At 68.1% G+C, this 90,534-nt stretch carries 93 protein-coding genes; 49 read left to right on the top strand and 44 right to left on the bottom strand.

What is annotated here, in order from left to right:
• The coding region (locus A5732_RS27385) for a hypothetical protein (RefSeq protein ID WP_216351588.1) at positions 1-195 on the bottom strand (195 nt) is incomplete at its 3' end.
• A gap of 219 nt (positions 196-414) precedes the next feature.
• Between A5732_RS27385 and A5732_RS20640 the strand changes: the two genes are divergently transcribed.
• The 3 genes from A5732_RS20640 (at position 415) to A5732_RS20630 (ending at position 4,641) form a co-directional block, all read left to right on the top strand.
• Positions 415-1,542, top strand: coding sequence for a DUF7159 family protein (locus tag A5732_RS20640; protein WP_076103156.1), 1,128 nt, complete (start codon positions 415-417; stop codon positions 1,540-1,542).
• A 164-nt stretch (positions 1,543-1,706) separates the two neighbouring features.
• Positions 1,707-3,170 (top strand): DUF7159 family protein, encoded by a 1,464-nt coding sequence (locus tag A5732_RS20635; protein WP_432760625.1) that lies wholly within the window; start codon positions 1,707-1,709, stop codon positions 3,168-3,170.
• A gap of 145 nt (positions 3,171-3,315) precedes the next feature.
• Positions 3,316-4,641: a UDP-glucose dehydrogenase family protein gene (locus tag A5732_RS20630; protein WP_076051456.1), complete on the top strand. Its 1,326-nt coding sequence runs from the start codon at positions 3,316-3,318 to the stop codon at positions 4,639-4,641.
• A 40-nt stretch (positions 4,642-4,681) separates the two neighbouring features.
• Here A5732_RS20630 and A5732_RS20625 read toward each other — a convergent pair whose 3' ends face one another.
• A complete protein-coding gene (locus tag A5732_RS20625) occupies positions 4,682-5,347 on the bottom strand; it encodes a class I SAM-dependent methyltransferase (protein ID WP_076051440.1) in 666 nt (221 codons plus the stop codon).
• A gap of 143 nt (positions 5,348-5,490) precedes the next feature.
• Here A5732_RS20625 and A5732_RS20620 point away from each other — a divergent pair, with 143 nt between their 5' ends.
• From A5732_RS20620 to rfbA, 3 genes are read left to right on the top strand one after another with little or no spacing between them, the layout of a single operon-like run.
• A complete protein-coding gene (locus A5732_RS20620; RefSeq protein ID WP_076103155.1) occupies positions 5,491-6,246 on the top strand; it encodes a maleylpyruvate isomerase family mycothiol-dependent enzyme in 756 nt (251 codons plus the stop codon).
• Between the two features lie 29 nt (positions 6,247-6,275).
• On the top strand, positions 6,276-6,647 hold the full coding sequence (locus A5732_RS20615; RefSeq protein WP_076051438.1) for a hypothetical protein: 372 nt from the start codon (positions 6,276-6,278) through the stop codon (positions 6,645-6,647).
• A 26-nt stretch (positions 6,648-6,673) separates the two neighbouring features.
• Complete coding sequence (gene rfbA / locus A5732_RS20610) at positions 6,674-7,549, top strand: glucose-1-phosphate thymidylyltransferase RfbA (protein WP_076051437.1); 876 nt, start codon at positions 6,674-6,676, stop codon at positions 7,547-7,549.
• On the opposite strand, the gene A5732_RS20605 is transcribed toward rfbA, so the two are convergent.
• From A5732_RS20605 to A5732_RS20585, 5 genes are all read right to left on the bottom strand, one after another.
• Positions 7,491-8,756 carry a YibE/F family protein gene (locus A5732_RS20605; protein WP_076051455.1) on the bottom strand — a complete coding sequence of 422 codons (1,266 nt, stop codon included), beginning with the start codon at positions 8,754-8,756 and terminating at the stop codon, positions 7,491-7,493. The two genes, rfbA and A5732_RS20605, sit on opposite strands and share 59 nt — an antisense overlap.
• A gap of 32 nt (positions 8,757-8,788) precedes the next feature.
• Positions 8,789-10,078: a pyridoxal phosphate-dependent aminotransferase gene (locus A5732_RS20600; protein ID WP_076103154.1), complete on the bottom strand. Its 1,290-nt coding sequence runs from the start codon at positions 10,076-10,078 to the stop codon at positions 8,789-8,791.
• A gap of 32 nt (positions 10,079-10,110) precedes the next feature.
• On the bottom strand, positions 10,111-13,110 hold the full coding sequence (locus tag A5732_RS20595) for a (Fe-S)-binding protein (protein ID WP_076103153.1): 3,000 nt from the start codon (positions 13,108-13,110) through the stop codon (positions 10,111-10,113).
• A gap of 251 nt (positions 13,111-13,361) precedes the next feature.
• On the bottom strand, positions 13,362-15,047 hold the full coding sequence (locus tag A5732_RS20590) for an Hsp70 family protein (protein WP_076103152.1): 1,686 nt from the start codon (positions 15,045-15,047) through the stop codon (positions 13,362-13,364).
• 133 nt (positions 15,048-15,180) lie between these two features.
• Positions 15,181-15,717, bottom strand: a complete 537-nt coding sequence (locus A5732_RS20585) for a hypothetical protein (protein WP_076103162.1) — start codon at positions 15,715-15,717, stop codon at positions 15,181-15,183.
• 78 nt (positions 15,718-15,795) lie between these two features.
• Here A5732_RS20585 and A5732_RS20580 point away from each other — a divergent pair, with 78 nt between their 5' ends.
• Entirely contained in the window at positions 15,796-16,446 is a 651-nt protein-coding gene (locus A5732_RS20580) for a DUF1345 domain-containing protein (protein WP_076103151.1), read from the top strand.
• A gap of 9 nt (positions 16,447-16,455) precedes the next feature.
• Here A5732_RS20580 and A5732_RS20575 read toward each other — a convergent pair whose 3' ends face one another.
• From A5732_RS20575 to A5732_RS20565, 3 genes are read right to left on the bottom strand one after another with little or no spacing between them, the layout of a single operon-like run.
• Positions 16,456-17,190, bottom strand: a complete 735-nt coding sequence (locus A5732_RS20575; RefSeq protein ID WP_076103150.1) for a hypothetical protein — start codon at positions 17,188-17,190, stop codon at positions 16,456-16,458.
• Positions 17,190-17,750: an LpqN/LpqT family lipoprotein gene (locus A5732_RS20570; protein ID WP_076103149.1), complete on the bottom strand. Its 561-nt coding sequence runs from the start codon at positions 17,748-17,750 to the stop codon at positions 17,190-17,192. The genes A5732_RS20575 and A5732_RS20570 overlap by 1 nt, the downstream gene beginning before the upstream one ends.
• Before the next feature lie 11 nt (positions 17,751-17,761).
• Complete coding sequence (locus A5732_RS20565; protein WP_076103148.1) at positions 17,762-18,955, bottom strand: hypothetical protein; 1,194 nt, start codon at positions 18,953-18,955, stop codon at positions 17,762-17,764.
• A 161-nt stretch (positions 18,956-19,116) separates the two neighbouring features.
• Between A5732_RS20565 and A5732_RS20560 the strand changes: the two genes are divergently transcribed.
• Positions 19,117-19,638, top strand: coding sequence for a DUF488 domain-containing protein (locus A5732_RS20560; RefSeq protein WP_076051453.1), 522 nt, complete (start codon positions 19,117-19,119; stop codon positions 19,636-19,638).
• Between the two features lie 12 nt (positions 19,639-19,650).
• Here the strand turns inward: A5732_RS20560 and A5732_RS20555 are convergent, their stop codons facing one another.
• From A5732_RS20555 to A5732_RS20545, 3 genes are all read right to left on the bottom strand, one after another.
• The gene (locus A5732_RS20555; protein ID WP_419538239.1) at positions 19,651-20,208 is read right to left on the bottom strand and encodes a hypothetical protein; all 558 of its coding nucleotides are present in this window, start codon (positions 20,206-20,208) and stop codon (positions 19,651-19,653) included.
• Positions 20,209-20,378: 170 nt separating this feature from the next.
• Entirely contained in the window at positions 20,379-21,329 is a 951-nt protein-coding gene (locus tag A5732_RS20550; protein ID WP_081396064.1) for an amidohydrolase family protein, read from the bottom strand.
• Between the two features lie 5 nt (positions 21,330-21,334).
• Positions 21,335-22,819 (bottom strand): aldehyde dehydrogenase family protein, encoded by a 1,485-nt coding sequence (locus tag A5732_RS20545; RefSeq protein ID WP_076051452.1) that lies wholly within the window; start codon positions 22,817-22,819, stop codon positions 21,335-21,337.
• Between the two features lie 87 nt (positions 22,820-22,906).
• Between A5732_RS20545 and A5732_RS20540 the strand changes: the two genes are divergently transcribed.
• The 5 genes from A5732_RS20540 to A5732_RS20520 all read left to right on the top strand — a co-directional run bounded on the left by A5732_RS20540 (position 22,907) and on the right by A5732_RS20520 (position 28,104).
• Positions 22,907-23,848, top strand: a complete 942-nt coding sequence (locus A5732_RS20540) for a LysR family transcriptional regulator (protein WP_076103147.1) — start codon at positions 22,907-22,909, stop codon at positions 23,846-23,848.
• 131 nt (positions 23,849-23,979) lie between these two features.
• Positions 23,980-25,842, top strand: a complete 1,863-nt coding sequence (gene dnaK, locus A5732_RS20535) for a molecular chaperone DnaK (RefSeq protein ID WP_076051428.1) — start codon at positions 23,980-23,982, stop codon at positions 25,840-25,842.
• Positions 25,839-26,492: a nucleotide exchange factor GrpE gene (gene grpE, locus A5732_RS20530; protein WP_076103146.1), complete on the top strand. Its 654-nt coding sequence runs from the start codon at positions 25,839-25,841 to the stop codon at positions 26,490-26,492. The genes dnaK and grpE overlap by 4 nt, the downstream gene beginning before the upstream one ends.
• Positions 26,493-26,542: 50 nt before the next feature.
• Positions 26,543-27,721: a molecular chaperone DnaJ gene (dnaJ, locus tag A5732_RS20525; protein ID WP_076051426.1), complete on the top strand. Its 1,179-nt coding sequence runs from the start codon at positions 26,543-26,545 to the stop codon at positions 27,719-27,721.
• Entirely contained in the window at positions 27,721-28,104 is a 384-nt protein-coding gene (locus tag A5732_RS20520; RefSeq protein ID WP_064954606.1) for a heat shock protein transcriptional repressor HspR, read from the top strand. The genes dnaJ and A5732_RS20520 overlap by 1 nt, the downstream gene beginning before the upstream one ends.
• Positions 28,105-28,240: 136 nt before the next feature.
• Here A5732_RS20520 and A5732_RS20515 read toward each other — a convergent pair whose 3' ends face one another.
• From A5732_RS20515 to A5732_RS20505, 3 genes are read right to left on the bottom strand one after another with little or no spacing between them, the layout of a single operon-like run.
• Complete coding sequence (locus A5732_RS20515; RefSeq protein WP_076103145.1) at positions 28,241-29,143, bottom strand: aldose 1-epimerase; 903 nt, start codon at positions 29,141-29,143, stop codon at positions 28,241-28,243.
• A gap of 2 nt (positions 29,144-29,145) precedes the next feature.
• Positions 29,146-30,327 (bottom strand): FAD-binding oxidoreductase, encoded by a 1,182-nt coding sequence (locus A5732_RS20510; RefSeq protein WP_076103144.1) that lies wholly within the window; start codon positions 30,325-30,327, stop codon positions 29,146-29,148.
• Between the two features lie 32 nt (positions 30,328-30,359).
• A complete protein-coding gene (locus A5732_RS20505; protein WP_076051423.1) occupies positions 30,360-30,803 on the bottom strand; it encodes a DUF3060 domain-containing protein in 444 nt (147 codons plus the stop codon).
• A gap of 133 nt (positions 30,804-30,936) precedes the next feature.
• Here A5732_RS20505 and clpB point away from each other — a divergent pair, with 133 nt between their 5' ends.
• The 8 genes from clpB (at position 30,937) to A5732_RS27760 (ending at position 39,933) form a co-directional block, all read left to right on the top strand.
• A complete protein-coding gene (clpB, locus tag A5732_RS20500) occupies positions 30,937-33,483 on the top strand; it encodes an ATP-dependent chaperone ClpB (RefSeq protein ID WP_076103143.1) in 2,547 nt (848 codons plus the stop codon).
• 114 nt (positions 33,484-33,597) lie between these two features.
• Positions 33,598-34,476: a trehalose monomycolate transport factor TtfA gene (ttfA, locus tag A5732_RS20495; RefSeq protein ID WP_076103142.1), complete on the top strand. Its 879-nt coding sequence runs from the start codon at positions 33,598-33,600 to the stop codon at positions 34,474-34,476.
• A gap of 57 nt (positions 34,477-34,533) precedes the next feature.
• Complete coding sequence (locus tag A5732_RS20490; RefSeq protein WP_076103159.1) at positions 34,534-35,310, top strand: SDR family NAD(P)-dependent oxidoreductase; 777 nt, start codon at positions 34,534-34,536, stop codon at positions 35,308-35,310.
• A complete protein-coding gene (pyrE, locus tag A5732_RS20485) occupies positions 35,297-35,836 on the top strand; it encodes an orotate phosphoribosyltransferase (RefSeq protein WP_076103160.1) in 540 nt (179 codons plus the stop codon). The genes A5732_RS20490 and pyrE overlap by 14 nt, the downstream gene beginning before the upstream one ends.
• Before the next feature lie 12 nt (positions 35,837-35,848).
• Positions 35,849-36,751 carry a hypothetical protein gene (locus A5732_RS20480; protein ID WP_065125732.1) on the top strand — a complete coding sequence of 301 codons (903 nt, stop codon included), beginning with the start codon at positions 35,849-35,851 and terminating at the stop codon, positions 36,749-36,751.
• The gene (locus A5732_RS20475; RefSeq protein WP_076103141.1) at positions 36,748-37,398 is read left to right on the top strand and encodes a TrmH family RNA methyltransferase; all 651 of its coding nucleotides are present in this window, start codon (positions 36,748-36,750) and stop codon (positions 37,396-37,398) included. Before A5732_RS20480 ends, A5732_RS20475 begins: the two co-directional genes overlap by 4 nt.
• Positions 37,399-37,450: 52 nt before the next feature.
• Positions 37,451-38,584 carry a glycoside hydrolase family 76 protein gene (locus tag A5732_RS20470; RefSeq protein WP_076103140.1) on the top strand — a complete coding sequence of 378 codons (1,134 nt, stop codon included), beginning with the start codon at positions 37,451-37,453 and terminating at the stop codon, positions 38,582-38,584.
• Positions 38,581-39,933, top strand: a complete 1,353-nt coding sequence (locus tag A5732_RS27760) for a 3-oxoacid CoA-transferase (RefSeq protein ID WP_076051418.1) — start codon at positions 38,581-38,583, stop codon at positions 39,931-39,933. Before A5732_RS20470 ends, A5732_RS27760 begins: the two co-directional genes overlap by 4 nt.
• Before the next feature lie 12 nt (positions 39,934-39,945).
• On the opposite strand, the gene A5732_RS20460 is transcribed toward A5732_RS27760, so the two are convergent.
• Entirely contained in the window at positions 39,946-40,638 is a 693-nt protein-coding gene (locus A5732_RS20460) for a DedA family protein (protein WP_076103139.1), read from the bottom strand.
• 84 nt (positions 40,639-40,722) lie between these two features.
• Between A5732_RS20460 and fbaA the strand changes: the two genes are divergently transcribed.
• The gene (gene fbaA, locus A5732_RS20455) at positions 40,723-41,754 is read left to right on the top strand and encodes a class II fructose-bisphosphate aldolase (protein ID WP_076103138.1); all 1,032 of its coding nucleotides are present in this window, start codon (positions 40,723-40,725) and stop codon (positions 41,752-41,754) included.
• 54 nt (positions 41,755-41,808) lie between these two features.
• Here fbaA and A5732_RS20450 read toward each other — a convergent pair whose 3' ends face one another.
• On the bottom strand, positions 41,809-42,681 hold the full coding sequence (locus A5732_RS20450) for an Rv0361 family membrane protein (protein ID WP_076051415.1): 873 nt from the start codon (positions 42,679-42,681) through the stop codon (positions 41,809-41,811).
• Between the two features lie 119 nt (positions 42,682-42,800).
• Between A5732_RS20450 and A5732_RS20445 the strand changes: the two genes are divergently transcribed.
• Positions 42,801-43,214: a DUF3151 domain-containing protein gene (locus tag A5732_RS20445; RefSeq protein WP_076051449.1), complete on the top strand. Its 414-nt coding sequence runs from the start codon at positions 42,801-42,803 to the stop codon at positions 43,212-43,214.
• Between the two features lie 4 nt (positions 43,215-43,218).
• Here the strand turns inward: A5732_RS20445 and A5732_RS20440 are convergent, their stop codons facing one another.
• The 3 genes from A5732_RS20440 to A5732_RS20430 are packed head-to-tail and all read right to left on the bottom strand — an operon-like array spanning position 43,219 to position 45,538.
• On the bottom strand, positions 43,219-44,115 hold the full coding sequence (locus A5732_RS20440) for a cation diffusion facilitator family transporter (protein WP_076051414.1): 897 nt from the start codon (positions 44,113-44,115) through the stop codon (positions 43,219-43,221).
• 40 nt (positions 44,116-44,155) lie between these two features.
• Positions 44,156-44,938: a site-2 protease family protein gene (locus A5732_RS20435; protein ID WP_076051413.1), complete on the bottom strand. Its 783-nt coding sequence runs from the start codon at positions 44,936-44,938 to the stop codon at positions 44,156-44,158.
• A 9-nt stretch (positions 44,939-44,947) separates the two neighbouring features.
• Entirely contained in the window at positions 44,948-45,538 is a 591-nt protein-coding gene (locus A5732_RS20430) for a peptidase M50 (RefSeq protein ID WP_253189092.1), read from the bottom strand.
• Between the two features lie 375 nt (positions 45,539-45,913).
• Between A5732_RS20430 and A5732_RS20425 the strand changes: the two genes are divergently transcribed.
• The 5 genes from A5732_RS20425 to A5732_RS20405 all read left to right on the top strand — a co-directional run bounded on the left by A5732_RS20425 (position 45,914) and on the right by A5732_RS20405 (position 50,681).
• Positions 45,914-46,849 carry a histidine phosphatase family protein gene (locus A5732_RS20425; RefSeq protein ID WP_171975060.1) on the top strand — a complete coding sequence of 312 codons (936 nt, stop codon included), beginning with the start codon at positions 45,914-45,916 and terminating at the stop codon, positions 46,847-46,849.
• Between the two features lie 175 nt (positions 46,850-47,024).
• Positions 47,025-48,323 (top strand): adenylosuccinate synthase, encoded by a 1,299-nt coding sequence (locus tag A5732_RS20420; RefSeq protein ID WP_064954622.1) that lies wholly within the window; start codon positions 47,025-47,027, stop codon positions 48,321-48,323.
• Positions 48,320-48,967, top strand: coding sequence for a PaaI family thioesterase (locus A5732_RS20415; protein WP_076103136.1), 648 nt, complete (start codon positions 48,320-48,322; stop codon positions 48,965-48,967). The genes A5732_RS20420 and A5732_RS20415 overlap by 4 nt, the downstream gene beginning before the upstream one ends.
• 40 nt (positions 48,968-49,007) lie before the next feature.
• On the top strand, positions 49,008-50,288 hold the full coding sequence (gene purT, locus A5732_RS20410) for a formate-dependent phosphoribosylglycinamide formyltransferase (protein WP_076051410.1): 1,281 nt from the start codon (positions 49,008-49,010) through the stop codon (positions 50,286-50,288).
• A gap of 105 nt (positions 50,289-50,393) precedes the next feature.
• Positions 50,394-50,681 carry a GlsB/YeaQ/YmgE family stress response membrane protein gene (locus A5732_RS20405; protein ID WP_076051446.1) on the top strand — a complete coding sequence of 96 codons (288 nt, stop codon included), beginning with the start codon at positions 50,394-50,396 and terminating at the stop codon, positions 50,679-50,681.
• A 47-nt stretch (positions 50,682-50,728) separates the two neighbouring features.
• On the opposite strand, the gene A5732_RS20400 is transcribed toward A5732_RS20405, so the two are convergent.
• The 11 genes from A5732_RS20400 to A5732_RS20350 form a co-directional block, all read right to left on the bottom strand.
• Entirely contained in the window at positions 50,729-51,052 is a 324-nt protein-coding gene (locus A5732_RS20400) for a gas vesicle protein K (protein WP_076103135.1), read from the bottom strand.
• Complete coding sequence (locus tag A5732_RS20395) at positions 51,049-51,258, bottom strand: gas vesicle protein (RefSeq protein WP_064954627.1); 210 nt, start codon at positions 51,256-51,258, stop codon at positions 51,049-51,051. Before A5732_RS20395 ends, A5732_RS20400 begins: the two co-directional genes overlap by 4 nt.
• The gene (locus A5732_RS20390; protein WP_076051409.1) at positions 51,251-52,033 is read right to left on the bottom strand and encodes a GvpL/GvpF family gas vesicle protein; all 783 of its coding nucleotides are present in this window, start codon (positions 52,031-52,033) and stop codon (positions 51,251-51,253) included. The genes A5732_RS20395 and A5732_RS20390 overlap by 8 nt, the downstream gene beginning before the upstream one ends.
• Positions 52,023-52,403, bottom strand: coding sequence for a gas vesicle protein (locus A5732_RS20385; protein WP_076051408.1), 381 nt, complete (start codon positions 52,401-52,403; stop codon positions 52,023-52,025). Before A5732_RS20385 ends, A5732_RS20390 begins: the two co-directional genes overlap by 11 nt.
• Positions 52,400-52,726 carry a gas vesicle protein GvpO gene (gene gvpO / locus A5732_RS20380; RefSeq protein WP_076051407.1) on the bottom strand — a complete coding sequence of 109 codons (327 nt, stop codon included), beginning with the start codon at positions 52,724-52,726 and terminating at the stop codon, positions 52,400-52,402. The genes A5732_RS20385 and gvpO overlap by 4 nt, the downstream gene beginning before the upstream one ends.
• Before the next feature lie 5 nt (positions 52,727-52,731).
• Positions 52,732-52,989, bottom strand: coding sequence for a gas vesicle protein GvpG (locus A5732_RS20375; RefSeq protein ID WP_076051406.1), 258 nt, complete (start codon positions 52,987-52,989; stop codon positions 52,732-52,734).
• 3 nt (positions 52,990-52,992) lie between these two features.
• On the bottom strand, positions 52,993-53,760 hold the full coding sequence (locus tag A5732_RS20370) for a GvpL/GvpF family gas vesicle protein (RefSeq protein ID WP_076103134.1): 768 nt from the start codon (positions 53,758-53,760) through the stop codon (positions 52,993-52,995).
• Positions 53,757-54,167 carry a gas vesicle protein GvpJ gene (gene gvpJ, locus A5732_RS20365; protein WP_064954633.1) on the bottom strand — a complete coding sequence of 137 codons (411 nt, stop codon included), beginning with the start codon at positions 54,165-54,167 and terminating at the stop codon, positions 53,757-53,759. The genes A5732_RS20370 and gvpJ overlap by 4 nt, the downstream gene beginning before the upstream one ends.
• Positions 54,164-55,177 carry an SRPBCC family protein gene (locus A5732_RS20360; RefSeq protein WP_081396063.1) on the bottom strand — a complete coding sequence of 338 codons (1,014 nt, stop codon included), beginning with the start codon at positions 55,175-55,177 and terminating at the stop codon, positions 54,164-54,166. The genes gvpJ and A5732_RS20360 overlap by 4 nt, the downstream gene beginning before the upstream one ends.
• A 6-nt stretch (positions 55,178-55,183) precedes the next feature.
• Positions 55,184-55,909 (bottom strand): hypothetical protein, encoded by a 726-nt coding sequence (locus tag A5732_RS27125; protein ID WP_076051404.1) that lies wholly within the window; start codon positions 55,907-55,909, stop codon positions 55,184-55,186.
• Between the two features lie 1,224 nt (positions 55,910-57,133).
• Entirely contained in the window at positions 57,134-57,340 is a 207-nt protein-coding gene (locus A5732_RS20350) for a hypothetical protein (protein WP_064954635.1), read from the bottom strand.
• 181 nt (positions 57,341-57,521) lie between these two features.
• Between A5732_RS20350 and A5732_RS20345 the strand changes: the two genes are divergently transcribed.
• The 5 genes from A5732_RS20345 to A5732_RS20325 all read left to right on the top strand — a co-directional run bounded on the left by A5732_RS20345 (position 57,522) and on the right by A5732_RS20325 (position 62,185).
• Complete coding sequence (locus tag A5732_RS20345) at positions 57,522-58,529, top strand: YihY/virulence factor BrkB family protein (RefSeq protein WP_076051403.1); 1,008 nt, start codon at positions 57,522-57,524, stop codon at positions 58,527-58,529.
• 130 nt (positions 58,530-58,659) lie between these two features.
• Positions 58,660-59,487, top strand: a complete 828-nt coding sequence (locus tag A5732_RS20340; RefSeq protein ID WP_065057037.1) for a patatin-like phospholipase family protein — start codon at positions 58,660-58,662, stop codon at positions 59,485-59,487.
• Between the two features lie 56 nt (positions 59,488-59,543).
• Positions 59,544-60,425, top strand: a complete 882-nt coding sequence (locus A5732_RS20335) for a 1-acyl-sn-glycerol-3-phosphate acyltransferase (RefSeq protein ID WP_253189091.1) — start codon at positions 59,544-59,546, stop codon at positions 60,423-60,425.
• An 85-nt stretch (positions 60,426-60,510) separates the two neighbouring features.
• Positions 60,511-60,951, top strand: coding sequence for a rhodanese-like domain-containing protein (locus tag A5732_RS20330; protein WP_064954639.1), 441 nt, complete (start codon positions 60,511-60,513; stop codon positions 60,949-60,951).
• A 7-nt stretch (positions 60,952-60,958) separates the two neighbouring features.
• A complete protein-coding gene (locus tag A5732_RS20325) occupies positions 60,959-62,185 on the top strand; it encodes an O-succinylhomoserine sulfhydrylase (protein ID WP_076103132.1) in 1,227 nt (408 codons plus the stop codon).
• On the opposite strand, the gene A5732_RS20320 is transcribed toward A5732_RS20325, so the two are convergent.
• From A5732_RS20320 to A5732_RS20300, 5 genes are all read right to left on the bottom strand, one after another.
• Complete coding sequence (locus A5732_RS20320) at positions 62,182-63,561, bottom strand: NAD(P)/FAD-dependent oxidoreductase (RefSeq protein WP_076051400.1); 1,380 nt, start codon at positions 63,559-63,561, stop codon at positions 62,182-62,184. The two genes, A5732_RS20325 and A5732_RS20320, sit on opposite strands and share 4 nt — an antisense overlap.
• An 875-nt stretch (positions 63,562-64,436) precedes the next feature.
• Entirely contained in the window at positions 64,437-65,057 is a 621-nt protein-coding gene (locus tag A5732_RS20315; protein WP_076103131.1) for a hypothetical protein, read from the bottom strand.
• A gap of 5 nt (positions 65,058-65,062) precedes the next feature.
• A complete protein-coding gene (locus A5732_RS20310; protein ID WP_076103130.1) occupies positions 65,063-65,725 on the bottom strand; it encodes a TetR/AcrR family transcriptional regulator in 663 nt (220 codons plus the stop codon).
• A 7-nt stretch (positions 65,726-65,732) separates the two neighbouring features.
• Entirely contained in the window at positions 65,733-66,881 is a 1,149-nt protein-coding gene (locus tag A5732_RS20305) for an acyl-CoA dehydrogenase family protein (RefSeq protein WP_076051398.1), read from the bottom strand.
• Between the two features lie 10 nt (positions 66,882-66,891).
• Positions 66,892-68,076 (bottom strand): acyl-CoA dehydrogenase family protein, encoded by a 1,185-nt coding sequence (locus tag A5732_RS20300; protein WP_064954645.1) that lies wholly within the window; start codon positions 68,074-68,076, stop codon positions 66,892-66,894.
• A gap of 135 nt (positions 68,077-68,211) precedes the next feature.
• Here A5732_RS20300 and A5732_RS20295 point away from each other — a divergent pair, with 135 nt between their 5' ends.
• From A5732_RS20295 to A5732_RS20285, 3 genes are read left to right on the top strand one after another with little or no spacing between them, the layout of a single operon-like run.
• Entirely contained in the window at positions 68,212-68,583 is a 372-nt protein-coding gene (locus A5732_RS20295; protein WP_076103129.1) for a DUF3054 domain-containing protein, read from the top strand.
• 7 nt (positions 68,584-68,590) lie between these two features.
• Positions 68,591-69,472: an SAM-dependent methyltransferase gene (locus A5732_RS20290; protein ID WP_076051395.1), complete on the top strand. Its 882-nt coding sequence runs from the start codon at positions 68,591-68,593 to the stop codon at positions 69,470-69,472.
• A gap of 6 nt (positions 69,473-69,478) precedes the next feature.
• Positions 69,479-69,976, top strand: a complete 498-nt coding sequence (locus tag A5732_RS20285) for a GNAT family N-acetyltransferase (protein ID WP_076051444.1) — start codon at positions 69,479-69,481, stop codon at positions 69,974-69,976.
• Positions 69,977-70,032: 56 nt separating this feature from the next.
• Here A5732_RS20285 and A5732_RS20280 read toward each other — a convergent pair whose 3' ends face one another.
• Positions 70,033-70,779 (bottom strand): MBL fold metallo-hydrolase, encoded by a 747-nt coding sequence (locus A5732_RS20280; RefSeq protein ID WP_076051394.1) that lies wholly within the window; start codon positions 70,777-70,779, stop codon positions 70,033-70,035.
• Between the two features lie 41 nt (positions 70,780-70,820).
• Here A5732_RS20280 and fgd point away from each other — a divergent pair, with 41 nt between their 5' ends.
• The 4 genes from fgd (at position 70,821) to A5732_RS20260 (ending at position 76,020) form a co-directional block, all read left to right on the top strand.
• Positions 70,821-71,831, top strand: a complete 1,011-nt coding sequence (fgd, locus tag A5732_RS20275; protein WP_076051393.1) for a glucose-6-phosphate dehydrogenase (coenzyme-F420) — start codon at positions 70,821-70,823, stop codon at positions 71,829-71,831.
• Positions 71,832-71,868: 37 nt separating this feature from the next.
• A complete protein-coding gene (pta, locus tag A5732_RS20270) occupies positions 71,869-73,926 on the top strand; it encodes a phosphate acetyltransferase (protein WP_076103128.1) in 2,058 nt (685 codons plus the stop codon).
• A 29-nt stretch (positions 73,927-73,955) separates the two neighbouring features.
• Positions 73,956-75,092 (top strand): acetate kinase, encoded by a 1,137-nt coding sequence (locus A5732_RS20265; RefSeq protein WP_076051443.1) that lies wholly within the window; start codon positions 73,956-73,958, stop codon positions 75,090-75,092.
• Between the two features lie 70 nt (positions 75,093-75,162).
• On the top strand, positions 75,163-76,020 hold the full coding sequence (locus tag A5732_RS20260; protein ID WP_076103127.1) for an endonuclease domain-containing protein: 858 nt from the start codon (positions 75,163-75,165) through the stop codon (positions 76,018-76,020).
• Positions 76,021-76,114: 94 nt separating this feature from the next.
• Here the strand turns inward: A5732_RS20260 and A5732_RS20255 are convergent, their stop codons facing one another.
• From A5732_RS20255 to glnX, 3 genes are read right to left on the bottom strand one after another with little or no spacing between them, the layout of a single operon-like run.
• On the bottom strand, positions 76,115-78,400 hold the full coding sequence (locus tag A5732_RS20255; RefSeq protein ID WP_076103126.1) for a serine/threonine-protein kinase PknG: 2,286 nt from the start codon (positions 78,398-78,400) through the stop codon (positions 76,115-76,117).
• Complete coding sequence (locus A5732_RS20250; protein WP_065057051.1) at positions 78,400-79,377, bottom strand: glutamate ABC transporter substrate-binding protein; 978 nt, start codon at positions 79,375-79,377, stop codon at positions 78,400-78,402. The genes A5732_RS20255 and A5732_RS20250 overlap by 1 nt, the downstream gene beginning before the upstream one ends.
• Complete coding sequence (glnX, locus tag A5732_RS20245; RefSeq protein ID WP_076051388.1) at positions 79,377-80,696, bottom strand: protein kinase G-activating protein GlnX; 1,320 nt, start codon at positions 80,694-80,696, stop codon at positions 79,377-79,379. The genes A5732_RS20250 and glnX overlap by 1 nt, the downstream gene beginning before the upstream one ends.
• 140 nt (positions 80,697-80,836) lie before the next feature.
• Here glnX and A5732_RS20240 point away from each other — a divergent pair, with 140 nt between their 5' ends.
• Positions 80,837-81,469 (top strand): NUDIX hydrolase, encoded by a 633-nt coding sequence (locus A5732_RS20240; protein WP_076051387.1) that lies wholly within the window; start codon positions 80,837-80,839, stop codon positions 81,467-81,469.
• On the opposite strand, the gene thiE is transcribed toward A5732_RS20240, so the two are convergent.
• Entirely contained in the window at positions 81,441-82,100 is a 660-nt protein-coding gene (gene thiE, locus A5732_RS20235) for a thiamine phosphate synthase (protein WP_171975061.1), read from the bottom strand. The genes A5732_RS20240 and thiE overlap by 29 nt on opposite strands.
• A gap of 199 nt (positions 82,101-82,299) precedes the next feature.
• Between thiE and thiO the strand changes: the two genes are divergently transcribed.
• From thiO to A5732_RS20215, 4 genes are read left to right on the top strand one after another with little or no spacing between them, the layout of a single operon-like run.
• Positions 82,300-83,322 carry a glycine oxidase ThiO gene (thiO, locus tag A5732_RS20230; protein ID WP_076103157.1) on the top strand — a complete coding sequence of 341 codons (1,023 nt, stop codon included), beginning with the start codon at positions 82,300-82,302 and terminating at the stop codon, positions 83,320-83,322.
• A complete protein-coding gene (gene thiS, locus A5732_RS20225) occupies positions 83,319-83,516 on the top strand; it encodes a sulfur carrier protein ThiS (RefSeq protein ID WP_065057053.1) in 198 nt (65 codons plus the stop codon). The genes thiO and thiS overlap by 4 nt, the downstream gene beginning before the upstream one ends.
• Entirely contained in the window at positions 83,509-84,267 is a 759-nt protein-coding gene (locus tag A5732_RS20220) for a thiazole synthase (RefSeq protein WP_065057054.1), read from the top strand. The genes thiS and A5732_RS20220 overlap by 8 nt, the downstream gene beginning before the upstream one ends.
• Positions 84,264-85,031, top strand: coding sequence for an SGNH/GDSL hydrolase family protein (locus tag A5732_RS20215; RefSeq protein WP_076051385.1), 768 nt, complete (start codon positions 84,264-84,266; stop codon positions 85,029-85,031). Before A5732_RS20220 ends, A5732_RS20215 begins: the two co-directional genes overlap by 4 nt.
• Positions 85,032-85,034: 3 nt before the next feature.
• Here the strand turns inward: A5732_RS20215 and A5732_RS20210 are convergent, their stop codons facing one another.
• Positions 85,035-85,556, bottom strand: a complete 522-nt coding sequence (locus A5732_RS20210; RefSeq protein WP_076103124.1) for a serine/threonine protein kinase — start codon at positions 85,554-85,556, stop codon at positions 85,035-85,037.
• Positions 85,557-85,647: 91 nt separating this feature from the next.
• Entirely contained in the window at positions 85,648-86,178 is a 531-nt protein-coding gene (locus A5732_RS20205) for a serine/threonine protein kinase (protein WP_076103123.1), read from the bottom strand.
• Between the two features lie 337 nt (positions 86,179-86,515).
• Here A5732_RS20205 and A5732_RS20200 point away from each other — a divergent pair, with 337 nt between their 5' ends.
• The 4 genes from A5732_RS20200 to A5732_RS20185 are packed head-to-tail and all read left to right on the top strand — an operon-like array spanning position 86,516 to position 90,308.
• Entirely contained in the window at positions 86,516-86,863 is a 348-nt protein-coding gene (locus A5732_RS20200; protein ID WP_076051382.1) for a CD225/dispanin family protein, read from the top strand.
• A 9-nt stretch (positions 86,864-86,872) separates the two neighbouring features.
• On the top strand, positions 86,873-87,298 hold the full coding sequence (locus tag A5732_RS20195; RefSeq protein WP_065073844.1) for a DUF2752 domain-containing protein: 426 nt from the start codon (positions 86,873-86,875) through the stop codon (positions 87,296-87,298).
• A gap of 53 nt (positions 87,299-87,351) precedes the next feature.
• The gene (locus tag A5732_RS20190) at positions 87,352-88,842 is read left to right on the top strand and encodes a M28 family metallopeptidase (RefSeq protein ID WP_076103122.1); all 1,491 of its coding nucleotides are present in this window, start codon (positions 87,352-87,354) and stop codon (positions 88,840-88,842) included.
• On the top strand, positions 88,839-90,308 hold the full coding sequence (locus A5732_RS20185; protein WP_076103121.1) for a M28 family peptidase: 1,470 nt from the start codon (positions 88,839-88,841) through the stop codon (positions 90,306-90,308). The genes A5732_RS20190 and A5732_RS20185 overlap by 4 nt, the downstream gene beginning before the upstream one ends.
• Positions 90,309-90,534: the final 226 nt, after the last annotated feature.

Genomic DNA, 90,534 nt, shown 5'->3' with positions numbered 1-90,534 from the left:
GCGGGGGGGCGGCGGCCGCCCCGGCTGCCACCGCCCCGGCTGCCGCCGCCCCGGCTGCCGCCGCCCCGCCTGCCGGTGCCCGGCTTCGGCGGTGGCCACGGGCCCTTCGGCGGCCACGGTCCGTTCGGCGGCGGTCATGGGCCGTTCGGTGGGGGCCATGGTTTCGGCGGCGGCCATGGTTTCGGTGGGGGTCATGGTTTCGGCGGTCACGGCGGCGGTGGTCATGGCCACCGATAGCGTGTCGCGCTTCCCGGGTTTAGCTGACCGGGCGCGCTAGGCTGGCAGATCGGGGATGTAGCCGCGGCCAGAACCCTTCGTACGTCCGGCTGACTCTCAATCGCGAGACCCCCGAGGTAGCGGCAACGCAGCTGACCTGGCATGTCGCAGCAACCAATTGGACGATTTGGAGGAGCGATGGACGTCGTACTCGGCGTGTCTATGGCACCTGAAACGGTCCGCATGGTGCTCATCGAAGGTGAGGCCGCCGGCGGGGTGACCGTCGACCAGGACGGTTTCAACGTCGCCGGCGACGAAACCCCCAGCGCCGCAGCGAATCACGTGGTCGCAGCCATCCTCGGCACGCGCGACAGCGCGGCCCAGGGCGGGTACCGGCTCCGATCCAGCGGAGTGAGCTGGACCGACCCCGTCAAGGCGGCCGCGCTGCGAGACGCGTTGGCGGCCCGCAAGATTGAGAACGTTATGCTGGTCTCGGCGGTCATGGCCGCGGCCGCGCTGGCCCAGGCCATGGGCAGCGCAACCAACTGGGCGCGCACCGCGTTGCTGCTCGTCGAGCCGGGCAGCGCGACTCTGGCGGTCGTCGACACCTCGAACGGGACCGTCACCGACGTGCACCGGCACCCACTGCCCGGCAGCGACGACGCCGCACTGGCGAAGCTGACCGCGATGGTGTCGGGCGCCGAGACGATGACCGCGCGGCCCGACGGGGTGTTTCTGGTCGGCTCGGAGGTGGACATCCCGTCGATCAAGCCGACGCTCGAGGCCGCGACCGCATTGTCGGTGACCACGCCGGAGGAACCCGAGATGGCCCTGGCGCGCGGCGCCTCGTTGGCCGCGGCGAACGCAAAGCTGGGAGCTCCCCGCACGGTCTCGATGCCGGCCGCGCAGACTTCGTCGGCCGCTGCGATCGAACTCGCCTACAGCGCCGTCGACGACCCGGCCTCTGACGCCCAGCTGGCCGCCGAGTTGCGGCGGCGCAGCCGCAAGTCGATCTTGACTATCGCCGCCGTCACCACCGTCTTCGTCGGCGGCATCGTGGCATTGGCGCTCGCACTGGCCTTCGGCATCGGCCCGCACGCGGACCAGCAGCCCGACGTCAGCACCAACGTCGTCGCCCCGCAGAATCCGGACGCCGGTCCGCCCGGCCCGCCCCCGCCGTCGGAAGTGCCCGCGGCCCCGCCGCAGGCCCCCGCGCCGCCGCCGCAACCCTCGCCGCATTCAGGTGACCATCAACACTGGGATGACTGGCTGCACCGTCACCTGGGTACGCAGATTCCACAGATTCCGCAGATCCCGTCGCCGTAGTCCGCTCGCGGCCCCGTCCCGGGCCGCCACCCGAGCGCCGAACGCGCGTAAAATCGGGGCGTTAGGGGAATACCGGTGGGGACTCAGCGATCTCTCGCGCCACCACATCGTGCGACGAGCCCGCCCCCACCGTGATTGGCTAGCAAACGACTATTGGAGGAGCTTTGGACACCGTACTTGGTGTGTCGATGGCCCCGACGGCAGTCCGGATGGTGCTGGTCGAGGGGGAAAACGGCGACGGTGCCACCGTCGATGAAGACAATTTCAATGTCGCCGCTGCCGCAGATGCAGCAACGGTAACCGCCTCGGACCAGGTAGTCTCGGCCATCTTGGGGACGCGTCAGGGCGCAGCAGAGGGCGGCTACCAACTGGCGTCGACCGGGGTCACGTTCACCGACCCCCTCGAGGCCGCCGCACTGCGCGACAAGCTGGCCGCCCACAAGGTCGAAAATGTGATGCTCGTCTCGGCCTTCCTGGCCGCGGCGGCGCTGGCCCAGGCGGTCGGCCACCAGACCAACTACGCGCAGACCGCGCTCCTCTACATCGAGCCCGACACCGCGACGCTGGCGGTGGTCGACAGCGCGGACGGATCCATTGCCGACGTTCAGCGGCAGGCCCTGCCCGACGATGACGAGGCGGCGGTCGCCCAGCTGGCCGCGATGGTGTCCAGCGCCGAGAACCTGGAGACGCGCCCGGACGCCGTGTTCGTCGTCGGCTCCGGCATCGACATCCCGCTGATCAAGCCCGCCCTGGAGGCGGCTACCACTCTGCCGCTGACCGCGCCCGAGGAACCGGACACGGCCCTGGCCCGCGGCGCGGCGCTGGCGTCGGCGCACGCACCGCTGTTCTCGTCGTCCACCGCGGCCCTGGCCTACGCGCAGGATCCCGGCACCGGCGCGATCAACCCGCTCGCCGTGGCGCCGGGTTATTTCGAAAACCCGGGCGAGGCCGGCGCGGACGGACTCGCATACAGCGCCGTGCCCGACGACCCGGACGAGTTCTTCACCGGCTCGCAGACCGCCGCGACGGCGCTGGTCGGCGCGGATTACCACGAGCGCAGCTCCTTCCGGCTGGTGGGAAGCGCGGTGGCGGCCATCTTCGTCATCGGCGTCGTGGCGCTGGTGGTGTCGTTGGCCATCGCCATCCGGCCGACGGCCAGCGTCCGGCCGAACCCGAACCAGAACGTCGTCGTCGCGCCCACCCGGCCGGCTCCCGCTCCTGCGGCGCCGGCCCCCGTGCAGGCACCCGCGCCGGCGGCACCCGCACCGGCTCCCCAAGCTCCGGCTCCCGAGGCCGTTCCGCAGGCACCCGCTCCGGCGCCGGCGGCTCCCGCCCCGGTGCAGGCGGCTCCCATTCCGGTGCCGGAAGCCCCCGCACCGGCGCCGGTGGCTCCGCCGCCTCCTCCGCCCGCGGTGGCGCCGATTCCGGTGCCCATTCCGCTGCCGATCCCGGGCCTTGGCGGGCCGGGCTTCGGTGGACCTCCGGGAGGCGGCCACGGTGGCGGTGACGGAGGGGGACACGGCGGCGGCGGCTTCCCCGGGTTCCCCGGTGGTGGCGGTGGCCATGGCGGCGGCGGCTTCCCCGGCTTCGGCGGAGGTCACGGCGGCGGCGGCTTCGGTCGCCACTAGTCCCGATGGTGGCGACCCGCTTCGCCCGGCTGCGCCGCGCTCGCGATCGCCACGAGGTCTGACGGCAGTCACCTGTCATCTGCCGTTTGCCTCGCGCTCAACCTCGCGATGCAATTAGCTCATGGCGACCACCTACACCGGTTGTATGCGATGCACCGTGTTTGGCACGGGTTACCTCGGCGCCACCCATGCGGTTGGGATGGCGGAACTGGGACACGACGTGCTCGGGGTCGATATCGACCCGGGAAAGGTCGCCAAGCTCGCCGGGGGCGACATCCCGTTCTACGAGCCCGGCCTGCGAAAGCTGTTGAAGGAGAACCTGGCCGCGGGCCGGCTGCGGTTCACCACCGATTACGAGATGGCGGCCGACTTCGCTGACGTGCACTTCCTCGGGGTGGGCACACCGCAGAAGAAGGGCGAGTACGGCGCGGATCTGCGCCACGTCTACGCCGTCATCGATGCGTTGGTGCCGCGGCTGACGACGTCGGCTGTGCTGGTTGGCAAGTCGACGGTGCCGGTGGGCACCGCGGCCGAGTTGAACCAACGAGCGGCCGCGCTGGCGCCGTCTGGTGTGGACATCGAAATCGCTTGGAATCCAGAGTTTCTACGCGAGGGCTACGCCGTGCAGGACACCCTTCACCCGGACCGGATCGTGCTGGGGGTCAAACAGGATTCGATGCGCGCCGAGGCGGCCGTGCGCGAGCTGTACGGACCGCTGCTCGAGGAAGGGGTGCCGTTCTTGGTGACGGACCTGCAGACCGCCGAGCTGGTCAAGGTTTCCGCCAATGCTTTTCTGGCGACCAAGATTTCGTTCATCAACGCCATCTCCGAGGTATGCGAGGCCGCGGGCGCCGACGTCAGCCTGCTGGCCGATGCGCTCGGCTACGACCCCCGGATCGGGCGCCAATTCCTCAATGCCGGTTTGGGTTTCGGCGGCGGATGCCTGCCCAAGGATATTCGCGCGTTCATGGCGCGCGCCGGCGAGCTGGGCGCCGACCAGGCGCTGACGTTTTTGCGCGAGGTGGACAGCATCAACATGCGCCGCCGCACCCGGATGGTAGAACTGGCCAGCGCCGCCTGCGGTGGCTCGCTGCTGGGCGCCAACATCGCGGTGCTCGGTGCGGCGTTCAAGCCCGAATCCGACGATGTGCGTGACTCTCCCGCGCTCAACGTCGCGGGTCAGCTGCAGCTCAACGGCGCCGCGGTCAACGTGTATGACCCCAAGGCCCTGGACAACGCGCAGCGGCTGTTCCCGACGCTGAACTACGCCGTCTCCGTGGAGGAGGCCTGCGAGCGCGCGGATGCGGTGCTGGTGCTCACCGAGTGGCGCCAGTTCGTCGACATGGACCCCGACGGCCTGGCCGACCGGGTGCGCGCCCGCGTCATCGTCGACGGCCGCAATTGCCTGGACGTCGCCCGCTGGCAGCAGGCGGGCTGGCGGGTCTACCGCCTGGGCGCGCCGCGCCCCTAGCCGCAAGCCCGAAACTGCTCGGCTTCAACAACATTCGGCGTCATCCGGGCGTGCAACCCACCCGGGCGCGCAGCAGAGCGCGCTGGTAGTCGCCACCGTCGTCGGAAACTTCGACGTCGACCTCGTCGAACCCGGCTGACCGCAGTGCGTCGACAACCGGTGCGGGGTCGGGGATCTCGCGGAAGGGCAGGCTGGCCGCCACGTCCTGGGTGTAGTGATGCCCCGCCACGTGCGGGTTCAGCGACACGTCGGCGATCAACAGCCCACCCGGGACCAAGACCCGGCGCCATTCCGCGAAGGCCCGCTGCGGCTCGAGCACGGTCCAGATGAAGTGTCGGGCCGTCACGGCGTCGAAACTCGCGTCGGCGAACGGCAGCGTCTCGGTGACGCCCTCCACGAACGTGACGGTCACCCCGCCCTCGGCGGCCTTGGCGCGCGCCCGCGCCAGCATCGCCTCGGACGCGTCGACGCCGGTCACCTCGTGGCCGAGCTCGGTCAGCAACAGCGCGACAAAGCCGGTGCCCGTGGCGACATCGAGCACCCGCGACGCCGGGGGGATCGGGCTCAGGGCCTGCGCCCACCGTCGACGTTCGGGCTCCGAGGAGATGCCGTGCGCGGTCCGCTGGTCGTACTCGGACCCTTCACGCTCCCAGAACTCGCGGATCGCCGTGCGGGCGACCGGAAGGCTCGCGTTGTCATCGGGCATGAGCACCTCTCGGGGACAAGGGCATTCGGCGACCCGGGCGGCCGGCATGCCTCGACGTACCTGACATCCTGCAGTGCGCGCAATCGTCATCGCAAGGTACTCGGCAGCGGAGGGCAACCGTCCCGGCGGGTAACCTGACCCGGGTGGACTATGCCGGAGCATTCCTCGACGAGAATCGGGCCTTCGCGGAGCTTTTTGAAGATGCCGACGAGTCCACGCCGGTGCCCACCTGCCCGGACTGGACCCTGCGGCAATTGTTCCGCCATGTCGGCCGCGGCGACCGCTGGGCGGCGCAGATCGTGCGCGACAAACTCGACAGCTACCTCGACCCGCGCACGGTGGAGGGCGGCAAGCCGCCGCCGGACCCCGCCGGTGCGATCGCCTGGCTGCACGGCGGCGCCCAGCGGCTGATCGACGCCGTCGAGCTGACCGGGGTCGAAACACCGGTCTGGACATTCCTCGGGTCGCGCCCGGCGAACTGGTGGGTGAGGCGCCGGTTGCACGAGGTCGCGGTGCATCGGGCCGACGCGGCGATCGCGCTGGGGAGCGAGTTCGCCCTAGACCCCGGCGTGGCCGCCGACGGCCTCACCGAATGGCTGGAGCGGGTCGCGATCCAGGCGGGCGGCCAGGGGGCGCCGCTTCCGCTCGAGGAGGGCGACACCCTGCACCTGCACGCCACCGATCCCGGCCTGGGTGAAGCCGGCGAGTGGACGATCGCCGTCGAGGAGGGTCGGATCGTCTGGTCGCACCAGCACGGCAAGGGCAGCGCCGCGCTGCGTGGGGGCGCCACCGAGCTGCTGCTGGCGATCCTGCGCCGGCGGCCGCTGGCCGACACGGACATCGAGCTGTTCGGCGACGACGCCGTGTGGCAGCGCTGGTTGGACCGTACGCCTCTCTAGCCGCGGGGCCGCACGGTAACTTGCACACCATGACCACATCGGAGATCGCCACCGTTCTGGCATGGCACGACGCCCTCGACAGCGCGGATTTCGACACGTTGATTGCGTTATCCAGCGACGACATCGAGATCGGCGACGCGCACGGCGCCGCGCAGGGCCACGAGGCACTGCGCAACTGGGCCTCGTCGCACCGGGCGTCCACGCAGCTCGGTCAGATGTACGTGCACGACGGGGTCGTCGTCGTCGAACAAAAACTGGGCAGCCCCGGCGGGCAGGGGGAGGCCACCAACGCGCTGGCGTTCCGCGTCGTCCATGACCACGTCACCTCGGTGTTCCGGCACGACAGCCTGGCGTCGGCGCTGGCAGCTACCGAACTCACCGAGTCCGACGCCATCGAATAGGCCCATCAGGACATTAGGAGTTATCCATGCGCGGAATCATCCTGGCCGGCGGGTCGGGCACCCGCCTGCATCCGATCACCACGGGCATCAGCAAGCAGCTGCTGCCGGTCTACGACAAACCGATGGTCTACTACCCGCTGTCCACCCTGATGATGGCCGGAATCCGCGACATCCTGGTGATCACCACCCCGCACGACGCGGCCGGATTCCAGCGGCTGCTGGCCGACGGCTCGCAGTTCGGCGTCAACATCACCTACGTGACGCAGGAAAGTCCCGACGGTCTGGCCCAGGCTTTCGTGCTGGGCGCCGACCACATCGGCAACGAGCCGGTGGCTTTGGTGTTGGGAGACAACATCTTCTACGGCCCGGGGCTGGGCACCAGCCTGAGCCGCTTCCAATCCATCAGCGGGGGAGCGGTTTTCGCGTACTGGGTGGCCAACCCGTCGTCATACGGTGTCGTCGAGTTCAGCGACGACGGCAGGGCGCTGTCGCTGGAGGAGAAGCCCAAGACGCCGAAGTCCAATTACGCGGTGCCGGGTCTGTACTTCTACGACAACGACGTGATCGAAATCGCCAAGGGCCTCAAGAAATCGGCGCGCGGCGAGTATGAGATCACCGAGGTCAACCAGATCTATCTGAACCGGGGCCGGCTCTCGGTCGAGGTGATGGCCCGCGGCACGGCCTGGCTGGACACCGGGACGTTCGACTCGTTGCTGGACGCCAGCGACTTCGTGCGCACCCTGGAGCGACGGCAGGGCCTGAAGGTCAGCGTCCCCGAGGAAGTGGCGTGGCGGCGGGGCTGGATCACCGACGATGAGCTGGCCGAGCGCGCGCACAACCTGCTCAAGTCCGGCTACGGCGGCTATCTGCTGGATCTCTTGGAGCGGAGCCGGTTTCAGTAGGTTTGGCCAGCACCGCGGCGATCGCCGTCGTCAGCGGCACCGACAGCGCCAGCGCCATGCCGCCCACCGCCGAGCGGGCGATCTCGATGGCCACGCTCTCGCTGGTCAACACGTCGGTCAACGAGCGGTTGGCGACGCTGAACAGCAACAGCAGCGGCAGCGAACTACCGGCGTAAGCCAGCACCAGCGTGTAGACCGTGCTGGCGATGTGATCGCGGCCCACCCGGATGGCGCCCAGAAAGATCGCCCGCCGCGAGCCGCCGAGGTGGGCGAGCTCGAACACCGTCGAGGCCTGCGTCACCGTCACATCATTGAGCACACCCAGCGACCCGATGATGAACCCGGCGAGCAGCAGGCCGCCGATCGACACATTGCCCAGATACGCGCTGACGGTGCTGTTCTGCTCGTCCGACAGGCCGGTCAGCTGCGCCAGTTCTATTGCCGCCCAGGATAATCCGGCGGCCAGCAGTAGCGCCGACAGGGTGCCCAGCAGCGCGGCGCTGGTCCGCAGGCTGACCCCGTGCGCGAGGTAGATGACCGCGTACAGGATGGCCGCCGACGCCACCAGCGCCACCGGGACCGCGGGTGCGCCGTCGCGCAGCGCCGGCAGCAGGAACGTCACCAGCACCAGGAACGCGACCACGATGCCCACCAGCGCGAGCAGCCCGCGCCACCGCGCCACCGCCACGACGACCACCGCGAACGCGATCGCCAAACCGGTTAGCGCCCAGCCACGTTCGAAGTCGTAGAACGCGTAGCTGGTGGCGCCCTGGTCGTCCACCTGCCGGACCAGCCGAATGTGGTCGCCCACCGCGAATTTCGGCTGGCCGGGCCCGGGGGAGGACTCCAGCAGCGTCTGGGCCCCGGCGTTGGGGCCCGAATCGATAAAGACCTGGGTCAAGACGCAGCGTCCCGCGCCCGGCGGGGCCTGCTGCGGAACGCCGGTGAGGACCTGACTGACCGACGGGCTGCCGCAGTCGCCCGACCCGCTGGACAGCACGTGCCCGGCCTGCGTGCTCACCGCGCCGCCGGCCGCGTTCTGCAGCGGCATCGGGATGTCGACGTGCTGTCGGCTGGGCCAGAGCACCACGGCGCCGACGGCTACCGCCACGCCGATCGCGACCAGCAACCCGACGACAATCCTGGCGGGCAACGGATCAACGGCGGACGGGCCCGACGGCATGCTGTGCGAGTGGGAGTGCGTCACCCGCTCCACCGTAGAGGCGGCCCCGCGGGCGCCTACGGTCGATAGCCGACGAGGAAGTTACCCAGCCGCTCGATCGCGGCCGACAGATCGCGGGCCCACGGCAACGTCACGATGCGCAGGTGATCCGGTGCCGGCCAATTGAAGCCGGTGCCCTGGGTGACCAGGATCTTCTCCTGCAGCAGCAGGTCGAGGACGAGCTGTTCGTCGTCGTCGATGTCGTAGACCTCGGGGTCCAACCGGGGGAACGCGTACAGGGCACCGTCCGGCTTGACGCAGGACACCCCCGGGATCTCGTTGAGTTTGGTCCACGCGACGTCGCGCTGCTCGAGCAGCCGCCCGCCCGGCAGGACCAGGTCGTCGATGCTCTGGTAGCCGCCCAGGGCCACCTGGATCGCGTGCTGCGCCGGCACGTTGGGGCACAGCCGCATGTTGGCCAGCAGGTTGATGCCCTCGATGAAGCTGCCGGCGTGATCCTTGGGCCCGGTGATCGTCAGCCAGCCGGCCCGGTAGCCCGCCACCCGGTAGGCCTTCGACAGCCCATTGAAGGTCAGGCACAACATGTCGTGCGCCAGCGAGGCCACGTTGATGTGCTTGGCGTCGTCGTAAAGGATCTTGTCGTAGATCTCGTCGGCGAGCAGCAGCAGCTCGTGCTTGCGCGCGAGATCGACGAGCTGGGTGAGGACTTCGCTGGTGTAGACCGCGCCGGTCGGGTTGTTCGGGTTGATCACGACCAGCGCCTTGGTGCGGTCGGTGATCTTGGACTCCACGTCGGCGATATCCGGCTGCCAGCCCTGGGTCTCGTCGCACAGGTAATGCACGGGCGTGCCGCCGGCCAGCGAGGTCGACGCCGTCCACAGCGGGTAGTCCGGCGACGGGATCAGCACCTCGTCGCCGTTGTCGAGCAGCGCCTGCAGCGTCATGGTGATCAGCTCGGACACCCCGTTGCCCAGGTAGACGTCGTCGACGTCGAACCGGGGGAAGCCGTCGACCAGCTCGTAGCGGGTCACCACCGCGCGGCGGGCGGGCAGGATGCCCTGCGAGTCGGAGTAGCCCTGGGCGTACGGCAGGGCCTGGATCATGTCCCGCATGATCACGTCGGGCGCCTCGAAGCCGAACGGCGCCGGGTTGCCGATGTTGAGCTTGAGGATGCGGTGCCCCTCGGCCTCCAGCCGCGCGGCCTGCGCGTGCACCGGACCGCGAATCTCGTACAGGACGTCCTGAAGCTTCGACGACTGCGCGAAACTGCGTTGCGGCCGGTGATGAGGCGCGTGCAGATGCAGGTGATGGGTGGTCACACCACTAATGGTGCCATCACTGTCCACTGAAATTTGCTGTCAAGCGTGAAAGACGCAGGTCAGCGCTTGCCCGGGGGACGCGCCCCACGGGCAATGCCCAGGCCTTTGACGGGTGGCGGCGGCGGCGCTTCTTCGCCGTCGGACTGCTTTGCCGGCTCCGCTTTCGGCGCCGGCTCGGCTTCGGCCTTGGGAGCCTCAGTCGGCTCGGCCTCGGCCTTGGGGGCCTCGGCCTTCGGCGCCGCCTTCTTGGCACCCGGTCGCTTGGCGCCCGCAGCGATGCCCAGTCCCTTGACCGGCGCCGCGGGCGCCTTGGCCTCGGGCTTGGTCTCGGTCTCGGCGGCGGGGGCCGCTTCCGCGGTCGCCTCGGCCTTGGGGGCTTCGGCTTTCGGGGCAGCCGGTGCGGCCTTCTTGGCGCCGGGTCGCTTGGCGCCCGCCGCCAGACCCAGGCCCTTCACCGGTGCGGCGGGTGCCTTGGCTTCGCCGCCTGCCTCGGCCGGTGCATCGGCCTTGGCGGTCTCGGCCGCCGGTGCGGCCTTCTTCGCGCCGGGCCTCTTGGCGCCCCCGGCGATGCCCAGTCCCTTGACTGGGGCGGCCGCCTGAGCGGTGGCCTCGCCGGCCGGTTCGGCCGCCGCCTTCTTCGCGCCGGGCCTCTTGGCGCCGCCGGCGATGCCCAGCCCCTTGACCGGAGCCGCGGCGGCCTCGGCCTTCGGGGCGGCCTCGGGCTTGGCGGGTGCCTCCTCGGCCGGCGCCTCGGCGGGTGCGGTCGCCGTGGCGGTCGCTGCCTTGGGCGCCTCAGCCGCCCGCTTCTCGGCCTCCTTGGCGGCCGTGCCCTTCTCCGGCAGCGTCGCCTTGTCGTATTCGAGGGACGCGAGCAGGATCTGCGCGACGTCGAGCACCTCGACACCGCTGCGGCCGGCCTCTTCCTGCCGGTCGTTGACGCCGTCGGTGACCATCACCCGGCAGAACGGGCAGGCGGTCGCCACGGTCGCGGCCCCGGTGGCCAGCGCCTCGTCGACGCGCTCGTGGTTGATCCGCTTGCCGATGTGCTCTTCCATCCACATCCGCGCGCCGCCGGCGCCGCAGCAGAAGCTGCGCTCGGCGTGCCGCGGCATCTCGGTCAGGTTCGCCCCCGCGGCCCCGATCAGCTCGCGCGGCGCCTCGTAGACCTTGTTGTGCCGGCCCAGGTAGCAGGGGTCGTGATAGGTGATGTCCTGCGACACCGGGGTGACCGGCACCAGCTTGTTATCCCGGATAAGCCGGTTGAGCAGCTGGGTGTGGTGCAGCACCGAGTAGTTCGCGCCGAGCTGGCGGTACTCGCGGCCCAGGGTGTTGAAGCAGTGCGGGCAGGTGACGACGATCTTGCGGTCGACGGTCTCGGTGCCCTCGAACAGCCCGTCCAGGGTCTCGACGGCCTGGGCGGCCAGCTGCTGGAACAGGAACTCGTTGCCCGAGCGGCGGGCGGAGTCGCCGTTGCAGGACTCGCCGGTGCCGAGCACCAGGTATTTCACGCCGGCGATTGCCAGCAGCTCGGCGACGGCCTTGGTGGTCTTCTTGGCCTTGTCGTCGTAGGCGCCGGCGCAACCCACCCAGAACAGGTACTCGAACCCGTCGAAGCTGTCGACGTCCTCGCCGTAGACCGGCACGTCGAAGTCGACCTCGTCGATCCAGCTGGTGCGGTCCGACGCGTTCTGGCCCCACGGGTTGCCCTTGGTTTCCAGGTTCTTGAACAGCACCGACAGCTCGGAGGGGAACTCCGACTCCATCATCACCTGGTAGCGGCGCATGTCGATGATGTGATCGACGTGCTCGATGTCCACCGGGCACTGCTCCACGCAGGCGCCGCAGGACACGCAGGACCACAGCACGTCGGGGTCGATGACGCCGCCCTGTTCCTCGGTGCCGACCAGCGGCCGGTTGGCCTGCTCGGGGCCGGATCCCATGACGCGGCCGAAGCCGGACTCGGGAACGTGGTGGGCCTCGGCGTGCTTCTCCCCGGACAGTTCCTCGCCGACACCGCCTTCCGGCGTGCTCTCGAGGGGGCTTTCCTTATCGCCCAGGATGTAGGGCGCCTTGGCCATCCAGTGGTCGCGCAGGTCCATGATGACGAGCTTGGGCGACAGCGGCTTGCCGGTGTTCCACGCCGGGCACTGCGACTGGCAGCGCCCGCACTCGGTACAGGTGGCGAAGTCCAGCATGGCTTTCCAGCTGAAGTCCTCGATCTTGCCGCGACCGAATTCGGCGTCGTCCGGCGGGTTTTCGAAGTCGATTGGCTTGCCGTCGTACTCCAGCGGCAGCAGCGGACCGAGCCCGTTGGGCAGCCGCTTGAAGATGACGTTGATGGGCGCCGTGAAGATGTGCATGTGCTTGGAGTGCAGCACGATGATGAGGAACGCCAGCATGACCAAGATATGCAGCAGCAGCGCAGTCGTTTCGATGATCTCGTTGGCGGGCTGGCCCAGCGGTCGCAGGATGGCGCCGAACAGTTGCGACAGGAAGGCGCCGTTGCCGTAGGGCAGCGTGCCGTTGTTGACCGCGGCCCCGCGCACGAACACATAGGTGAAGACGACGTTGAAGATCATGAACAGCACCAGCCAGGCACCGCCGGTGTGCGAGCCGTAGAACCGTGACTCGCGTCCGATCTCCTTCGGGCTGCGCATCAACCGGATGATGGCGAAGGTGACGATGCCGAGGAAGACCGCGGTCGCGAAGAAGTCCTGCAGGAAGCCCAGCGCGTCCCAGCGGCCGATGATCGGGATGTGGAAGTTGTCCTGGAACAGCAGACCGTAGGCCTCGATGTAGACCGTCAGCAGGATGAAGAAGCCCCACATGGTGAAGAAGTGCGCCAGGCCGGGGATGGACCATTTCAACAGCTTGCGTTGGCCGAAGACCTCGGAGACCTCCGCCCAGACGCGTTTGCCCGGTTCGTCGGTGTGCCCCGGGGCCGGCCTCCCGGACGTGATCAGCTTGAACAGCCACAGGACACGCCGTGCGGCGAGTGCGGCCACGACCAGCGTCATGCCCATGCCCACGATCAGCCTGATGAGCATCTGCGTCGTCACAGAAGTTCTCCCCAATGCATAGATAATTCGGCTCGTGCTTATTTGCCTGCTTAAGCCCCGCTCATAGTTACATCTTCGCAGCTTTCCGCGCGAGAAAGGCTGCCCTAACTTGCCGTTCGCCGATGCCTCTGGCCTGCTGGTTAATACCCACTAACCCAATGTGACGCTTGTCGGAGTGATGAGCGCCACCAAAATTTCGTTAAATGACCCTTTAGCGGGGCCCTTTGCCGGCCTGGGGGTAATTCGACCTGTCAGCGCCCGAACGGGGGTTGAAAGATCGGTCGTGAGCGCGTGGTCGTCGGCGCCGCGGTGGTGGTTGCCTGCGTCGTCGTGGTGGGCGCGGCGGTGGTGGTCGTCGTGCTCGGCGGCGGCGCCGTCGTGGTCGTGGTCGACGGCGCCGGCGCGGGCGTCGTCGTGGTGGTGGCCGGCGCCTCGCTGGACGCTGGCGGCGGAGCGGGGACGACGGTGACGGTGGTGCTGTCGTTCGGCCCGGTGATGGTCACCGTCTGCGACGGTTGGCTGGGCGGCGACGTGGGCGGCGACGTGGGAGCGACCGGGGTGGACTTGGTGAGCAGCAGGTTGATCGCCAATATCAGGGCCACCAGCACCGCCGCGCCCGCTCCGGCCACGCTCAACACCAGCGCCGTGCGTTTGTACCAGGGCAGTTTCCCCTGGCCGGAGGCGTAGCGGCTGCCCGTCGCGTCGTCGAATTCCCTTGCCTCATTGGCGTACTCGCCCGTGGCGTCGCGGCCGGTGTAGGGCACCGGCTCGTCGTGGTCGGCGTCCTGCGACCAGGCCAGGGCGTCATCGACGTCGGTGGCCTGGGCCGCCCAGGCGGCCTGGGTCATGTCGAGCCCGGCGGTGCCGACCATCTCGGTCGGTGTCTCCACGGCGGCGGCCGCGGCGGTCGGGGCTGCCCCCGACGCGTAATGCGGGCCGAGCACCGCCGCGCCCAGGGCGGCGCTGAGGGCGGGCTGGGCGGTGCTGTGCACCGGCACCCCGAAGCGCTGCCCCAACCGCGCCTTGAGCAGGGGGATGTTCGCGCCACCGCCGGCGATCGCCACGGCGCTCAGCCTGGCGTTCGGAATTGCGTTGCGCCGCAACGACTGATCGACCGACGCGAGGAGACGGTCCAGCGGGGCGGAGATCAGTTGCTCGAATTCGGTGCGGGACAACTGGGCACCGTCGCCGGATGCCCCCGCGATGGTGCCCACCGCGGCCCTCGACAACTGTTCCTTGGCGCGGCGGCAGGCGCCGAGCAGGCGGGCCTGCGACCCCACCCGCGCGGTGCCGCCGAGCATGGCGGTGCTGACGTCGGAGGCCAGCAGGTGATCCAGGATGAGCTGATCGATCGCGTCGCCGGAGAAATCGGTGTACCGCGTGGCCTGCCCGACGGACGCAAAGCCGGCCTTGGCGTCCATCAAGGTGACGGTGGTGCCGCCGGCGCCGAAGTCGCACAGCGCAATAACGCCGTCGGCCGCGAATCCCGGCGTGCCGCGCAGCGCGGCGAGCGCGGCCGTGGCGTCGGACACCAGCATCGGCGCCACCCCGCCGCGTGCCAGGTCGGACTGGGCGAAGAACTCCTCGCGCAGCGCCGCGAATTGGTCGTCGGTCCAATAGGCGGGCACCGCGATGGTGATCGGTGTCCCGTAGCCGACCGCGCGGGCCATGGCCTCGATCGCCTCGACCGTCAGCGCCGCACCGAGGTACTTGGTGCCGTCGGCCGCCACCAGCGGCGCGCGGTCGCCGACGCGTTCGACGAAGCCCCGCAGCACCAGGCCGGGTTCGGTCAGGTTCGGATTCTCTTCTGGCAGGCCAACTTCCGTGGGCCGCTGTTCGAACAGGGTCAGTACGGAGCTGCGGGTTATCGGAGCGCTGCCCGCGCGGGCGGCAACCAGGTTGGCCACTCCGATCGATAGCCCGAGCGACTCGCTCATCTGCTACACCCCTGTGTCAGTCGTCCGTTGCCGTCGCACGCTGATCCTCACCGTAGCGACCGTGGATTGCAGCGAGTGTAGGGCTTCGCCGGCGGTGCGCGGTGGAACCGTGATCGGGTTCGACACCGACCCGCTACCGCAGGCCCGGCGGCACCGTGACCGGATTCGGCACCCCGGGAATGGTGATCACCGACGGCAGCTGCGGCACATGGTGGTGGTGCGTGGGCTGCTGCGTCTGTCCCCCGGTGGGCTGCTGCTGCGTCGGCTGCTGCACCGGCGGCTGTTCGGCGCTGCTGCTGGGCGAGGACGTGGTGGTCGTGGTGGTGGTCGGGGTCGTCGTCGTGGTTGTCGTCGTGCTGGTCGGCGTCGTCGTTTTGGGCGCGTGGGGAACGTTCTGTTGTCCGTTGATGAGCTCGATGATGCCGAAGACGATCAACGCGATCAGGATGAGGACAGAGACTAGCCAGGCGATCAGCATTTTGGGCTTGCGATACCAGGGTGTCGGCTCGGCTTCCTGGTCAAACGGGTCCACGTCGCTGGACTGCTCGAATCCCTCGGGCGGGGGACCGGCCGGCGGAATCTCGCCGGTCGGTGGCTGTTCGCTCACACCGAAGTCGCCATGCTGCGTCGGCTGGTTGTGGAAGTCGTCGCGTGGGCCATTGGATGCCACGGCACCGATGGTACTGACCACACCTGCCAATCTCCTGATGCCAACCCTGCTCGACGTGTTGGTGGTTAGGTCAAGGTCGTGGATTCCCTGGTGAAACTGTTGCGAGATACGGTCGCGGTCCGGATATCGGTCTGCGTGGCCGTCGGAGTCGCCGTCGCTGTCGTGGTGGGCAACACGGTCGGTTGGCGGTACGCGCTGGCCGGCTGGATCGTCACCGCCGGACTGTATGCGGCGTGGACGCACCTCAGCCTGCTCGGCATGGACGCCGCGCAGACGTGCCGATGGGCAACGCGGGAGGATCCGACCCGGTGGGTCGCCGACGCGGTCATCCTGTCGGCGAGCATGGCGAGCCTGGGCGGCGTCGGCTACGTGGTGGCCGCGGGTTCACGCTCGGGCCATGAAGCCTTGGCTGCCGCCGTCGTCGGCGTCCTGACCGTTGCAGCGTCCTGGGTGGCCGTGCACACGTTGTACTCGGTGCACTACGCGCGGCTCTATTACTCGGATGACCCGGGCGGCATCAACTTTCACGATCCCGAGCCGCCCCGCTTCCGGGATTTCGCCTATCTCGCCTTCACCGTCGGCATGACGTACCAGGTGTCGGACACCGAGATCGGCTTGGCGTCGATCAGGGCGACGGTCTTGCGCCATGCGCTGGTGTCCTACCTGCTGGGGGCGGTGGTCCTGGCGGTGACGATCAATCTGATCGCGGGGCTGGGCTCCAAGCTCTGATCGGGCAGGTCATTCGCCAGCCGTCGGGCTTCCTCGAAGAATCCCTTCGATCCGATCCAGCAGCTCGCTCGGGTCGTCGCGGGCGCCGTCTCTCCAGGCCGTGAGTGCGTTGACGAGGTTGACCGGCGGAACGCTCAGCCGCAGCCCGAGCATCACGGTCTTGGCGGTGTCACCGCCGGCGTCCACGGGGCGGTAGGCGATTGCGACTTGCAGCGAGCGACCACCCCGCGGCTGCGGGATGAGCTTGGGCTCGATCGACTCGACCAGCTCGCGCCGGATCTCGGTCAACTCGCTCTTTCGCTCGGGCAACCGCACGGTCAACGCCGTCCGGGTAATGCCGAGAAGGCAGCGACGCCACATGCGAACGATGCCGTACCCGGTCAGCGGGGTCACGGCCAAGATGAGGATGCCGAGGAAACGGAGCCACGCCGGATTGCCGGGCGCATACCCCGCCGCAAGAGAGGCGACCCCCAGCAGGGGGACCAGCACTAGCGCGATGTACGCGTTGCCCTCGTACCAGGGAATGTAGCGACAGATGATCTCGTCACCGTTTCGGCTGACCCCGGGGCGGAAGATCCGGCGCTGCCCCCCGATCAGGATGATGGCGCCGCTGACGGCGACGCCGAGAGGCAGATACCAGGTCGATCCGACCAGCACGTTGATGCCAGCCGCCAGGCACAGGAAGCCTCCGAAGGAGTAGCGCAGCACCCGGCCCCAACCGCCTTTCGTCCCGCCACCGGCCATCAGTGACCGTCCCGCTCCGCGATTACCGCTGTGCGGTGCTGGCCGGCGGGGGCGGGGACTGCCGCCGGACCCGGTCGGACCTCGAGCCAGTTCTGTGCCCTGTCCACCGGTGAATCGTGCAGCGCGGTCACCGTCAATTGCGCGATCAGCGTCTCCTGTTCGGCCGTGATGATCCTCGATCGTGACACGCTGTCGACGATCCCGAGTTCATGCGCGATCTGCATCGCGAGCATTCCCGCGATTCCGGCGCCTTCGGTGGCCGCGGTTAGTTCGCGGCGCAGTTCACGACAGCCCGGCGCCGTCTGCGATTGCTGCTCGACCAGCATGGCGAACGCTTCGGCGGGGTCCAGCGCGGCCTCGACCCGATGCATCGTCAACACCGCGTTGGCGCAGAACACGTCGATGCACGGATCGTTGCGACAGACCCATACACGGGCTCCGACCGCGGAGTCGAAGGGTTCCCAGCCCGGCGGTAACCCCACATCCAGCACATATCCGACGAACCGGTCGACCGGGGACACCGGGACGCCGGATTCCTGCACGAACTCATCGAATCGCATCGAACGTGCCCCTACCCGAAACCGAAGACCGATTCCACGCCGTGCACCGCGCTACCGACCGCGTCCGCGACCGGGTGCCAGGCCGCTTCGACGCCCTTGGATGCCAGGTAGCTGGCGACCGCTCCGGCGCCGGCGCCGACCACCAGGCCGACCGCGGTCCCGGCCCCCGGAACGACCGATCCGACCGCCGCACCAATCTCGGCACCCGCCCATAGCCCGGCGGCGACGCCCACGCCCTCCCGGGTGACGGCCTCCGGCACGGAGTTGCCGTCATGGATATCGGACATGACGGCGGGTACCGCGCTGGCGGCAGCGACCACCCCGCCGAGACGGGAGAATCCCGTGATCTCGACGCCACCGATCTTGGGATCCTCCAGCCACTTCAATAAGCCCGGATCGGCCTTTCCGGGACCCGTGCCGGGAGACTCGGCGATCAGGTTGGTCGCCGCCTGACGCACACCGTCAGCGGTACCTCCGGCCACCGCGCCCGCACCCGCGATCGCTACGTCCGCCGGCGTCGGGGTCAACTTGGGGCCCCCGCCGGGCGGCTCGCCCGCTGCCGGGCCGGGTCCCGTCGGGCCGGGTCCCGCCTGGGTGCCGACAGCGTCATATCCGTCCGCGTGCAGGGTGCCCATCGCGTCCTGAAACGACTTGGAGTATCCGTCGCGTGTCGCTTGCAGCCGGGTCAGCGCGGCTTTGGTGTCAGCAACGGCGTCGTCTTCGCATTCGGCGATAAACGCCTCGAGCGCATCGAAGTCGGCCTGGCTGAGGTCGTCGTCGTCTTCCATCTCGTCGGCTTCGCCGATCAGAGCGTCGAGGTTTTGCAGCTTTGCTTCCAGCGACGCGATCTGGCCGGAAGCGGCTTGCTGTGCCTCGGCCAACGTCGCGGCGATGTTCTCCAGGTCCGCACCGATCTTCGGGATCTGCAGCGACTGCGCCCCAAGGGTTTTCGTCACCCGCTGCACTTCATCGGAGCCGGTGATCGGATGATCGCCATTCTGGTGGTTCCAGGCGGCCTCCAAGCGGGTGCGGGCCCGCTCGAACGCGTCGTTGGCCTCCTTCGTGCATCGGCCGGCGCGCCGAAACGCCTCGGCCAGGTTCGAAATCTGCGACGGGCTGCCCGCCTGCAGGCTCGCATTGATCGCCCAGGGGTTGCCGCCGGCCACGCCAATCAGGGCCGGGACGTTGAGGTATTGCAGTTGCATCGAATCTTCAGCTGCTCGCCCGACTGCTGATCAACCCCGCTCGCATCGCCACCCCTCCCGAGCTCATGGGCAACATTATCGAAGCAGGCTCGGTAATCAATTCACCTCGCACTCTGGCCGGAACCTCCGCCGATCCCGGGCAAGCTGTCCCTATGGAGCGGGTGTTGCTGACCGTGGGCCACGGGGCGGTCGGCCGGGAGCGGCTGGCGGAGCTGCTTGCCGGAGCGGGAGTGGCGCTGGTGGTGGATGTGCGGCGATACCCGGCCAGTCGGACCAATCCGGACGTGCGCCGCGAGGCCCTGGAATGCTGGCTGCCGCAATCCGGCATCGACTATCGGTGGGAGCCGCGCCTCGGCGGGCGGCGGCATATCGCGGCGGGAGAACCGGAGCCGGACAGTTGGTGGACGGTGGCCGCGTTCCGGGCGTACGCCGCATACACCCGAACGCCGGAGTTCGACGCGGCGCTGGACGAGGTCCTGGCCGATGCGGCCCGGCGCACCACGGCGGTGATGTGCAGCGAGAGCGTCTGGTGGCGCTGCCACCGGCGGCTGATCGCCGACGTGACGGCGCTCGGGCGCGGGGTGCCCGTGCAACACCTCATGCCGGACGGCCGGCTCACTCCTCATCGCCCCGCGGAGGGTGCCCGCCGTCGCCCCGACGGCCACCTGGTCTGGGACGGCTGATCTTTCGAGCCTCTAGAACGTGTTGACCTTCTCGACGCTGACGAACATGCCGTGCTTGGTCTGGTCGTTGGTGAAGCGGGTGCCGTCGGCGTTGGCGATGATCGTCCAGCCCTGCGCCGCGTAGGTCTTGTAGTCGATGGTGACCGTCGGGATGGCCCCCAGGTTGCCCAGCACCCACTGCACCTTGCCGCCGGTGTTGATGCTGACGCCGTTGGCGTGCTCACCGTCCTGCAGCGGGGAGTTGGTGAACGGTGCCTCGCAGCCGACGGTGTCCTTGTTGATCTGGCAGCGCGTCACGCCGGACTTGGTTTCGATGAAGACGTAGCCGTTCTGGTCGGGCGGCAGCGGGATGGCGCCCGCCGGGTTGGTCGGGTTGCTCGGCGCGGCGGACGGGCCCGGGGCCGGCGCGGCGGTGGCCGACGGCGGTGTGGATCTGGGGGTGGGGAATGAGGGTTCGGTGGGTCCCGCTCCGGGCGAGGCCACCGGCCGGCCCCCGATGATCGAGCTGCAGCCGGAGACCAGCTCCGAGCCGCCCACCAGGGCTACGAGCAGCAGCGAACCACCGGCCAGGCTCCGCCGCGCCTTCTCCGAAAACCGCACCCGCCGCTCCCCAGACGATTCGATCAGCGGCACTCAGGTTACGCACCGCGAGGTGAAAGTCGCTGCCCTGGCGCGGCTATCGATACCGAGCCGATGACCCAGGTTTATCGCCGCGTGACCGAACCGTCGGACCAGAGCCGCTACAGCCCCAACAGCTTTTCGGCGTTGCGGTGGCTGATGGCGGCCCGCTCGTCGTCCGACAGGGGCAAGCCGTCGAGGAAGGCGCGGGCGTCGACCATCGACCCGAATGGGTAATCGGCGGAGAAGGCCACGCGTTCGATCCCCACCTGCGCCACCAGGTTCGCGTACGTCGCGTGGTCGTTGAAGTTGGCGAACGTGTAGTGAAAGTTCTCTCGCAGATAGGAACTCACGGCGAGCTGCAGACCGGTCAGTTCCGGTTTCAGGGTGGCGTCGAATCGGGGCAGCATGAACGACGTCGCCTCGCCCATGTGCCCGATGATCATCTGCAACGACGGGTGACGGTCGAAGACGCCGCCGAGAATCATGCGCAGCGCGTGGGTGGCGGTGTTGATGTGCCACCCCCAGCCCACAGTCGCCAGTGCGAACGTGACGGGCTCGGCGAAGCCGGCGTAGCTGGATTCGATGACGCCCGCCGGCGGGATGGTCGGATGCAGGTAGATCGGGGCCTGCAGCTCGGCCGCGCGGGCCAGGATGGGCTCGAAGAACGGGTCGTCCAGGTAGCGGCCTCGGCTGTGCCCGTTGATCACCGCGCCGGGAAAGCCGAGCCCGCGCACTGCCCGCTCGAGTTCCTCGGCCGCCTGGTCGGGGGCGCTGGTGGGCAGGGTGGCGAAGCCCGCTAACCGATTCGGGTACCGCCGCACCGCGGCGGCGAGCTGGTCGTTGCAGTCGCGGGCCAGCCGCACCGCCTCATCCGGATCCAGCTGTTCCACCCCGGGCGCGGCCAGCGACAGCACCGCCAGGTCCACCCCGGCCTCGTCCATCGCCGCGACGCGGCCGTCGCCGAGATCGCTGGCCGGTTCCACGATCCCGGGCCGCGACGCCAGCCAGGTGCCTGGGCCTTCCAGGAATTCGGTTGTGGCGTAATGCTCTTCGAGCGCTATGACACGCATCTGAGTTATCCTCCGAGGACCCTGGTGGCGGCGTTCCAGTACGGCAGCTTGTCGCGGTTGGCGGCCCAGCGGATGGTTTTGGTGTAGCCGTATTCGGCCAGCGTCTCCTGGGCGTGCTCGCGGCCGAACCCGCTGTGGCCGACGCCGCCGAATCCGCTGCCGATGGCCACCCGCGCGTAGTTGTTGACGAAGACGGCCCCGGCCCGGATCTGCCGGCTCACCCGCTGCGCCCGGTCGCCGTCGGCGGTGAACACAGCGGCGACCAGCCCGTACGGCGTGCCGTTGGCGATGCGCACCGCCTCGGCCTCGTCGCTGAACCGGATCAGGGCGACCACCGGGCCGAAGATCTCCTCCTGGGCCACCCGCATGCACGCAGTGACGCCGGTCAGCACGGTCGGTGCGACGTAGTAGCCGTCCGCGAGCCGGGGATCCTGCGGCAGCGGCGCCTGGGCGGCGATGCGGGCGCCTTCGGCCACGCCGATGTCGAGGTATTCCAGCACCTGCTTGCGTTGGGCCCGGGTGACCAGAGGACCCACGTCGGTAGCCGGGTCGGCGCCGTCGCCCACCCGCAGCCGGCGCACCGCGGCGCACAGCTTCTCCTCGAACTCCGCGTAGATGTTGTCCTGCACCAGGATTCGCGACGCCGCGGTGCACGCCTCACCCTGGTTGAAGAAGCCGCCGTCGATGGCGGCCAGCAGCGCCTCGCGCAGGTCGGCGTCGTCGAACACCAGCAGCGGGTTCTTTCCACCCAGCTCCATCAGCGCCGGCGTCAGGTTGCCGGCCGCGGTGCGCAGCACGGCCGAGCCGGTGCGCGGCGACCCGGTGAAGGAGATCTTGCCCACGAGTTGATGCTCGGCCAGCGCGGCGCCGACCTCACCCCCGCCCGGCACCGCGTGCACCACCGGATCGGGCAGCACCGACTGGATCAGGTCGACCAGTCGCAGCACCACCGAGGGCGTCTGCTCCGGCGGTTTGAGCACCACGGCGTTGCCGACGGCCAGTGCGGGCGCGACCTTTCCGGCGGTGTGGATCGGCGGCCAATTGAAGGGCACGATGCCGGCGATCACGCCGTAGGGCTCGAGCGTGGTGACGTCGAAAATCGGGCCGTAGTCGCGCGCCTGGCTCGGCAGCACCTCGACCATGCCGGCGAAGTATTCGAAGATCCCGATCGCGGCTTCGACGTCGAAGCCGCGCGCCTGGCTGATCGGCTTGCCCATCTCCCTCGACTCGAGGGCCGCGATCTCGTCGGCGTGCGCGCGAATGACGTCGGCGATCTGCCGCAGGTAGCGGCCGCGTTCGCGCGCCGGGCGTTGTTTCCAGGTCAGGTGCGCGGCGTGCGCGGCCCGTACGGCCTGGTCGACCTGCTCGCTACCGGCCCCTTGCACGACGGTGACGACCTGGCCGGTGGCGGGGTTTTCCACGACGAACCTGTCGTCGGCGGACGCCGACGACCAGCGCGTGCTGATCTCGGTGGGGGCGTGCTGATCCATGGGCATTGTCACGGTATGCCCGGCGTCCTGATCAGCACCAACGATATCTTCTGATGGTTGCCATCATCGCCGGTGATAATCGCGGGGGTGGAGCTTCGCCATCTCGAGTACTTTCTGGCCGTCGCGGACAGCCGAAGCTTCACGGCGGCGGCCAAGCGCCTGCACGTCGTGCAGTCCGGGGTGTCGGCCACCATCAAGGCGCTCGAACGCGAACTGGGCACCGACCTGTTCGTCCGGGGCGCGGCCGGCGTGGCACTGAGCCCTGCCGGCGAAGCGCTGCGACCCCACGCGCGGGCCACCCTCGACGCTGCTCGCGCGGCCAAGGACGCGGTCGGCGCCGCCCGGGGCACCGTGCGCGGCACCGTCACCGTCGGGACCCTGACGTCGGTCAGCGTCATCGACGTGCCGACCGTGCTCGCCGAGCTGCACGCCCGCCATCCCGAAGTCGTGGTTCACTTGCGCGCGGCCAGCGCCGGGTCGGCCGGTCTGGCCGCTCAGCTGCGCGACGGCGACCTCGACGTCGCCTTCCTGGTGTTCACCGGTCCGCCGCCGGCTGACCTGCACACCCGGCTCGTCGCCTCGGTGCCCCTGCTGCTGGTCGTTCCCGCCGAGCACGCACTGGCCCGGCGCAAGGCGGTTTCGCTGGCCGACCTGGCGGGCATGTCGTTCGTCGACGGGCCTCCGGGATACGGCAACCGCACCGTGGTCGACAACGCATTCGCGGCCGCGGGTGTCGAGCGGACCGTCGCGGTGGAGGTTGCCGACATCGGCACCGCGGCGACCTGCATCCGCAAGGGGCTGGGAATCGGTTTTCTGAGCTGGTTCATCCTCGAGGGCAGCGACAGCTCGGGCTTGGTCAGCGTCCCGATCACCGGTCCTGACCTGCAGTGGCGGCTCTACGTCGCGACCTCGGCGGCCCGGCAGGCCAGCGCGGCCACCCAGGTGCTGCTCGCGCTGATCGAGGAAGTCACCGGCGGGCCCTCGAATATTCAGCCACCCCGGGAACAAGGCGGGACCAACCGCCGTTAACATGATCGACAAGTTGAGCGAACCACACTCAATACTGGGTTGACAGCCCACCGGCCCCAGGGGCAGGCTTGAGCCTGGTTCACTCAGCATAGTGGCACCAAACAAGCTCTACACATTCAGGAGGAATCACTATGGCTCGTGCGGTCGGTATCGACCTCGGGACCACCAACTCCGTCGTCGCAGTCCTCGAGGGCGGTGACCCGGTCGTCGTCGCCAACTCCGAGGGTTCGCGGACCACGCCGTCCATCGTCGCGTTCGCGCGCAACGGGGAGGTGCTCGTCGGCCAGCCCGCCAAGAACCAGGCGGTCACCAACGTCGACCGCACCATCCGTTCGGTCAAGCGGCACATGGGCAGCGACTGGTCCATCGAGGTCGACGACAAGAAATACACCGCTCAGGAGATCAGCGCCCGTGTGCTGATGAAGCTGAAGCGCGACGCCGAGGCGTATCTGGGTGAGGACGTCACCGACGCGGTCGTCACCGTGCCGGCGTACTTCAACGACGCCCAGCGTCAGGCGACCAAGGAAGCCGGCCAGATCGCCGGCCTGAACGTGCTGCGCATCGTCAACGAGCCGACCGCGGCCGCGCTGGCCTACGGCCTGGACAAGGGCGAGAAGGAACAGACCATCCTGGTCTTCGACCTCGGTGGCGGTACGTTCGACGTGTCGCTGCTCGAGATCGGCGAGGGTGTGGTCGAGGTCCGCGCCACCAGCGGTGACAACCACCTCGGTGGCGACGACTGGGATGACCGCGTCGTCGAGTGGCTGGTCGACAAGTTCAAGGGCACCAGCGGAATTGACCTGACCAAGGACAAGATGGCGATGCAGCGGCTGCGTGAGGCCGCCGAGAAGGCCAAGATCGAGCTCTCGAGTTCGCAGAGCACCTCGATCAACCTGCCCTACATCACCGTCGACGCGGACAAGAACCCGCTGTTCCTCGACGAGCAGCTGACCCGCGCCGAATTCCAGCGCATCACACAGGATCTGCTGGACCGCACCCGCAAGCCCTTCCAGTCCGTGATCAAGGACGCCGGTATCTCGGTCTCCGAAATCGACCACGTGGTTTTGGTGGGTGGTTCCACCCGCATGCCCGCGGTTTCGGAGCTGGTCAAGGAAATGACCGGCGGCAAGGAGCCCAACAAGGGCGTCAACCCCGACGAGGTCGTGGCCGTTGGTGCCGCGTTGCAGGCGGGTGTCCTCAAGGGTGAGGTGAAAGACGTTCTGCTGCTGGATGTTACGCCGCTGAGCCTCGGTATCGAGACCAAGGGCGGTGTGATGACCAAGCTGATCGAGCGCAACACCACCATCCCCACCAAGCGGTCGGAGACCTTCACCACGGCCGACGACAATCAGCCGTCGGTGCAGATCCAGGTCTTCCAGGGTGAGCGCGAAATCGCTTCGCACAACAAGCTGCTCGGCTCCTTCGAGCTGACCGGCATCCCGCCGGCTCCGCGCGGCGTCCCGCAGATCGAGGTCACCTTCGACATCGACGCCAACGGCATCGTGCACGTCACGGCCAAGGACAAGGGCACCGGCAAGGAGAACACGATCAGAATCCAGGAGGGCTCCGGCCTGTCCAAGGAGGAGATCGACCGGATGATCAAGGACGCCGAGGCGCACGCCGAGGAGGACCGTCAGCGTCGCGAAGAGGCCGACGTCCGCAACCAGGCCGAATCGCTGGTCTACCAGACGGAGAAGTTCGTCAAGGATCAGCGCGAGGCCGAGGGCGGCTCGAAGGTCCCCGAGGACACGCTGTCCAAGGTGGACGCCGCGATCGCCGAGGCCAAGACGGCCCTGGGCGGCACCGACATCACCGCGATCAAGGCGGCGATGGAGAAGCTGGGCCAGGAGTCCCAGGCGCTCGGACAGGCGATCTACGAGGCCACCCAGGCCTCCGGCGAACAGGCCGGTGGCGCCGCGACCGGCGACGGGTCTGGCTCCGCTGACGACGTCGTGGACGCGGAGGTGGTCGACGATGACCGGGAGTCCAAGTGACGGAAAGCAACCCACAGGAACAGGTGACGGTCACCGACAAGCGGCGCATCGATCCTGAGACAGGTGAAGTACGGCAGGTCCCCCCTCCCGGCGATGCGCCGGGAGGGGCGCCGACCGGCGAGACGGCGGCCCAACCCGAGGGCAAAGTCGCCGAGCTCACCGCCGATCTGCAACGGGTGCAGGCCGACTTCGCCAACTACCGCAAGCGGGCGCTGCGCGACCAGCAGGCCGCGGCGGACCGGGCCAAGGCGGCCGTCGTCAACCAATTGCTGGGCGTGCTCGACGATCTCGACCGGGCACGCAAGCACGGCGATCTGGAATCCGGACCGCTGAAATCGGTGGCCGACAAGCTCGAAGGCGCGCTGACCGGCCTCGGCCTGTCGGCGTTCGGCGAGGAAGGCGAGGACTTCGACCCGGTGCTGCACGAAGCCGTTCAGCACGAAGGCGATGGCTCCCGACCGGTGATCGGCACTGTCATGCGGCAGGGCTACAAACTGGGTGACCAGGTGCTGCGCCACGCTCTGGTCGGCGTCGTCGACACGGTTGACGACGACGGCGACGCGGCGGCACCCGCCGGTGAGTCCGCCGCGGCGGCTGGGGAACCCGAGCCGGCCGAATCGGACGATAACGCCGGCACATCCGGTGACTAGACCACACAATCAGCACAACAGAAGAGAGAAAGGTGAGGGGGTGACGCGACATGGCCCAGCGTGAATGGGTCGAAAAGGACTTCTATAAGGAGCTGGGCGTCTCCTCTGACGCCAGTCCCGAAGAGATCAAACGCGCCTACCGCAAGTTGGCGCGCGATCTGCACCCGGACGCCAACCCCGACAACCCCGCCGCCGGTGAACGCTTCAAAGCGGTCTCCGAGGCGCACAACGTCTTGTCGGATCCGGCCAAGCGCAAGGAATACGACGAAACCCGAAGGCTGTTCGCCGGCGGTGGTTTTGGCGGGCGCCGGTTCGACAGCGGTGGGTTCGGGGGCTTCAACGTCGGCGGTGACGGCGCTGAGTTCAACCTCAACGATTTGTTCGATGCCGCCGGCCGAAGCGGCGGCACCAACATCGGTGACCTGTTCGGCGGCTTGTTCGGGCGCGGTTCGGGCGCCCGGCCCAGCCGGCCGCGCCGCGGCAACGACCTCGAGACCGAAACCCAGCTGGATTTCGTCGAGGCCGCAAAGGGCGTGGCGATGCCGCTGCGGCTGACCAGCCCGGCGCCGTGCACCAACTGCCATGGCAGTGGCGCGCGGCCGGGCACCAGCCCGAAGGTGTGTCCCACCTGTAACGGTTCCGGCGTGATCAACCGCAACCAGGGCGCGTTCGGCTTCTCCGAGCCGTGCACCGACTGTCGGGGCAGCGGCTCGATCATCGAGCACCCCTGCGACGAGTGCAAGGGCACCGGCGTCACCACCCGCACCCGCACCATCAACGTGCGGATCCCGCCGGGCGTCGAGGACGGGCAGCGCATCCGGCTGCCCGGCCAGGGCGAGGCGGGGTTGCGCGGTGCGCCCTCGGGTGACCTGTACGTGACGGTGCATGTGCGCCCGGACAAGGTGTTCGGACGCGACGGCGACGACCTCACGGTGACCGTTCCCGTCAGCTTCACCGAGTTGGCTTTGGGCTCAACCATTTCGGTGCCCACGCTGGACGGCAAGGTCGGTGTCCGGGTGCCCAAGGGCACCGCCGACGGCCGGATCCTGCGGGTGCGCGGGCGGGGTGTGCCCAAGCGCGGCGGCGGCAACGGTGACCTGCTGGTGACCGTAAAGGTCGCCGTGCCACCCAATTTGGAGGGCGCGGCCCAGGAGGCGCTGGAGGCGTACGCGGCCGCCGAGCGTTCCAGCGGCTTCGATCCCCGGGCGGGATGGGCGGGTAATCGCTGATGGCCAAGAACCGCAAAGAGGATGCCCGCACCTTTTTGATCTCGGTGGCCGCCGAGCTGGCCGGCATGCACGCCCAGACGCTGCGCACCTACGACCGCCTCGGCCTGGTCAGCCCGCGCCGGACTTCCGGTGGGGGACGGCGGTATTCGGAGCACGACGTCGACCTGCTGCGTGAGGTGCAACGCCTCTCGCAGGACGAGGGGGTCAACCTCGCCGGCATCAAGCGCATCATCGAGCTGACCAATCAGGTCGAGGCGCTGCAGTCCCGGGTCAAGGAGCTGACCGAGGAGCTGGCGCAGACCCGGGCCAGCCAGCGCCGCGATGTGGCGGTGGTGCCCAAGAGCACTGCGCTGGTGGTGTGGCAGCCGCGCCGGGGACGCTGATTCTCTTTCGTCCCAAGGGTTCCTGTCTTCGGAGGCATACAAAGTTCGCGAAAGCGCTAGCGCATGTGCTAGCGCTTTTCGCATTCACCTAGTGACCACCAGACAGCGACTGCAGTGACCCACGTGGTCACTGTGATCACACCCGGATCGAAAACTGCATAACCGCCGGCTCGCCCGGCCGCGCGCAGCGGTAGCCGCCCCGGCGCAGCGCGTCGGTCGGTGCGGTCATGGGCTCGAAGCACACGATGGCCTTCGCGGGGTTGTCGACCGGCGGCGCGAAGATCTGCGCCGCCGGATAGCCGTGTTCGAAGTGCACCTCGATGCGGCGCCCGCCGCCGGACACCGCGAATACCGAGCCCTCGGCCACCTGGTCGTAGGCATCGTCGAAAGCCTTGTCGCGCAACGCCTCTTCGCGCGCAGGCTGCGGCTCGGATTCGCCCGTCGGCAGCCCCTTGTCGTCGAGCCCCAGATGCCGCAACGGCGGTGTCTCGATGATCCAGTCGGCCCGCGGCGCGTCGGGCAGCTGCAGATAGGGATGGAACCCGAAGCACAGCGGCACCGACCGGTCGCGGGTCGCGGTGACCGTGGTCCGGACCGTCAGCGTCCGGTCGGCCAGTTCCGCCGTCACCGTCAGCACGTGCGGATACGGGAAGCTGGCCAGCAATCGGGGATCGGCCGCGAAATCCAGTTCGGCGGTCAGCCCGTTGGCGGTCTCGGCGGTCACCCGCCACGCGGGGTAGGCGGCCAGGACGCCGTGGAGGGGTAGCCCGTTGGGGTCGGCACGCACGCCGTTTTCTCCAGGCGTCAGGGTCACGGTGACGTCCTGCGCGGTATAGGTGTTCTCGCCCAATCGATTTGCCCACGGATACAGAATCGGGATGCCCATCGTCTTGCCGTCCGAGATGTAGGCGTCCAGCCCGCGGCGCTGGCCCAGCAGCTCGACACCGGCGTCGCGCAGCGACGTGCCGATCATCCCCGCCTCGGGAACAAACTGCGCGACCACCGGCGACGACGGATCGTGCAGGGTGACGACGTGCATGGCTACCTCCATAGCGGATCATGCTGAATGTGTTCGGGCGGAGCCCCTTTGGCGATCAGGGCGGCCTTGGTGGCGCTGACCATCGCCGGCCCGCCGCAGACCAGGATCTGCCGATCGCCCCAGCCGCCGTACTTGGTCACCACGTCGGGCAGCCGCCCGATCTGGTGCACGTGCAGGCCGCGGGGTGGGGTGACGTCGGGATAGTCTGCGGCCCAAGAGGGGTCGCTGTTGTATTCCGAGACGGGCGAGACCGACAGCCACGGATTGTGGGAGGCGACCTGCCACAGGGTCGGCAGATCGTAGAGTTCGCAGCGGTAGCGGGCGCCGAAGAAGAGATGTATCCGCGGGTTCACTGCGAACCGAGACAGGTCCATGATCAGCGACCGCAGCGGCGCCAGGCCCGTGCTGCCGGCAACCATCAGCACGTCGCCGCCCTCGCGGTCGACGCGCAGGCCGCCGTGCGGGCTGGACAGCCGCCACCGGTCGCCGGTGCGGGTTTCGTTGACGACCGCGGGGCTGACCAGGCCGCCGGGAACCAGGCGGACGTGGAACTCGATCCCGCCGCCGGGGTCGGGCGGGATCGCGGGGCTCAAATACCGCCAGCGGTGCGGGCATTGGGGCACGTGGACGTTGACGTACTGGCCGGGGTGGTAGCCCATCGGCTGATCGAGCTGCAGCCGGACCACCGCCAGATCCCGCGACACCCGGATGTGCTCGACGACGGTGCCGTCCCACCAGGCGGGCCCCTCCTCGGCGTCCGCGGCGCCGCTCATCACCCCGGTGATCAGGTTGAGCGACTGCCTGGCCGCCTCGTCGACGGCGTCGGTCCAGGCCGCACCCAAGTGCGCACGCAGCGTCGCCAGCAACGCGCTTCGCAGGGTGTCGTAATGCGGCGGCAGCACACCGTATTTGCGGTGATCGCGGCCGAGCTGGGCCAGGAACGCCACCGGCTCCTGGGCGCGGCGCGCGACCAGCTCGCCGTACACCCAGTGCAGCGCGTGCCCGAAAGCGAGCCGTTGGGCCGCCATTTCGGGCGGGAACAGATGGCGCACCGAGCCGTCGAGGGCGAACCAGTGGGTGTAGAAGCGGTGGACGAGTTCGTCGGGATCGCCGACCGAGCCCGACTCGCCCGGTGCGAAGGCATCGCGCAGCACCCGCAGTGCGTCGACGTCCTCCAGGCTCACGGGCCCCGATTCTAGGCTCGGCAGCCGGTGACTCAGCCCTGCCGGACGATGTTGGCGGTCCCGACGTTGTCGACCTTGGGCGAACCCCAGTGATACACAACGGTGTTGCCCGTCCCCGACGCGTTCACCGCATCGGTGCTGTCGACCGCGACGTGGTTGCCGCTGCCGGACACGCTGACGCTGGTGCAGTGCCCGGTGAGGGTGATGGTGTTCTTCTGCCCGCTCACCGACAGGTAGCCGGCGTGACAGGGGATCGTCTTCGTCACACCGGTCCCGCTGACCTGCAGCGTGCCGGAGTCCGGGACCGTCGTCGAGGGGCTGCCGCCGGCGAGATCGGTGTGCAACCCGACCGCGACCAGCCCGGCGAGCGCCAGTCCGGCGGCCAGGGCGGCGAGCAAGAAGGTCAGGGGAACGCGGCGCGGGGTCCGGCCGGGCTCGGCGCCGGCCTGATCGGGGTGCTGCGTCGTCTGTGTCATCGGAACTGGGGTACCCCGTACGCGATATTGCCCAAAACTCGATAGAGTTGAGCGGAACACACTCAACCTTGACGGCGTTGAACAAGCGGACAAGCATTTTTGCAAACCTTTTTGTACCCGAACGGAGCTCGTCGTGGACTCTTTCAACCCGACCACCAAGACCCAAGCGGCGCTGACTTCGGCGCTGCAGGCGGCCTCGGCCGCCGGCAACCCCGAGATCCGGCCCGCCCACCTGCTGATGGCCCTGCTGACGCAGGCGGACGGCATCGCCGCGCCGCTGCTGGAGGCCGTCGGCGTCGACCCGGCCACCATTCGCGCCGAAACCGAGCGGGTGCTGGAGCGGCTGCCGCAGGCCAGCGGCGCCAGCTCGCAACCGCAGCTGTCGCGCGAGTCGCTGGCCGCCGTCACCACCGCCCAGCAGCTGGCCACCGAGATGAACGACGAGTACGTCTCGACCGAGCACCTGCTGGTCGGCCTGGCCACCGGCGACTCCGACGTCGCCAAGCTATTGACCGGCCACGGCGCCTCGCCCCAGGCGCTGCGCGACGGGTTCGTCAAGGTGCGCGGCAGCGGCCGGGTCACCAGCCCCGAACCGGAGGCGACCTATCAAGCGCTGGAGAAGTATTCGACCGACCTGACGGCCCGCGCCCGCGAGGGCAAGCTCGACCCGGTCATCGGGCGGGACAACGAAATTCGCCGCGTCGTGCAGGTGTTGTCCCGGCGCACCAAGAACAACCCGGTGCTCATCGGCGAGCCCGGCGTCGGCAAGACCGCGATCGTGGAGGGCCTGGCCCAGCGCATCGTCGCCGGCGACGTCCCGGACAGCTTGCGCGACAAGACCGTGATCGGGCTCGACCTCGGATCGATGGTCGCCGGCGCGAAGTACCGCGGCGAGTTCGAGGAGCGACTCAAGGCCGTCCTCGACGACATCAAGAACTCCGCCGGGCAGATCATCACCTTCATCGACGAGCTGCACACCATCGTCGGGGCCGGCGCGACCGGCGAGGGCGCGATGGACGCCGGCAACATGATCAAGCCGATGCTGGCCCGCGGCGAGCTGCGGCTGGTCGGCGCCACCACGCTCGACGAGTACCGCAAGTACATCGAGAAGGACGCCGCGCTGGAGCGCCGCTTCCAGCAGGTGCTGGTGGGCGAGCCGTCCGTGGAGGACACCGTCGGCATCCTGCGCGGGCTCAAGGACCGCTACGAGGTGCACCACGGGGTGCGCATCACCGACTCGGCCCTGGTGGCCGCGGCGACGCTGTCCGACCGCTACATCACCGCACGCTTCCTGCCGGACAAGGCCATCGACCTGGTCGACGAGGCCGCCAGCCGGCTCAAGATGGAGATCGACTCGCGGCCCGTCGAGATCGACGAGGTCGAGCGGCTGGTGCGCCGCCTCGAGATCGAGGAGATGGCGCTGGCCAAGGAAGAGGACGAGGCGTCCAAGGAGCGGCTGGAGAAGCTGCGCTCGGAGCTGGCCGACCAGAAGGAGAAGCTGTCCGAGCTCACCACCCGCTGGCAGAACGAGAAGAACGCCATCGACGTCGTGCGCGAACTCAAGGAGCAGCTGGACACGCTGCGCGGCGAGTCCGAGCGCGCCGAGCGTGACGGCGACCTGGCCAAGGCCGCCGAGCTGCGCTACGGGCGCATCCCCGAGGTGGAGAAGAAGCTCGACGCCGCGCTGCCGCAGGCCGAGGCCCGCGAGAACGTGATGCTCAAGGAGGAGGTCGGTCCCGACGACATCGCCGAGGTGGTCTCGGCGTGGACCGGAATCCCGGCCGGGCGGATGCTCGAGGGCGAGACGGCGAAGCTGCTGCGCATGGAAGACGAGCTGGGCCAGCGCGTCATCGGCCAGAAGAAGGCGGTGACGGCGGTCTCCGACGCCGTCCGGCGTTCGCGCGCCGGCGTCGCCGACCCCAACCGGCCCACCGGATCGTTCATGTTCCTCGGGCCGACCGGCGTCGGGAAGACCGAGCTGGCCAAGGCGCTGGCGGAATTCCTGTTCGACGACGAACGCGCGATGGTCCGCATCGACATGAGTGAATACGGCGAGAAGCACTCGGTGGCCCGGCTGGTCGGCGCCCCGCCCGGATACATCGGCTACGACCAGGGCGGTCAGCTGACCGAGGCGGTGCGGCGGCGGCCGTACACGGTGATCCTGTTCGACGAGATCGAAAAGGCGCACCCGGACGTGTTCGACGTGCTGCTGCAGGTGCTCGACGAGGGCCGGCTGACCGACGGGCAGGGCCGCACCGTCGACTTCCGCAACACCATCCTGATCCTGACGTCCAACCTGGGCTCGGGTGGCAGCGAGGAGCAGGTGATGGCCGCGGTGCGCTCGGCGTTCAAGCCGGAGTTCATCAACCGGCTCGACGACGTGATCATCTTCCACGGCCTGGAGCCCGGTGAGCTGGTGCAGATCGTCGACATCCAACTGGCTCAGCTGCAGAAGCGGCTGGCCCAGCGCCGCCTGACGCTGGAGGTGTCGCTGCCGGCCAAGCAGTGGCTGGCGCACCGCGGGTTCGACCCGGTCTACGGCGCGCGGCCGTTGCGCCGCCTGGTGCAGCAGGCCATCGGTGACCAGCTGGCCAAGCTGTTGCTGGCGGGCGACGTGCACGACGGCGACACGGTTCCGGTGAACGTCAGCCCGGACGGCGACTCGCTGATCCTGGGCTGACCGCTGGAGGGGGACCATCGGCGGTCCGGCGACACGCAGCTTTTGCCAGCTGTGATTGGGTTGTGACCTGGTCGCCTTCTGTGTTCCGGGCCAATAGCAGATACCCTGTTTTGGATGGTCCCCCTCTGGTTCACGCTCTCCGCGCTGTGCTTTGTCGGCGCGGGGGTGCTGCTGTACGTCGACATCGATCGGCGACGCGGGCGCAGCAGGCGCCGCAAGTCGTGGGCGCGGTCGCACGGGTTCGACTACGAGACTGAATCAGCCGACATCCTCAAGCGCTGGAAGCGCGGGGTGATGTCGACCGTGGGCGACGTCGCCGCACAGAACGTGGTGCTGGGTCAGATCCGCGGCGAGGCCGTCTACATCTTCGACCTGGAAGAGGTCGCCACCGTCATCGCGCTGCACCGCAAGGTGGGCACCAACGTCGTCGTCGACCTTCGGCTCAAGGGACTGAAAGAGCCACGGGAGAGCGACATTTGGCTGTTGGGTGCCATCGGGCCGCGGATGGTCTACTCCACAAATCTGGACGCCGCCCGCCGCGCCTGCGACCGCCGGATGGTCACGTTCGCGCACACCGCACCGGACACCGCCGAGATCATGTGGAACGAGCAGAACTGGACGTTGGTCGCCCTGCCGATCACCAGCACCCGCACCGAGTGGGACGAGGGTCTGCGCACCGTGCGCCAGTTCAACGACCTGTTGCGGGTGCTGCCGCCGCTGCCCGAAGAAACAACGCAGGAGACCGGGGCGCCGTCGGGTCTGCGCAACGCCTCACCCAGCCGGCCGCGGGCGCCCGCGGGCCGCGCCGAGCTGCCCGCCCGGCGCGCGCAGCAGGACGTGGCGGGACTGCTCGGCCCCGACCTTCAGCCCGGTCGTCGCGCCGCCGAGCCGATGCGCCGCGACCAGCCTCGACCCGATGGGCGTTCGGAAACCATCCGCCGCCCACCCCCCTCCGGGCGCAACGGTCACCAGGCCAGCAACTATCAGCGCTGACGGCGGGCCCCGGGTACCTCAGGGCCCGGTGGTGCCGCCGTCATTAGGATGTCGCTCATGCCCCGCCCCGTAGCCCTGATCACCGGGCCTACGTCCGGAATCGGCGCCGGGTTCGCGCGACGCTACGCCGCCGACGGCTACGACGTGGTCCTGGTCGCCCGCGACGTCGACCGGTTGACCAGGCTGTCGGACGAACTACAGGAACACTCCGGCAGCGTCGAGATCCTGCCCGCCGACCTCGCCGATGCCGCGGGGCGGCAACGGGTCTGTGACCGGCTCGCCGGCGGGGGAGTGCGCGTCCTGGTGAACAACGCCGGCTTCGCCACCTCCGGCGACTTCTGGTCGGCCGACCCCGCGCTGCTGCAGTCCCAGCTCGACGTCAACGTCACCGCGGTCATGCACCTGACCCGCGCGGCCCTGCCGGCCATGCTGGCAGCCGGCGCCGGCACGGTCATCAACATCGCCAGCGTCGCCGGGCTGGTGCCCGGCCGCGGGTCGACGTACTCGGCGTCGAAGGCGTGGGTGATCTCGTTCAGCGAGGGCCTGTCCGTCGGCCTGCAGGGCACCGGCGTCTCCGTGCACGCCGTGTGCCCGGGCTACGTGCACACCGAATTCCACGACCGCGCCGGCATCGACATGGCCAAGTCACCGTCGTTCATGTGGCTCGAGGTCGACGACGTGGTCAACCAGAGCCTGGCCGATGTCGCCCGCGGCAAGGTGATCAGCATTCCGGGCCTGCAGTACAAGGCGATCATCGCCGCCGAGCGCCTGGTGCCGCGGACCCTGATGCGGGCGGTCACCAAACGAATCGGGAGTGGCCGTGGCCGGACCTGACCTCAAGGAGTTGGCGGACCTCGTCTCGCGCCTGTCGGTGGTGCACGGACGGGTCACGCTGTCCTCCGGCAAAGAGGCCGACTACTACGTCGACCTGCGCCGGGCCACGCTGCACCACCGCGCCTCGGCGTTGATCGGCGCGCTGATGCGCGAACTGACCAGCGACTGGGACTACGACGTGGTCGGCGGGCTGACCCTGGGCGCCGACCAGGTGGCCACCGCCGTCATGCACGCATCGGGCCGCCCGATCGACGCCTTCGTCGTCCGCAAATCGGCGAAAACCCATGGGCTGCAACGCCTTATCGAAGGCTCCGAGGTTTCCGGCAAGCGGGTCCTGGTCGTCGAGGACACTAGTACCACGGGCAACTCGGCGCTCACCGCGGTGCGCGCCGTCCAGGAGGCCGGCGGCGAAGTGGTCGGGGTGGCCACCGTGGTGGACCGCGCCACCGGAGCCGCCGAGGCCATCGAGGCCCAGGGGTTGCCGTACCGAAGCGTGCTCGGCCTCGCCGATCTGGGGCTGAGCTAGGCCGCCTTCACCGTGCGCACATTCCTTGCGATAGCGGCCTGCTTGGCGCTGTGTCTGGCGGGCTGCTCGTCCTCCAGCCAGCCCGCGCGCCCCTACGGCGCCCAGGGCGCGCGGCTCGGGGAATCACTCGCGCTGCTCGGCTGGAACATGTCGGTGTCGAATCTGCGCTGGGACGGTGACTACGTGCTGGTCGACGTCGACGCGAGCCCCACCTCGGCCAAGGACCCGCACGCCAAACCCGAGGACATCCGGTTCGGGCTGTACGGCGCGCTGGCCCACCCCATGGAGGTCGCCGGCCTGGGCAGCTGCGACACCGCGAAGACCAGCGTGCGAGACATCCCAGCGCCGCTCTCGGCGCCGCGCGACCGCCTCACCGGCACGGTTTGCCTTGGGCCGCTGAAGGATCGGAGCCAGGTGCGCGGTGTCTACGGCTATTCGCCGCGCGACCGGATCCCGGACAGCTCGTCGGCCTACCCCGTCGCCTTCCCGGTCGGGCTGCTGCCCACGAACGCCAACGACAGCGGCGGTTTGGCGGTCAAGACGGCCAGCCTGTCGGCGTGGCGCGCCGACGGCACCCCGGTGACCAAGATGCAGCTGGGCGACCCGGGGGCGTTCACCGGCAACGGCTACATGCTGCTGGGGCTGGAGGCGACGGCCATCGCGGCGCGCTATCGCGACGAGTCCGCCAAGCGCGGCGGCCCGATGATGCTGCTGGCATCGCCGACCCTGCCCGCCCCGGGACTGAACCCGGCCTGCGCGACGTACGGATCGTCGGTGCTGATCCTGCCCGACGCCTCGTTGGACGCGGTGCATGTCAACGCGTCGCTGTGCACCCAGGGCGAGATCAACGACGCGCTGCTCTACGCGACGCTGGCCATCGACGGCACGCACGCCGGCGTGTGGACGCAGCGATGAGCGAACCACCCGGGCCGACGGAATGGGCGGTGACACCGCCCGCCGGCGTCGGGCCGTGGCCGGGCGAGCCGGCCGACGACCCGCGGTATGACCCAGTCCTGTTGCGCGAGGGTGATACTCGCAACGTCGTCGACGCCTACCGGTACTGGTCCCGGGAAGCGATCATCGCCGACATCGACCGGCGCCGCCATCCGCTGCACGTGGCGATCGAGAACTTCGGTCACGACGCCAACATCGGTTCGGTGGTGCGCACCGCCAACGCCTTCGCGGTGCACACCGTGCACATCGTGGGGCGGCGGCGGTGGAATCGCCGCGGCGCCATGGTGACTGACCGATATCAGCGGTTGTGCCACCACGACAGCACCGCCGAGCTGCTGGCCTTCGCGGCCGACGCCGGGCTGACGGTGGTCGCGGTGGACAACGTGCCGGGCGCGACGCGCCTGGAGGAGGCCGCGCTGCCGCGCGAGTGCCTGTTGGTGTTCGGACAGGAGGGGCCGGGGATCACCGATGACACCCGCACGGGCGCGGGGCTGACGGTGTCGATCGCGCAGTTCGGCTCGACGCGCAGCATCAACGCCGGCGTGGCCGCCGGGATCGCCATGCACACCTGGGTCGAGCAGCACGCCGACCTGACCCGCGCCTGGTGAGTCCCTGACGCCCCAGACGCACGCTGACCCGCGTGGGGCAGGATCGACAGGTATGGATCAGCTCTGGGCCAACCGCGCGGCCAGCAGCGAAGCCGCTGTCACCCGACGACACCTGAAACGCCTGTGGGGGCTGCCCGCGACCCAGCTGGGGGTGGTGGCCTGGCCGGCGACGCGGCGCGACCGCTGGTTCGGCACCTGGCACTACTGGTGGCAGGCGCATCTGCTCGACTGCCTGGTCGACGCCGAGGCGCGCGATCCGCAGCCGCACCGGCACACCCAGATCAACCGGCAGGTCCGCTCGCACCGGCTGCGCAACAACTTCTCGTGGATCAACAGCTACTACGACGACATGGCCTGGCTGGCGCTGGCGCTCGAGCGCGCCGCCAGGATCGCGGGCGTCGAGCGCAGCCGCGCGCTGCCCAAGCTCGCCGACCAATTCCTCAAGGCCTGGGCGCCCGAGGACGGCGGCGGCATCCCGTGGCGCAAGTCCGACCAGTTCTTCAACGCCCCGGCCAACGGTCCCGCGGGGATCTTCCTCGCGCGCTACGGCGACCATCTGAAACGTGCTGAGCAGATGGGCAATTGGATCGACCAGACCCTGATCGACCCGGAGACGCACCTGGTGTTCGACGGCATCAAAGCCGGCTCGCTGGTGCGCGCGCAGTACACCTACTGCCAGGGCGTGGTGCTCGGGCTGGAGACCGAGCTGGCCGCCCCCACCGCCGTCGAGATCCGGCAGCGCCACGCCGCCCGGGTGCACCGGCTGGTCGCTGCCGTGCACGAACACATGGCGCCGGCGGGCGTGCTGGCCGGCGCCGGCGGCGGCGACGGCGGCCTGTTCGCCGGGGTGACCGCCCGATACCTGGCGCTGGTGGCCACCGCGCTGCCGGGGGAGTCGGCCGACGACGTCCTCGCCCGCGACACCGCCCGGCAGATCGTGCTGGCCAGCGCGAAGTCGGCCTGGGACAACCGGCAAACCGTGGACGGACTGCCGGTGTTCGGCCCGTTCTGGGACCGCGACGCCCAGCTGCCCACGGCCGGCGGCAAGGAAGCGGAGTTCGTCGAGGGCGCGGTGATGGCGTCCGAGGTGGCCGAGCGGGACCTGTCGGTGCAGCTGTCGGGGTGGATGCTCATGGAGGCCGCCTGTAACGTCTCCGCCGAGTCGAAGAACAGGAGCACCCTGTGAGCAACAAGGTCCACCACGACGCAGAGTCGGCCCTGCACGGCCTGCTGAAGGACGGCATCACCATCGCCGCGGGCGGTTTCGGTCTGTGCGGCATTCCCGAGAAGCTGATCCAGGCTCTGGTCGACAGCGGCATCAAGGACCTGACCATCGTCGGAAACAACGCCGGCGTAGACGATTTTGGCATGGGACTGCTGCTCAAGGGCCGGCAGGTGAACAAGGTGATCGCCTCCTACGTCGGCGAGAACAAGGAGTTCGAGCGCCAAGTGCTGGCCGGCGAGCTGGACCTGGTGCTGACGCCGCAGGGCACGCTCGCCGAGAAGCTGCGCGCCGGCGGCGCCGGCATCCCAGGCTTCTACACCCGCACGGCCTTCGGCACCAACCTCGCCGAGGGCAAGGACACCAGGGTCTTCGACGGCACCGAATACGTTCTGGAAGAAGGCATTCGGGCCGACGTGGCGATCGTCAAGGCGTGGAAGGGCGACACCGCCGGCAACCTCATCTACCGCAAGACGGCACGCAACTTCAACCCGATGATCGCCACCTGCGGCGCGATCACCGTCGCCGAGGTGGAGGAGCTGGTCGAGGTCGGCGAGCTGGACCCCGACCTGATCCACACCCCGGGTATCTACGTCGACCGCATCATCGAGGGCACCGGCTACGAGAAGCGCATCGAGTTCCGCACCACCAGCGGCGGCGCCGCGCTGAAGAACGACAGCCCCATCCGCGAGCGGATGGCCCAGCGCGCCGCCCAGGAATTGCGCGACGGCTTCTATGTGAACCTGGGCATCGGCATTCCGACCTTGGTGGCCAACTTCATTCCCGACGGCATCAAGGTCACGCTGCAGTCGGAGAACGGCCTGCTCGGCATCGGGGCCTACCCGAGCGAGGACACCGTCGACCCCGATCTCATCAACGCGGGCAAGCAGACCATCACCAGCCTGCCCGGGTCCAGCTTCTTCAGCAGCGCCGATTCCTTCGCGATGATCCGCGGCGGCCACATCGACCTGTCCATCCTGGGGGCCCTGGAGGTCGCGGAGAACGGCGACCTGGCCAACTGGATGGTGCCGGGCAAGATGGTCAAAGGGCCAGGCGGCGCAATGGATTTGGTATCCGGCGTCAAGCGCGTGATCGTGCTGATGGATCACACCGCGAAAGACGGCAGCCCCAAGGTTCTCCGTCAGTGCTCGCTGCCGCTGACCGGCAAGAACGTCGTCGACATGATCATCACCAACCTGTGCGTTTTCGACGTCGAGCCGGGACAGGGGCTGGTGCTCACCGAGCTGCAGCCCGGCGTCACGGTCGAGGAAGTTCGCGCCAAGACGGGCTGCGACTTCAAAGTCGCGGTCTGAGCGCGCGGCCGGCTACTCGGCCGCCGGCAGCCGCTCGGATTCCAGGTCGTCCGTGCTCGGCGCCTGCTTGCGTCCCCGGTGGCTGCGCCAGGCGGCGATGAACGCCGGCATCAGCGAGACGATCAGGATGGCCAGCAGGATCTTCTGCAGGTTGTGGTGCACGAACGGCACGTTGCCCATGAAGTAGCCCGCCAGCGTCACACCGCCGCCCCAGAGGATGCCGCCGACGATGTCGAAGCCCAGGAACACCGGGTAGCGCATGTAGGAGACCCCGGCGACCGGCGGGACGAACGTCCGCACGAACGGCGCGAACCGGGCCAGGATGATCGCCCAGGGCCCGTACTTCTCGAAGAAGGCGTGTGACTCGGTCACGTAGTGCTTCTTGAAGAACCGGGAGTCTTCCTTCTTGAACAGCGCCGGGCCGATCCGCCGGCCGATCCAATACCCGGTCTGATCGCCCAGAACCGCCACGGTCGCGACGGCGGGGGCCAGCACCCAGATGCTGGCCGGTGGGTTCGGGTGCGCGGCCAGCAGGCCGCCGGTGAACAACAGCGACTCGCCGGGCAGTAGCGGAAACAGCAGCCCGGTTTCGATGAAGACGATGACCAGGATGCCGGGCAGCACCGCTGACCCGAAGACGCCGTCGGCGCCCAACCAATACATCGGGTCGAAGATGTGGGGCAGGGCCGTCACGGCGGTGCTCATGATTCCTCAACATACCGGCTTCGGGATGAGCGCCCGACCATCCTGGACGATACTGGGTGCACCCGCCTCTGCAGAGGAGTTCTGATGCCCATCGCCACGCCCGAGGTCTACGCCGAGATGCTGCGACGCGCCAAGGCCGACTCGTATGCCTTCCCGGCGATCAACTGCACCTCGTCGGAGACGGTGAACGCGGCCATCAAAGGCTTCGCCGATGCGGGCAGCGACGGGATCATCCAATTCTCCACCGGTGGTGCCGAATTCGCGTCCGGGCTGGGCGTCAAGGACATGGTGACCGGTGCGGTGGCACTGGCCGAGTTCACACGTTCCATCGCCGACAGGTACCCGGTCAACGTTGCACTACACACCGACCACTGTCCCAAGGACAAGCTGGACGCCTATGTCCGCCCGCTGCTGGCGATTTCGGCCGAGCGGGTGGCCGCGGGTGAAGATCCACTGTTCGGGTCGCACATGTGGGACGGCTCGGCGGTGCCAATCGACGAGAACCTGACGATCGCCCAGGAACTCCTCAAGGAGGCGGCGGCCGCCAAGATCATCCTGGAGATCGAGATCGGCGTGGTGGGCGGCGAGGAGGACGGCGTCGCGCACGAGATCAACGACAAGCTCTACACCACGCCGGACGACTTCGAGAAGACCATCGACGCGCTGGGCCACGGCGAGCACGGCCGGTACCTGCTCGCCGCCACGTTCGGCAACGTCCACGGCGTCTACAAGCCCGGCAACGTCAAGCTGCGGCCCGACATCCTGGCCCAGGGCCAACGGGTGGCGGCGGCCAAGCTGGGGCTGCCCGAGGGGGCCAAGCCGTTCGACTTCGTCTTCCACGGCGGTTCCGGTTCGCTGACGTCGGAGATCGAGGAGTCGCTGCGCTACGGCGTGGTGAAGATGAACGTGGACACCGACACCCAGTACGCGTTCACCCGCCCGGTCGCCGGTCACATGTTCGCCAACTACGACGGTGTGCTCAAGGTCGACGGCGAGGTCGGCGTCAAGAAGGCCTACGACCCGCGCAGCTACCTCAAGAAGGCCGAGGCGTCGATGTCCGAGCGGGTGGTCCAGGCCTGCTCCGACCTGCACTGTGCCGGACGGTCACTGAGCTGATCAATCGCTCGAGCGTGAAGCTGGTTTCACGCTGGGCGGAGCGACCTGGCCCGCCTAGCCGCTGGCGGACTGGCAGACCTTCCACTGGTCGTCGCGATACTGCAAATCCATGCTGCGGGTGGAGCGCGTCTGCGGGTCGTAGGCCATGAACGTGGTGACGTTCGCCTCGGCGTGCTGGCCGTTGACCACCACCTGATCGATGCTGGCGATCACCGGGTACTGCTTGGCCGCCGACACCCGCCGGTAGGTCTCGTCCCATGCGTGCTCGTCGTAATCGGCGTAGCCGTCGCGGGTGGTGCCGCAGGTGATGGTGCGCAGCGTGGTCAGGTCGCCGCGCTGGATCGCGACGTCGAAGTTCTGGATGGTGTGCCGAACCTGGTCTTCCTGCGACACGTTGGTGTGTTTACCCCGGGTCAGCAGCACCGTGCCCAGAATCGCGATCGCCGCCAGCGCCAGCACGATCACCACCAACGCCAGCACCCAGCCCCAGTTGATCTGGCGGGAAGTGCGCAACTTTCCGCCGAGCCGGGGTGGAATCGATTGCGGGACAGCCGGTTTCGGTGGGATCCCGAACTGTGCGGTGCCGTCCTGTCCCGGCGGCGTCGCGAAGACCTCGGTGGCGGGCTCCGGTGTGGTGGAGATGATCGCGGTTTCTTTGGCGTCGAAGCCGGGCGCGGTGAAGCGACGTTCGCGCTGCGGCCCGTCCGGCACTTCCTGCGGGCCGCTGTGCGGGTCGGGTCTATTGATCACCACGGTCTCGGTCTCGGAGTCGCTGGGGACCATCGGGACGCTCTCGGTGGCGTCGTCTCCGCTGTCGGGGCCGGACTCGGCTCCCCACTCGTCCCTCGGTTCGTGGCGAGACTCACGTGGGTCGAACCCGGGCCGTTTCGGCGTGCCGCCGCGGTCGGGTTCGGATGGGCTGGGCATGAGTACTACTGTCCTCCCGCTTCATGGGGTAGTGCAGAGCTTAGCGACCGAGTACCCGGCTCGGGGCGATGGACGAGGTGCGTCACGCGGGCAAAAGGAGCGAGCTGCAGAATAGAGCCATGACGCCGATGGGAGATCTTCTAGGGCCCGACCCGATCCTGCTGCCCGGCGATGCCGATGCCGAGGCGGAACTGCTGGCCGGTGAGAAGCCCGGCATCGTCGCGGCCGCGCACCCGACGGCATCGGTGGCCTGGGCGGCGCTGGCCGAGCAGGCCCTGGCCGACGACCAGGCCATCACCGCATACGCCTACGCCCGCACCGGCTATCACCGCGGCCTGGACCAGCTGCGCCGCAACGGCTGGAAGGGCTTCGGCCCGGTGCCGTATTCGCACGAACCCAACCGCGGCTTCCTGCGGTGTGTGGCGGCCCTGGCGCGCGCCGCGGACACGATCGGCGAAACCGACGAGTACGCGCGCTGCCTGGACCTGCTCGACGATTGCGACCCCGAGGCGCGCCCGGCGCTCGGGCTTTGACGCGCTAGAAGCTTTCCGAGCAATCGGTGTCGTCGGGGCAGTCGATCTGAACGGTGGCGTGCCCCAGCCCACGAGCCGAAAGCACCGCGCGCGCGTCGCGCAGCACCCGCGCGGAGTCGCCGGCGCTGATCAGGTGCGCCGTGCACATGTCCTTGCCGGGCGACAGCGTCCACACGTGCAGGTCGTGCACGTCGATCACCCCGTCGACGGCGCCGAGCGCGGCGCGCAGTTCCTCGACGTCGATGTGGGTCGGCGACGATTCGGACAGGATCCGCAGTGCGTCGCGGGCCAGTGCGACGGCCCGGGGCAACACCCAGAGCGCGACCAGCACCGCCACCACCACATCGGCGTAGGGCCAGTGCGTCGTCACGGTGACCACACCGGCGATCAGCACGCCCAGGCTGCCCACGGTGTCGGCGACGACCTCCATGTAGGCGCCCTTGACCGCCAGGCTGCCCGACGAATGGGAACGCAACAGCAGCGCGACGACGAAGTTGGCGGCCAGCCCGGCCAGCGCGACCACGATCATCGGCACGCCAGGGACGGCGGGAGCTTCGCTGAGGCGCCGGACGGCCTCGTAGAGGATGAACGCCGCCACGCCGATCAGCAGCCCGGCGTTGGCGACGGCGGTGAACACCTCGGCGCGATGCCAGCCGTAGGTACGGGCGGGAGACGCGCTGCCGTGGCGGGCCAGCGTGACGGCGGCGAGCCCCATGAAGACCGCGACCACGTCGGTCAGCATGTGGCCGGCGTCGGCCAACAGGGCGATCGAGTTGATCAGCAACGAGGTGACCAGTTCCACCACGAAGAACGCCGCCAGAATCGCGGCGGCCATGATCATCCGCGGGATCAGCCGAGCGTCGTCCGTCTCGGCGGGGGTGTGGTTGTGGCCTGCGCCCATGGCGCGAAATATATGCGCAACAACGCATATATGGCAAGGGTCAGAACCAGCGGCTCCAGAAACGGGTCAGCGCGTTGCCCCAACCCACCAGGACGTCCGGCACGCCGGACACGTCGAACAAAGACAACACGACGCCGAAGAACCATTGGTTGAGCACGGGTGCCAGGAGCAGGAACAGCAGGATGACGAAGCCCCACTGCTTGGCCGGCGCCAGCGCGCGCTGCGTCTCGGGGCTCAGATGCGGTTCCAGGGCGTCGTATCCGTCCAGGCCAGGGATGGGCAGCAGATTCAGCAACACGGCGGTGAGCTGAAGGAACGCGAGGAACGCCACCCCCGACCACAGCACCACGTGCGCCGGGTCGAAGAACAACCGCGTCACCGCCAGCAGCAGCACCGCCAGCACCAGGTTGGCCGCCGGGCCGGCCAGGCTGACCATGGTGCGCCGGGCGGGCGTCATGAACCAGGTGCGCACGTAGACCGCCGCGCCCGGCAGGCCGATCCCGCCCAGCAGGATGACCACCATCGGCAGCACCAGCGACAGCGCGGGATGGGCGTAGCGGCGTGGGTCGAGCGTCAGGTACCCGCGCACGGCGTCATCGTGATCGCCGAACCTCCAGGCGGTCAGCGCATGCCCGAATTCGTGCAGACACAGCGACACCAGCCAGCCGGCGATCACGAAGACGAAAACTCCGGCATAAGCCAGCGGCCGGGTGCTGATCCCGGCCGACCAGGCCAGCGCGGCGCCGACACCCGTCAGCGCGATGAGGCCCAGGAAGATCGGGCTGGGCCGTACCGATTCGTGCTGGGAGGAGGGGAAGCTCACCGATCGAAACTAGCCGACCAGCAGCCAGCCCTCGATGTTGCGGTAGAACGCCGAGCGGCGCGCGGCACGGGGCACGGCGACGCCGTCACGCACCACGGTGACGCCCGTGCTGCCGAGCTGGGCGGCGCGCCCGGTGACCCAGCGGGGCCACAGGCGGCCGAGACCGCGGCCCGCGACCGCCGCCCGCAGGCCGGGCGCGGCCGGTATCGGTTCGATCCACACGCGTTCGACGTCGCCGTCGAACAACGTGGTGTCGTCGACCACCGCCTCGCCGTGGATTGACCGCGCGCCATCAGCCGGCGCCCAGCCGGCCCGCCCCACGACCACCGACCCGGTCTCGTCGCGGATCAGCGTCACCCGGCGCGCGCCACCGCGCCGGGCTTGCCGCGCCGCCCGGAATCCGGCCGGCAGGCAGTAGATCCGGGTGGCCCGGGTGCGGCGGCGTGGCACGTAGGCCACCTCGACGTCGAGCCGCTCGGCGCGCAGCAGCCGGGTCAGCACCGCGGCCAGCTCGGCGTCGTCGCCCAGCACCACCAGCCGCCGGTATGGGCCGATCGCGGCATCGATGTCGGTTTCACCGACGACCCGGTGGATTTGCATGCCCCGCAACGGTCGGTAGGTGCGCCGTTGGCCGAACAGAAGAATCGCGGTCGCTCGATCTCCTTGCGTCACAGTCTATCCAATCAAAAGGAAGCCAATACCGTTGTCTTCCAACGTCTCTGGCCGGACCTGAACCGCGGCGTCGAAAGGTCTCGGTATAACGACACAGTCACAACATGGTGTCGACTGTGAAAGTTGTTGCAACACTGTCGCTAAACAACCGGATACTTTACTCCTGCCACAGGGCCGACGTTGCGCGGAATCCCGCCACGAGTGGTTGAGGGAACGGAGAACTACCATTCGCCGATTTACCGCCATCTTGTCAACCGCGCGAACCGCATTGCTCGCGTCGGGTGCCGGCCCCACGCGCGTCCGGTGCTGACGACGCCGCTGTGCCGCGCCGGCGCCGTGCTGCTTTCGATTGTCTTGCTGTGCAGTGCATCTGCGACAGCCTCGGCGGACGAATCGATCGTGATCGATTTGGTGCGGCATGGGCAGTCGACAGCCAATGCGGCAAGCCTGATCGACACGGCGCCGCCCGGAGCATCGCTCACCGCGCTTGGCCAGCAACAGGCGCAGACCGTCGCCGGCGTCCTCGCGGCGAAGGGCCCGATCGCCGCGATCTTCGCGTCGCAGCTGGTCAGGACGCAACAGACCGCGGCGCCGTTGGCTTCCGCATTGGGCATGAACCCCCAGGTGTTGCCGGGGCTCAACGAGATCGACGCCGGCATTTTCAACGGCATGCCGCAGATCAGCCTCGCCGGGCTGGCGTACATCCTGGCGCCCGTCGCGTGGCTGCTCGGGCTACGCATCGTGCCGATGCTGGCGCCGGGCTCCGCCGACCCCAACGGGTACGAGTTCCACAAACGTTTCAACGGCGCGCTCCAAACGATGTACGGCAACGCGGCGACCAGCGCCAGCGGCTTCAACGGCCTGCTCACAACGATGTACAGCAATGCGCTTGCCAACCCGGTCCGGGCGTCCGACGGCAGGATCAGAGAGGTCGCGTTCTCCAGTGAATTCGACATCGGTATCGGGACTATGACGACCGTCAGAAACCCCGAACAGTTGCTCCTGCTTTTCGATCCCCTGCCCAACGGCGGCATCGTCGAGATCCAGGGCAATCCCCACGATGGCTGGACGCTGGTCAGCTGGAACGGGAAACCGGTGCATCCAGGTTGGTCGGGGCGCAAGAACGGCGGTGGCGCCAACGGCCTGTGCCTCATGCTGGACGCGTCCACCAGGACCGGCGTGTGCGCGGCCAAGCCGACGGCGCCGGCAGGCGCTCCGGTCGCGGCGCCGTACGGGTGAGGTCGGCACCCGCCGCCCGCCTTTACCGGCTCTTTCATGCCGGTCTCACCACGTCCTGGCTTAAGCTGATTTGCCCGGCGCCTCAGCTGGCCATCGGCGGCCCGCATGGTCGCCAGGCTAGGGTGGGTCACCGGCTGGACCACAATACGCAGGCGAGATCAGGTTGGAGCGTGTCATGCCGGCAATCGTCCTCATCGGCGCCCAATGGGGCGACGAGGGCAAAGGTAAGGCCACCGATTTGCTCGGTGGGCGCGTTCAGTGGGTGGTGCGTTACCAGGGCGGCAACAACGCCGGGCACACCGTCGTCTTGCCCACCGGGGAGAACTTCGCGCTGCACCTGATCCCGTCGGGGGTGCTCACGCCCGGTGTCACCAACGTCATCGGCAACGGTGTGGTGGTGGACCCCGGCGTGCTGCTGGACGAGCTCAAGGGACTCGAAGACCGCGGCGTCGACACGTCCAAGCTGCTCATCTCCGCCGACGCGCACCTGCTGTTGCCGTACCACGTGGCCATCGACAAGGTCACCGAGCGCTACATGGGGAACAAGAAGATCGGCACCACCGGCCGCGGCATCGGCCCCTGCTATCAGGACAAGATCGCGCGCATCGGCATCCGGGTCGCCGACGTGCTCGATCGGGAAGTGTTGACGCACAAGGTCGAAGCCGCGCTGGAGCTGAAGAACCAGATCCTGGTCAAGATCTACAACCGCAAGGCGCTGGATCCCCACCAGGTGGTCGACGCCCTGCTGGAGCAGGCCGAGGGCTTCAAGCACCGCATCGCCGACACCCGGCTGCTGCTCAATCAAGCGCTCGAGGCCGGCGAGGCCGTGCTGCTGGAAGGCTCGCAGGGCACCCTGCTCGACGTCGACCACGGCACGTATCCCTATGTGACGTCGTCGAATCCGACGGCGGGCGGCGCGGCCGTGGGTTCGGGCATCGGCCCCACCCGGATCACCGCGGTGCTGGGAATCCTCAAGGCCTACACCACCCGCGTCGGCTCGGGCCCGTTCCCCACCGAGCTGTTCGACGAGAACGGCGAATACCTGTCCAAGACCGGCGGCGAATTCGGCGTCACCACCGGCCGGCGCCGCCGCTGCGGCTGGTTCGACGCCGTCATCGCCCGCTACGCCACCCGGGTCAACGGCATCACCGACTTCTTCCTGACCAAGCTCGACGTGCTGTCCAGCCTCGAGACGGTTCCGGTGTGCGTGGGCTACCAGATCGACGGGGCCCGCATCCACGAGATGCCGATGACGCAGAGCGATCTGGCGCGCGCCGAACCGATCTACGAAGAGCTGCCCGGCTGGTGGGAGGACATCTCGCACGCCCGGGACTTCGACGACCTGCCCGCCAAGGCGCGCGACTATGTGCTGCGGCTGGAAGAGCTTGCCGGAGCGCACATTTCATGCATCGGCGTGGGACCCGGGCGCGAACAGACCATCGTGCGCCGCGACGTCCTGGCGGCCCGTCCGTGACGGAGGCCGCCCAGGATCCCAAAGACCTCGATCCCGAATACGAACATCACGGCGGCTTTCCCGAATACGGGGTGGCCAACCCCGGGCCCGGCTTCGGCCGGTTCGTGGCGGCCATGCGCCGGCTGCAGGACCTCGCGGTGTCGGCCGACCCCGACGACGCCATGTGGGACGACGCGGCCGACCGCGTCGCGGCGCTGACGGAGCTGCTGGGCCCGTTTCAGGCCGCCGTGGAGGGCCGGGCGCCGGCCGGGCGGACGCCGGGCCTACCCGGCATGGGCAGCCTGCTGCTGCCGCCGTGGACGTTGACGCGCTACGAACCCGACGGCTGCGAGATGCACGGCCACTTCACCCGGTTCCACGTCGGCGGCAACTATGCGGTGCACGGCGGCGTGCTGCCGCTGTTGTTCGACCACATGTTCGGGATGGTGTCGCACGCCTCGAACCGGCCGATCAGCCGCACGGCGTTCCTGCACGTCGACTACCGCAAGATCACCCCGATCGACGCGCCGTTGGTGGTGCGCGGACGGGTCACCGGCACCGAGGGGCGCAAAGCGTTCGTGTCCGCGGAACTGGTCGACGCCGAAGGCGCGCTGCTGGCGGAGGCCAACGGCCTGATGGTGCAGTTACTCCCAGGCCAGCCCTGAGGCTGGATGGACACGTGCGGAACCGACCTATCCTTGAGCCGTGACTGACGGCGTGACCGACGGACGGGACGACGAAACGACGGCGCTCGTCGTGCCCCAGCAACCTCCCGCGCGCGCCGAAGCCCAGCCGGACACCCCCTCCGACGGCAGGCCGACGGTGGTTCTGCTGGGTTCAGGCGAGATCAGCCGGGAGCTGGCGATCGACCTGGGGCGCCTCGGAGCCCGGGTGATCGCCGTCGATGCGCACCCGCACGCACCCGCGCACGGGGTCGCCGACCAGGCCCTGGTGCTCCCGATGACCGACGCCGCCGAGCTGTCCGCGGCGCTGCAGCGGCTGCAACCCGACTTCGTGGTGACCGCGACCGACACCGTCGCCGCCGGGGCCCTCGACGCCCTGGCCACCGGATCGGGCGCCAACCACACGGAGCTGGTGCCCAGCGCCCGCGCCGTGCGGCTCAGCGCGGACCGCGAGGGCCTGCGGCGGTTGGCCGCCGACGAGTTGGGGTTGCCCACCGCGCCGTTTTGGTTCGCCGGCTCGCTGGGCGAGCTCGAGGCGGTGGGCGCGCACGCCGGGTACCCGCTGTTGGTCAAGCCGGTGGCCGGGCCGACCGGGCCGGGACAGTCGGTGGTGGCGCGGCGCGAAGACCTCGGGCCGGCGTGGCAACGCGCGATCGGCGCCCACGTAGGCCCCGGACAGCCGCGGGTGCTGGCCGAAACCGTGGTCGAGGTCGAGTTCTACGTCACGCTGCTGGCGGTGCGCAGCGAAGGCCCGGGCGGGCCGGCGATCGAATTCTGTTCGCCCATCGGTCATCGCGGCTCCGGCGGGCAGGTGCTGGAATCCTGGCAACCGCAGAAGATGAGCGCGGCGGCCACGGACGCCGCGAAGTCGATCGCCGCGCGGATCGTCAAGGCGCTGGGCGGGCGCGGCGTCTTCGCGGTCGAATTGATGATCAACGGTGACGAGGTGTACTTCGCCGACGTCACGTCACGCCCGACCGACAGCGCCTGGGTGACGCTGCGCAGCCAACGGCTCTCGGCGTTCGAACTGCAGGCCCGCACCATCCTCGGCCTGCCGGTGGACACCATGATGGTGTCGCCGGCCGCCGCCCGTGCCATCGACCCGGTCGACTCCCACGACCCCGCCGCGCTGACCGGCGCGCTCAGCGTGCCCGAAAGTGACCTGAGGGTGCTCGGGCGCGGCTTCCGGGCGTTGGCGACCGCGCCGGAGGTGGCGGCCGCCCGCGAGCGCGCCGGCCAAGTGGCGGCCGCCTTGAACATCCGGGACTCACGCACGCCGGGAACCGAGCCGGCCGCCCCTTAATAAAGCCGTCGGTCAACCAGGCGCCGCGTTGATATTGGGCGTGAGTTTAGTTGCTGCCGTTGGGGGTATGTGATTCACAGCTCATATCACTGGCGGGAGGACGGCATGGCAATCCACGGCATCATCAGCGCAATACTGATCGGCCTGGTGATCGGCGCACTTGGACGGCTCGTTGTTCCAGGCAAACAACACATCCCCATTTGGCTGACGATCCTGGTCGGCATTGGTGCTGCGTTCGTCGGCACGGCGCTGGCTCGCGCGATGGGTATTCCCACGGATACCAAGGGAATTGATTGGCTGGAGCTGCTGGTTCAGGTCGTCGTTGCGGCGGTTGGTGTCGCCATCGTCGCTGCAGCATTTGGACGAAGGCGGTCCGGCATCCTGAGACGTTGACGGTCGCCCTTCACGAGCCCGGCTGACGTGTCAGCCGGGCTCGCCTTTCACTGGTCTCTCGGAAGCAGCGGGCCGAGCGGACCGAGGTCGATGTTGAGGTCCTCAGGTTCGAGACCGAAATGTTCGCGCAACTCGGTCATCTTCTCTTCCAACAGCATCAACGTTGTGCCGATGCGCTCGATCTGCTCGTCCGTCAAACCGCCGCGGTCAACCCGACGAATGGCCTGGCGTTCCATCAGTTGACGAAGCAACTCCACCAGAGTGAGCACCAGGCTCACCAAACCGCGCTCCACCGACTCGGGGTCAGCGCTTATGCGCTGGCGCGTGGTGTTGACGTCTGTCCGATGCGCCGGATATTCCGGTTCGTTCATCCAGCACCGCCGTCGACCAACCCGTCGGTGGGCAGCAGCGAACCAATTGATGAGACCAGAGCGCGCAGCGAGATGACGACCAAGTCCACGTCTGCAATGGCCAGGGTGATATCGCCGCTTATCACCACCCCACCGGCGAGCACGCGATCAAGCAGGTCGACCAGGGCGACCTCTCGGTTGTTGTCCGCGGGCAGCGCCTCAGGCATAGCCGCCCACATCGCCGGCAAACGAATACGGCGGCCATGGACCGGTGATCTCCAGTTCGATGCCCGGGGTGTTCCTGTCGATCGCCGCAACGGCGGCTCTGAATGCTTGGACGTCATCCCGCTCAACCAGATACGTACCGTTCAGCACCGTCCACGCCTCTCGTCCGGAGAGGCGGTGATCGCTTGCAGGCCTCCGTTTTCCGTCGACCGCACGCTCCAGCAGTCCGGCATGAATGCGTGCGGCATGTTCGGCCGCAAGGCGAAACGCATCGTCCTGCGAGGCGAGTGCGCGGCGTCGCCGCATCAAATACGCTGTGCCCGAGAGTTTCTCACCCGGACGATCGCCGGATTCGGCCTCGCCGGTGAGTACTTTGGCGTCGGCATACGCTTTGACGCCGAGCTCTTCACGCGACGTGACTCGGTCCAAACCGGCAACGAAGTCGTCATGCCTGGATGCGAGCATCTCGCGAACCCGACTGTCGTCGAGGAACACCGTCGCCATCCGCATCGGAACAACAGGACCGCGTCGTGCGATCGCAGAGATGACAGCGTCGTGGGCACGTGCCGTGGTGGCCAACCAGTCCAGGTCCTCGAGGTTCCGGCGCAACGGTTCCTCACCGAACTCACCAAGTCCGACGGTTCCCACGACAGCTGCTAGACCGGAACCCCTCACCGCCCGTACGGGTTCACCCGCGACGCCGTGGAGACCGGCGAAGCCCTGCTCCGCCGCTTCAGCGCGGACGACCGCATATGCCCAGACACCTTCAGTCGACATCCCCGTACTCCGCGGCTCGGTCTGTCACCGCACGCCGCCGACCACTCCCGTTCTCGAGCTCTTCGATGCGTTCGCGCAGCCGTTCGTTCTCAAGCTCCAATTGCGATGACTTGCCGGTCAGCCAGGGATCGTTCTCCCACCAATTGATTCCGGCTTCCTTAGCCGTCTCCAACGACGCCACCACAAGCCGCAGCTTGATGGTCAGGAGCTCGATGTCGAGCAGATTGACCCGGATGTCGCCGGCGATGACGATGCCGGTATCCAGCACCCGCTCCAGGATGTCGCCGAGGTTGGTCGACTGTGGACTGGACAGCGCCGAGCTAGACGCCTGTTGCACGGGCGAGAAATCGTTGCCAGGGGAGATCGTCACTCCGTCGTACCTCCTCTGTCCGTCTGGCCGCGCATATAGCGTCGAGTTCTTTGATAGGCCAGCATTTCTCCGCTGGGATCGAGCTCGATCTCATACAGCGCCAGCATGTCCGCGGACGACGGGATGCGCCTGTCCTCGACGGTTTCGACCTCGACGACCCAGCCGCCGTCGTCGGTGGGGGCCGCTGAAGTGATTCTGACCGGTTCTCCATCGGTGATTTCGGTGATGATCTCCCGAGCGAGGTCGACGGCGTCACGAGCCGTCAACGATGGCTCGTCGCCGTCGCGGTCGCGTGGTGATCGTGCCCGGGCGCGCTGCGTCATGGTTGTCAGTCCTCCTCAGGAGGTGGGGGCTCGGGTGCCCCCGGCTTGACTCTCGTCTGCAGGATCTCCTTTTGAAGCTCGGTTTCCTCGTCGGGCGAAATATCGCCGCGCTCGCGCGCTTCCTCGAGTTCTTCGAGTTGCCGGCGGGTGCGGGCGGGGTTGTGCAGTTCCTGTTCCACCTGCCGCTGAATGACTTCCGCAACCTTCACGACGCCGCGGACCGGAGCCAGCGGTAGCAGCACGAGGCCGGTGAACAGCCCCATCGCTCAGCCCGCCGCTTTGGCCGTGACGACGAAGTCGTACGCCGCCACCGGACCAAGCAACCGCAACTTCATTAGCCCACCGGCATTTTCGTTCATCCTTTTCACGACCTCTTCCAGCTCGGCTTGACGTTCGACTTCGCATAGAACCGCGACGTGCGCCGCATCCCATTCGTGCGTAGGTTCGCGTGGGTTGACCTGGCTGGCGATTCCCTCGATCTCGTCGATCACCGTGTTGGTGTCTGCATTGCGCATCGCCTCAATGGCATTCGCGATGAGCTCGCCTAGCGCGATCCGCGAATTCCGGGACGCGTCTTCGGACTTACCGCGTATGTCGTCAGCCAGCTGCCGCGCCTCGTCGTTCTCCGATAGCAGCCGGGCAAGAAAGGCTTGCTCGTCGTAGCGGCCCTTCACGATGTATTCCGCTTGACCCTCAAGGGCTTTGAGCGCCTGGGCGAATTCGTCATGATGCTCGCGCAGGAGCTCTTCGGCGACGGCATCCTGGTCCGTCATCACCGCGCCGAACCGCAACGGCAGGACGGGCGCGACGCCCGCGGTGCCGTCCAGCAGCTTTGCGTGTGCTTGCAGATCCTCGGGTGTACCGAGCGCGTGATCGACGGCGATGACGCTGACTAGGGCCGCGATGTCGCCTTCGTGGACGACATCGACCGGTGCCGGTGGGTCGCCGATGCCCTGAGCGGACTTTTCGACTTCGACGTCGCCCGGAACGATCCCGTACACGTATACCGCGCTGTCGGCTTGTGAGGTGGTCATCGGTCCTCCCGCTGGCTTCGGACCCGAGTCGCTTTCTTCCGTTGCGGCTTGTCTGGGTTGAGCAGACCGCCGAGCTTCTCGCCCGCGGCCTCGAGCACACCCTCTGTCTTGCTCTTGGCCGCTCCGGACGTGACATCGTCCACCAGTTCGGGCAGGCCCGCTTTGGGATCTTCTTGGGGGATGTCGAGCCGGTTGACCGCCTCGGCGAATCGCAGGTAGGTATCCACGCTCGCGATGACGACGCGTGCGTCGACGGTCAGCAACTCGATGCCCACGAGTGAGACGCGGACGTAGGCGTCGATGACGAGACCCTTGTCCAGGATTGTGTCCATCACGTCGGCCAGGCTGCTCGAACTCGGTCCACCCGGACCACTCGGGCCGCCCGCCGGCTGGATTGCGGTTGTCATGCTTGTCTCCCCCCTTTGGCCGGGACGCGACGGCGACTGGAGCTCGCCGTCCCGCTCGTACGGCCGGTGTTAGTGGGCTTGGATGTGCGACTTTGGTCGGTCGCTCGCCGTCGCTTCGGACGCGAAGCGGTTCGGCTTTGTCTGTCTTCTGCCTGTTGTCCGTCGTCTACGACTTCACCGTCGCGGATTTCGCCATGCCATCCCTCGACTTCGTCGGGGTGGAGCACCGCCTGCATCATCACTTCGCGCTGGAAGTTCTTCAGCTCCAACCGGATTCGCCGGCCTTGTGCCCGCCATATGTTGCCGGTCTTCTCGAAGAACCCTTGCGGGTGGTATTCCAGGACAACGACCACGCGGGTGAGGTTCCGCGCGAGTTCGTGGAAGGTGACCGCGCCGTCGAGGTACCCTTTGTCGCCCTTCGACCGCCACACGATGCGCTCGTTGGGAACCTGCTCGGTGATTGTCGACTCCCAGCTACGGTGCGACCAGAAAACCTGCGCCTTCCACCGCAGCTTCTCGTCGGATTTCTGTTCGACTTGTTCCAGCTTCTTCATGTACTTCGGAAAGTCGGCGAACTGGGTCCACTGGTCGTATACCAGGTCTATGGGCGCACCGACGTCGATGTGCTCGACGATGTTGGTGATCTTGGACTTCTTGCCGCCCTTGCCTTTTCCGCCGAACAGTGACCCGGCAGCGTTCTTGACAGTGTCCGTGACTTTCCCACCGGCGCTGCTCAAACCTGCTTTGACCGCAGTCTTGACCGGGGTGGTCAGATCATCCACGCCGGTGACCGCGGACAGCAGCCCGCTTCCGCCACCGTTTTGCGCATAGTCGGTCAGGCGCTCGGTCGCTCCGCTCAGGCGGCCCGATATCGAGGACACGGCCCGATCGGTGAAGGTGCCGGCAAGCTGTTGCAGCGAAGCCTGTAGTTGTCCCGATGCGGGGTCCGTTTCAGCCGTTTGCTTGCCGCGACCCGGCTGCCTTATCGTTCCTTTAGCAGTGCGCGTCATTGGTTTTCACCGTCCTCGTCGCGCGGTTGAACGCGTCGTCGCTGCCGGCGCACGCCGGCGACTCGCGACCCTGACGGACTGTTCTTCCGGTGAAGCCGCTCGTGACGAGCGCCGTACCGAGGCTCGCGGCGCGGGGGCCCGACGAGTCGCTCGACGCCGGGTTACCGGTGGCTGGAGCATTTCCTCCTCCGCCTCCTCATCATCGATGTCGGTCGCGGTGAGGTCTTCGTCCTCATCGATGTCGTCGTCCGCTTCGTCGACATCGAGCGGTTCTTCGTCCACGTCGTCCGCCGGTTCCTCGTAGGCCGCGTCCTCATCGAGGTCCTCGTCGAGATACTCGTCTTCATCAGGCCGCGTTCGCCGCGGTCGACCACCCAGATTGAGGGTGTCGCCGACGGTGCCTCCGACATCATCGAGCACCTCGTCCGCACCAACCGCCGAGGTGACACCTTGCAGGCGATCGTTCAGCGAATCGACCTGATGGGTCACGGCAGTGAGCGCAGCCGACCGGGCGGCTCCCAACACGTCACCGCGCAGTTGCTCTCTCAACTGACCCAACTCGGCCGTCCCGCCGAGGGACTTGAGCCCGTGCGCTACGAGGTCGCCCGGCCGAGCAGGAAATTTGCCCGTTATCCCTGCAGCCGCGAGCATCAGCGCGAGTCGGCCCTTGCGGGTCCTGCCCAAGAGGTATCCCGCTCCGACCGCCAGCGCGACTTTCGCTCCGTTCGCCATGTCGTACTCTCCTTGTGCCGGTTCATTTATTCACCGCATCCGGCATGAAATATTGGGGGAGCGCCCCTGAACCCTTCCGAGGTTTTCCACCGATGCTTACCGGCGTTTACCCCCGCCGTGGAGCCGTTAATCGCACTGCACGGATTTTGCCGAGGTTTTTTCCGGTCCCGCGCGAGCTCCTGCCTAGCAATCCGCTTGGACTGCACTGCCGCCGCGGATACAGTTGCCGGACAATGTATTAAGACATAGAATCAGCTCACTCAGCTATTGCTGCCCGAAGGGTTGGTATACATGCGGCAGCGTAGCTAACGCCCTTACATAACTTGATTTACGTCTTTTGCGGAAGCGCTATTTGACTTCCATTTAATTGAATTTATACACTTTTTTGTGCTTGGTCGGCAATTCCGCAATTTCGCACACGGACAGCCACTGCCAATGAACGGGCAATCGAGAGATGGCGAACTAACGTTGCCGGCGGGCGCGGGAACCGATGGAGCTAGAACCGCATCGCCGACTCAGCCCACTGTCACCTCGGTCACTTGTAGAAGGCGTCGTGCGGCCAACAACGAATGGCGCCCTATTGTGCGTGCGTTTAGTTAAGGATCGCCGGCTGAATCGCCCCAGATTCCTCGACCCTTTCGTACGAAAGTACCCAAAGATGCTCTGCTGCAGTGCATCTCACGCGGCGCTGCAGCGATCGTAAATACAGGAGCCATTAAGCAGTAAGCCCGCTCCTGTTCATTGCCCGCTCGGAGGACTTGCGGCGGAAAAACCATCAGTCATGCCACCGATGCGTGAGTTGTCGCTCGCGCCTGGGTTTTGGTGCAGCCATTGTGCGTAGGGCCCGACCGTGCGGGAGCCAATTTGCGGGCGGTTCGCAACAGAGCGACACCGCTGCCGTCCCGAGTTATCTCTTGCAACTTCGATACGACGCCGCCTTCGAACCCGACAAGCGCGTTGAATTTGCCTGCCCCACAACCGCGGACATATCGCGCGGAACCAATCAATCGGCGATTAGATCGTCTTGACCAGCAAACGCGTTCGGGGCCAGATGGCCGCACCGCGCGGCCGCCTTCGGAGATGGCTGGGGTGTCAATTCGAATGACCGCAGGGAAGCTGGCCGCCTCGCCGCTAGCCTGTTAAGCCGCAGAGACGAGAAGGACTTCGTCGCAGAATCGGATCCGCGCGCGCGTCAACGACGCAAACGCGTTCCCGTGCATAGTGTTACGGGGTATGCATCAGATTACCGGCAAGAGCGAAAAGGCGGCCGCCGAGCTTCATGACCGGTATCCCAAGCGGAATCAGAAGGACTGTCACGCACAGCACCAAGCCGACGAGCCAGACCACCGCCGCAAGGATCCCTAACACCACGCCGAGCACAGCTGTGAGGATGCCTAACACCGTTCCCAGTAATCCATTCAACACTCGCATGTTGACTCTCCTTACAGGAAAGAGGAATACCCGCCGCGAGCGCTATTTAACGTCTGTCTACCAGGCAATCGTTCCAAATCTGTCGCTCGCTGCGGTCACACCGAGCGGCTCATAGTTGGTGCAAGCGTTGGGTTCTCGGGTATCCCACTGCGAAGGGTGGTGGGACGGCGAGGGATGAACGATGAGCGATACCGCTACAAATCCGGCCGAGCGGATCGTTCGTCGGTTTGACCGCTGGCAACAGCGGCACACCGTCGTCGGGTTCCCGATCGCGGTAATCAAGAAATTCGGCGACGACGAAGCCGGACACCTCGTGTCCCTGCTGGCTTATAACTCCTTTCTTGCGACGTTTCCTCTCCTGTTGGCGTTCAGCGCGGTGCTCGGGGTGACGTTGCGCAGCCATCCCGGGTTGCATCAGAAGGCCGTCAGTTCGGCGCTCGCTGAATTTCCCATCATCGGCGGCCAGATTCACGATCAGCTCGGGGTGGAACATCTCAGCGGCACATTGCCGTCGTTGGTCATCGGGATCGGTGGGGCCCTGATCGGGGGCCGGGGGTTCGCCCATGCCTTGCAGAAGACCCTCAACACGGTGTGGGCCGTGCCCAAAGCCGACCGGCCCGGCTTCTTCCCTCGCTACGCGAGGACCGTCGGGCTGCTCTTGCTGCTGGGCCTCATCGTGGCGGTCACCGGTGCTGCCAGCACCGCCGCGGGGATCGCCGCATCGCTCGGTTTTGGTGGCCTGCCGGCGCGCATCGTCAGCCTCGGCGTCGGGACGGCGTTGGGTTTCGGCTTCTTCCTCATCCTCTTCCGGGTTGCGGCGGCCGGCCAGGTGTCGACCCGTTCGATGATCTTCGGCGCTGCGATCAGTGCATTGGGGTGGCAGGTCCTGCTCACCGCGGCCGGGGTCATCGTCACCCACCAACTTCGTCACGCTCAGGCGGTCGCCGGGATGTTCGGAGTGGTTCTGGGGCTCCTGGCTTGGCTCGCGCTTCAGGCAACCGTCATCGTTTACGCGATGGAGGTCGACGCCGTTCGCGCGCGACACCTATGGCCCCGAAGCATCGTCCAGCCTCCCCTCACCGAGGCCGATAAGACCTACTACACCGACGCCCTGCGGGCGGAAGCCCAGCGGCCCGAACAACGGCTACGGGTCGCGTACCAGACGAAGTCAGACACCAGTCAGCAATGAATCACCTCATACTCCTTGAAGCCCAATTGATTCGACACCGCGCCGTATCGCCGGCGATAGTCCCCGTCGAGCACGCCCGGGCAGGAGACCGCAGCGGAATGTGCAGCGGTTGAGTGGGTATACCTGGTGGATGACGTTCCACGCGTTCGTGCTGGGCGGGGGCGGCATGCTCGGCGCCGCCGAAGTCGGCATGGCGCGCGCACTGCTGGAGGCGGGAGTGCAGCCAGAGTTAGTGTGCGGCACGTCGGTTGGCGCGATCAACGGTGCGGCCATCGCCGCGGACCCGACACCGGAGGGTGCGCAACGCTTATTGGAGATGTGGGAGGCACTCGGCCGGACCGACATGTTCGACGGTTCGCTCGTCGGCCGGATCGCCGGCCTGGTGAGCCGCAGAACGGCGCTGCATGGCAATGGCGCTCTCCGCCGGACGCTGCAGGACCACCTCCCGGCGGGAACATTCGAGGATCTCGCCGTGCCGTTCGAGTGCGTGGCGGCCAGTATCGAACGTGCCCGTGAGCACTGGTTCGACAGCGGCGAATTGGTCGAGCCCGTGCTCGCGTCGTGCGCGCTGCCCGGCGTCTTCCCGCCGGTGCGTATCGGCGATGAGCACTTTCTCGACGGCGGCCTCGTGAACAGCATCCCGCTGGGCAGGGCGGTCGCCCGCGGCGCGGACACCGTGTGGGTCTTGCACGTGGGGCGCTTGGAGGAAGATCTCACCGCACCACGATTTTTGTGGGAGGTCGCATTCGTCGCCTTCGAGATCTCGCGGCGCCATCGGTTTCTCAGCGATCTCGAACGAGTGGGATCGGAAGTGGCGGTCCACGTGCTTCCGACCGGGTTGCCCCAGCGGTCCCCCGCGACGTGGTCGAACCTGCGCTACCGTGATACCCGCCGGATCGCAGGACGAGCCGAACTCGCTTATGACGCAACGCGCGACTACCTCAAGGCGCGGCTATGAGGTGGCTACGTCGCGCGTTCACGGTGCCATTAGTGACCATCTTGATGGTTGCCATCTTGTTGTCGGGGCCGCTGCTGCTGGCCACCGCAGGCATCACGGGCCTGCTTACCCGGTCGAGTCGACTCCCGCGCACGGTCGGTGCACTGCTGGCGTACGCCCTCATCGAACTGCGCACGCTCGCAAAGCTTTTAGGTGGAAACCGGGATTGCGACCAACTCATGGAGGGCATCCTCACTTTCGTTTATGCCGTGGCGCGCAAAATTCTCGATGTGGAGGTCGTCCTCGACCCCGCCTCGACGACTCCGGACGACCTCCCGCGCGATCAGCCGCTCATCGTGCTGTCACGCCATTGCGGTCCGGGAGACAGCGTGCTGGTGGCGTGGCTGCTCGTAATCGAATACCGGCTGCAGCTGAGGATCGTGCTCAAAGCCATCCTTCAGTGTGAGCCCGTACTCGACTTCGCCGGCGAACTGGGAGGCCTGTGCTTTCTCGGTCGCGGCGACCGCGCGCGCAGACAAATCCGCGATCTGGCTAAATCGCTTGTCGGCGGCCAGGCGATGCTGCTGTTCCCCGAGGGTGCCAATTTCAGTTGGCCGCGATGGCGCGACGCGATCACCCAACTCCGCGCCACCCGCGGCTTCCGCGCGGCTCGGCGTGCGTTGCGGCAATCCCACACGCTGCCACCGCGCAGTGGCGGCGTGGCCGCAGCAGTGGCGGGCGCCCCGAAAGCCAACATTCTGCTGGTGACCCATAACGGATTCTGCGCCGACGGGCGGGCCCGACCCTGGTGGCAGCTACCCATACATCGGCAATTGCTCATCCGCACGGTTGTGTTGCCGGCCGGTCGTATTCCGCCGCCCGCTCGAATGGGCCCCTGGCTCGAACGAACGTGGACACAAGTCGACGCTTGGGTCGCCGCTCACGCCGAGCGTTCCTAAGTCTGCAATGGTCAGAGCCCCCTGCAGGCGGGCCGCTCGGCGCGGATAGTGTGGCTGACAACGAGCACAACGAGGGAATACGAGCATGAGCACAGATCGCGCACACTCCTACGCCGGGGACATCTCTCCCCTGGAGGCATGGAAGCTGCTCAGCGACAACCCCAACGCCGTGCTGGTCGACGTGCGGACCGACGCCGAATGGCGGTTCGTCGGTGTGCCCGATCTGTCCAGCCTCGGCCGTGAGGTGTTGTTCCTGGAGTGGAATTCGTCCGACGGACGGCACAACGCGAACTTCGGCGACCAGCTGCGCGAGCAGGTGGCGCCGGCCGAAGGCGACGCGCAGCGGCCGGTGCTGTTCCTGTGTCGCTCCGGAAACCGTTCCATCGGCGCCGCCGAGGTTGCCACCGAGCTCGGCATCACGCCGGCCTACAACATCCTGGACGGCTTCGAGGGCCAGCTCGACGCCAACGGCCACCGGGGTGAGACGGGCTGGCGCGCCATTGGATTGCCCTGGAAACAGGGCTGAACCGGCGATGACCCCAGCCGACGACGACTCCGTTCGCACGCCCGCGGCGCTGCCTGAGGGAGTCAGCCAGGCGACCATCGGCGTGCGCGGCGGGCTGTTGCGGTCGGGATTCGACGAGACCGCCGAGGCGATGTATCTGACGTCGGGCTACGTCTACGAGACGGCGGCGATTGCGGAGCAGTCGTTCACCGGCGAGGTGGACCACTTCGTCTACTCGCGCTACGGCAACCCGACAGTGACGATGTTCGAGGAGCGGCTGCGCCTGCTCGAAGGGGCGCCTGCGGCCTTCGCCACCGCGAGCGGCATGGCCGCGGTGTTCACCTCGCTGGGTGCGCTGCTGGGTGCGGGGGACCGGCTGGTCGCCTCGCGCAGCCTGTTCGGCTCGTGCTTCGTGGTGTGCAACGAGATCCTGCCGCGCTGGGGTGTCGAAACCGTCTTCGTCGACGGCGACGACCTGGCGCAGTGGGAACAGGCGTTGTCGGTGCCCACCACGGCGGTGTTCTTCGAGACGCCGTCGAATCCGATGCAGTCACTGGTGGACATCGCCACGGTGTGCGAACTTGCCCACCCCGCGGGTGCAAAAGTGGTGCTGGACAACGTCTTTGCCACACCGCTGCTGCAGCAGGGCATTCCGCTCGGGGTCGACGTGGTGGTGTACTCCGGAACCAAGCACATCGACGGTCAGGGCCGGGTGCTCGGCGGGGCCATCCTGGGCGACAAGGAGTACATCGACGGCCCCGTGCAGAAGCTGATGCGGCACACCGGCCCGGCGATGAGCGCGTTCAATGCCTGGGTGCTGGTGAAAGGGCTTGAGACGCTGGCGGTCCGGGTGGAGCACAGCAATTCCTCGGCCTTCCGGATCGCCGAATTCTTGGAGAGCCATCCGGCGGTGAGCTGGGTCCGCTACCCGTACCTGTCCTCGCACCCGCAATACGACCTGGCCAAGCGCCAGATGTCCGGCGGGGGAACGGTGATCACCTTCGCGCTCGACTGCCCGGACAGCGCGGCCAAGGGGCGCGCCTTCGAGGTGCTGGACAAGCTGCAGCTGATCGACATCTCGAACAATCTCGGCGACGCCAAATCCCTTGTCACGCATCCCGCGACCACCACGCACCGGGCCATGGGCCCGGAGGGTCGCGCGGCGATCGGGCTCGGTGACGGCGTGGTGCGCATCTCCGTCGGGCTGGAAGGCACCGACGATCTGATCGCCGACATCGATCGGGCGCTGAGCTAGCCGGCCTGTTTCTCGGCCGAGTCGACGTGCTCGGCCGCAGCCAGGGTGCCGTCCTGCGCCTGGCGCTCCAGCCAGTCCACGACCGGCCGGGCGTAGATCATCTGGCTGGTGATGGCCATCTGGCCGCGGGTGCGGCCCAGGAACGAGATGCCCCAGGCGAACATGGCGGCGATGCGGTTGCGGTGGCCGATCAGGTAGTACAGGTGCAGCAGCAGCCACGCCAGCCAGGCGACGAATCCGGCGAACTCCACCTTGCCGACCTGCGCGACGGCGCTGTAGCGGGATATCAGGGCCATGCTGCCCTTGTTGACGTACTTGAACGGCTTGCGTTCGGCCGGATTGTCGTGTCCCTTGACGGCCTGCTTGATGAGGGTGGCCGCGTATTTGGCGCCCTGGATCGCGCCCTGCGCCATGCCCGGAACGCCGGGCACCGACATCAGGTCGCCGACCACGAAGACGTACGGGTGTCCCTTGACGGTGAGGTCGGGTTCGACGATCACCCTTCCGGCGCGGTCGGTTTCGGTTCCGTCGGACTGCTCGGCGATCATCGCGCCCAGCGAGCTGGCTTGCACCCCGGCCGCCCAGACCTTGCACGCGCATTCGATGCGGCGTTCGCTGCCGTCCTTCTCCTTGATCGTGATGCCCATGTAGTCGACCGCGGACACCATCGCGTTGAGCTGGACCTCGACGTCCATCTTCTCCAGCCGCCGCTGCGCCTTGAGGCCGAGCTTGGGACCCATCGGCGGCAGCACCGCGGGCGCCGCGTCCAGCAGGATGACGCGGCATTCGCTGGGGGTGATCGTCCGGAATGCCCCGGCCAGGGTGCGCTCGGCCAGTTGGACGATCTCGCCCGCCAGCTCGACGCCAGTGGGCCCGGCCCCGACCACCACGAAGGTCAACCGGCGTTTGCGCTCGGCCGGATCGATGGCGACCTCGGCGGCCTCGAACGCGCCGAGGATGCGGCCCCGCAGTTCCAGGGCGTCGTCGATGCTCTTCATCCCGGGCGCGAAGGCGGCGTACTCGTCGTGGCCGAAATAGGACTGCTGCGCGCCGGCGGCCACGATCAGGCTGTCGTACGGCGTCACCGTGTCCATGCCCATCAGGTGGGATTTGACCGTCTTCGCGGCGAGGTCGATGGCCGAGACGTCGCCCCACAGCACCCGCACGTTCTGCTGGCGGCGCAGGATGAGTCGGGTGGTCGGCGCGATGTCGCCCTCGGACAGGATTCCGGTGGCCACCTGATACAGCAGCGGCTGGAACAGGTGCGTAGTCGTTCTCGAGATCACGGTGATATCGACGTCGGCGCGCCTGAGCGCCTTGGCCGCGGACAGTCCGCCGAAGCCGCTTCCGATGATGACGACACGATGGCGCGACATGCCTGTCCCTTCTGCACGCGTGGGCCTGGGGATCAATCTTCCCAGCGCATGTCCACCGTACGACGCCACCCGGGAGAAAGGCGAGGCAATCCTTCGAATACCGGAGCGCCGCGCGCGGCAACCGCAAGCGGCCCAGGGGGCACCGCATGCGAAAGCCGTTGCAAGGAGTCGGGTCTCGGCACTTCTCGTGGGTGCGCGCGCCAAGGCGACCGAAATACCTTGTGTGATGCAGGATCCCGGCCGGAGTCGCGCTGGATCGGCGACCCTTGTCGCGGCTCCGGCCGGTCACCTGTTGGACTTCGCTATACGCGAAGGTATATCCGAAGAAAAACCGCTGATTACTTTGCGGCCCCTTCGGTTACTGCACTGCTATCCGCCGGTGCAGGTCAAACCGGGTCCGCAATCGATAACGAGCGGAACCGTGCACGCCGAGGTCATTGGTGCTGCGAGGGCGATGACCAAGGCGAGGACAATTTTGCCGGTACGACGTGACATAAGAACCCCCTTCGTCTGGGAGACGATTGTCTGATGCCCGACGCCGGTTAGCTTACGTGCTCAACGACTCGTAGATAAGGGATTTCGCGAAGATCGCCGTCCGGTTCGTCAAACGGATCAGTCGAGATCGCCGGCCGGATGCGGCCGACTCGGCGCGAATGGAATTCCAGCAAATCGTGCGCCGGTAAGAAATGGAAATATCCTGCGCGGCTAAGTCGGCGCGGCTATATTGGGACGCTAATTTCCCGCTGCAAGGCGGCGATGTGCGCCAGCCGGATATGAATTCAAATCGGCGACCAAATCGGCGGCGGCGATGCCGCGGCGAAACCGTCAAGCGGGCAATTGGTTTCACCGGCCGCTCGGCGGCACCTCAACTCGGCCTAGAAGGGCCACGCGTTGGCGTCGCTCTTGTACTTGGCGTTGAGTTGGCTGCAGAAGTCGGCGGCGGTGCCGGCGAGCAGGATGTAATAGGTCTCGCCACGGCGGCTTTCGTAGGAGGTGGGGGTCGTCCAGCCGTTGTCGCACATCGCGGCTTCACCGCCGGCTGCCGTTCTGCGCCAGTTGGTCTTGGCGCAGGCGACCAGGCTGTCGACGTTCGGGGTAGCGCTCTTGGCCGCGACCAACATAGCGCCGCCCCACTGCCCGTCGTTGCGCCGATAGGCTCGGGCGCCGAATCCGGCGTTGTCGGTCTGGCAGGTCAACGCCCGGCGCAGCAGCGAGAAGGGACCCGCGAGCTGCTGGTTGGCGGTCCCGGCCGCGGCCGTGATGAATTGCGCCGCGTCCGAGCCGTCCACCTCCTGGACCACGTTGGGGTTGCCAAAGCTGAAGAGCTGCTGCGAGATTCCCTGCGCGGCGGCCGAGCCGCCGCCGATGATCGGCCCGGCGCCGCTGGAGGTCATCGCGGGCAGCGTGGCATCGGCGCCCGCCGCGGGCATCCCGACGGCGGTACACAGGGCCAGCAGCGCGGCCATGCTGCGAATCGGGCGGGCGGTGATTCTCATGACCTTTATTTCAGCACGTGTGCGTACTCTGCGCGGCGGTCGTCGGCAATCAGCCCGCTCAGCACGTGGCGGGTCTGCAGCGCGATGTACCGATCGATGGTGTAAATCGGCCCGAAGTGCCAGTGCTTGAGCGCCCAGCCGTGGGCGAGCAGCATGATGTCGAACACGGTGAGGTCGACGTCGACCCGGCGAAAGACGCCCCGGGCGATGCCGGCTTCGATCACCGCGCGCAGCGGGGCGGCGGTGGCGATTTCGAGGTCCTTGATCTGGGTGCGGCCCGGCGCCCCGAGGGTGCGGCTTTCCCGGTAGGTCAGTACCACGCCGTCGAGGTTCTCGTCGACGATCTCGATGTAGCGGCGCACGCCCGCGGTCAACTGGGCGACGACGTCGTCGCCGGCGGCCTGGATGACTGGTGCCAGCTGATCGCGGAACACGTCCTGGATCCGCACGATCGTCGCGAGCAGCAGGTCCTCCTTGCCGCCGAAGTACTTGTAGATCAGGCCGACGCTGACCTTGGCCTCGGTAGCCAAATCCTGCATGGACATCTGGTGAAAACCGTTGCGGCCCATCACCTTGACCGCGGCGTCGAGCACCTGGCGGCGCCGCGAGCCGGCCCCCGCCGCGCGCACCGCCTCCTCGACGGGCAGCTCGCTGTAATCGGTGACCATCACACCCTCAGATGCCCAGGTCCTTGGCGATGATCGTTTTCATGATCTCGTTGGTGCCGCCGTAGATGGTCTGAATGCGGGCGTCGACGAAGGCGCGCGCCACGCTGTATTCGCGCATGTAGCCGTATCCGCCGTGCAGCTGCAGGCAGCGGTCGGCGGTGCGCACCTGCAGGTCGGTGGTCCACCACTTCAGCCGGGCGGCGCGCGCGGCGGTCAGCTCACCCTCCAGGTGCTCGGCCAGGCAGTCGTCGAGATAGGTACGCGCGATGTCGATTTCGGTCGCCAGCTCGGCGAGCACGAATTGGCTGTTCTGGAAGCTGGCGATCGGTGAGCCGAACGCCGTGCGGTCACGCACATAGTCGAGGGTTTCGGCCAGGATGCCTTCGGCGGCGGCCACCGCCCCCACCCCGAGCGCGAGCCGCTCCTGGGGCAGGTTTTTCATCAGCTGGTAGAAGCCCTTGCCCTCCTGCTCGAGCAGATTGGCCTTCGGCACCCGCATATCGGTGAAGGTGAGCTCGCTGGTGTCCTGGGCGTGCAGGCCGATCTTCTCCAGGTTCCGGCCGCGGGAGAAGCCTGGTGTGGCGGGGTCGACGACTAGCAGCGACAGCCCGTGGTGGCGGTCCGGCGAGGTGCGCACCGCGATGACGAAGAGGTCGCCGATCTGTCCGTTGGAGATGAACGTCTTGGCGCCGTTGACGACGTAGTCGTCACCGTCTGGTACCGCCGTCGTGCGGATTCCGGCCAGATCGCTGCCGGTGCCGGGCTCGGTCATCGCGATGGCGAGCACCGTCTCGCCGGTGACCACGCCGGGCAGCCAGCGCTGTTGCTGCTCGGGCGTGGTCAGATCGGTGAGGTAGGGCAGCACCACGTCGTTTTGCAGCGTGAAGGCGATGGCCTCGGCGGCCGCACCCGCCCGCTGCAGCTCGTCGATCACGATCGCGTTGTAGCGGAAGTCGCACACGCCCGGGCCACCGAGATGCTCGGGCACCGAAAAGCCCAGCAGCCCGAGTTTGCCCGCCTCGAGGAACAGCGAGCGGTCCCACTGGCCGTCCCGTTCCCAATCCTCGTGATTGGGCACGACCGTCTGTTTTACGAAATCGCTTACCAGTTCCCGGAACTGGTGATGCTCGGACGTGTACTGCAGGCGTGCGGCCATTGTGCTCCTGTCAGCGGAAGGCGTCGCTGCCGGTGAACGCCTGACCGAGGACGAGCTGATGCATCTCCGGCGTGCCCTCGTACGTCAGCACCGATTCCAGGTTGACCATGTGCCGGATGACGGGGTATTCCAGCGATATTCCGTTGCCGCCCAGTATGGTTCGCGCGGTCCGGCAGATCTTGATCGCCTCGCGGGTGTTGTTGAGCTTGCCGAAGCTGACCTGCTCGGGACGCAGCCCGACGCTGTCCTTGAGGCGGCCCAGGTGCAGCGACAGCAGCTGGCCCTTGTGCAGCTCGACCGCCATGTCGACGAGTTTGGCCTGGGTCAGCTGGAAGCCGGCGATGGGACGGCCGAACTGGGTGCGTTGCGTGGAGTAATCCAGGGCGGCCTGCCAGGCCGACCGGGCCGCCCCCATGGAGCCCCAGACGATTCCGTAGCGCGCCTCGGACAAACAGGACAGCGGCCCGCGCAGCCCCTTGGCCTCGGGCAGCATCGCGTCGGCGGGCACCCGCACGTCGTCGAGCACCAGCTCGCTGGTGATCGAGGCCCGCAGCGACAGCTTGTGATGAATCGTGTTGGCGGAAAACCCCGGTGTCCTGGTGGGCACGAGGAAGCCGCGGATGCCGTCGTCGGTGGCGGCCCAGACCACCGCGACGTCGGCGACCGAGCCGTTGGTGATCCACAGCTTGCGTCCGTTCAGCACCCAGTCCGAACCATCTTGGCGCGCCCGGGTTTTCATCGCGGCGGGATCGGAGCCGACGTCGGGCTCGGTCAGCCCGAAGCAGCCGAGCAGCTCGCCGGTGGCCATGCCGGGCAGCCATTCCTGCTTCTGCTCCTCGGACCCGAAGTTCCAGATCGCGAACATCGCCAGCGAGCCCTGCACCGAGACCATCGATCGCAGGCCGGAGTCGGCCGCCTCCAGCTCCACGCAGGCCAGCCCGTAGTGCACGGCAGAGGCGCCGCCGCAGCCGTACCCGTCCAGGTGCATGCCCAGCAGGCCGAGCTGGCCGAATCCTTTGGCCAGTTCGCGGACCGGCAGGTCACCGATTTCGAACCACTCCGCGACGTGCGGCAGGACGTGCTCGGCGCAGAATTCCCGGACCGTGTCGCGCACCGCGATCTCATCGCTGGATAGTGAGGCGTCGAGGCCGAGCGGGTCGTCGCGGTCGAAGGCGGGTGGCGTCTTAGTACTCATGGGATCAGCCTGCCATCGTCGGGCCGCCGGTCACCAGCGCCGACCCGGGCCGTGAATGAAGATTCATTTCCGACGAATCTAGGTTCACCGCGGCTGCGCGGTCAAGATCGCGCTGCGCCCCGGTAGTCTGCCTGCATGCTTAGGCTCCAGCGGCCGGCGTGGCTCGCGGTGGACGTCATCGGTGTGCTGGTGTTCTGCGCCCTGGGGCGCCGCAGCCACGACGAAGGCCTCAACATCAGCGGCATCGCCGTGACGGCGTGGCCGTTTCTCACCGGCACCGTGGTCGGCTGGCTGCTCTCGCGCGGATGGCGGCGGCCGACCGCCGTGGTGCCGACCGGGGTCGTCGTGTGGTTGTCCACCGTGGTCGTCGGCATGCTGTTGCGCAAGGCGAGCTCCGCGGGCGTCGCGGCGAGTTTCGTGGTGGTGGCGACGACGGTCACCGCGCTGTTGTTGCTGGGCTGGCGAGTGGTCGCCGGGCTGGCCCTGCGGCGTCGCTCCGGCGTCTGAGGCGACCATGGCGCAGACGGCCGACGTGGCGGTGACCGCAACCTTCGGAGCGGCCGCGCGGGCGGTGGCCACCAACCGGGGCCTGCTGAACGATCCGTTCGCCGAGCCGCTGCTGTGCGCCGTCGGGATCGACTACCTCACCCGGGCGATCAAGGACCACGTGTTCGCCGAAGATGACGGCGACGATCCGGCGATGACGGCGTTGATGGACGCGCTGGCGGCGCACACCCGGTTCGTCGACGAATTCCTGGCCGACGCCGGCCGCGCGGGTATCCGGCAGGTGGTCATCCTGGCGTCGGGTCTGGACACCCGGCCGTACCGGCTGTGGTGGCCTCCCGGGACCACGGTCTATGAGATCGATCAACCGCAGGTGCTCGACTTCAAATCCGAAGTCTTGCGCGGGCTGGACGCCCAATTGGCCACCCACCGGTGTGCGATCGGCGTTGACCTGCAACAGGATTGGCCCGCGGCACTGCGTCGGGTCGGGTTCGACGCCGCCCGGCCAACGGCCTGGGTCGCCGAGCAGCTGCTCGTCGGGTATCTACCGCCCCCCGAGCACAATCAGTTGCTGGACGGCGTCACCGCCTCGAGCGCGGCGGGGAGCCGGTTCACCGCCGACCACATGCCCACCTGGAATCCGTTGCAGCTCGGGGCCGAGCGCGCCTTCGTCGACGGCTGGCGGCAGCGGGGCCTGGACGTCGACCTGGCCAGCCTGACCTATCCCGGCGAATACCATTACGTGCCAGAGTATTTGGCGTCGAATGGCTGGGAGACGGACGGGCGCAGCCTCACCGAACTGCTGGGTGCGATGGGGCTCGGCAGGCGGCGACGGACCGGGCCCGGCGACTCGGAGTTCATCCCGGAATACGTCACCGCGACGCGCGTTTGAGTAGTGGTGATGCCGGAATCAAGCCCTTTGCAACTGCGGTTCGTGTCGGCGACTCACGACGACCCGCTGGCGCAACCGCTGCTGGCCGAACTGGCCGTCGAGTATGCGCAGCGATACGGCGGCACGCCGAGCACCCACCTGACCTGGCTGCCCGTGCCGCAGGCCGAGTTGGCGCCGCCGGACGGCGGCCTGCTGATCGGCGTCGTGGACGGCGTGCCGGTGACCGGCGGCGCGTTTCGCCGCTACGACGCCGACACCGCGGAGCTCAAGCGGATCTGGACCGACGGCGCCCACCGCCGCCGCGGCTACGCCAGGGCGCTGCTGGCGGAGCTGGAGGCCGAGACCCGGGCGCGCGGGTATCGGCGGCTCTACCTGATCACCGGCAATCGGCAGCCCGAGGCCGAGGCGCTCTATGACGCGACGGGATATACCCGGATAGCGCCGGATCCGCTGCCCGACTGGGGCCCCTTTCTGCCGATCGCATTCGAGAAGTGGTTGACCTGACATAGGCACCGCCGCAACGAGTTTCATGTGCTAGCACGTTCGACGTGCCGAGGCGATCACTGAGCCAGCGAGATGGCGCGTGCGGTCGCTTCCCGGATGGGGCCGCGCCACACGTCGCCGTGCCCGGGCAACAAGACCTCGGTGTCCAGCAGGGCCAGCGCGTCCAGGCTGCGCAGCGAATTCTGCTGGCTGTGGCTGAACACCGCCGGCAGCAGCTGCGGCCCCCCGCGGCGCAGCAGCGGGTGCCCGGTGATCAGCGCGTCGCCGCTGACCAGCACGCCGTCCACCACGTACGAGCAGTGCCCGCTGGTGTGCCCGGGGGTGAACACCGCGCTGGGGTGGCCCGGCAGGCCGGCGGCCACCTCGGCGGTCAGCGGCCGGGTGGACGGGATGCCGTCGCGGATCAGGCCGCCACTGCGCAGCACGTGCAGACCCCAGGCCGCCCAGCGTGGCCGCCAAATGCGCAGTGCGACATCGAAAACCGACGCCTGCTCCAGGTACTCCCGTTTGGCGTGTCCCACCTCGTCGGCATGGCAGTACACGTCGGTGCCGTATTCGCTGGCGAGCCAGATCGCCGAGCCCAGATGGTCGATGTGGGCGTGGGTCAGCAGGACGGCGCGCACATCGCCGGGGCCGTAGCACAGCTCCCGCAGCGACGACAGCACGGCCTCGCGGTCGCCGGGATATCCGGCGTCGATCAGCAGCACGCCGGTGCCGTCGACGACCAGCGTCCAGTTAACGGCCTCGCCCTGGGCGAGGTACACCGTGTCGGTCACTTGAACGAGAGTCGGCGCCGATCCCATGCCCGCGAGTGTAGGAGCGCTGACAGGAGTAGAAAGAACGAGTGGCTGAACTGAAACTCGGATACAAAGCGTCCGCTGAACAATTTGCACCGCGCGAGCTCGTCGAGCTCGCTGTCGCCGCCGAACGGCACGGCATGGACAGCGCAACCGTCAGTGACCACTTCCAGCCGTGGCGGCACAAAGGCGGACACGCCCCGTTCTCGCTGGCCTGGATGACCGCGGTCGGCGAGCGCACCGAGCGGCTGGTGCTGGGCACGTCGGTGCTCACCCCGACCTTCCGGTACAACCCCGCCGTCATCGCCCAGGCCTTCGCCACCATGGGCTGCCTGTACCCGGACCGCATCTTCCTCGGCGTCGGCACCGGTGAGGCGCTCAACGAGATCGCCACCGGATACGAGGGCGACTGGCCGGAATTCAAGGAGCGCTACGCGCGGCTGCGCGAGTCGGTGCGGCTGATGCGCGAACTGTGGCTCGGCGACCGCGTCGACTTCGAGGGCGAGTACTACAAGACCAAGGGCGCCTCCATCTACGACGTGCCCGAGGGCGGCATCCCGATCTACATCGCCGCGGGCGGACCGCAGGTGGCCAAGTACGCGGGCCGGGCCGGCGACGGATTCATCTGCACCTCGGGCAAGGGCGAGGAGCTGTACAAGGACAAGCTCATCCCCGCGATGCGGGAAGGCGCCGAAGCGGCGGGCAAGAACCCTGACGACATCGACCGGATGATCGAAATCAAGATCTCCTACGACACCGATCCCGAGCTGGCGCGGGAGAACACCCGGTTCTGGGCACCGCTGTCGCTGACGGCCGAGCAGAAGCACAGCATCGACGACCCGATCGAGATGGAGAAGGCCGCCGACGCGCTGCCGATCGAGCAGATCACCAAGCGCTGGATCGTGGCGTCCGATCCCGACGAGGCCGTCGAAAAGGTCGGCCAGTACGTCGAGTGGGGCCTCAACCACCTGGTATTCCACGCGCCCGGCCACGACCAACGCCGGTTCCTGGAGCTCTTCGAGAAGGACCTGGCGCCGCGGCTGCGGCGGCTGGCCTGAGGGGCGGGCGAATGGTCTCCGGCGTTGTGTCAGTTCAGTGACAGCGATCTACATCGCCGCCCCCGAGCCGGAGACCGGCAAGTCGACCATCGCGCTCGGGCTGCTGCACCGGTTGACCGCGACGGTCGCGAAAGTCGGTGTGTTCCGGCCCATTACGCGCTCAGACGGCGACGAGCGCGACTACATCCTGGAACTGCTCCTGACGCGGACCACCGCGGGCCTGTCGTACGAGCAGTGCGTCGGCGTCACCTATCAGCAGCTGCACGCCGACGGTGACGCCGCCCTCGCCAGAATTGTCGACGCGTATCACGCGGTGGCCGAGGCGTGCGACGTCGTGGTGATCGTCGGCAGCGACTACACCGACGTGACACGGCCCGCGGAGCTTTCCACCAACGCGCGCATCGCGGTCAACCTCGGTGCGCCCCTGCTGCTGACGGTCAGCGGCAAGGGGCGCACGGCCGCCGAGATCGCCAGCGTCATCGACGTCTGCCTGGCCGAGCTGGATTCCCAGCACGCCCACACCGCGGCGGTGGTGGCCAACCGCTGCGATCCGGCCTGTCTGACCGACATCGCCGCGGCCCTGGGCAGATTCGCCCAGCGCGGCTACGTGCTGCCCGACGAACCGCTGCTGTCGGCGCCGACGGTGGCCGAGCTGGAGAAGGCGGTCGGCGGAACGCCGGTCAGCGGCGAGGAGTCGCTGCGCGAACGTGAGGTCACCGGCGTGCTGGTCGCCGGGATGACGGCCGACCATGTCCTGGAGCGGCTGCGCGACGGCATGGCCGTCATCACCCCCGGGGACCGCTCGGACGTGGTGCTCGCCGTCGCCAGCGCCCATGCCGCGGAAGGGTTTCCGTCGCTGTCGTGCATCGTGCTCAACGGCGGCTTCACGCTGCATCCGTCCATCGCCGCCCTGGTCGCCGGGCTTCGGCTGCGGCTGCCGATCGTCGCCACCGCGCTGGGCACCTACGACACCGCCGGCGCGGCGGCGTCGGCGCGTGGCAGGGTCACGGCGAACTCGCAGCGCAAGATCGACACCGCGCTGGAGCTGATGGACAGCCACGTCGACATCACCGATCTGCTTGCGCAGCTTGCCATTCCGATCCCCACCGTCACCACGCCGCAGATGTTCATTCACCAGCTGACGCTGCAGGCACGTTCGGATCGCAAGCACATCGTGCTTCCCGAAGGCGATGACGACCGGATCCTGCGGTCCGCCGGACGGGTGCTGCAGCGCCGCGTCGCCGACCTGACCATCCTGGGCGACGAGGCCCGAATCCGCCAGCGCGCGGGAGAACTCGGTGTGGACCTCGGTGATGCCACGGTGATCGATCCGCTTAGCAGCCGGCTGCGCGACGACTTCGCCGGCCAGTACGCCGAGCTGCGCAAGGCCAAGGGCGTCACCGTCGAGCAGGCCCGCGAGGCCATGCGCGACAGCACGTATTTCGGCACCATGCTGGTGCACAACTCCCATGTCGACGGCATGGTGTCCGGCGCCGCGCATACCACCGCCCACACGGTTCGGCCCGCGTTCGAGATCATCAAGACGGTCCCGGACGTCTCGACGGTGTCCAGCATCTTCCTGATGTGCCTGCCCGATCGGGTGCTGGCGTACGGCGACTGCGCGATCATCCCGAACCCGACACCCGAGCAGCTGGCCGACATCGCGATCTCCTCGGCGCGCACCGCCGCGCAGTTCGGCATCGAGCCGCGGGTGGCGATGCTGTCGTACTCGACCGGGGACTCGGGTACCGGTGCCGACGTCGACAAGGTAAGGACGGCAACAGAATTGGTGCGGAAACGGAATCCCGACCTGCCGGTCGAGGGACCCATCCAGTACGACGCCGCGATCGAACCGTCGGTCGCGGCGACCAAATTGCGCGACTCGCCGGTGGCCGGCCGCGCCACCGTGCTGATCTTCCCCGACCTCAACACCGGCAACAACACCTACAAGGCGGTGCAGCGCAGCGCCGGCGCGCTCGCCATCGGGCCCGTGCTGCAAGGCCTGCGCAAGCCGGTGAACGACCTGTCCAGGGGCGCGCTGGTCGAAGACATCGTCAACACCGTGGCCATCACGGCGATCCAGGCGCAGGGGTAGCCGTGGCGGACAGCAGCGACACGCGCCTGGTGCTGGTGATCAACTCCGGCTCGTCATCGCTGAAATATCAAGTGGTCGACCCGGATTCGGGTACCGCGCGGGCGACGGGCCTCGTCGAGCGGATCGGAGAGGAGTCGTCGTCGGTTCCCGACCACGACGCCGCGCTGCGCCGCGCGTTCGACACGCTGGCCGACGACGGCATCGACCTGCAGGCAAGCGGCATCGTCGCGGTGGGCCATCGGGTGGTGCACGGCGGCAACACGTTCTACCAACCCACGCTGCTGGACGATTCGGTGATCGGCCGGCTCGACGAACTGTCGGACCTGGCCCCGTTGCACAATCCGCCCGCCCTCAAGGGCATCGAGGTCGCGCGCAAACTGCTGCCCGACATCGCCCACATCGCGGTGTTCGACACCGGCTTCTTTCACGACCTGCCACCCGCGGCGGCCACCTATGCCGTCGATCGCGACCTGGCGCAGCGGTATCAGATCCGCCGGTACGGGTTTCACGGGACGTCGCACCGCTACGTCAGCGAGCAGGCCGCGGCGTTCCTGGACCGATCGGTCGGCGACCTGAGACAGATTGTGCTGCACCTGGGTAACGGCTGCTCCGCCTCGGCCATCGCCGGCACCCGGCCGCTGGACACCTCGATGGGGTTGACGCCGCTGGAGGGTCTGGTGATGGGCACCCGCAGCGGCGACATCGACCCCAGCGTCGTCGGCTACCTCTCGCACACGGCCAAGATGGGAGTCGACGACGTCGAGTCGATGCTCAACCAGCGCTCCGGGGTGCTGGGCCTGTCCGGTGAGCGTGACTTCCGCCGGCTGCGGACGATGATCGAATCCGGCGACGAGACAGCGCAATTGGCGTACAGCGTGTTCACCCATCGGCTGCGCAAGTACATCGGCGCCTACCTGGCGGTGCTGGGGCACACCGATGTCATCAGCTTCACGGCGGGGATCGGCGAGAACGACCCGGCGGTGCGCCGCGACGCGGTGGCGGGCATGGAGGAACTGGGCATCGTGCTGGATCAGCGCCGTAACCTGGGCGGCGGCAAGGGCGCACGCCAGATCTCCGCCGACGATTCACCGGTCGCCGTGCTGGTGGTCCCGACGAACGAGGAGCTGGCCATCGCCCGCGACTGCGTGAACGTGCTGGGCGGATAGCCGAACCCGTCCGGTCGGGGCCTGTGCACAGGCGTATTCGCGGAGCCGGTGGACGTGCGATGGTCGCGGCATGAGGGATGCGCCGGTGATCGGCAGCGAGGAGCTGGCGTCCGGACGGCTGAATCGCCACCAGCTGCGGGCGGCCTACCGGCCGATCTTTCCGAACGTCTACGTGCCCGCGCACGTGGAGCCGTCGCTGCCGGTGCGCATCCGCGCGGCCTGGCTGTGGTCGGGACGCGGGGCGGTCATCGGGGGAGCGGCCGCGGCGGCGCTGCACGGCGCCGAATGGATTCCCGACGGTGTTCCGGTGGAGCTGATATGCGACAGACCCCGCGCGCCCGACGGCGTGCTGACACGCCGCTGCACGCTGACCGAGGGGGAGACGCAGTCGATCGACGGCTTGCGGGTCACCACACCGGAGCGAACCGCCTTCGACATCGGGAGGCGCGGGGCCATCCGCTCAGCCGTCGTTCGCCTCGACGCCCTCGCGCGTGCAACGGGTTTGAAGGTCGACGACGTAGTGCGGGTCGCCATGGCACACCCTCGTTCGCCCGGCTTGCGGCAGCTCGAAACCGCATTGGAACTCTGCGACCCGGAAGCGCAATCCCCTCGGGAGAGCTATCTCCGGCTGCTCCTCATCGACGCCGGCCTGCCTAGGCCGCAAACCCAGATTCCGGTGTTGGGGGTTGACGGCCTGCCCTTCGCCTACCTCGACCTGGGTTGGCCGCAGTCGATGGTCGCCGTGGAGTACGACGGCGACCAACACCGCACCGATCGACGCCAGTACGTCAAGGACATTCGCCGGATGGAAAGGCTGGAGCGGATGGGGTGGCTCGTCGTCCGGGTAGTCGCGGAGGACCAGCCCGCCGCGATCCTGCGGCGGGTCAAGGCCGCGCTGGCCGCATCGAGTGTGCGTTCACGGCTTTGAATGTGCGCTGGGGGCGAGACTTTACGGCGTGTCGTCGCCGTGGACGCACACGCAACGGGAAGCGGGCCGGGCCCAAGCCGAAGTCACGCAACCCCTAGAACGTACTGGTGGGGCGGACCCGGTTCGCCATGTCGACCAGCGCGTAGCGGTGCCGCTGGGTCGGGGCGACGCGGGCCAGGTTGCGCAGCGACGCCTCGACGCCCAGCCGCAAACCGTGTTCGGTGAACGGGAATCCGAGGATGTGGTTGGTGCTCGCCTTGTTGTCTTCCAGCCAGTCCATCGCACAGCCCAGCACCAGCGCGCGGATCTGCAGCACGCGGGGCTCGGTGGGCGGCAGCGCCTCCACCCGCCGGGCCGCGTCGCGGATGTCCTCTTCGGTGATCTCGCTCTTGGTCCGTCCGGACAGCAGCGTCACCGCACTGGTCAGCCGCGCGGTGGTGAAGTGCCGGGAGGTGGCCGGCACCTCGTCCAGCGTGCGCACCGCGGCGGCCCGATCCCCTTCCGCCGACAGCGTCCTGGCCAACCCGAACGCGGCCGAGATCACGCCATCGTTGGTCTTCCACACCGTCTCGTAGAACTTGTGGTCGTCGACGTCGCCGGCCAGTTCGGCCGTGGCGGCCAGCGCCAGCTTGGGCGCCAGCTCGCCGGGGAACGTGTCCAGCACCTCGATGAAATGCATTGTGGCCGAATCGTAGTCGCCGGTGAGCAGCTCGGCGACGGCCTTGTACCACACCAGTCGCCATTGCCAGCCGACCCGCTCGGCCAGGTCGTCGAGCTTGCGGGTGGCCTTGGCCACGTCGCCGAGATCCAGCAGCGCGCGGACCTCCATCAGCGGCAGCTCCACCGACTCGGACACCTCGACGCCGTCGGCGTCCAGCGTGCCGTGCCGGGCCGCGCGCAACGAGTCCAGCGTCTGCACCGGCTGGGACAACACCGTCGCCTGCAGGACAGGGGCGGCCACGTCGGCCGGATCGACCAGCGGAACCTGCAGTGCGGTAACGATTTCGCGGGCGGTCAACTTCTCCGAGTGGACCTGACCGTCCAGGTACACGTCGGTGTGGGCGACCAACAGGTCCACCCCGAACGTCGAGCGGCTGGGGCTGAAGATGGTCGACAGGCCGGGCCGCGGCACCCCGCTGTCGTAGGCGACCACCTCGCGCAGCACACCCATCAACTGGGCGGACATCTCCTCGGTGCTCAAGAACCGGCGCCGCGGGTCGGGGTCGGTGGCGCGGCGCAACAACCGGCGGAAGGAGTCGTACGTGGTCAACACCGGGTCGTGCTCGGGCAGGCCGTCGACGTAGCGGCCGTTGCGCGTTTGCAGGTTCAGGGTGAGCGCGGCCAGCGTGCGGCCCACCGTGTAGATGTCGGTGGCGACCGTCGGGCCGGTCCGCACGATCTCGGGCGCCTGGAAACCCGGTGTGCCATACAGGTATCCGAACGAATTGATCCGCGACACCGCGCCCAGGTCGATCAGTTTGAGCTGCTCTTCGGTGAGCATGATGTTCTCCGGCTTCAGGTCGTTGTAGACCAGGCCGATGGAGTGCAGATAGCTCAGCGCGGGCAGGATTTCCAGCAGGTAGGCGACGGCCTCGGCGACGGGTAGCTTCTCACCCTTCCCGTGCCTGAGCGGCTGACCGCCGACGTACTCCATGACGATGAGGCCGACCGGATTTCCGTGCTGGTCGACGTGCTCGACGAAGTTGAAGATCTGCACGATTTGCGGGTGGACCACCTCGGCCAAGAACTGTCGTTCGGCCATCGCGATCGCCTGCGCCTCCGCGTCACCGGAGTGCACCAAGCCCTTGAGCACCACCGGCCGGTCGTTGACGTTGTGGTCGACCGCCAGATATACCCAGCCCAGACCGCCGTGCGCGATGCAGCCCTTGACCTCGTACTGGTTGGCGACGATATCGCCCGGATTAAGCTGCGGCAGAAACGAATACGGGCTGCCACAGGACGGGCACCAACCCTCCGACGTGCCCTTGGCCTTCTTGCTGGACCGCCCGACCGGTTTTCCGCAGTTCCAGCAGAACCGCTTGGACTCGGGCACCACCGGATTGGTCATCAGGGCTTCGCGCGGATCGATGTCCCGCCCGCGCGGGATCTCGACCAGGCCACCGCCGAGCTGTCGGACCGCCGGAAGCGACCGCGTCGCCACCGTCATTCGGTCCTGCGCATCGGTGTCTAGAGCGCCCAGCGAGATGTGCGGAAAGTCGTCGTCATCGTCGTCGTCGAAGTCGGGACGGAACAGGGCCTGGGTGGCCTGCAGTCGCCCGGTCGCCGCGCCACCGGTCTGGACGTCGGCCGGCTGGGTGCCCGGGCCCACGTCTTCCGAGCCGGATTCCGGCTGCTCGGATCGCTTATCCGGTTCGGCCATCAGTCCAGATACCTCGGTACGGGCGGGGCCGGCGCGGGCCCCAGCACCGTCAACCACTTGCGGTACAACGTGTTCCACGTGCCGTCGCGCCGGATCCGTTCCAGGGTTCCGTTGACGAACCGCACCAGTCCGGTGTTGTTCAGATTGACCCCGATGCCGTAGGGCTGGGTGGCCATGTTCGGCCCGACGATGTGCAGGTAGGGGTCCTCTTCGACCAGCCCGGCCAGGATCGAATCATCCGTGCTGACCGCGTCGATCTCGCGCTGCTGCATCGCCACCAGGCAGTCGGCCCAGTTGACCACGGACACGATCACCGGTGGCGGGTCGATCTGCTGGATGCGGTGCAGCGACGTGGTGCCCTTGGCCACGCAGACCCGCTTGCCGGACAGGTCGGCGACCTTGACGATCGGGGAGTCGCGCGGGGCCAGGATGCGCTGGTTGGCGTCGAGGTAGACGGTCGAGAAGTTCACGTCTTTGCGCCGGTCGCAGGTGATGGTCATGGTCTTGACCACGACGTCGACCTCGGAGCGCTGCAGCGCGGTGACCCGCTCGTCCGACGACAGGATCCGGTACTCGACGTGGGACGGCGCCCCGAAGATGTCGCGCGCGATCTCGCCGGCGATGTCGACGTCGAAACCGGTGATCTCACCGGTGATCGGGTCGCGGAAGCTGAACAAATTGCTGCCGATGTCGAGCCCGACGATCAACCGGCCGCGGGCACGGATGTCGGCGACCGCGGCGTCCGCCTCCGCCTTGGTGGCAAAGGGCCGCAGGCTGGCCGTCAGGTCGCAGTTCTGATTCGGGCCATCGGGCGGCAGCGGCGGCTGGGGCGGCAACTGCTCCATGCCGACCGGAGTCGGCGGCGGCAACGTCGGCACGCTGGCCACCCGCAGCGATTCCGTGTGTCCGCAACCCGCCAGTACCACCGCGGCGGCGGCCACGGCGCTCGCCCGGCGTAGCAGGGGCAGGCGGATCATTATCGATACTCTTTCAGCCTCGGCCACAGGCCCAGCGCCACCGCGATGGCGGCGCCGAGGCTGAGCACCACGCCGCCGACCTGGGCGCCGGACAGCCCGCTGCGCGCGTTGATGACGTCGTTGCGCAAGTGGATGCGGCCCTGGTCCATGGCCTTGACCAGCTCGTCGTCCAGCTTGTCGAACGCCGGGGTGGAGTCCTCTTCGCTGCTGCCCAGCGCGATCTGGGTGGCGGCCCGGTAGTTACCCACCGAGATGTAGGAGGTGATCCGGTCGTTGGCCTGCCGCCAGCGCAGCAGCAGCTGATCGGCGCCTTCCAGGTCCGGCTTGTCCACGGCGTCGCTGCGGGACATGTACTGGTCGAGCTGGCGGTGCATGGAATCGATCCGCTGATAGAACGACTGCTTGCGCTTCTCCTCGTCGCCGCGACGGATCAGCGACAGTGTCTCGTCGGCGCGCGCCTGCTGAGCCGTGATCGCGACGTTGGTGACGGTCTTGAGGGACTCTGCGGCAGTGTCCTTCGCGCTACGACTGGCCGTCGTAGAAATGGTCAGCGCAGTTCCAACCCAAACCACCATGACGAGAATAGCGAGTGCGCCCACCACCAGGCCTGGGTTGATTCGGCGCCGCGTGCGCCGGGCGAGCCAGCGGTGCGAGAACGCGCCGAAGATCACCGTGGCGCCGACCACCATGATGACCGGCGCCGGGATCTGCGTCGACGCGGTGGTCTCGGCGTCCACCCGCTCCGACGTCGCTTGATACAGCTTCGCCGCGTCGGGCAGGATCGTCGATTGCATCAGCCCCGACGCCTCCGACAGGTACGACGACCCGACCGGGTTGCCCTCGCGGTTGTTGGTCCGGGCGATTTCGATCAGTCCGGTGTAGACGGCCAGCTCGGCGTTGATCCGGCCCAGCAGCTGCACCAGCGGCTCGTCGGTGAGGCCGCTCGAGGCCCGGGTCACCGCGACGGACGCGTCGGTGATCGCCTGCTCGTAGCGCTGGCGAACCGGCTGCGGCTCGGCCTCGGCGATGAACGCGGTGGCCGCGGCGGCGTCGGCGACCGACAGCGTGGTGTAGAGCCGCCCGGCGGCGAACGACAGCGGCTCGGTGTGGTTGAGCACCGTGGTGAGCACCTGCTGCCGGTGGTTGATGGTGGTCGAGGTGGCGAAGGCGCTGATCCCGCCGAGCGCGGCCAGCACGATCCCGATGGTCAAGATGCGGCCCGGCGTCGTCGAGATGAACCACCAGCGTGGATGAGCCGGTTCGGCCGGTGACCGCGATCCCTGCGGCTCGGTCGACGGGTGCGCCAGCTCAACCGTCACGTCTTATCAGCCCTCATCTCTCGGCCATTTCGTTTCGCTGCACGGACCTCTATAAGCGAAGTCTAAGAGCATGTTCGGGTGGATGGGTGGAGGCGGACGCAATTGACGACGCCCAAACCAAGTCTGCATATCCTGAATCCGTGCAGGGCGACGGTGACGGTTGGGTGATCTCCGACAGCGGCGCCCATTATTGGGGCCGGTTCGGAGCGGCGGGTTTGCTGCTGCGGGCCCCGCAACCCGACGGCACCCCCGCGGTGCTGCTGCAGCATCGCGCGGTGTGGAGTCACCAGGGCGGGACGTGGGGGCTGCCGGGCGGCGCCCGGGACAGCCACGAAACGCCGGAGGAGACCGCGGTCCGCGAAGCGAACGAGGAGGCCGGGCTGGTCGGTGACCGGCTGGCCGTGCGCGCGACCGTGGTCACGGCCGAGGTCGCCGGGATCGCCGGCACGCAGTGGAGCTACACCACCGTCGTCGCCGACGCCGAGGAGTTGCTGCATACCGTGCCCAACCGGGAAAGCGCCGAGATGCGCTGGGTCGCCGAAACCGAGGTGGCCGACCTGCCGCTGCATCCCGGCTTCGCGGCCAGCTGGCAGCGGCTGCGCACCGCGCCGGCGGTGTTGCCGTTGGATCACAGCGACGAGCGACGGCAATACCTGCCGCGCACGATCGAGATCGAGGCCGGCGTGTTCGTCTGGTGTACGCCCGGCGACGCAGGCCAAGAGCCCTCGCAGCTGACCCGCCGGATCAGCTCGCTGCTGCCAGCGCCGAGCTGAGCCGCTGCGCCGCGGCCCGCGGGTCGGCGGCCGCGGTGATCGCCCGCACCACCACGATGCGCCGGGCGCCGGCCTCGAGCACCTCGGGCAGCCGCTGCTCGTCGATGCCGCCGATCGCGAACCACGGCTTGTCGGTTGCGAACTCGGCCGCGGCCCGCACCAGTCCCAGCCCCGGCGCCTGGCGGCCCGGTTTGGTGGGCGTGGGCCAGCACGGCCCGACGCAGAAGTAGTCCGCTTCGCCGAGCGCCGCCGCGGCGGCCTGCTCGCGGTCATGGCTGGACAGCCCGAGCAGCACGTCCGGCCCGGCGATGTCGCGGGCGACGGCCGGCGGCAGGTCGCCCTGCCCGAGGTGCAGCACGTCGGCGCCGGCCGCGCGGGCGATGTCGGCGCGGTCGTTGACGGCGAACAAGGCGCCGTGCCGGCGGGCCGCGTCGGCCAGGATCCGGCACGCCGCCAGTTCCTCGCGGGCCTCGAGCGGGCCGAACCGCTGCTCACCGGCCGATCCCTTGTCGCGCAGCTGGATGATGTCCACACCGCCGGCCAGGGCGGCGTCGGCGAACTCGGCCAAATCACCGCGCTCGCGGCGCGCGTCGGTACACAGATACAGCCGCGCGGTGGCCAGGACGGAAATTCGCGTATCAGTAGGACGCTGCACACCGAGACGCTAGCGCGCTAGCGTGGAGCCGAAGAGAACTACTAGACACGGGAGTCCCGGGTAGTCGACTGACTGCGGGGCTGAGAGTGGACACAGCCGGACCCATCCGGACCTGTCCTTACCGTCACACCTGATCCGGGTAATGCCGGCGAAGGGAGGCTCGACAATGACCGGGATGCCTTCGGGACCCCCGCTGGGGACCCTGGCCGTCATCGGCGGCGGCGTCATCGGGCTCGCGGTGGCGCGCCGCGCCGCGCAGTCCGGGTGGTCGGTGCGGGTGCACCGCAGCGACCACAGGGGCGCATCCTGGGTCGCCGGCGGCATGCTGGCGCCGCACAGCGAGGGCTGGCCCGGCGAAGAGCGGTTGTTGCGGCTGGGCCTGGAATCGCTGCGGCTGTGGCGCGAGGGCGGGTTCCTGGACGGGCTGCCGGCCGAGGTGGTCACCGCGCGCGAGTCGCTGGTGGTGGCCGTCGACCGCGCCGATGTCGAGGACCTGCGCACCGTCGCGGAATGGTTGTCCGCCCAGGGTCATCCGGTGGTCTGGGAGTCGGCGGCCCGCGACGTCGAACCCCTGCTGGCGCAGGGCATCCGGCACGGCTTTCGCGCGCCCACCGAATTGGCCGTGGACAACCGCGCGGTGGTGGAGGCGCTCGGCGCCGAGTGTGAGCGCCTCGGGGTGGCGTGGGCGCCGCCGGTGCGCGAGCTGTCGGGCGTCGAGGGCGACGCAGTGGTGATCGCCAACGGCATCGACGCGCCAGCGCTGTGGCCCGGCCTGCCGGTGCGGCCGGTGAAGGGCGAAGTGCTGCGCCTGCGGTGGCGCAAGGGTTGTATGCCGTTGCCGCAGCGGGTTGTTCGTGCCCGCGTGCACGGACGGCAGGTGTACCTGGTGCCGCGTGCCGACGGGGTGGTGGTCGGGGCCACCCAATACGAACACGGGCGCGACACCGCCCCGGTCGTGTCGGGGGTGCGTGACCTGCTCGACGATGCCTGCGCGGTGTTGCCGGCGCTGGGTGAATACGAGCTGGCCGAGTGCGCCGCCGGGCTGCGCCCGATGACCCCGGATAATCTGCCGCTGGTGCACCGACTGGACGCGCGGACGCTCGTCGCCGCCGGCCACGGCCGGTCGGGTTTCCTGTTGGCGCCCTGGACGGCAGAACAGATCGTTTCCGAACTGACCCCGGTGGGAGCACACCAATGATCGTCGTGGTCAACGAACAGAAGGTCGACGTCGACGCGAACACCACGGTGGCCGCGCTGCTGGATTCCCTGGGTTTTCCGGACCGCGGCGTCGCGGTGGCCATGGACGACGCGGTGATACCGCGTTCCCGGTGGGCCACAGAACTTTTCGACGGTGCCCGGCTCGAGATAGTGACGGCGGTGCAAGGTGGCTGACTCAAAACTGACGATCGGCGACCGCAGCTTCGCGTCGCGGCTCATCATGGGGACCGGGGGAGCGAGCAACCTCGCGGTGCTCGAGGAGGCGCTGGTGGCCTCGGGCACCGAACTGACCACCGTCGCCATCCGCCGGGTCGACGCCGAGGGTGGCACCGGGCTGCTCGATCTGCTCAACCGGCTGGGCATCACGCCGCTGCCCAACACCGCGGGATGTCGCGGCGCGGCTGAAGCGGTGCTCACCGCCCAGTTGGCGCGCGAGGCGCTGAACACCAACTGGATCAAGCTCGAGGTGATCGCCGACGAACGCACGCTGCTGCCCGACGCCGTCGAATTGGTGCGGGCCGCAGAGCAATTGGTCGATGACGGGTTCGTCGTATTGCCCTACACCAACGATGATCCGGTGCTGGCGCGCCGGCTCGAGGACGCCGGATGTGCGGCGGTCATGCCGCTGGGTTCGCCGATCGGCACCGGCCTGGGCATCACCAATCCGCACAACATCGAGATGATCGTCGCCCGGGCCGGCGTTCCGGTGGTGCTCGACGCCGGCATCGGAACCGCGAGCGACGCCGCGCTGGCGATGGAATTGGGTTGCGACGCCGTGCTGTTGGCCACCGCGGTGACCAGGGCCGCCGATCCGGCCGCGATGGCCGCCGCGATGTCCGCCGCCGTCACCGCCGGGTATCTGGCCCGGCGCGCCGGACGAATCCCGAAGCGGTTCTGGGCGCAGGCGTCGAGCCCACAACGATGAGTCGTTATGTCGCGCTGGGCAGTTCGATGGCCGCAGGTCCGGGCATCCGGCCCCGCGCACGGGGGGCTCCGCGGTGGTCGGGCCGATCGGCGCGCAACTACGCGCACCTGATCGCGCAGCGATATCAGCACGACCTGGTTGATGTGACCTTCTCCGGGGCGACCACCGCGCACGTGCTCGCCGAGCGCCAACACGGCGCACCACCGCAGATCGCCGCGCTGGACGGCACCGAGAGCCTGGTCACGGTGACAATCGGCGGCAACGACGTCGGCTACGTTCCGCTGTTGACGGCCGCGTCACTGCCGCGTCCGCTGCGTCACGTGCCGCTGCTGGGGGATCGCATCGCCGACCTGCTGGATCGCGACGCGCGAGATCGCGCCCTGGACGCGGTGTTTGAATCGTTGTGCGCGGTCGGCCGTGCGTTGCGTCAACGATCGACCCGGGCACGGGTTTTCTTCGTCGACTACCTGACGATGCTGCCGCCGCCGGGTGAGCCGGCGGAGCCGCTGTCGCCGGCCGATGCCGACCTGGGCCGGCACGTGTCCGCCACGCTGGAGACGATGACGGCCGACGCCGCCGCGGTGACCGGTTGCGAAATCATCCGCGCCGCCGCGGCGAGCCGTGAACATCACGCATGGTCGACCGAGCCCTGGACGACGCGGCCGGCCCGCTTCGGGGTCCCGATACCGGGACGTACCGCTCCGTTACACCCGAACGCCGCCGGAATGCGCGCGGTAGCGGATCTGATTGCGGCTCAGCTGTAGAAGTCAGCCGTTGGTGCGCCACCACTGGTAGAGCGCGCTGACGTCGGAATTGGATGCGGTCAGGTGACCCAACACGTTCTTGGCGTCGGTCGTCCAGGTCAATGTCGCGTAGTTCTTGTAGGTGCCGCACGCGATCTGGCCGCCCGTCTGGCCGTTCTGCTTCCAGGTTCCCGGCGAGGCGCCTGCGTCCCCACACGCGGCCAGGGACACGTCTTTGATGGTGGAACTGAAGGCGGAGCCCAGGTTCGTGCTGCTGGAGAAGAGCGCGTAAACGCCGGATCCCGGGCCGTTGGAGTCGGGGCTCTGCCCGCACACCAGTTCGGCCAGTTCGCCGGTTTCGGAGAGCTCTTGCGGCTTGCAGTTATTCAGGCCATAGCCCTTCGACAGCGAGGCGGCCAGCGTGTTCATGTCTGACGCGTTACCGGTGTTGGGTTCGGCGTTCGCGACGCCAACACCCGCGAAAGCCAAACTGCCTGTGAAAGTTGCGGCCGACACGACTCGCAGCGCGGTGTTCCAATGTGACATTTTCCTGACTCCCTGCGGTTGATGGAAATAAAGAGGGGCGAACGTTTCTCCGTTTTCGGTTCACAGAATCGGTTGCGGTACAGCGGGAACCTCACCCGTTGGCGCGCCACCACTGGTAGAGGGCCGCAACGTCGGCGTTGGATGCGCGCAGGTAACTCAGCGTGTTGTTGGCGTCCGTGGTCCAGATGATCTCGGCGCGGTTTTGGTAAGTGCCGCAGGCCGCCTGCCCGGCGTTGGCGGCCGAGCCGTCCTTATGCCAGTTGGACGGCGACTGGCCGGCATCCCCACATGGGGTCAGCACGTCCTCTTTGATGGTGGCCTTGAACGACGTGGCCAGATTGTCGGCGTTGGTGAACTTCACGTACTTGGCCTGGACCGGGCCGTGCGGGTCGGGGCTCTGCCCGCAGGTGAGCACCGCCAGTTGTGTGCTGCGGTCGATGTTCTGGGCCGTGCAGTTGTTCAGGCCGTAGCCCTTCGACAGCGAGGCCGCAAGCGCGTTGATATCCGAAGCGTTCCCGGTGGTGGCCGGATCCGCGCTCGCCGGGGCGCCGCCCGCTAAGGCCAAACCACCGGTGAGCGCCGTTGCCGTCGCCGCCCTCAGCACGTTGCTGAAATCAGACATGAATGGCTCCTTAACGGCCGCTTCTAAACACGGATAGTAGGGCTATGTCGTGGTAAAGCAACACATTCCGCAGGCAATTGTCTGTGTGGGCATCCTTCCTCGGCTCGGCCCGCAGAGGCCCAGGAAAATGATAGTGGCGGGTCGGTCGTCGCGCAGAATTACGAATTATGTTGAGGCGCCACCATAATCCCGACTTTCGGTGAACGCTGTGATGCCGCCGGCCCGTCGCGACCTGGGTGGCCAAACAAGATTTGTTCATTGCTAGTGCCGAACTGAGTCCGCTCGGGTATGGTTAGCACCGCTTTACGCCAGCTAACTTCTCTTGACTGGAGAATTCATGACGCAACCCCCTCCTCCGCCGCCCGATTATCCGCCGCCGTCTCCCGGTTATCCGCCGCAGCAGCCGGCCGCCCAAGCGCCGAATAACTATCTGGTGTGGTCGATCCTGGCCACCCTCTTCTGCTGTCTGCCCTTCGGAATCGTGGCGATCGTCAAGTCGAGCCAGGTCAACGGGTTGTGGGCGCAGGGGCGCTACGCCGAGGCGCAAGCGTCCGCCGAAAGCGCCAAGAAATGGGTGATCTGGTCCGTGGTCATCGGCGTCGTCGTGGGCGTCATCTACGGCATCCTGATGGCGGTCGGTGCGCTCAATACGGACACCAACGCGGCGCTCGCCGCGATGTTCTAAAACCTGATCATGGTGACCCGCTGGGGGGCGGCGCACGCGAATCTGGGTGCACCACTGGTGGTGGCCGCATCCACGACGTTGATGTGCGCCGCCATCTGGGCGGGTGACCCGACCACCCCGCACGGCCCGCTGCCGGTATGCCCCACCAAGGCGTTGTTGGGGATCGACTGCCCCGGATGCGGCAGCCTACGCATGGTGTATTCGCTTATGCACGGCAATCTGTTGGCGGCCGCCAGGTTCAACGCTTTGGGCCTGGCGGCAGTCGTGCTGTTGCTGTGGACGTACTTCGCCTGGACCTACGGGCGCCTGGTGGGCCGGCGGATCCGCGGCTGGCAACACCGGCGCTGGGCCGCCGTCGTGACGCTGTCGCTGGTGCTGGCCTGGTTCGTGGTGCGCAACATTCCCGTTGCGCCCTTCACCGCACTGTATGTCTGATACCGCCGTGTCCTGAACGGGGCCGCTCAGGCCGCGGTCTAACCTGGGGCGCGATGGTGAACAAATCCACGACGATTCCGGCGTTGGTCGCCGTGGTCGCCCTGTCCGCGTTCTCAACCGGCTGCTTCCATCGGTCGTCTGACTCACAGCAAACACCCGCCGCGGCGGGCGCATTTGCCTCGGCGTTGCGCGACAAGGTCACCACCGACGCGATGATGGCGCACCTGTCGAAGCTGCAAGACATCGCCAACGCCAACAACGGCACCCGGGCGGTGGGCACACCCGGATACGAGGCCAGCGTCGACTACGTGGTAAACGTTTTGCGCGGCAGTGGATTTGACGTGCAAACCCCCGAGTTCTCGGCGCGGGTGTTCCACGCCGACAAGCCGGACCTCACCGTCGGTGGCAAGGCGGTGGAGGCGCACGCACTGGACTTCAGCCTGGGCACCGGGCCGGACGGGGTGAGTGGGCCGCTGGTCGTTGCGCCGGCGAGCAACCTCGGCTGCGCGGCCGCCGACTACGCGAACCTGCCGCTGCAGGGCGCGGTGGTGCTGGTCGACCGCGGCACCTGCCCGTTCGCCCAGAAGGAAGACGCCGCGGCACAGCGCGGCGCCGCGGCGATGATCATCGCCGACAACGTCGACGAACAAGAGATGGGCGGCACGCTCGGCCCGGCCACCGACGTGAAGATTCCGGTGCTGAGCGTGACCAAGTCGGTGGGCGTGCAGCTGCGCGGGCAGCCGGGGACCACCACGATCAAGCTCAACGCCAGCGCCCAAAGTTTCCGGGCCCGCAACGTGATTGCGCAGACCAAAACCGGCTCGGGAACCGACGTGGTGATGGCGGGGGCGCACCTGGACAGCGTGCCCGCCGGCCCGGGCATCAACGACAACGGATCGGGCGTGGCTGCGGTGCTGGAAACCGCTGTGCGGCTGGGGAGTTCGCCGTCGGTGCACAACGCGCTGCGGTTCGGCTTCTGGGGAGCCGAGGAGCTCGGGCTGATCGGGTCGCGCAACTACGTCGAGTCGCTGGACCTGACGGCGCTGAAAAACATTGCGCTGTACCTGAACTTCGACATGCTCGCGTCGCCGAACCCCGGCTACTTCACCTACGACGGCGACCAGTCGCTGCCCGCGGACGCTCGCGGCCAGCCCGTGGTACCCGAGGGCTCGGCGGGCATCGAGCGGACATTGGTCGAGTACCTGAAGTCCGCCGGAAAGACCGCGCAGGACACCTCGTTCGACGGCCGGTCCGACTACGACGGATTCACCCTGGCGGGGATCCCCGCCGGCGGCCTGTTCTCGGGCGCCGAGGGCAAGATGTCCGCCGACCAGGCCAAGTTGTGGGGCGGGACCGCCGACCAACCGTTCGACCCCAACTACCACCAGAAGACCGACACGCTCGACCATGTCGACCGCACCGCGCTGGGCATCAACGGTGGCGGCGTGGCTTACGCGATCGGTCTCTACGCGCAAGATCTCGGCGGCCATAACGGGGTCCCCGTCATGGCCGACCGCATCCGGCACGTGCTCAACAAGTCATGATCTCCCGGCTGGGCGCGACGCTGCTGTTGATCGCCGTGGTGGCCGGTTGTTCGGCCACGCGGCCGGGTACGCCGACGGCGACGCCGGACCTCGGGCACAGTTTGGCCAAAAAGGTGAACGCCGAGGGCATGCTGACGCACCTGCATGCCCTGCAGAACATCGCCAACGCCAACGGCGGCAACCGTGCGGACGGGACACCGGGTTTCAACGCCAGCGTGGACTACGTCGCTAAAACCCTGCGGGACAAGGGTTTCGACGTACAGACACCGCAGTTCGACCGGCTCTACACCGTGTCCTTGGGTAAGCCGGCGGTGACCGTTGCCGGCCGCAGCTATCCCGTCGACCAGGCCTCGCTGTTGGTTCAGACGCCGCCCGGGGGGCTGACCGGCCCGCCGATCCGGCCGACGCGGCCGTCGGGTTGCGCACCCAACGACTACCCGGCCGTCGTGCCCAAGGGTGCGATCGCCGTCGTCGATGACACGCAGTGTTCGGTGGTCGACAAACAGAACAGCGCGGTGGCCAAGGGCGCGAGTGCGGTGATCGTGCTCAGTTCGCCCACCGGGCGGGGAGCCCCATCCACGCTGTTCACCACCGGCTACTTCAAGCAGCTGACCGTGCCGGTCGCCGTGCTGGGTTCCTCCGGCGCCGCCGCGCTGACGGGCTCCACCGCGCCGATACGTCTGGTACTGGACGCGCAGAACGTCAAGATCACTTCCCGAAACGTCGTGGCGCAGACCAAAACCGGGTCGGCCCATGACGTCGTCGTGGTGGGTGCGCATCTGGACGGCTCGCGCGCCGGACCCGGGATCAATGACGACGGCTCCGGGGTGGCCGCCGTCCTGGAGGCGGCGCTGCAACTGGGCCCGCTCGCTCCAGTGAACAACGCGGTGCGGTTCGTGTTCTGGGGCGCCGAAGTAGACGGCCGCAACGGCGTCCTGGACTACGTGTTCGGCATGGACCGCGACCAACTCAACGACATCGCGCTGTACTTGAACTTCACGATGCTGGGTTCGCCCAACGCCGGATTCTTCACCGACGACGGCGATCAGTCCGGCCCGCCCGGGCCCGGCGTCTCGCCCGCGGACGTGCCCGAAGGCTCGGCCGGCATCGAACGCACCCTGTCCGGTTATCTGAACCTCGCCGGCAAGCGGCCCGCCGACATGCCATTGGATACCCGGGCCGACTACCACCCCTTCATGATCGCGGGCGTGCCCGTCGGAGGCATGACCACCGGATCCTCGCAGCCGAAAACCCCCGTGCAGGCCCGACTGTGGGGCGGCCAGGCCGGCGTGCCGTTCGATCCGAACTTCCAGAGCCCACGCGACACCGTCGACAACATCAACCGGGAAGCGTTGGCCGTCATGGGTTCTGGCGTCGGATTCGCCGTCGGCAGCTACGCGGAGTCCATCGGTGGGGTCAACGGTGTGCCGCCACACAACAAGAGGCATCGCAGCCGGGTGCCGTAGCGGCGGCTGCCTTGATTGGCAGGATCGCCGTCGATGTGGGCCGTAGAGCAGGTGCGTTGCCGGAGGAGATTACAGCCTTCTCGCCGTGGCCCCGGTTATCCACAACGTGCCACCCTGCCACAGGCTCGAGTCGGTGGACCCGTGTAGTGTCGAACACATGTTCGAGTGGTGGTATGCCTCCCGGGAGACGCCGGAGTCGGCGGCGCTGCTGGATCGGGTGCGTGAG

It is taken from the genome of Mycobacterium colombiense (assembly GCF_001953985.1).
In the GTDB taxonomy this organism is placed as follows: Bacteria; Actinomycetota; Actinomycetes; order Mycobacteriales; family Mycobacteriaceae; genus Mycobacterium; species Mycobacterium colombiense_B.
The sequence above is the reverse complement of the archived record's forward strand: the minus strand, read 5'-3'. Positions and strand labels throughout refer to the sequence as shown.

Bases quoted from the DNA above. Each gene is read 5' to 3' on its own strand.
- A5732_RS20280 (WP_076051394.1), bottom strand. From the start codon at position 70,779: ATGGGATCGGCGCCGACTCTCGTTCAAGTGACCGACACGGTGTACCTC.
- thiO (WP_076103157.1), top strand. From the start codon at position 82,300: ATGCCTTCGGGACCCCCGCTGGGGACCCTGGCCGTCATCGGCGGCGGC.
- A5732_RS20315 (WP_076103131.1), bottom strand. From the start codon at position 65,057: ATGAGAATCACCGCCCGCCCGATTCGCAGCATGGCCGCGCTGCTGGCC.
- A5732_RS20545 (WP_076051452.1), bottom strand. From the start codon at position 22,819: ATGGATCAGCACGCCCCCACCGAGATCAGCACGCGCTGGTCGTCGGCG.
- A5732_RS20290 (WP_076051395.1), top strand. From the start codon at position 68,591: ATGGCGCAGACGGCCGACGTGGCGGTGACCGCAACCTTCGGAGCGGCC.
- A5732_RS20395 (WP_064954627.1), bottom strand. From the start codon at position 51,258: ATGCCTGAGGCGCTGCCCGCGGACAACAACCGAGAGGTCGCCCTGGTC.
- A5732_RS20350 (WP_064954635.1), bottom strand. From the start codon at position 57,340: ATGCGAGTGTTGAATGGATTACTGGGAACGGTGTTAGGCATCCTCACA.
- A5732_RS20310 (WP_076103130.1), bottom strand. From the start codon at position 65,725: ATGGTCACCGATTACAGCGAGCTGCCCGTCGAGGAGGCGGTGCGCGCG.
- A5732_RS20430 (WP_253189092.1), bottom strand. From the start codon at position 45,538: ATGCAAATCCACCGGGTCGTCGGTGAAACCGACATCGATGCCGCGATC.
- gvpO (WP_076051407.1), bottom strand. From the start codon at position 52,726: ATGACGCAGCGCGCCCGGGCACGATCACCACGCGACCGCGACGGCGAC.
- A5732_RS20360 (WP_081396063.1), bottom strand. From the start codon at position 55,177: ATGACGCGCACTGCTAAAGGAACGATAAGGCAGCCGGGTCGCGGCAAG.
- A5732_RS20505 (WP_076051423.1), bottom strand. From the start codon at position 30,803: ATGACACAGACGACGCAGCACCCCGATCAGGCCGGCGCCGAGCCCGGC.
- A5732_RS20200 (WP_076051382.1), top strand. From the start codon at position 86,516: ATGACGCAACCCCCTCCTCCGCCGCCCGATTATCCGCCGCCGTCTCCC.
- A5732_RS20470 (WP_076103140.1), top strand. From the start codon at position 37,451: ATGGATCAGCTCTGGGCCAACCGCGCGGCCAGCAGCGAAGCCGCTGTC.
- A5732_RS20215 (WP_076051385.1), top strand. From the start codon at position 84,264: ATGAGTCGTTATGTCGCGCTGGGCAGTTCGATGGCCGCAGGTCCGGGC.
- A5732_RS20440 (WP_076051414.1), bottom strand. From the start codon at position 44,115: ATGGGCGCAGGCCACAACCACACCCCCGCCGAGACGGACGACGCTCGG.
- A5732_RS20520 (WP_064954606.1), top strand. From the start codon at position 27,721: ATGGCCAAGAACCGCAAAGAGGATGCCCGCACCTTTTTGATCTCGGTG.
- A5732_RS20515 (WP_076103145.1), bottom strand. From the start codon at position 29,143: ATGCACGTCGTCACCCTGCACGATCCGTCGTCGCCGGTGGTCGCGCAG.
- A5732_RS20445 (WP_076051449.1), top strand. From the start codon at position 42,801: ATGACGCCGATGGGAGATCTTCTAGGGCCCGACCCGATCCTGCTGCCC.
- A5732_RS20375 (WP_076051406.1), bottom strand. From the start codon at position 52,989: ATGGGGCTGTTCACCGGCCTCGTGCTGCTACCGCTGGCTCCGGTCCGC.
- A5732_RS20250 (WP_065057051.1), bottom strand. From the start codon at position 79,377: ATGATCCGCCTGCCCCTGCTACGCCGGGCGAGCGCCGTGGCCGCCGCC.
- A5732_RS20205 (WP_076103123.1), bottom strand. From the start codon at position 86,178: ATGTCTGATTTCAGCAACGTGCTGAGGGCGGCGACGGCAACGGCGCTC.
- dnaJ (WP_076051426.1), top strand. From the start codon at position 26,543: ATGGCCCAGCGTGAATGGGTCGAAAAGGACTTCTATAAGGAGCTGGGC.
- A5732_RS20640 (WP_076103156.1), top strand. From the start codon at position 415: ATGGACGTCGTACTCGGCGTGTCTATGGCACCTGAAACGGTCCGCATG.
- A5732_RS20255 (WP_076103126.1), bottom strand. From the start codon at position 78,400: ATGGCCGAACCGGATAAGCGATCCGAGCAGCCGGAATCCGGCTCGGAA.
- A5732_RS20305 (WP_076051398.1), bottom strand. From the start codon at position 66,881: ATGGCCGCACGCCTGCAGTACACGTCCGAGCATCACCAGTTCCGGGAA.
- A5732_RS20345 (WP_076051403.1), top strand. From the start codon at position 57,522: ATGAGCGATACCGCTACAAATCCGGCCGAGCGGATCGTTCGTCGGTTT.
- A5732_RS20460 (WP_076103139.1), bottom strand. From the start codon at position 40,638: ATGAGCACCGCCGTGACGGCCCTGCCCCACATCTTCGACCCGATGTAT.
- fbaA (WP_076103138.1), top strand. From the start codon at position 40,723: ATGCCCATCGCCACGCCCGAGGTCTACGCCGAGATGCTGCGACGCGCC.
- dnaK (WP_076051428.1), top strand. From the start codon at position 23,980: ATGGCTCGTGCGGTCGGTATCGACCTCGGGACCACCAACTCCGTCGTC.
- A5732_RS20400 (WP_076103135.1), bottom strand. From the start codon at position 51,052: ATGAACGAACCGGAATATCCGGCGCATCGGACAGACGTCAACACCACG.
- A5732_RS20570 (WP_076103149.1), bottom strand. From the start codon at position 17,750: ATGCGATTCGATGAGTTCGTGCAGGAATCCGGCGTCCCGGTGTCCCCG.
- A5732_RS20295 (WP_076103129.1), top strand. From the start codon at position 68,212: ATGCTTAGGCTCCAGCGGCCGGCGTGGCTCGCGGTGGACGTCATCGGT.
- A5732_RS20450 (WP_076051415.1), bottom strand. From the start codon at position 42,681: ATGCCCAGCCCATCCGAACCCGACCGCGGCGGCACGCCGAAACGGCCC.
- A5732_RS20210 (WP_076103124.1), bottom strand. From the start codon at position 85,556: ATGTCACATTGGAACACCGCGCTGCGAGTCGTGTCGGCCGCAACTTTC.
- A5732_RS20625 (WP_076051440.1), bottom strand. From the start codon at position 5,347: ATGCCCGATGACAACGCGAGCCTTCCGGTCGCCCGCACGGCGATCCGC.
- A5732_RS20615 (WP_076051438.1), top strand. From the start codon at position 6,276: ATGACCACATCGGAGATCGCCACCGTTCTGGCATGGCACGACGCCCTC.
- A5732_RS20185 (WP_076103121.1), top strand. From the start codon at position 88,839: ATGATCTCCCGGCTGGGCGCGACGCTGCTGTTGATCGCCGTGGTGGCC.
- gvpJ (WP_064954633.1), bottom strand. From the start codon at position 54,167: ATGACAACCGCAATCCAGCCGGCGGGCGGCCCGAGTGGTCCGGGTGGA.
- A5732_RS20575 (WP_076103150.1), bottom strand. From the start codon at position 17,190: ATGGCCGGTGGCGGGACGAAAGGCGGTTGGGGCCGGGTGCTGCGCTAC.
- A5732_RS20405 (WP_076051446.1), top strand. From the start codon at position 50,394: ATGGCAATCCACGGCATCATCAGCGCAATACTGATCGGCCTGGTGATC.
- A5732_RS20195 (WP_065073844.1), top strand. From the start codon at position 86,873: ATGGTGACCCGCTGGGGGGCGGCGCACGCGAATCTGGGTGCACCACTG.
- A5732_RS20630 (WP_076051456.1), top strand. From the start codon at position 3,316: ATGCGATGCACCGTGTTTGGCACGGGTTACCTCGGCGCCACCCATGCG.
- A5732_RS20390 (WP_076051409.1), bottom strand. From the start codon at position 52,033: ATGTCGACTGAAGGTGTCTGGGCATATGCGGTCGTCCGCGCTGAAGCG.
- ttfA (WP_076103142.1), top strand. From the start codon at position 33,598: ATGGTCCCCCTCTGGTTCACGCTCTCCGCGCTGTGCTTTGTCGGCGCG.
- A5732_RS20550 (WP_081396064.1), bottom strand. From the start codon at position 21,329: ATGCGTGTCATAGCGCTCGAAGAGCATTACGCCACAACCGAATTCCTG.
- A5732_RS20325 (WP_076103132.1), top strand. From the start codon at position 60,959: ATGACCCCAGCCGACGACGACTCCGTTCGCACGCCCGCGGCGCTGCCT.
- A5732_RS20590 (WP_076103152.1), bottom strand. From the start codon at position 15,047: ATGAGCGAGTCGCTCGGGCTATCGATCGGAGTGGCCAACCTGGTTGCC.
- A5732_RS20340 (WP_065057037.1), top strand. From the start codon at position 58,660: ATGACGTTCCACGCGTTCGTGCTGGGCGGGGGCGGCATGCTCGGCGCC.
- A5732_RS20565 (WP_076103148.1), bottom strand. From the start codon at position 18,955: ATGCAACTGCAATACCTCAACGTCCCGGCCCTGATTGGCGTGGCCGGC.
- rfbA (WP_076051437.1), top strand. From the start codon at position 6,674: ATGCGCGGAATCATCCTGGCCGGCGGGTCGGGCACCCGCCTGCATCCG.
- A5732_RS20300 (WP_064954645.1), bottom strand. From the start codon at position 68,076: ATGAGTACTAAGACGCCACCCGCCTTCGACCGCGACGACCCGCTCGGC.
- A5732_RS20260 (WP_076103127.1), top strand. From the start codon at position 75,163: ATGAGGGATGCGCCGGTGATCGGCAGCGAGGAGCTGGCGTCCGGACGG.
- A5732_RS20190 (WP_076103122.1), top strand. From the start codon at position 87,352: ATGGTGAACAAATCCACGACGATTCCGGCGTTGGTCGCCGTGGTCGCC.
- A5732_RS20490 (WP_076103159.1), top strand. From the start codon at position 34,534: ATGCCCCGCCCCGTAGCCCTGATCACCGGGCCTACGTCCGGAATCGGC.
- A5732_RS20330 (WP_064954639.1), top strand. From the start codon at position 60,511: ATGAGCACAGATCGCGCACACTCCTACGCCGGGGACATCTCTCCCCTG.
- A5732_RS20320 (WP_076051400.1), bottom strand. From the start codon at position 63,561: ATGTCGCGCCATCGTGTCGTCATCATCGGAAGCGGCTTCGGCGGACTG.
- A5732_RS20370 (WP_076103134.1), bottom strand. From the start codon at position 53,760: ATGACCACCTCACAAGCCGACAGCGCGGTATACGTGTACGGGATCGTT.
- thiS (WP_065057053.1), top strand. From the start codon at position 83,319: ATGATCGTCGTGGTCAACGAACAGAAGGTCGACGTCGACGCGAACACC.
- A5732_RS20475 (WP_076103141.1), top strand. From the start codon at position 36,748: ATGAGCGAACCACCCGGGCCGACGGAATGGGCGGTGACACCGCCCGCC.
- A5732_RS27125 (WP_076051404.1), bottom strand. From the start codon at position 55,909: ATGGCGAACGGAGCGAAAGTCGCGCTGGCGGTCGGAGCGGGATACCTC.
- A5732_RS20420 (WP_064954622.1), top strand. From the start codon at position 47,025: ATGCCGGCAATCGTCCTCATCGGCGCCCAATGGGGCGACGAGGGCAAA.